This is a genomic window from Brevundimonas sp. Br13 (genome assembly GCF_055391505.1).
On sequence record NZ_AP044008.1, the window covers coordinates 2,949,973 to 3,062,657 of the forward strand.

The 112,685-nt window shown below is 68.1% G+C and carries 106 protein-coding genes, 1 tRNA gene and 2 other RNA genes (2 of these 109 only partly in view); 40 read left to right on the top strand and 69 right to left on the bottom strand.

Annotated features, from left to right (window positions below; all coding sequences use genetic code 11):
* From ACZ5M6_RS14725 to ACZ5M6_RS14740, 4 genes are all read right to left on the bottom strand, one after another.
* Window positions 1-488: the 5' portion of a 5-formyltetrahydrofolate cyclo-ligase gene (locus tag ACZ5M6_RS14725; RefSeq protein ID WP_464159008.1), read on the bottom strand. The gene continues 55 nt to the left of window position 1, outside the view; 488 of the gene's 543 nt are visible here — the first part of the coding sequence; it begins with the start codon at window positions 486-488; the stop codon falls past the left edge of the window.
* Window positions 489-543: 55 nt separating this feature from the next.
* Window positions 544-705, bottom strand: a non-coding RNA gene (gene ssrS, locus ACZ5M6_RS14730) — 6S RNA.
* A gap of 65 nt (window positions 706-770) precedes the next feature.
* Window positions 771-1,088: a cell division protein ZapA gene (locus ACZ5M6_RS14735; RefSeq protein ID WP_054766423.1), complete on the bottom strand. Its 318-nt coding sequence runs from the start codon at window positions 1,086-1,088 to the stop codon at window positions 771-773.
* Window positions 1,088-1,384, bottom strand: a complete 297-nt coding sequence (locus tag ACZ5M6_RS14740; RefSeq protein ID WP_054766424.1) for a hypothetical protein — start codon at window positions 1,382-1,384, stop codon at window positions 1,088-1,090. Before ACZ5M6_RS14740 ends, ACZ5M6_RS14735 begins: the two co-directional genes overlap by 1 nt.
* Before the next feature lie 95 nt (window positions 1,385-1,479).
* Between ACZ5M6_RS14740 and tkt the strand changes: the two genes are divergently transcribed.
* The 6 genes from tkt (at window position 1,480) to ACZ5M6_RS14770 (ending at window position 10,409) form a co-directional block, all read left to right on the top strand.
* Window positions 1,480-3,471, top strand: a complete 1,992-nt coding sequence (gene tkt, locus ACZ5M6_RS14745) for a transketolase (RefSeq protein WP_464159009.1) — start codon at window positions 1,480-1,482, stop codon at window positions 3,469-3,471.
* Between the two features lie 183 nt (window positions 3,472-3,654).
* Window positions 3,655-4,500 carry an alpha/beta hydrolase gene (locus ACZ5M6_RS14750; protein ID WP_348684385.1) on the top strand — a complete coding sequence of 282 codons (846 nt, stop codon included), beginning with the start codon at window positions 3,655-3,657 and terminating at the stop codon, window positions 4,498-4,500.
* A 20-nt stretch (window positions 4,501-4,520) separates the two neighbouring features.
* Window positions 4,521-5,717 carry a formate-dependent phosphoribosylglycinamide formyltransferase gene (gene purT / locus ACZ5M6_RS14755; RefSeq protein WP_464159010.1) on the top strand — a complete coding sequence of 399 codons (1,197 nt, stop codon included), beginning with the start codon at window positions 4,521-4,523 and terminating at the stop codon, window positions 5,715-5,717.
* 79 nt (window positions 5,718-5,796) lie between these two features.
* Window positions 5,797-6,876, top strand: a complete 1,080-nt coding sequence (locus ACZ5M6_RS14760; RefSeq protein ID WP_152950790.1) for a site-specific DNA-methyltransferase — start codon at window positions 5,797-5,799, stop codon at window positions 6,874-6,876.
* A gap of 129 nt (window positions 6,877-7,005) precedes the next feature.
* A complete protein-coding gene (locus ACZ5M6_RS14765) occupies window positions 7,006-8,118 on the top strand; it encodes a glycosyltransferase family 4 protein (protein WP_152950791.1) in 1,113 nt (370 codons plus the stop codon).
* A gap of 143 nt (window positions 8,119-8,261) precedes the next feature.
* Entirely contained in the window at window positions 8,262-10,409 is a 2,148-nt protein-coding gene (locus ACZ5M6_RS14770; RefSeq protein ID WP_182713320.1) for an amylo-alpha-1,6-glucosidase, read from the top strand.
* Here the strand turns inward: ACZ5M6_RS14770 and ACZ5M6_RS14775 are convergent, their stop codons facing one another.
* The 3 genes from ACZ5M6_RS14775 to mutY are packed head-to-tail and all read right to left on the bottom strand — an operon-like array spanning window position 10,410 to window position 11,979.
* Entirely contained in the window at window positions 10,410-10,679 is a 270-nt protein-coding gene (locus ACZ5M6_RS14775) for a BrnA antitoxin family protein (protein ID WP_182713319.1), read from the bottom strand. It lies immediately after the preceding gene.
* Window positions 10,633-10,911, bottom strand: coding sequence for a BrnT family toxin (locus tag ACZ5M6_RS14780; protein WP_152950794.1), 279 nt, complete (start codon window positions 10,909-10,911; stop codon window positions 10,633-10,635). Before ACZ5M6_RS14780 ends, ACZ5M6_RS14775 begins: the two co-directional genes overlap by 47 nt.
* Before the next feature lie 12 nt (window positions 10,912-10,923).
* Window positions 10,924-11,979 (bottom strand): A/G-specific adenine glycosylase, encoded by a 1,056-nt coding sequence (mutY, locus tag ACZ5M6_RS14785; RefSeq protein ID WP_152950795.1) that lies wholly within the window; start codon window positions 11,977-11,979, stop codon window positions 10,924-10,926.
* A 21-nt stretch (window positions 11,980-12,000) separates the two neighbouring features.
* Between mutY and ACZ5M6_RS14790 the strand changes: the two genes are divergently transcribed.
* The 5 genes from ACZ5M6_RS14790 to ACZ5M6_RS14810 all read left to right on the top strand — a co-directional run bounded on the left by ACZ5M6_RS14790 (window position 12,001) and on the right by ACZ5M6_RS14810 (window position 17,755).
* The gene (locus ACZ5M6_RS14790) at window positions 12,001-12,552 is read left to right on the top strand and encodes a DUF721 domain-containing protein (protein WP_054766431.1); all 552 of its coding nucleotides are present in this window, start codon (window positions 12,001-12,003) and stop codon (window positions 12,550-12,552) included.
* 95 nt (window positions 12,553-12,647) lie between these two features.
* Window positions 12,648-13,292, top strand: coding sequence for a DsbA family protein (locus tag ACZ5M6_RS14795; RefSeq protein ID WP_054766432.1), 645 nt, complete (start codon window positions 12,648-12,650; stop codon window positions 13,290-13,292).
* 3 nt (window positions 13,293-13,295) lie between these two features.
* Window positions 13,296-13,895, top strand: coding sequence for a thioredoxin domain-containing protein (locus ACZ5M6_RS14800; RefSeq protein WP_054766433.1), 600 nt, complete (start codon window positions 13,296-13,298; stop codon window positions 13,893-13,895).
* Between the two features lie 12 nt (window positions 13,896-13,907).
* Window positions 13,908-17,345, top strand: a complete 3,438-nt coding sequence (locus tag ACZ5M6_RS14805; protein ID WP_464159011.1) for an AAA family ATPase — start codon at window positions 13,908-13,910, stop codon at window positions 17,343-17,345.
* Entirely contained in the window at window positions 17,342-17,755 is a 414-nt protein-coding gene (locus ACZ5M6_RS14810) for a surface-adhesin E family protein (protein WP_464159012.1), read from the top strand. Before ACZ5M6_RS14805 ends, ACZ5M6_RS14810 begins: the two co-directional genes overlap by 4 nt.
* Here ACZ5M6_RS14810 and ACZ5M6_RS14815 read toward each other — a convergent pair.
* The 12 genes from ACZ5M6_RS14815 to rnpB form a co-directional block, all read right to left on the bottom strand.
* Window positions 17,706-18,914 carry a mechanosensitive ion channel family protein gene (locus tag ACZ5M6_RS14815; protein ID WP_197273322.1) on the bottom strand — a complete coding sequence of 403 codons (1,209 nt, stop codon included), beginning with the start codon at window positions 18,912-18,914 and terminating at the stop codon, window positions 17,706-17,708. The genes ACZ5M6_RS14810 and ACZ5M6_RS14815 overlap by 50 nt on opposite strands.
* Window positions 18,915-18,953: 39 nt before the next feature.
* On the bottom strand, window positions 18,954-20,045 hold the full coding sequence (gene murG, locus ACZ5M6_RS14820; protein ID WP_464159013.1) for an undecaprenyldiphospho-muramoylpentapeptide beta-N-acetylglucosaminyltransferase: 1,092 nt from the start codon (window positions 20,043-20,045) through the stop codon (window positions 18,954-18,956).
* A 244-nt stretch (window positions 20,046-20,289) separates the two neighbouring features.
* Window positions 20,290-21,468: a peptidoglycan glycosyltransferase FtsW gene (locus ACZ5M6_RS14825; protein ID WP_152950799.1), complete on the bottom strand. Its 1,179-nt coding sequence runs from the start codon at window positions 21,466-21,468 to the stop codon at window positions 20,290-20,292.
* Window positions 21,465-22,955 (bottom strand): UDP-N-acetylmuramoyl-L-alanine--D-glutamate ligase, encoded by a 1,491-nt coding sequence (murD, locus tag ACZ5M6_RS14830; RefSeq protein WP_464159014.1) that lies wholly within the window; start codon window positions 22,953-22,955, stop codon window positions 21,465-21,467. Before murD ends, ACZ5M6_RS14825 begins: the two co-directional genes overlap by 4 nt.
* Window positions 22,956-23,124: 169 nt before the next feature.
* Complete coding sequence (gene mraY / locus ACZ5M6_RS14835) at window positions 23,125-24,234, bottom strand: phospho-N-acetylmuramoyl-pentapeptide-transferase (RefSeq protein WP_152950801.1); 1,110 nt, start codon at window positions 24,232-24,234, stop codon at window positions 23,125-23,127.
* A gap of 9 nt (window positions 24,235-24,243) precedes the next feature.
* Window positions 24,244-25,674: a UDP-N-acetylmuramoyl-tripeptide--D-alanyl-D-alanine ligase gene (locus ACZ5M6_RS14840; RefSeq protein ID WP_464159015.1), complete on the bottom strand. Its 1,431-nt coding sequence runs from the start codon at window positions 25,672-25,674 to the stop codon at window positions 24,244-24,246.
* Window positions 25,667-27,124 carry a UDP-N-acetylmuramoyl-L-alanyl-D-glutamate--2,6-diaminopimelate ligase gene (locus ACZ5M6_RS14845; protein ID WP_464159016.1) on the bottom strand — a complete coding sequence of 486 codons (1,458 nt, stop codon included), beginning with the start codon at window positions 27,122-27,124 and terminating at the stop codon, window positions 25,667-25,669. The genes ACZ5M6_RS14840 and ACZ5M6_RS14845 overlap by 8 nt, the downstream gene beginning before the upstream one ends.
* Window positions 27,121-28,893: a peptidoglycan D,D-transpeptidase FtsI family protein gene (locus ACZ5M6_RS14850; protein ID WP_054766442.1), complete on the bottom strand. Its 1,773-nt coding sequence runs from the start codon at window positions 28,891-28,893 to the stop codon at window positions 27,121-27,123. Before ACZ5M6_RS14850 ends, ACZ5M6_RS14845 begins: the two co-directional genes overlap by 4 nt.
* Entirely contained in the window at window positions 28,890-29,339 is a 450-nt protein-coding gene (gene ftsL, locus ACZ5M6_RS14855) for a cell division protein FtsL (RefSeq protein ID WP_444571467.1), read from the bottom strand. The genes ACZ5M6_RS14850 and ftsL overlap by 4 nt, the downstream gene beginning before the upstream one ends.
* The gene (gene rsmH, locus ACZ5M6_RS14860; protein ID WP_464159017.1) at window positions 29,336-30,304 is read right to left on the bottom strand and encodes a 16S rRNA (cytosine(1402)-N(4))-methyltransferase RsmH; all 969 of its coding nucleotides are present in this window, start codon (window positions 30,302-30,304) and stop codon (window positions 29,336-29,338) included. Before rsmH ends, ftsL begins: the two co-directional genes overlap by 4 nt.
* Window positions 30,301-30,777, bottom strand: a complete 477-nt coding sequence (locus tag ACZ5M6_RS14865; protein ID WP_054766445.1) for a division/cell wall cluster transcriptional repressor MraZ — start codon at window positions 30,775-30,777, stop codon at window positions 30,301-30,303. Before ACZ5M6_RS14865 ends, rsmH begins: the two co-directional genes overlap by 4 nt.
* Window positions 30,778-31,187: 410 nt before the next feature.
* Window positions 31,188-31,567, bottom strand: an RNA gene (gene rnpB, locus ACZ5M6_RS14870) — RNase P RNA component class A.
* Between the two features lie 112 nt (window positions 31,568-31,679).
* On the opposite strand from rnpB, the gene ACZ5M6_RS14875 reads away from it, so the two are divergent.
* The gene (locus tag ACZ5M6_RS14875) at window positions 31,680-32,558 is read left to right on the top strand and encodes a hypothetical protein (protein ID WP_464159018.1); all 879 of its coding nucleotides are present in this window, start codon (window positions 31,680-31,682) and stop codon (window positions 32,556-32,558) included.
* Here ACZ5M6_RS14875 and ACZ5M6_RS14880 read toward each other — a convergent pair.
* From ACZ5M6_RS14880 to sppA, 3 genes are all read right to left on the bottom strand, one after another.
* Window positions 32,555-33,316: a peptidoglycan recognition protein family protein gene (locus ACZ5M6_RS14880; protein WP_464159019.1), complete on the bottom strand. Its 762-nt coding sequence runs from the start codon at window positions 33,314-33,316 to the stop codon at window positions 32,555-32,557. The two genes, ACZ5M6_RS14875 and ACZ5M6_RS14880, sit on opposite strands and share 4 nt — an antisense overlap.
* Before the next feature lie 13 nt (window positions 33,317-33,329).
* Window positions 33,330-33,653 (bottom strand): hypothetical protein, encoded by a 324-nt coding sequence (locus ACZ5M6_RS14885; RefSeq protein ID WP_191554389.1) that lies wholly within the window; start codon window positions 33,651-33,653, stop codon window positions 33,330-33,332.
* Window positions 33,654-33,768: 115 nt separating this feature from the next.
* Window positions 33,769-35,547 (bottom strand): signal peptide peptidase SppA, encoded by a 1,779-nt coding sequence (gene sppA, locus ACZ5M6_RS14890; RefSeq protein ID WP_348683535.1) that lies wholly within the window; start codon window positions 35,545-35,547, stop codon window positions 33,769-33,771.
* 225 nt (window positions 35,548-35,772) lie between these two features.
* On the opposite strand from sppA, the gene panD reads away from it, so the two are divergent.
* The gene (panD, locus tag ACZ5M6_RS14895; protein ID WP_464159020.1) at window positions 35,773-36,129 is read left to right on the top strand and encodes an aspartate 1-decarboxylase; all 357 of its coding nucleotides are present in this window, start codon (window positions 35,773-35,775) and stop codon (window positions 36,127-36,129) included.
* A gap of 69 nt (window positions 36,130-36,198) precedes the next feature.
* On the opposite strand, the gene ACZ5M6_RS14900 is transcribed toward panD, so the two are convergent.
* Window positions 36,199-36,951 (bottom strand): SIMPL domain-containing protein, encoded by a 753-nt coding sequence (locus ACZ5M6_RS14900; protein WP_464159021.1) that lies wholly within the window; start codon window positions 36,949-36,951, stop codon window positions 36,199-36,201.
* Between the two features lie 223 nt (window positions 36,952-37,174).
* Between ACZ5M6_RS14900 and ACZ5M6_RS14905 the strand changes: the two genes are divergently transcribed.
* Window positions 37,175-37,250, top strand: a tRNA-Ile gene (locus tag ACZ5M6_RS14905).
* 391 nt (window positions 37,251-37,641) lie between these two features.
* Window positions 37,642-38,730, top strand: coding sequence for a hypothetical protein (locus ACZ5M6_RS14910; RefSeq protein ID WP_054766452.1), 1,089 nt, complete (start codon window positions 37,642-37,644; stop codon window positions 38,728-38,730).
* A 137-nt stretch (window positions 38,731-38,867) separates the two neighbouring features.
* Here ACZ5M6_RS14910 and ACZ5M6_RS14915 read toward each other — a convergent pair whose 3' ends face one another.
* A complete protein-coding gene (locus ACZ5M6_RS14915) occupies window positions 38,868-40,361 on the bottom strand; it encodes a serine hydrolase (RefSeq protein WP_464159022.1) in 1,494 nt (497 codons plus the stop codon).
* Window positions 40,362-40,440: 79 nt separating this feature from the next.
* Between ACZ5M6_RS14915 and ACZ5M6_RS14920 the strand changes: the two genes are divergently transcribed.
* The gene (locus ACZ5M6_RS14920; RefSeq protein WP_228185441.1) at window positions 40,441-40,974 is read left to right on the top strand and encodes a MarR family winged helix-turn-helix transcriptional regulator; all 534 of its coding nucleotides are present in this window, start codon (window positions 40,441-40,443) and stop codon (window positions 40,972-40,974) included.
* A gap of 12 nt (window positions 40,975-40,986) precedes the next feature.
* On the opposite strand, the gene ACZ5M6_RS14925 is transcribed toward ACZ5M6_RS14920, so the two are convergent.
* The 4 genes from ACZ5M6_RS14925 to ACZ5M6_RS14940 form a co-directional block, all read right to left on the bottom strand.
* Entirely contained in the window at window positions 40,987-42,306 is a 1,320-nt protein-coding gene (locus tag ACZ5M6_RS14925) for an Hsp70 family protein (protein WP_464159023.1), read from the bottom strand.
* 68 nt (window positions 42,307-42,374) lie between these two features.
* Window positions 42,375-43,220 carry an HpcH/HpaI aldolase/citrate lyase family protein gene (locus ACZ5M6_RS14930; protein ID WP_395941968.1) on the bottom strand — a complete coding sequence of 282 codons (846 nt, stop codon included), beginning with the start codon at window positions 43,218-43,220 and terminating at the stop codon, window positions 42,375-42,377.
* A complete protein-coding gene (locus ACZ5M6_RS14935; protein ID WP_224764275.1) occupies window positions 43,220-43,894 on the bottom strand; it encodes an SDR family NAD(P)-dependent oxidoreductase in 675 nt (224 codons plus the stop codon). The genes ACZ5M6_RS14930 and ACZ5M6_RS14935 overlap by 1 nt, the downstream gene beginning before the upstream one ends.
* A 37-nt stretch (window positions 43,895-43,931) precedes the next feature.
* Complete coding sequence (locus tag ACZ5M6_RS14940) at window positions 43,932-44,441, bottom strand: GAF domain-containing protein (RefSeq protein ID WP_182713303.1); 510 nt, start codon at window positions 44,439-44,441, stop codon at window positions 43,932-43,934.
* A 249-nt stretch (window positions 44,442-44,690) separates the two neighbouring features.
* Here ACZ5M6_RS14940 and ACZ5M6_RS14945 point away from each other — a divergent pair, with 249 nt between their 5' ends.
* From ACZ5M6_RS14945 to ACZ5M6_RS14960, 4 genes are all read left to right on the top strand, one after another.
* Window positions 44,691-46,196 (top strand): tetratricopeptide repeat protein, encoded by a 1,506-nt coding sequence (locus ACZ5M6_RS14945; protein WP_464159024.1) that lies wholly within the window; start codon window positions 44,691-44,693, stop codon window positions 46,194-46,196.
* An 18-nt stretch (window positions 46,197-46,214) separates the two neighbouring features.
* Window positions 46,215-47,657, top strand: coding sequence for a hypothetical protein (locus ACZ5M6_RS14950; RefSeq protein WP_464159025.1), 1,443 nt, complete (start codon window positions 46,215-46,217; stop codon window positions 47,655-47,657).
* A 182-nt stretch (window positions 47,658-47,839) separates the two neighbouring features.
* On the top strand, window positions 47,840-50,518 hold the full coding sequence (gene ppdK, locus ACZ5M6_RS14955) for a pyruvate, phosphate dikinase (RefSeq protein ID WP_464159026.1): 2,679 nt from the start codon (window positions 47,840-47,842) through the stop codon (window positions 50,516-50,518).
* 266 nt (window positions 50,519-50,784) lie between these two features.
* Window positions 50,785-51,312, top strand: a complete 528-nt coding sequence (locus ACZ5M6_RS14960; protein ID WP_054766462.1) for a porin family protein — start codon at window positions 50,785-50,787, stop codon at window positions 51,310-51,312.
* Window positions 51,313-51,378: 66 nt separating this feature from the next.
* Here ACZ5M6_RS14960 and ACZ5M6_RS14965 read toward each other — a convergent pair whose 3' ends face one another.
* From ACZ5M6_RS14965 to ACZ5M6_RS15000, 8 genes are all read right to left on the bottom strand, one after another.
* Window positions 51,379-51,639: a hypothetical protein gene (locus tag ACZ5M6_RS14965; RefSeq protein ID WP_464159027.1), complete on the bottom strand. Its 261-nt coding sequence runs from the start codon at window positions 51,637-51,639 to the stop codon at window positions 51,379-51,381.
* Between the two features lie 136 nt (window positions 51,640-51,775).
* The gene (locus ACZ5M6_RS14970; protein ID WP_464159028.1) at window positions 51,776-52,927 is read right to left on the bottom strand and encodes a beta-ketoacyl-ACP synthase III; all 1,152 of its coding nucleotides are present in this window, start codon (window positions 52,925-52,927) and stop codon (window positions 51,776-51,778) included.
* A gap of 28 nt (window positions 52,928-52,955) precedes the next feature.
* Entirely contained in the window at window positions 52,956-55,010 is a 2,055-nt protein-coding gene (locus tag ACZ5M6_RS14975) for a capsular polysaccharide biosynthesis protein (protein ID WP_464159029.1), read from the bottom strand.
* A 227-nt stretch (window positions 55,011-55,237) separates the two neighbouring features.
* Window positions 55,238-57,562, bottom strand: coding sequence for a glycine--tRNA ligase subunit beta (glyS, locus tag ACZ5M6_RS14980; protein ID WP_464159030.1), 2,325 nt, complete (start codon window positions 57,560-57,562; stop codon window positions 55,238-55,240).
* A 156-nt stretch (window positions 57,563-57,718) separates the two neighbouring features.
* Complete coding sequence (locus tag ACZ5M6_RS14985) at window positions 57,719-58,612, bottom strand: glycine--tRNA ligase subunit alpha (RefSeq protein WP_409612353.1); 894 nt, start codon at window positions 58,610-58,612, stop codon at window positions 57,719-57,721.
* Between the two features lie 85 nt (window positions 58,613-58,697).
* Window positions 58,698-59,570: a 4-(cytidine 5'-diphospho)-2-C-methyl-D-erythritol kinase gene (locus ACZ5M6_RS14990; RefSeq protein WP_464159031.1), complete on the bottom strand. Its 873-nt coding sequence runs from the start codon at window positions 59,568-59,570 to the stop codon at window positions 58,698-58,700.
* A 223-nt stretch (window positions 59,571-59,793) separates the two neighbouring features.
* Window positions 59,794-61,698: a tetratricopeptide repeat protein gene (locus ACZ5M6_RS14995; protein ID WP_464159032.1), complete on the bottom strand. Its 1,905-nt coding sequence runs from the start codon at window positions 61,696-61,698 to the stop codon at window positions 59,794-59,796.
* Window positions 61,699-61,741: 43 nt separating this feature from the next.
* On the bottom strand, window positions 61,742-63,397 hold the full coding sequence (locus ACZ5M6_RS15000) for an electron transfer flavoprotein-ubiquinone oxidoreductase (RefSeq protein WP_395941973.1): 1,656 nt from the start codon (window positions 63,395-63,397) through the stop codon (window positions 61,742-61,744).
* Window positions 63,398-63,593: 196 nt separating this feature from the next.
* Between ACZ5M6_RS15000 and ACZ5M6_RS15005 the strand changes: the two genes are divergently transcribed.
* Complete coding sequence (locus ACZ5M6_RS15005) at window positions 63,594-64,391, top strand: uracil-DNA glycosylase (protein ID WP_464159033.1); 798 nt, start codon at window positions 63,594-63,596, stop codon at window positions 64,389-64,391.
* Between the two features lie 101 nt (window positions 64,392-64,492).
* The gene (locus ACZ5M6_RS15010) at window positions 64,493-66,166 is read left to right on the top strand and encodes a lytic transglycosylase domain-containing protein (protein ID WP_191554403.1); all 1,674 of its coding nucleotides are present in this window, start codon (window positions 64,493-64,495) and stop codon (window positions 66,164-66,166) included.
* A 4-nt stretch (window positions 66,167-66,170) separates the two neighbouring features.
* Here ACZ5M6_RS15010 and ACZ5M6_RS15015 read toward each other — a convergent pair whose 3' ends face one another.
* The 4 genes from ACZ5M6_RS15015 to cysD form a co-directional block, all read right to left on the bottom strand.
* A complete protein-coding gene (locus tag ACZ5M6_RS15015; protein ID WP_156314214.1) occupies window positions 66,171-66,314 on the bottom strand; it encodes a hypothetical protein in 144 nt (47 codons plus the stop codon).
* A 90-nt stretch (window positions 66,315-66,404) separates the two neighbouring features.
* Complete coding sequence (locus tag ACZ5M6_RS15020) at window positions 66,405-67,049, bottom strand: glutathione S-transferase family protein (RefSeq protein WP_054766470.1); 645 nt, start codon at window positions 67,047-67,049, stop codon at window positions 66,405-66,407.
* Between the two features lie 30 nt (window positions 67,050-67,079).
* Window positions 67,080-68,993 carry a sulfate adenylyltransferase subunit CysN gene (gene cysN / locus ACZ5M6_RS15025; protein WP_464159034.1) on the bottom strand — a complete coding sequence of 638 codons (1,914 nt, stop codon included), beginning with the start codon at window positions 68,991-68,993 and terminating at the stop codon, window positions 67,080-67,082.
* Window positions 68,993-69,952 (bottom strand): sulfate adenylyltransferase subunit CysD, encoded by a 960-nt coding sequence (cysD, locus tag ACZ5M6_RS15030; RefSeq protein ID WP_464159035.1) that lies wholly within the window; start codon window positions 69,950-69,952, stop codon window positions 68,993-68,995. The genes cysN and cysD overlap by 1 nt, the downstream gene beginning before the upstream one ends.
* Window positions 69,953-70,120: 168 nt before the next feature.
* On the opposite strand from cysD, the gene ACZ5M6_RS15035 reads away from it, so the two are divergent.
* From ACZ5M6_RS15035 to ACZ5M6_RS15075, 9 genes are all read left to right on the top strand, one after another.
* Window positions 70,121-70,672, top strand: coding sequence for a lipocalin family protein (locus ACZ5M6_RS15035; RefSeq protein WP_444571445.1), 552 nt, complete (start codon window positions 70,121-70,123; stop codon window positions 70,670-70,672).
* Window positions 70,673-70,872: 200 nt separating this feature from the next.
* Window positions 70,873-72,672: a long-chain-acyl-CoA synthetase gene (locus ACZ5M6_RS15040; protein WP_152950835.1), complete on the top strand. Its 1,800-nt coding sequence runs from the start codon at window positions 70,873-70,875 to the stop codon at window positions 72,670-72,672.
* 86 nt (window positions 72,673-72,758) lie between these two features.
* The gene (motA, locus tag ACZ5M6_RS15045) at window positions 72,759-73,625 is read left to right on the top strand and encodes a flagellar motor stator protein MotA (protein WP_054766474.1); all 867 of its coding nucleotides are present in this window, start codon (window positions 72,759-72,761) and stop codon (window positions 73,623-73,625) included.
* A gap of 137 nt (window positions 73,626-73,762) precedes the next feature.
* Window positions 73,763-74,077, top strand: a complete 315-nt coding sequence (locus tag ACZ5M6_RS15050) for a hypothetical protein (protein WP_152950836.1) — start codon at window positions 73,763-73,765, stop codon at window positions 74,075-74,077.
* Window positions 74,078-74,155: 78 nt separating this feature from the next.
* Window positions 74,156-75,931 carry a tRNA (5-methylaminomethyl-2-thiouridine)(34)-methyltransferase MnmC2 gene (gene mnmC2 / locus ACZ5M6_RS15055; protein ID WP_464159036.1) on the top strand — a complete coding sequence of 592 codons (1,776 nt, stop codon included), beginning with the start codon at window positions 74,156-74,158 and terminating at the stop codon, window positions 75,929-75,931.
* A gap of 67 nt (window positions 75,932-75,998) precedes the next feature.
* Window positions 75,999-76,418: a hypothetical protein gene (locus ACZ5M6_RS15060; RefSeq protein ID WP_464159037.1), complete on the top strand. Its 420-nt coding sequence runs from the start codon at window positions 75,999-76,001 to the stop codon at window positions 76,416-76,418.
* Window positions 76,419-76,484: 66 nt separating this feature from the next.
* On the top strand, window positions 76,485-76,928 hold the full coding sequence (locus tag ACZ5M6_RS15065; protein WP_227975982.1) for a hypothetical protein: 444 nt from the start codon (window positions 76,485-76,487) through the stop codon (window positions 76,926-76,928).
* Between the two features lie 162 nt (window positions 76,929-77,090).
* Window positions 77,091-79,577 carry a TonB-dependent receptor gene (locus ACZ5M6_RS15070; protein WP_464159038.1) on the top strand — a complete coding sequence of 829 codons (2,487 nt, stop codon included), beginning with the start codon at window positions 77,091-77,093 and terminating at the stop codon, window positions 79,575-79,577.
* Window positions 79,578-79,587: 10 nt separating this feature from the next.
* Window positions 79,588-81,282: an alkaline phosphatase D family protein gene (locus tag ACZ5M6_RS15075; protein WP_348683970.1), complete on the top strand. Its 1,695-nt coding sequence runs from the start codon at window positions 79,588-79,590 to the stop codon at window positions 81,280-81,282.
* Here the strand turns inward: ACZ5M6_RS15075 and ACZ5M6_RS15080 are convergent.
* The 7 genes from ACZ5M6_RS15080 to ACZ5M6_RS15110 form a co-directional block, all read right to left on the bottom strand.
* Window positions 81,266-82,510: an MFS transporter gene (locus tag ACZ5M6_RS15080; protein WP_464159039.1), complete on the bottom strand. Its 1,245-nt coding sequence runs from the start codon at window positions 82,508-82,510 to the stop codon at window positions 81,266-81,268. The two genes, ACZ5M6_RS15075 and ACZ5M6_RS15080, sit on opposite strands and share 17 nt — an antisense overlap.
* Window positions 82,511-82,521: 11 nt before the next feature.
* Window positions 82,522-84,432, bottom strand: a complete 1,911-nt coding sequence (gene dxs, locus ACZ5M6_RS15085) for a 1-deoxy-D-xylulose-5-phosphate synthase (protein ID WP_464159040.1) — start codon at window positions 84,430-84,432, stop codon at window positions 82,522-82,524.
* A 60-nt stretch (window positions 84,433-84,492) separates the two neighbouring features.
* Window positions 84,493-85,368, bottom strand: a complete 876-nt coding sequence (locus ACZ5M6_RS15090) for a polyprenyl synthetase family protein (RefSeq protein WP_152951165.1) — start codon at window positions 85,366-85,368, stop codon at window positions 84,493-84,495.
* 79 nt (window positions 85,369-85,447) lie between these two features.
* Window positions 85,448-85,699, bottom strand: a complete 252-nt coding sequence (locus ACZ5M6_RS15095) for an exodeoxyribonuclease VII small subunit (protein ID WP_464159041.1) — start codon at window positions 85,697-85,699, stop codon at window positions 85,448-85,450.
* A 48-nt stretch (window positions 85,700-85,747) separates the two neighbouring features.
* A complete protein-coding gene (locus ACZ5M6_RS15100; protein ID WP_054766483.1) occupies window positions 85,748-86,410 on the bottom strand; it encodes a histidine phosphatase family protein in 663 nt (220 codons plus the stop codon).
* Window positions 86,411-86,451: 41 nt separating this feature from the next.
* Window positions 86,452-86,712, bottom strand: coding sequence for a hypothetical protein (locus tag ACZ5M6_RS15105; protein WP_464160130.1), 261 nt, complete (start codon window positions 86,710-86,712; stop codon window positions 86,452-86,454).
* Window positions 86,687-87,052 carry a winged helix-turn-helix transcriptional regulator gene (locus tag ACZ5M6_RS15110; protein WP_191554408.1) on the bottom strand — a complete coding sequence of 122 codons (366 nt, stop codon included), beginning with the start codon at window positions 87,050-87,052 and terminating at the stop codon, window positions 86,687-86,689. The genes ACZ5M6_RS15105 and ACZ5M6_RS15110 overlap by 26 nt, the downstream gene beginning before the upstream one ends.
* 91 nt (window positions 87,053-87,143) lie before the next feature.
* On the opposite strand from ACZ5M6_RS15110, the gene ACZ5M6_RS15115 reads away from it, so the two are divergent.
* The 5 genes from ACZ5M6_RS15115 to ACZ5M6_RS15135 are packed head-to-tail and all read left to right on the top strand — an operon-like array spanning window position 87,144 to window position 91,148.
* Entirely contained in the window at window positions 87,144-88,142 is a 999-nt protein-coding gene (locus ACZ5M6_RS15115) for a zinc-binding alcohol dehydrogenase family protein (RefSeq protein ID WP_191554409.1), read from the top strand.
* Window positions 88,143-88,158: 16 nt separating this feature from the next.
* Window positions 88,159-88,686 carry an N-acetyltransferase family protein gene (locus ACZ5M6_RS15120; protein WP_464159042.1) on the top strand — a complete coding sequence of 176 codons (528 nt, stop codon included), beginning with the start codon at window positions 88,159-88,161 and terminating at the stop codon, window positions 88,684-88,686.
* A gap of 48 nt (window positions 88,687-88,734) precedes the next feature.
* Window positions 88,735-89,403 carry a hypothetical protein gene (locus tag ACZ5M6_RS15125; protein WP_152950845.1) on the top strand — a complete coding sequence of 223 codons (669 nt, stop codon included), beginning with the start codon at window positions 88,735-88,737 and terminating at the stop codon, window positions 89,401-89,403.
* Between the two features lie 28 nt (window positions 89,404-89,431).
* Window positions 89,432-90,610 carry a vWA domain-containing protein gene (locus ACZ5M6_RS15130; protein WP_191554412.1) on the top strand — a complete coding sequence of 393 codons (1,179 nt, stop codon included), beginning with the start codon at window positions 89,432-89,434 and terminating at the stop codon, window positions 90,608-90,610.
* Window positions 90,611-90,662: 52 nt separating this feature from the next.
* Window positions 90,663-91,148, top strand: a complete 486-nt coding sequence (locus ACZ5M6_RS15135; RefSeq protein ID WP_191554413.1) for a hypothetical protein — start codon at window positions 90,663-90,665, stop codon at window positions 91,146-91,148.
* A gap of 63 nt (window positions 91,149-91,211) precedes the next feature.
* Here ACZ5M6_RS15135 and ACZ5M6_RS15140 read toward each other — a convergent pair whose 3' ends face one another.
* The 5 genes from ACZ5M6_RS15140 to ACZ5M6_RS15160 all read right to left on the bottom strand — a co-directional run bounded on the left by ACZ5M6_RS15140 (window position 91,212) and on the right by ACZ5M6_RS15160 (window position 94,924).
* Entirely contained in the window at window positions 91,212-91,394 is a 183-nt protein-coding gene (locus ACZ5M6_RS15140) for a CsbD family protein (protein ID WP_183214992.1), read from the bottom strand.
* Window positions 91,395-91,479: 85 nt separating this feature from the next.
* Window positions 91,480-91,923: an NUDIX domain-containing protein gene (locus tag ACZ5M6_RS15145; protein ID WP_182713277.1), complete on the bottom strand. Its 444-nt coding sequence runs from the start codon at window positions 91,921-91,923 to the stop codon at window positions 91,480-91,482.
* Window positions 91,924-91,938: 15 nt separating this feature from the next.
* Window positions 91,939-92,976 (bottom strand): sensor histidine kinase, encoded by a 1,038-nt coding sequence (locus ACZ5M6_RS15150; protein ID WP_348684514.1) that lies wholly within the window; start codon window positions 92,974-92,976, stop codon window positions 91,939-91,941.
* A gap of 2 nt (window positions 92,977-92,978) precedes the next feature.
* A complete protein-coding gene (locus ACZ5M6_RS15155) occupies window positions 92,979-93,401 on the bottom strand; it encodes a response regulator (protein WP_224761032.1) in 423 nt (140 codons plus the stop codon).
* Entirely contained in the window at window positions 93,398-94,924 is a 1,527-nt protein-coding gene (locus tag ACZ5M6_RS15160) for a sensor histidine kinase (protein WP_464159043.1), read from the bottom strand. Before ACZ5M6_RS15160 ends, ACZ5M6_RS15155 begins: the two co-directional genes overlap by 4 nt.
* A 132-nt stretch (window positions 94,925-95,056) precedes the next feature.
* Here ACZ5M6_RS15160 and ACZ5M6_RS15165 point away from each other — a divergent pair, with 132 nt between their 5' ends.
* On the top strand, window positions 95,057-95,767 hold the full coding sequence (locus ACZ5M6_RS15165; RefSeq protein WP_464159044.1) for a hypothetical protein: 711 nt from the start codon (window positions 95,057-95,059) through the stop codon (window positions 95,765-95,767).
* Here ACZ5M6_RS15165 and flhA read toward each other — a convergent pair.
* The 10 genes from flhA to ACZ5M6_RS15215 form a co-directional block, all read right to left on the bottom strand.
* A complete protein-coding gene (gene flhA, locus ACZ5M6_RS15170; RefSeq protein ID WP_183215242.1) occupies window positions 95,764-97,854 on the bottom strand; it encodes a flagellar biosynthesis protein FlhA in 2,091 nt (696 codons plus the stop codon). The two genes, ACZ5M6_RS15165 and flhA, sit on opposite strands and share 4 nt — an antisense overlap.
* Window positions 97,855-97,864: 10 nt before the next feature.
* Window positions 97,865-98,731 (bottom strand): class A beta-lactamase, encoded by an 867-nt coding sequence (gene bla, locus ACZ5M6_RS15175; protein WP_464159045.1) that lies wholly within the window; start codon window positions 98,729-98,731, stop codon window positions 97,865-97,867.
* A gap of 32 nt (window positions 98,732-98,763) precedes the next feature.
* A complete protein-coding gene (gene flbD / locus ACZ5M6_RS15180; RefSeq protein ID WP_054766495.1) occupies window positions 98,764-100,179 on the bottom strand; it encodes a sigma-54-dependent transcriptional regulator FlbD in 1,416 nt (471 codons plus the stop codon).
* Between the two features lie 46 nt (window positions 100,180-100,225).
* Entirely contained in the window at window positions 100,226-100,558 is a 333-nt protein-coding gene (gene fliN, locus ACZ5M6_RS15185; RefSeq protein WP_054766496.1) for a flagellar motor switch protein FliN, read from the bottom strand.
* Window positions 100,558-101,205, bottom strand: a complete 648-nt coding sequence (locus ACZ5M6_RS15190; protein ID WP_054766497.1) for a FliH/SctL family protein — start codon at window positions 101,203-101,205, stop codon at window positions 100,558-100,560. Before ACZ5M6_RS15190 ends, fliN begins: the two co-directional genes overlap by 1 nt.
* Window position 101,206: 1 nt before the next feature.
* A complete protein-coding gene (fliG, locus tag ACZ5M6_RS15195) occupies window positions 101,207-102,241 on the bottom strand; it encodes a flagellar motor switch protein FliG (RefSeq protein ID WP_054766498.1) in 1,035 nt (344 codons plus the stop codon).
* Window positions 102,241-103,887: a flagellar basal-body MS-ring/collar protein FliF gene (fliF, locus tag ACZ5M6_RS15200; protein WP_348683567.1), complete on the bottom strand. Its 1,647-nt coding sequence runs from the start codon at window positions 103,885-103,887 to the stop codon at window positions 102,241-102,243. The genes fliG and fliF overlap by 1 nt, the downstream gene beginning before the upstream one ends.
* Before the next feature lie 88 nt (window positions 103,888-103,975).
* Window positions 103,976-104,995, bottom strand: a complete 1,020-nt coding sequence (locus ACZ5M6_RS15205; protein WP_183214995.1) for an alpha/beta fold hydrolase — start codon at window positions 104,993-104,995, stop codon at window positions 103,976-103,978.
* Window positions 104,992-105,594 carry a uracil-DNA glycosylase family protein gene (locus ACZ5M6_RS15210; RefSeq protein WP_191554417.1) on the bottom strand — a complete coding sequence of 201 codons (603 nt, stop codon included), beginning with the start codon at window positions 105,592-105,594 and terminating at the stop codon, window positions 104,992-104,994. Before ACZ5M6_RS15210 ends, ACZ5M6_RS15205 begins: the two co-directional genes overlap by 4 nt.
* A gap of 138 nt (window positions 105,595-105,732) precedes the next feature.
* Window positions 105,733-106,038, bottom strand: coding sequence for a DUF3253 domain-containing protein (locus tag ACZ5M6_RS15215; RefSeq protein WP_182713271.1), 306 nt, complete (start codon window positions 106,036-106,038; stop codon window positions 105,733-105,735).
* A 47-nt stretch (window positions 106,039-106,085) separates the two neighbouring features.
* On the opposite strand from ACZ5M6_RS15215, the gene ACZ5M6_RS15220 reads away from it, so the two are divergent.
* Window positions 106,086-106,520 carry a PaaI family thioesterase gene (locus ACZ5M6_RS15220; RefSeq protein ID WP_054766502.1) on the top strand — a complete coding sequence of 145 codons (435 nt, stop codon included), beginning with the start codon at window positions 106,086-106,088 and terminating at the stop codon, window positions 106,518-106,520.
* On the opposite strand, the gene ACZ5M6_RS15225 is transcribed toward ACZ5M6_RS15220, so the two are convergent.
* From ACZ5M6_RS15225 to ACZ5M6_RS15255, 7 genes are all read right to left on the bottom strand, one after another.
* Window positions 106,504-107,142, bottom strand: coding sequence for a YoaK family protein (locus tag ACZ5M6_RS15225; protein WP_152950854.1), 639 nt, complete (start codon window positions 107,140-107,142; stop codon window positions 106,504-106,506). The genes ACZ5M6_RS15220 and ACZ5M6_RS15225 overlap by 17 nt on opposite strands.
* Before the next feature lie 6 nt (window positions 107,143-107,148).
* Window positions 107,149-107,769 (bottom strand): glutathione S-transferase family protein, encoded by a 621-nt coding sequence (locus ACZ5M6_RS15230; protein WP_191554418.1) that lies wholly within the window; start codon window positions 107,767-107,769, stop codon window positions 107,149-107,151.
* A gap of 28 nt (window positions 107,770-107,797) precedes the next feature.
* Window positions 107,798-109,072, bottom strand: a complete 1,275-nt coding sequence (locus ACZ5M6_RS15235) for a NupC/NupG family nucleoside CNT transporter (RefSeq protein ID WP_183214999.1) — start codon at window positions 109,070-109,072, stop codon at window positions 107,798-107,800.
* An 83-nt stretch (window positions 109,073-109,155) separates the two neighbouring features.
* Window positions 109,156-109,584, bottom strand: a complete 429-nt coding sequence (locus tag ACZ5M6_RS15240; RefSeq protein ID WP_191554419.1) for a DoxX family protein — start codon at window positions 109,582-109,584, stop codon at window positions 109,156-109,158.
* A complete protein-coding gene (locus tag ACZ5M6_RS15245) occupies window positions 109,581-110,345 on the bottom strand; it encodes an HvfC/BufC N-terminal domain-containing protein (protein ID WP_191554420.1) in 765 nt (254 codons plus the stop codon). Before ACZ5M6_RS15245 ends, ACZ5M6_RS15240 begins: the two co-directional genes overlap by 4 nt.
* Entirely contained in the window at window positions 110,342-111,190 is an 849-nt protein-coding gene (gene bufB / locus ACZ5M6_RS15250) for an MNIO family bufferin maturase (RefSeq protein WP_228185479.1), read from the bottom strand. Before bufB ends, ACZ5M6_RS15245 begins: the two co-directional genes overlap by 4 nt.
* Entirely contained in the window at window positions 111,190-111,483 is a 294-nt protein-coding gene (locus tag ACZ5M6_RS15255) for a BufA1 family periplasmic bufferin-type metallophore (RefSeq protein ID WP_228185480.1), read from the bottom strand. The genes bufB and ACZ5M6_RS15255 overlap by 1 nt, the downstream gene beginning before the upstream one ends.
* A gap of 162 nt (window positions 111,484-111,645) precedes the next feature.
* On the opposite strand from ACZ5M6_RS15255, the gene ACZ5M6_RS15260 reads away from it, so the two are divergent.
* Complete coding sequence (locus ACZ5M6_RS15260) at window positions 111,646-112,188, top strand: sigma-70 family RNA polymerase sigma factor (RefSeq protein ID WP_152950857.1); 543 nt, start codon at window positions 111,646-111,648, stop codon at window positions 112,186-112,188.
* Window positions 112,178-112,685: the 5' portion of an NrsF family protein gene (locus ACZ5M6_RS15265; protein ID WP_054766510.1), read on the top strand. 128 nt of this gene lie beyond the right edge of the window; the window shows 508 of its 636 coding nt (coding positions 1-508); its start codon is at window positions 112,178-112,180; the stop codon falls past the right edge of the window. The genes ACZ5M6_RS15260 and ACZ5M6_RS15265 overlap by 11 nt, the downstream gene beginning before the upstream one ends.

The window sequence follows — 112,685 nt, forward strand, 5'->3', positions numbered from 1 at the left end:
GCCTCCAGGTTCAGCGCCTCCACCGCCTGCCCCGCATAGGCGAAGCCCACCCGGATCACATCGGGCCGGGCCGCAAAGGTGCGGTCGTAGAAGCCGCCGCCCTGCCCCAGCCGGCCGCCGGACGCATCGAAGGCCAGTAGCGGCGTAATGATCAGGTCCGGCTCCACCAACTCGGCCAGCGGCAGGGGCGCGGGACAGCCGGCGGCGTCCAGCTCCAAAGGCTCGCCCGGCGACCAGGCGCGAAAGACCATGGGCGCGTCCCGCTCCAGCACCACCGGAAGGCACAGCCGCCGCCCCGCCGCCTCCAGCGCTACAGCCAGGGCTCCGGTGTCCAGCTCGGACCCCATGGCGCGATAGAGGGCCACGACAGCCCCCTGCGGCAGGGCGTCGATGTGGTCGGCGGCGCGTTGGGCGGCGGTCGGATCGGTCCCGGCCAGGGCCTTGCGCCGCGCGCGGGCGGCGGACCGGAGTTCATGCTTGTCGAACATGGGTGCGCTCAGCTGGCGCGCGTCTCACGCGCAGGGCGAAGAAGGGGAAAGGGTTGGCGGCGCCGCGTGAACCGTGAAGAGCGGTTTAAATCCTCTCGACCTGGGTAGCCAGGTGGGCTCCATATGCCCAGGCCCTCGAGCCCGGACAGGGACAGATCCCTTCGAGTGAATTAAGGTCGCGAGGAAATGTTGCCTCCGACGTGAGCCGCAGCAGGACCCGCCGTCGCACAAGATAGGGCCTGCGCCCCGCCTTCTCAAGCGGCGTAATCCGATCAGCCGCCTTCAGATGGATTGGGCGATCTTCTCGATCCGGGCTGCAACCGCATTCAGCGCCTCAGCCACGCCGTCACGGGTGGGCGCCGGGTCGCCCGTCGGGGCCGGCGCTCCGCCGCCGTTCAGTCGGGCCTCATGCAGCTCATCCGCCAGGATCAGGGCCGACATCAGGAAAAGCCGCAGATCCCCCACATGGCCGACGTCCTGGGCCACCTGGCGCACCTGGTTGTCGAACTGTTTGGCCAGGATGCGGACCCGCTCCTCCTGTCCGTCGGCGCAGCCCACCGCATAGGGGCGACCGTTCACCTCCACCGTCACCGTCGCCATCAGTCGGCCTCGCCTTCGATTTCATCGCGAGCCTGACGTTCGCCCTGGACCAGCACCTCTCGCACGGCCTCGGCCGCCCGCCCCAAGGCTTCAGACGCCTCGCGCCCCGCAGCCTCCAGTTCGGCCAGGCGTGCGGCGTCCGCCGCCCCGTTCGCATCGCTGCGGGGCGCGAACAGATCGTCGTCGGCGATCGGCGGCGCCGAAGCCGGTCGGGCCTTCAGCGCCAGGATCTTGCGTTCCAGTTCGGCCAGGGCCCGGTCGATACGGGCCCGTGCGGCCGTGGTGGCGTCTGCCATCGGTCGCTCCTTCAAATTGCGTATAGAACCCGAGGACGCGCCGGGGTAAAGCGGCGCGCCTCTGAATTTCCGTTCCCGCCGAAAGGTCTCGCCTCGTGAACGACGTCAAATCCGCCCCCAAGGCCACGCCCCAGCAGATGGCCAACGCCATCCGCGTCCTCGCCATGGACGGAGTCGAAAAGGCCAAGTCGGGCCACCCCGGCATGCCGATGGGCATGGCCGATGTCGCCACGGTGCTGTTTTCGAAGTTTCTGAAGTTCGACGCGAGCCGCCCCGACTGGGCCGACCGCGACCGTTTCATCCTGTCGGCCGGCCACGGCTCGATGCTGATCTACGCGCTTCTGCACCTGACCGGCTACAAGGCCGCGACCAAGGAAGAGCTGTCGAACTTCCGTCAGTGGGGCTCCAAGACCGCCGGCCACCCCGAGTACGGCCATATGCCGGGCGTCGAGGTCACCACCGGCCCCCTCGGCCAGGGCCTGGCCACCTCGGTCGGTTTCGCCATGGCCGAGCGTCACCTCGCCGCCAAATACGGCGAGGACCTGGTCGATCACCGCACCTGGGTCATCGCCGGCGACGGCTGCCTGATGGAAGGCGTGTCCCAGGAGGCCATCGCCCTGGCCGGCCGCTACCGTCTGAACAAGCTCACCGTCCTGTGGGACGACAATGAGATCACCATCGACGGCAAGGTCTCCCTGTCGGACGCCACCGACCAGAAGGCCCGCTTCAAGGCCGCCGGCTGGGCGGTCAAGGCCATCGACGGCCATGACATGAACGCCATCAAGGCCGCCCTGAAGTGGGCGACGCGCCAGGACAAGCCCACCCTGATCGCCTGCAAGACCAAGATCGGCAAGGGCGCCGCCACCATGGAAGGCAGCCACAAGACCCACGGCGCCGCCCTGGGCGCCGCCGAGATCGCCGCCACCCGCCTGGGCCTGGCCTGGGATCACGAACCCTTCGAAATGCCTCAGACCATCGCCGACGCCTGGGCCAAGGTCGGCCGTCGCGGCGCCAAGGACCGCAAGAAGTGGGAGGCCCGCCTCGCCGCCTCGCCCCAGGCCGCCGATTTCACCCGCGCCATGAAGGGCGACCTGCCCGAGGGCGCCTTCGACGCCCTGAACGCCAAGATCGCCGAACTGATCGAAACCCAGCCCGCCCAGGCCACGCGCCAGTCCTCGGGCGCCGCCCTGGACCAGGTCTTCGCCGCCATCCCCGAACTGGTCGGCGGCTCGGCCGACCTGACCGGCTCGAACAACACCTTCGTCGCCGGCACCCCCATCTTCGACCAGCCCACCTATGAGGGCCGCTACGTCAACTGGGGCATCCGCGAGTTCGGCATGGCCGCCGCCATGAACGGCCTGGCCCTGCACGGCGGGATCATTCCTTACGGCGGCACCTTCATGGTCTTCTCGGACTACAGCCGCCCGGCCATCCGTCTGGGCGCCCTGATGGGGGTCCGCGCCATCCACGTCCTGACGCACGACTCGATCGGCCTGGGCGAGGACGGCCCGACCCACCAGCCGGTCGAACATCTGGCGGCGCTTCGCGCCATCCCGAACCTGAACGTCTTCCGCCCCGCCGACACGGTCGAGGCCATGGAGTGCTGGCAGATCGCCCTGCAGGCCAAGACCACCCCCTCGGCCATGGCCCTGTCGCGCCAGAAGACCCCGGCAGTGCGCACGGTCGCAGCGACGGAAAACCTGTCCGCCAAGGGCGCCTATGAGATCAAGGCGGCCTCGGGCGAGGCCAAGGCCACCCTGTTCGGCACGGGCACGGAACTGGCCCTGGCCCTGAAGGCGGCCGAAGCCCTGGAAGCCGAAGGCGTGCCGACCCGCGTCGTCTCCGTCCCCTGTTTCGAACTGTTCGAGCAGCAGGACGCCGCCTACCAGGCCTCGGTCATCGGCCGCGGCACGGTGCGTGTCGCCGTCGAGGCCGCGATCAAGCAAGGCTGGGAGCGGTTCATCGGCGAAGACGGCGCCTTCGTCGGCATGACCGGCTTCGGCGCCTCGGCCCCGGCGGAAGTGCTGTACGACAAGTTCGGCGTCACGGCGGATGCGGTGGTCGCAGCGGTGAAGGCGCGGCTGTAATCTCTCTTCATCTCCCTCTCCCCCTGCGGGAGAGGGAGACCGCGCACGGCGGCGTCAGCCGTCGTCCTGGCGCGGTCGGGCGAGGGGTCACGCCGGCCGAGCCGTTTCGCATCATCCAACCCCTCATCCGGCCCTTCGGGCCACCTTCTCCCGCAAGGGGAGAGGGATCAGGTGGAGCTGACGATGAAACCCGGCGTCCTTGGTCTTCTTCTCGCACTCGGCATGACCGCGACTGCGGCGCAAGCCCAGACCGCTCCACAGACGCCCGCCCCCGCCGAAACCCCCATCGTCATCGGCCGGTCCTACGCCCTCCCCTCCGCCGTCATGGGCGCGACGCGCGAGATCAATGTCTGGCTGCCGCCCGGCTATGCGGACAGCGGCAAGACCTATCCTGTCCTCTATGTCCTCGACGGCGGCCAGGATCAGGACTTCCACCACATCTCGGGCCTCGCCCAGCTCGGAACCGTCGTCGGCACGACCCGCGACGTGATCGTGGTCGGTATCGCCTCGATCGACCGCCGCAACGAACTGGCCCTGCCGACGCAAGACCCCGAACTGATCGCCCGCTATCCGACCCAGGGCCATTCTGACCGCTTCCGCCGCTTCCTGGCCGAAGAGGTCCAGCCTTTCGTCGAGACGCGCTTCCGCACCAGCGGCGAGACCGCCCTGATGGGCGAATCCCTGGCCGGCCTGTTCGTGGTCGAGACCTTCCTCAAGGAACCCCAGATGTTCGACGCCTATGTCGCCGTCAGCCCCAGCCTGTGGTGGGACGGGGGCGAACTGGCGCGTCAGTCCGGCGCCCGTCTGCGTGACCAGTCGAACGACCCGCGCACCCTGATCCTGACCCTGGGCGACGAGGGCCCCGAGATGCAGGCCCCGATGGACGTCCTGACCGCCAATCTGCGCGACCACGCCCTGCCCGGCCTGAGCTGGAGCTTCACCCCCCGCCCGACCGAGACCCACGCCACCATCTACCACGGCGCGGCCTTGGACGCCTTCCGCAAGCTCTACGCCGTCCCCACGCCCTGATCCAAACCCCGGAGCCCCCCATGAAACTCGGCACCCCGCTTTCCGACACCGCCGTCCGCGTCATGCTGCTGGGCTCCGGCGAACTGGGCAAGGAGGTCGCCATCGAGCTTCAGCGCCTGGGCGTCGAGGTGGTCGCCGTCGACCGTTATCCGAACGCCCCAGCCATGCAGGTCGCGCACCGCAGCCACGTCATCCCGATGACCGATCCCCAGGTGCTGAACGGCCTGATCATGGCCGAGGCCCCGCACATCATCGTGCCCGAGATCGAGGCCATCGCCACCGAGGTCCTGGCCGACATCGAGGCCGCCGGCATGGCTCGCGTCATTCCCACCGCCCGCGCCGTCCAACTGACCATGAACCGCGAGGGCATCCGCCGTCTCGCCGCCGAAGAGCTGGGCCTGCCCACCAGCCCCTACGCCTTCGCGGGCAGCGCCCAGGAACTGGCCGCCGGCGCCGAAACCGTCGGCTACCCTTGTTTCGTCAAGCCGGTCATGTCCTCGTCCGGCAAGGGCCAGTCCTTTGCCGAAAGCCCCGATGAAATCGCCGACGCCTGGACCTACGCCCAAGACAGCGGCCGCGTCGCCGGCGCCCGTGTGATCGTCGAGGGCCGGATCGACTTCGATTTCGAGATCACCCTGCTGACCGTCCGCTCGCGCGCCGCCGACGGCTCGACCCGCACGGATTTCTGCGCCCCCATCGGCCACCGTCAGGTCAAGGGCGACTATGTCGAGAGCTGGCAGCCCCAGGCCATGAGCCCCGCTGCCCTCGCCGCCTCGCAGGACATCGCCGGCAAGGTCACCGACGCCCTCGGCGGTTTCGGCGTGTTCGGGGTCGAACTGTTCGTCAAGGGCGACCAGGTCTGGTTCTCCGAGGTCTCGCCCCGCCCCCACGACACCGGCCTGGTCACCCTGGCTAGCCAGACCATGAGCGAGTTCGCCCTCCACGCCCGCGCCATCCTGGGCCTGCCCGTCGACGCGACCCAGCGCGAACCCGCCGCGAGCGCCGTCATCTACGGCGGCATGGATGCCCAAGGCGTCGCCTTCGAGGGCGTCGCCGAGGCCTTGTCCGTCCCCACTGCCGACCTGCGCCTGTTCGGCAAGCCCGAAGCCTATGAACGCCGCCGCATGGGCGTGGCGACCGCGCGCGGCGCCGATGTGGACGAAGCCCGCGAACGGGCGCGGGAGGCGGCGGGTCGGGTAAAGGTGGTCCCGGGCTGACGCCGAACAGGGCGGAATCAACACTGCCTTAACCGTAAGGATTCACCATGCCGGTCTCATCGTTCCGAGGCCGCGTTCCATGTCCCAATTCCAGACCGACGTCATTCACCGTGGCGACTGCATCGAGATTCTGAAAAGCCTGCCCGACGCCTCGGTCGATATGGTCTTCGCCGACCCGCCCTATAATCTTCAGCTGGGCGGCGACCTGCTGAGGCCCGACAATTCCAAGGTCGATGCGGTTGACGACGACTGGGACAAGTTCGGCAGCTTCGCCGAATACGACGCCTTCACCCGCGCCTGGCTGACCGAGTGCCGCCGGGTGCTGAAGCCCGAGGGCTCGATCTGGGTGATCGGCTCCTATCACAACGTCTTCCGCCTGGGCGCGGCGATCCAGGACCTGGGCTTCTGGGTGCTGAACGACATCATCTGGCGCAAGTCCAACCCAATGCCGAACTTCAAGGGCACCCGGTTCACCAACGCCCACGAGACCCTGATCTGGGCCGCCCGCTCGCGCGACCAGAAGCGCTACACCTTCAACTACGACGCCCTGAAGGCCTTCAACGAAGACACCCAGATGCGGTCCGACTGGACCTTCGCCCTGTGCACCGGCGAGGAGCGGATCAAGGACGCCGACGGCAAGAAGGCCCATCCGACCCAGAAGCCCGAGGCCCTGCTGCACCGCGTGCTGCTGTCGGCCACCCGCCCCGGCGACGTGGTCCTGGACCCCTTCTTCGGCACCGGCACCACCGGCGCCGCCGCCAAACGCCTCGGTCGCCACTACATCGGCATCGAGCGGGACGAGACCTATGCGGCCGTCGCCGAGACCCGCATCGCCTCGGTCATTCCCGCCAGTCCCGAAGACCTGGCCGTCATGGGCTCCAAGCGCGCCGAGCCCAAGGTGCCCTTCGGCGCCCTGGTCGAGGCCGGCCTGCTGAACCCCGGCGACCGTCTGTACTGCCCCAAGGGCGAGCGCGAGGCCCGCGTCCGCGCCGACGGCTCCCTGGTGTCGGGCTCCCTGACCGGCTCGATCCACAAGCTGGGCGCCCTGCTGGAGAACGCCCCCGCCTGCAACGGCTGGACCTACTGGCGCTTCAAGACCGACCAGGGGCTGAAGTCGATCGACGCCCTGCGTGCGGAAGTCCGGGCGGGGATGCAGTAGCCGCCCTACGGTAAAGCTCTGTAACTCGCCGGATTTGCGACGGAAATTTCGTCTCCGCGACGGAACCGCGCACCCGCGTGAACATTGATGTGAACAGGCCCGCAGCGCCGGGCTGGAGCAAGCACATCGATGAAGATCGCGCAGGTCACACCGCTTTATGAGGCTGTGCCTCCCAAATTGTATGGCGGCACCGAAAGGGTCGTCGCCCATCTCACAGACGCCCTGGTCGATCTGGGCCATGAGGTCACTCTGTTCGCCTCCGCAGACGCCCAGACGCGGGCGCGGCTGGTCCCCGTCCGCGACCAGGCCATCCGCCTGGACCCCGCCCCGCTGAAGTCCGATCTCGCCGCCCATATGACCATGCTGAGCGAGGTCCTGGATCGCGTCGATCAGTTCGACGTCATCCACTTCCACACCGACATGATCCACTTCCCCCTGTTCCGGCCCTATGCGGACCGGACCATCACCACATTGCATGGACGGCTCGATCTGAAGGATCTGCCCGGCGTTTACGATCGCTGGAGCGACTTCGGCCTGATTTCCATCTCGGACGACCAGCGCCGCCCCCTGCCCCATGCGAATTGGAAGGCGACCGTGCATCACGGCATGCCCGGCGACCAATATGTCTTCTCGCCGAAGTCAGAGGGCTATCTGGCCTTCCTGGGCCGCATCTCGCCCGAGAAACGACCCGACCGCGCGATTGAGATCGCCACCAAACTGGGCCGCCCGCTGAAGATGGCCGCCAAGGTGGACGCCGCAGACAAGATCTATTGGGAGGAGACCATCCGTCCCATGGTCGAGGCCAATCCCCTGATCGAGTTCATCGGCGAGATCGGCGACCATCAGAAATCAGCCTTCCTGGGCGGCGCCGAGGCCCTGTTGTTCCCGATCGACTGGCCCGAACCCTTCGGCCTGGTGATGATCGAGGCCATGGCCTGCGGCACGCCGGTGGTGGCCTTCCGCTGCGGATCGACGCCGGAAATCATCGAGGACGGCGCCACCGGCTTCCTGGTGGACACCATGGAACAGGCCGTCGCCGCCGCCGACCGTGCCCGCCTCCTGGACCGCGAGGCCATCCGCGCCCGGTTCGAACTGCGCTTCTCGGCCGCCGCCATGGCGCGCCGTTATCTGGACGTCTACGGCGACCTTCTGGCGCGCCGTCCGTTCGCCGAGGCCCCGCTGGCGGACGTGGTGACGCCCCTGCGCCCCTTGGAAGATCGCAGCTTCGCGGCCATAGCCTGATCCCCGTCTTATTGTCGAGGTTCAGCGGCGGAGGGTGAAACCCTCCGCCGCCGGCTTCATTTCATCATCGGAGCGGCCCTTGAGCGCCGCATTCCAATGAGACGTTTCGCGCAGGCTGCAACAGCGACGGGGACAGACACCGCATGGACGACGCCTATTCCACCCAGCTGACCGCCGGTGAGTCCGTCGAGGCTTCGGGCCTGGAACAGTTGATGGCGCTGAAGGCGGGGGACGCCTTCCTGGTCGCCGACGGCTGGGGCGACATGAAGGGCGGGGCCGACGGCCTGTTCGCCGGGGACACGCGGGTTCTATCGCGCTGGACGATGACCGTGGGCCTGTTGAAGCCGTCGCGGCTGTCGTCCGGCGTCAGCCAGGACAACGTCTTCTTTTCCTGCCACACGACCAATCGTCCCCTGCCGCCGATGGGCGGACGCTCGGCCCCGGCCGGGGTGATGCATATCGAACGGCGGCGCTTCCTGTGGGACCGGCGCATGTTCGAACGCATCCAGATGGTCAACCACGGGGTCGAGGACATACTTCTGCCCCTCGCCTTCGACTTCGGGGCCGACTTCGCCGACATCTTCCAGGTGCGGGGGACGCCGCGGCCCAAGCGCGGCACGATCCACGCCCCCACCACCGACGGGCGCCGCGTCACCTTCCGCTACACCGGCCTGGACGGGGTGGACCGCGGCAGCTGCCTCGCCTTTTCCGAACCGCCCGCCCGCCTGACCCCTAACCGCGCCGAGTTCATGTTCAGCCTGCCCAAGGGCCGGTCGATGGAGCTGTTCATCGAATGCGGTGTCGATTCCTGCGAAGCGCCGGACGCCCGTCGCTGGCGGCTGAACGCCATCCAGGCCCGTCTGGCGATGCGGGCCAAGCGGCGGCGCGGCGCCTCGGTGCGCGGCCCCCGCAGCCCGCGGTTCAACGACTGGCTGGACCAGTCGCGGGCGGACATGGCCCTGTTGACCACCGACCTGCCGACCGGCCCCTACCCCTATGCCGGCACGCCCTGGTTCTCGACCCCGTTCGGGCGGGACGGCATCATCGCCGCCTGGCAGATGCTGTGGCTGGACCCGTCCCTGGCCAAGGGCGTCCTGACCTATCTGGCCTCGCGCCAGGCGACTGAGACGTCGCTGTTCCAGGACAGCCAGCCGGGCAAGATCCTGCACGAGACGCGCGGCGGCGAAATGAGCGCCCTGGGCGAGGTGCCCTTCGGCCTCTATTACGGCGGGGTCGACACCACCTGTTTGTTCATCGCCCTGGCCGGCGCCTATGCCGGGCGCACCGGCGATCTGGAGCTGATCCGCAAACTGTGGCCCAATCTGATCGCCGCCGCCGACTGGATGCGCGACTATGGGGATTCCAACGGGGACGGCCTGATCGACTATCAGCGCGGCGCCGACACCGGCCTGTCCAACCAGGGCTGGAAGGATTCCGAGGATTCCATCTTCCACGCCGACGGCCGCTTTCCCAAGGGGCCGATCGCCCTCTTAGAAGTTCAAGGCTACGCCTTCGCCGCCTGGCGCGCCCTGGCGGATCTGGGCGAGCGGCTGCACGACGACCGAGCGGTGGAATGGCGCATCCGCGCCGAACAGGTCCGCGCCCTGGTCGAGGACAAGTACTGGATGGAGGACGAGGGCTTCTACGCCGTCGCCCTGGACGGAGACGGGGAGCCGTGCCGGGCCATCGCCTCCAACGCCGGCCATCTGCTCTTCACCGGCCTGCCGTCGCCAGAACGGGCGCGGCGCGTGACCCGACGCCTGTTGTCGTCACGGTTCCGCACCGGCTGGGGCGTGCGGACGCTGGAGCTGGGCCAGGCCCGGTTCAATCCGATGAGCTATCACAACGGCTCGGTCTGGCCGCACGACACCGCCATGGCCGCCGCCGGCATGGCCGCCTATGGCGAACGCCAGGCGGTGGCCGAGATCTTGGCCGAGATCTACGCCGCCGCCGCCCATTTCCATCTGCGTCTGCCCGAGCTGTTCTGCGGCTTCCCGCGCGCGCCGGGCGAACCGCCGATCGCCTATCCGGTCGCCTGTCTGCCCCAGGCCTGGGCGGCGGGGTCGGTCTTTCTGATGCTTCAGGCGTCGCTGGGCCTGTCGATCGACGCCTGGAGCGGAACGGTCGATCTGATCGACCCGGTTCTGCCCGCCGGGTTGCAGACGCTGAAGATTCAGGGTCTTCAAGTCGGAAACGCCTCGGTCGATCTGGACATCCAGCATGTGGACGGCCGCGCCGTGGTGGTGCCTCGTCGCAAACAGGGCGGGATCGCCATCCGCACCCTGCGGTGATCAGGCGGCGTCTGACTTCCGTTTCAGCCAGTCGCGCAGCGCCTGGTTCATGCGCGTCTGCCATCCCGGCCCGTCCTGTTTGAAGGCGGCCAGCACGTCGGCGTCGAACCTTATGGTGGTCGAGATCTTATCCGCGCCCTTGGGGCGTCCGCGTTGGACCAGCGTCTCTCCTCGATAGTGATCCGCCTTGTCGAACCAGACGTCGTCAAGTTCCGGCGCCTCGTCAGGATCGACCCAATCGGTCTTCGTAGCGTCGCTGTTCACGGTCATTCGCCTTCCTCATCGAAATGATGTGGCGCGCCTCGCCACGCGGCGTCCACACCAGAACCACCATACGGTCGGTCAAACGCCCAATGGTGATCAGACGTCTTTCTCCATAGTCCCGACGATCATCGTCAAACGTCAGATGATCACCGTCGAACACAGCCGACGCCTGGGCGAAATCCAGTCCACGCTCAATCCACGTGCGATCACGCTTGCTGGGATCGAAGGTGATGCGCACAGATTTTTGTTACTACAAAAATAGGTCAGATTCAACGGTCGCCCGATCCAGGGCCTTGGCGAATACGGTGGGCAGGGCCGCGCGCGCCGCTTCGAAAGGCATCCATCGCCAACCCGCCCTCGCCTCGCCTCGCGCCGTCATCACCGTCAAGGTCAGGCTGAAATGGGTGAAAACATGCTCGACCGATCCGACGTCTCGCCAGTCGGCGTCGATCGGCGGCGGCGTCAATGGTTCGCCCGTCGTCCAGTCACTGGTCGGCAGGCCCAGCATTCCGCCCAGCAGCCCTCTCTCCGGCCTTGTCTCCACCGCCACTCGACCTTGGTCGTCGAACAGAACCCAGGCGACGCCCTTCCGCTGCGGCCGGTCCGCCTTCTTGGTCTTGAACGGATAGCGTTCAGGCTCGCCTGTCATCAGACCCGAGCAGTGATCTGCGATCGGGCAGGTCCCACACAGCGGCGACTTGGGCCGGCACACGGTCGCGCCCAGGTCCATCAGGCCCTGGGCCCAGTCGCCGGGCCTTTGATCATTGACGAAGAGGCCCGCCAGCCGCCGGAGTTCGGGCCGCGCCTGGGGGACCGGCGTCTCGACGGCGAACAGCCGCGCCATGACCCGTTCGACATTGCCGTCGACCACATTAGCGGGGCGGCCAAAGGCGATGGCCGCCACCGCTGCGGCCGTATAGGCGCCCACGCCGGGCAAGGCTGAAAGCCCCGCCTCCGTATCGGGAAACACCCCGCCATGTTCGCCCGCCACCGCCCTGGCGCAGGCCAGCAGATTGCGAGCGCGGGCGTAATAGCCCAGTCCCGCCCAGGCGGCCATGACCTCGGCGTCCTGGGCCGCCGCCAGGTCCGACACCGTCGGCCAGCGGCTGGTGAAGGTCTGGAAATAGGGGGTGGCGTGCGGGGTGGTGGTCTGTTGCAGCATGACCTCCGACAACCAGACGCGATAGGGGTCGGGCCTCTGCCGCGTCCCCGGCGGAGCGCGCCAGGCCAGGCTGCGTGCATGGCGGTCGTACCAGTCCAGCAGACGGGCGCGGATCAGGGCGATGTCGGGAGAGACGTCAGTCATGGGATCGGTCTATATAGGCCCATGCGCCGCCCGCTGCCCACAGACGCCGAGGTCCGCGAGATCCTGTCGCGCCGCCGCACCCGCCCGGCGCCGCGCCCGGCGCCGCGCGCGGGCCAGGCCCTGACGCCCCTGATCAAGAAGCTGGACGAACAATTCGGCCGCGGCGCCGGCGCCCTTGAGCCGCGCTGGCGCGAGATCGTCGGAGACCGCCTGGCCCGCGTCACCCGGCCCCAGAAGCTGACCAAGGGCAAGGGCGGCCAGCCCGGCGTGCTGGAGCTGCGCGTCGCCGGCGCCGCCGCCCTGCTGGTCCAGCATCAGTCAGAGGACATCCTGGCGCGGGTGAACCTGTTTCTGGGCGCCGGTTCGGTCGATCGGCTTCGCATCGCCCAGGGACCGATCAAGCCCTTGACCGAGCCGGCCGCCCGCCCCAAACGCGCCGCTGTCCCACCGCCCCTGCCCGCCTCGGCCGAGGCGGAACTGGCGGCCTCCCTGGCCGCCGCACCCGAGGAACTGAAGGCGGCCCTGGCCAAACTGGGCCGAGCGGCGATATCGCGTTCGAACGACCGCGATTGACAAATCTTCGCCGCACCTGTTCTCGAATGATCAAGGTTGCGCGGTTCGCCCGGAATCACGCCGCCGATCGCCAACGATCCGACCAAGGAAGTCCCATGGCCCCGACCGAATCCCGCTTCGCCCGCATGAGCCGCCGTGCGGCCATCACCGGCGCCGCCATGGCGACCATGGCCCTGGCCGCCTGCGGCGGCGGCTCCAAGGGCGCCGTCGAGGGCGACATGGGCCTGGGCGCGCCGGAAGGCGCCAAGGTCACCGTGGTCGAATACGCCTCGGTCACCTGCCCCCACTGCGCCCTGTGGCAGAAGAACACCTGGCCGGCGTTCAAGGCCAAATACGTCGACACCAACAAGGTGCGCTACGTCTTCCGCGAACTGCCGACCCCGCCGGTCGACGCCGCCACCGCCGGCTTCCTGGTCGCGCGCTGCGCCGGGCCGGACAAGTATTTCGACGTCGTCCACCAGCTGATGGCGACCCAGCAGGAGATGCTGACCTCCTCGCCGCGCGACTGGCTGCTGCGCACGGCCCAGGCCGCCGGCCTGTCTGAGCAGCAGTTCAACGACTGCGTCACCGACAAGGCGGCCGTCGCCGCCATGGAGAAGCGCGTCCAGGCCGCCCAAGCCCAAGGCGTGACGGGCACTCCGGCCTTCTACGTGAACGACACCCAGGTCATCACCCCCGGCGGCGAAGGCGCCAGCCTGGCCGACCTGTCGGCCGCCATCGACGCCGAGCTGGCGAAGTAAGCCATGGTCCGGCGCGCCGTCCTCGCCTTTGCTCTGACCGCCGCCCTGGCGGGTCCGGCCTCGGCCGCCGAGCCCCCGCCGCCGGTCACGGCCCAGGACCATGTTCTGGGTCAGGCCGACGCGCCGGTCACGGTGATCGAATACGCCAGCTTCACCTGCGCGCACTGCGCCGTCTTCCACAACGACGTCCTGCCGGCCTTCAAGGCCCGCTACATCGACACGGGCAAGGTCCGGCTGGTGCATCGCAACCTGCCGACCCCGCCCGCCAATGTCGCCGCCGCCGCCGCCGCCGTGGCCATCTGCGCCGCGCCGGGCCGCTATTTCGACGTGGCCGAGGTCTTCATGCGTGACCAGGCCAATCTGCGCACCACCGGCGCCAAGCCCTGGTTCGACGCCGGCCTCGCCGCCACCGGCAAGACGCGCGAACAGGTCGAAACCTGCCTGAACGACCCCGCCACCCGCGCCGCGCTTCAGGCCCAGATCGCCGGCGCCGAGGCGGCCGGGGTCGAGGGCACACCGACCCTGTTCGTCAACGGCAAGCCTGTCGCCGGTTACTCGCTGGAAGCCCTGTCGGCCGCCGTCGATCCGCTGCTGCGCCGGTAAGCGCCAGGACCGATGCAGTTCCAGCGCCTCCGGCTCGTCGGCTTCAAGTCGTTCGTCGATCCGGCGGAGGTGCACATCGAATCCGGCCTGACCGGCATCGTCGGACCCAACGGCTGCGGCAAGTCCAACGTCCTTGAGAGCCTGCGCTGGGTCATGGGCGCCAACTCGGCCAAGGCCATGCGCGGTCAGGGGATGGACGACGTCATCTTCGCCGGCGCAGCGGGCCGCCCCCCGCGCAGCCACGCCGAAGTCCAGCTGACCATCGACAATGCGCAACGTCGCGCGCCCCAGCCCTTCACCGACAGCCCGGTGCTGGAGGTGTCGCGCCGGATCGACCGGGGCCAGGGTTCGACCTACCGGATCAACGGCAAGGAGGTGCGCGCCCGCGACGTTCAGCTGCTGTTCGCCGACGCCTCGACCGGCGCCAACTCCCCCGCCCTGGTCCGCCAGGGCCAGATCAGCGAGTTGATCGCCGCCAAGCCCCAGAACCGCCGCCGGATCCTTGAGGAAGCGGGCGGCGTCGCCGGCCTGCACACCCGCCGTCACGAGGCGGAGCTTCGCCTGAAGGCGGCCGAGGCCAATCTGGAGCGGCTGGACGACATCGGCCGCGAGCTGGAGACGGCGCTGAATCGGCTGAAGCGCGAAGCCCGTCAGGCCGAGAAATACAAGAAGATCTCCGCCGAGATCCGCGCCCTCCAGGCCGCCCTGCTCTACGCCCGCTGGAACGACGCCCAGATCGCCGCCGAGGCCGCAGCCCTGGAGCTGCGCGCCGCCGACCGCGCCGTGGCCGAGACGACGACCGCCGCCGCCGCCGCCCAGACCGCCGCCCTCGCCGCCCAAGAGGCCCTGAAGCCGGCGCGGGAGGAGGACGCCGTCGCCTCCGCCCTGCTGCACCGGGCCAGTCTGGAGCGCGACCGGCTCGACATGGCCGAACAGGCCGCCCGGGCCGAGGTGGATCGCCTGAAGGCCGAGGCCGCCCGCATCGCCGCCGATACGGAGCGCGAGACCAATATGGCCGCCGACGCCAAGCGCGAGCTGGACCGGCTGGATCACGAACTGGCCCGCCTCCAGGCCGAGATCGCCGCCGCCCCCGCTCGCGGCCCCGAACTGGACAAGGCCCTGGCCGCCGCCGAGGAGGCCCGCAAGACCGCCGACGCCGAGGTCGAACGCCTGGCCGCCGCCCTCGCGGCCGTCGAGGCCCGCGCCAACGCCGAGGCCGCCCGCCGCCGCGACGCCGAGACCCGCCTGTCCCGCGTCGCCGCACAGCTGGAACAGGCGAGGCGCGAACGCGAGGCCCTGGGTCCGCTGGAAACGCCGGAGCTGGAGGCCGCCCGTCAGGCGCTGGAGATCGCCCAGGCCGAACTGACCGCCGCCCGCGAGGCCGTCGAGGCGGCCGAAGTCAGACGCGGCGACCTGGCCCGCGCCGAGCAGGAGGCCCGCACCGCCGCCCGCGCCGCCGAAGACCGGCTGGGCCGGTTGCAGACCGAGGCGCGCGGCCTGGCCCAGTTGCTGGTCGGCGGCAAGCGCGACCATCCGCCCGCGCTCGACAAGGTCCGCGCAAACCGAGGCTATGAGGCCGCCCTAGCCGCCGCCTTGGGCGAAGACCTGGACGCGGCCCTGGACGCCCGCGCCGCCGCCTACTGGGGCGGGGCGGAACCTCGCCCGCCCGTCTGGCCCGCAGGCGTCGAACCGCTTTCGGATCATGTCCAGGCTCCCGACCAGTTGGCGGCGCGTCTGGCCCAGTGCGGCGTCGCGCCGCGCGCCCAGGCGGCCGAACTGGCCCGCACCCTGCCGGTCGGCGCCCGTCTGGCGACGCCCGAGGGCGACCTGTTCCGCTGGGACGGCTTCGTCAGCCGGGCCGAGGCGCCGCGTCCCGCCGCCGTGCGTCTGGCGCAACGGACCCGGCTGGCCGAGCTGGAAACCGAGATCGACAAGGGCAAGCCGGCCCTTGAGCAGGCTCAGGCCCAGCAGAAGGCGGCGGCCGAAGCCTTCCGTGCGGCCGAGGAGGCGGTGAAGACCGCCCGTCTCAAGCCCTTCGCCCTCGACAAGGCCGTGACCGCCGCCCGCGACCGCGTCGAAAGCCTGACGCGGGACCAGACCCGCCGCGAAGCCCGCGCCCAGGCGCTGGATGAGGCCCTGGCGCGGCTGGCGGCCGAAGTGGCCGAGGCTGAAGCCGCTTTGGCGGCCGCACAGACGGTCGAGGCCCCGTCGGAAACCCTGGCCGGCCTGCGCGACGATCTGACCGCCGCCCGCGCCGCCGCGGAAGCCGCCCGCGTCGCCGCCCAGACCGCCCGGTCGGACCGTGACGCCGAGGCCCGCGACCGCCAGGGACGCGAGCAACGTCTGGGCGGCCTGACCCGCGCGCGCGACGGCTGGATCGCCCGATCCAAGGACAGCGGCGGCCGGCTGGCCACGCTGGAGAAGGACGCTGAAAAGACGGCCGCCTTGCTGAAACAGGCCGAGGTCGCGCCCCAGGGGTTCGCCGAACAACGCGGCAAGCTGCTGGACACACTGACCGCCGCCGAACAGCGCAAACAGGCTTCCTCCGACGCCATGGCTGTAGCCGAGAGCGCTGCGGCCGAGGCCGACCGCGCCGCCCGCGCCGCCGACGCCGCCGCCTCCCAGGCGCGCGAAGCCCGCGCCGGTCTGGCCGCTCGGGCCGAGGCTGCGGCCGAGAAACTGACCGAAGCCGAGGCGACCTTGCGCGAGACCGCCCAGATGTCGCCCGAAGACCTGGCCCGCAAGCTGACCGATGAGGCCGTGGCCCGGCCGCCTGACGCCGCCGGCGCCGAGAGCCTGTTGTACGGGCTGGAGCGCGAGCGCGAGGCCCTGGGCGCCGTCAACCTGCGCGCCGAGGACGAGGCGACCGAATACGGCGAGCGGCTGAACAGCATGAAGTCAGAGCGGATCGACCTGACCCAGGCCATCGCCAAGCTGCGCGACGGGATCGACGAGTTGAACGCCGAGGGACGCGAACGGCTGATCGCCGCCTTCGACGTGATCAACGCCAACTTCAAGGCCCTGTTCGAGGCCCTGTTCGACGGCGGCCAGGCCGAGCTGAAACTGGTCGAGAGCGACGATCCGCTGGAGGCGGGGCTGGAGATCTACGCCTGCCCGCCCGGCAAGCGGCTGTCGGTCATGAGCCTGATGTCGGGGGGCGAACAGGCCCTGACGGCGGCGGCCCTGATCTTCGGCGTCTTCCTGGCCAACCCCGCCCCCGTCTGCGTGCTGGACGAGGTGGACGCCCCGCTGGACGATGCGAACGTGGACCGGTTCTGCAAGATGCTGCACGAGATGCGGTCGCGGACCGACACCCGCTTCATCGTCATCACCCACAACCCGGTGACCATGAGCCGGATGGATCGGCTGTACGGCGTCACCATGCCCGAGCGTGGCATGAGCCAGCTGGTCAGCGTGGATCTGAAACAGGCGGAGACGCTGGTCGCATGATCGCCCTGCTGCTCGCATTCGCCGATCCCCAACTGGTCGAGACCGGCGTCGGCCGGTTCGCCGTCTACGCCGATGTCGCCTCAATCGAGCGGCACGGAGACTTGGCCCGGATGCGCGAGCTTCAGGTCACCGAGGCGGGCTTCAAGGTGGGGGACGTGACCTATGTCGTCGGCTGGTCGCGCTGGGTTTTCGATTGCCGGGCCCGCACGGCGGACCGGCTGGATTTCGCCTCCCTGCGCGAAGACGGGACAGAGGGGCCGGCCACGCCCGACGCCGCGCCCGCCTATCAGGCCGCGCCCGGCGGGGATGCGGCGGAGTTGCTGGCCGTAGCGTGCGGGGAGGCTCCGGCGCGGGAGATCCTCACGCTGGATCAGGCGATCGCTCGGGGCCAGGCGGCGTTGAAGGACTGACGCCGCCCCACCCGGCCGCTGCGCGGCCACCCTCCCCGGAGCGGGGAGGGAGATTAGGGGGCCGCTCTTCCCCCTGCGGCCATTCCAGGCGGTCGCGCGGCAGGGCTTCGCGGCATTGGTCGCGCATGAAGGCCATCAGTTTCTCGCGAATCTCGCAGCGCAGGTCGAAGGCGACCGGGGCCGAGCGGGCGCTGGCCAGGCAGCGGACCTGAAGCACCCGTTCGGTGATGTCGGTCACCTGCATGACCTGGACGTCGCCGTCCCAGAGCTTAGAGTTCTTGACGATCCCCTCGAAAGCCTCGCGCAGCTTATCAATCGGGGCCTCGTAATCGACGTAGAAGAAGGCCGTGCCGATCAGGCGGGCGTTCTCGCGCGTCCAGTTCTGGAAGGGCTTGGTGATGAAATAGGACAGGGGCAGGACCATACGCCGCCAGTCCCACAGCTTGACCACCACATAGGTGGCGGTGATCTCCTCCACATTACCCCACTCGTTCTCGACGATGACGGCGTCGTCCAGGCGGATCGGCTGGGTCAAGGCGATCTGGATGCCGGCGACCATGTTCGTCAGGATCGGCTGAAGCGCCAGACCGGCGATGATGCCGACGACGCCGGCCGAGGCCAGCAGGCTGACGCCCCACTGGCGGAAGCCGGAGATGGTCATCAGGGCCAGACCCACGGTGACGATGAACAGGATCACCTTGGCGACCCGCTGCAGGATGCGAGTCTGGGTCAGGTGTTTGCGGGCGAGCAGATTGTCCTCGACTGAGATATTGTACCGCTTCAGATGCATGACCGACCACATGTCGAGCACCCCCGAGGCCATCCAGCCCAGCGTCAGGATGGAGAGGAACAGCAGCACCGCGCGGATGTCGGCCGAGGGTTCGGGATGCATCGGCGACACGGTCACGCCGATGCCGACGCCGATGATGATGATCAGCACCCGCAGCTTGACCCGCGCCCTCTCGACGATCCCGCGCCAGAAGACGTCCTTGTTCCTGACCATGCGGCGCAGGACCGCGAAGACGACCTTGTGCGTCAGCCAGCCGCCGCCGACGAAGACCAGTAGGACGAGGCCGATCACCGCCCATTCGGGCAGCCAGTCGAACTGACGCCACAGGGCGCGGACTTGACGGGTCAGGGCGATGATTTCGGGAGGCATGGGCTCCTAAACGCGCGACAAGCGGGACGGTTGTCGGTCTCAGGCGGCCCCCGCCGTCGCCTCGACCAAGTCCGCCAGGCGTTCGGCGGCGTCGGGGATGGCGACCGAGCGAGCGGCGGCGGACATGGCGGCCAGGCGGGCTGAATCGGACAGGACGCGATCCAGGGCTGCGGTCAAGCTCTCGACGGTCAGGGCGTCCTCCAGAATGACCTCCGCCGCCCCGGCTTCGGTCAGGGCCTTGGCGTTCAGGCGCTGGTGGTCGTCGGTGGCGATCTTGAGCGGGATCAGGACCGAAGGCAGGGCCGCGATCGCCAGTTCGGCGCAGGTCGAGGCGCCGGAGCGGCCGACCACCAGATGGGCCTTGGACAGCCGTTCAGCCATGTCGCGGAAGAAGGGGGCGACCTCGGCCTCGATCCCGGCTTCCAGATAGATCTGGCGAGCGGCCTCCAGGGTTTCGGGCCGGGACTGCTGCTGCACCTTCAGGCGACGACGCAGGGCCTCCGGCAGGGCCGCCAGGGCTCGGGGCGTGGTCTCCGACAGGATGCGGGCGCCCTGGCTGCCGCCCGTCACCAGCACCTGGATGGGGCCGCCTTCGGCGGGGGCGACATAGGGGCGATCGAACAGGGCGCGGATGTCGGCGCGCACGGGCGAGCCGACGACGTGGGACCGTCCCTGAACCTGGGCCGGCGCCCGCTCCAGCGTCGGGAAGGACGAGGCCACTTCGCCCACATAGGGGGCCAGTATGCGGTTGGTTCGGCCCAGAACCGCGTTCTGCTCATGGATGACGGTCGGCCGCTGCGACGTCACCGCCGCCACCAGGGCCGGGGCGGACGGATAGCCGCCGAAGCCCACCACGACATCGGCGCCCAGCCGGTCGAAGGCGGCCCGCGCCTGCATGACGCCCTTGAAGATCTGCACCCCTGCCGTGATCAGGCCCAAGGGGCCGGAGCCGGTCGCGGCGTCCAGGGCCAGCCGTTCCTCGGCCGGAAAGGCGTGGGCGTACTGCTCGCCTCGATGATCGGTCGCCAGGACCAGGCGCCAGCCGCGCCCGGCCAGCTCCCGCGCCAGGGCCTCGGCCGGGAACATGTGGCCGCCGGTGCCGCCGGCGGCGACGACGCAAAGTTTGGACATGGGGCCTCCGGGAGAAACAGTGTCTGAATAGTCCGATTTGTCCGGTCTGAGGACGGCGGGCGGAAAAAAGAGTGTCCGATGTGTCCGATGTGTCCGATGTGTCCGGTTGGGCCGTTTGAGCCCTTCGCCCCCTATAGAATGCCACGGTTTTTCGGCGCGATGGGGAGAAGGCGGTCGTTCGGGGTCAGCGCCTTGATAAGACGCAAGTTCACGACCCAGGTTAGGGCCTTCACGCGCCGCCGCCCTAAAGCAGCCGCCGCCCCGGCCGCGACAGGCTGGCGCCCGGCTCATAGGCGCCCGGCCGACGCCGGGTCAGGGCCAGGGCGAAGCCCATGGTCAGGCCCATGGCGATCATGGAGGAGCCGCCGTAGCTGACGAAGGGCAGGGTCATGCCCTTGGTCGGGATCAGGTTCAGGTTCACCGCCACATTGATGCAGGCCTGAAGCCCGATCAGCATGAAGAGGCCCGCCGACGCGGTCTGTTCGAACGGATCGGTCAGCTTCATGGCCCGGCGCATGCCCCGGACGACGATGAAGGCGTAAAGGCCGATGATGATCAGGCTGAGGATCAGGCCGAACTCTTCGGCGCCGACGGAATAGATGAAGTCGGTGTGCAGGTCCGGCACCCGGCGCTTCATCACCCCCTCGCCCACCCCGCGGCCCAGAAGGCCGCCCGCGCGGATGGCCTCGGCGGCGGCGTCGATCTGGTGGGTGTCGGTGGTCTCGGGCGAGAAGAAGCGGCTGAGGCGGTCGCGCATGTGGCCGAAGACGAAATAGAGCGACACCAACCCCGCCATGCCGGCGCTGGCCAGGACCGCCATCCATTTGAACGGCACCCCGGCCATGAAGAAGACGGCCATGAAGGTGGTGGTGATCAGCAGGGTCTGGCCGATGTCCGGCTGGATCAGCAGCAGGCAGACCGTCAGGGCGTAGAAGCCGAACGCAATGGTCACGCCCGGCACCCCCTGCCCCTTCTGCGCCTCGGCGAACATCCAGGCGGCGAAGACGATCAGGCCCGGCTTGGCGAACTCGCTGGGCTGCAGGCTGAAGGGGCCGAAATTCACCCAGCGCGCCGCCCCCTTCACCGTATCGCCGATGAAGGGCAGGGCCATCATGACGACGATGGCGCCCAGGAGAGCCAGGACGGCGATCCGCCGCACCCCGCGCGGCGACATCAGGGAGGTGGTCAGCATCAGGGTCAGGCTGACCCCTGAAAAGACGATCATCCGCCAGGAATAGTGGAAGGGATCGGTGATGGATTCATCGGCCAGGATGGCGGCCGGGCTGGAGGCGAAGCTGAGGGCCACGCCGAGCCCCATCAGGGCAAGCGCCGCGCCCAAGAGGCCGCGGTCCACGGTCCAGAACCACTGGGCGATCGGGCTCTGGTCGTTTCGGGAAAAGGCGGGGGTGTAGGAGGCGCTCATCGGGCCGTCTCCGGGATTGCGCCGAGGTTCAGGACGGCGGCGCGGAAGGCCTCGCCCCGCGCCTCGAAGTCGGGGAACTGGTCGAAACTGGCGCAGGCGGGCGACAATAACACGATCTGGTCGCCGCCCGCAGCCTGGGCGTCTGCGGCGGCGGCGGCGACGGCGGCGTCCATGGTTTTCGAGATGACGTGGGGCGTGTCGCCCAGGGTGTCGGCGAAGGCCTGGGCCGCGTCGCCGATCAGATAGGCCTTGGCCACGCGCGGGAAGAGGTCGGTCAGATCATCGATGCCGCCGTCCTTGGGCTTGCCGCCTGCGATCCAGAAGACCTTGGGATAGGCGGACAGGGCCTGACGCGCGGCGTCGGCGTTGGTGGCCTTGGAGTCGTTGATGAAGCGGACCGGGCCGATATGGCCGACGGCCTCCATCCGGTGGGCCAGGCCGGGGAAGGTGAGCAGGCCTTTGACGGCGGCCTCATGCGACACGCCCAGGGCGCGGGCGGCGGCATAGGCGAAGGCGGCGTTCTGGGCGTTGTGCCGGCCGGGGAGAGAGCGGGCGGCGGAGAGGTCGGCGAGGATCGCGCCGTCCGACTCTATCGAGGTTGATCGCACCTCTATTCCGCTCATCCCGGCGAAAGCCGGGACCCAGTCCTGTGGGCGCTCCGACGGGTGCGATGCGGCAGCACGCTGATCCCCGGCATCGTGTCCTGACGAAAGCACTGGGTCCCGGCTTTCGCCGGGATGAGCGGAAGAAATGGTTAGAACACGCGAGGCCAGGTCGCGGACGATCCCCTGCCCCCATTCCTCGTCGACCCCCACCAACGCCACAGCCTCCGGCCCCTGGGCCTGGAAGATCCGTCGCTTGGCCGCGACATAGCCCTCCATCCCGCCATGCCGGTCGAGATGATCGGGCGAGACATTGGTCAGGATCGCCACGTCCGGCGCGAAGCGCGTGGTCAGGTCCAACTGATAGCTGGAGACCTCGATCACATAGACGGCGCCCGGCGTCGGCTCCGGCAGGGCCAGGACGCCGATGCCGATATTGCCGCCGACATAGACGGTCAGGCCCGCCTGCTGCAGCACCCAGCCGATCAGGGCGGTCGTCGTGGACTTGCCGTTGGTGCCGGTGATGGCGACGACCTTCGGCCGCCGCCCCTGCGGCAGGGCGTCCAGGGCGCGGGCGAACAGTTCGATGTCGCCGACGACCGGAACGCCGGCCTCGCGCGCCTTGTCCACGGTCCAGTGCGGCTTGGGATGGGTCAAGGGCGCGCCGGGCGACAGGACCAGGGCGGCGAAGCCGGACCAGTCGGCGGTCGTCAGATCCTCGACCACGAAGCCCTCTGCCTGGGCCTGAAGCCGGCCCGAGACGCCGTCGTCCCACAGGACGGGGATCGCGCCCCCGGCCTTCAGGGCGCGCGCCGCCGTGATCCCCGACCGTCCCAGGCCGAAGACCGCGACCCGCCTGCCCTCATAGCCGGGAACCGGGATCATTCCACGCTCCCTTTTCCGTCATCCTCGGGCTTGACCCGAGGATCGGAGGGTCCGCCGCTGGTGCGAAGGGCCCGTCGCACAGTCAGGTCCACGCCCGATCCTCGGGTCAAGCCCGAGGATGACGAAACTGGGGTCAAGCCCGAGGATGACGGAGAATGGGGGAGCCCGCTCATCTCAGCTTCAGCGTGGACAGGCCGAGCAGGGCCAGGGCCCCGGCGATGATCCAGAAGCGGATGACGACGGTGGATTCCGGCCAGCCCATCTTTTCGAAATGGTGGTGGATCGGGGCCATCAGGAAGATGCGCTTCTTGGTCAGCTTGTAATAGCCGACCTGGATCATGACCGAGGCGGCCTCCATCACGAACAGGCCGCCGACGATGCCCAGCACCAGCTCGTGCTTGGTGGTGACGGCGATGGCGCCCAGCGCCCCGCCGAGAGCCAGGGATCCGGTGTCGCCCATGAAGATCTTGGCCGGGGGGGCGTTGTACCAGAGGAAGCCCGCGCCCCCGCCGATCATGGCGGCGCAGAAGATGGCCAATTCGCCGGCGCCCGGGACGTGGTGGATCTGCAGATACTGGGAGAAGACGAAGTTGCCGGCCAGATAGGAGATCAGGCCAAAGGCGCCGGCCGCCATCATCACCGGCACGGTCGCCAGCCCGTCCAGACCGTCGGTCAGGTTCACCGCATTGGAGAAGCCGACGATGGTGAAGGCGGCGAAGGCCACATAGAACCAGCCGATATTGAGCAGGACCGCCTTGAAGAAGGGGAAGGCGATCGAGGTCTCAAGTCCCGGCGAGGTCGGCGAGGCGGTCATCCAAAGCACGGTCAGGACGCCGGCGATCACGGCCACGGCGGTCTGGGCGACCAGCTTCTGTTTCGAGGTCAGGCCGGCCGAGGTCTGTTTCGTCACCTTGGCGTAGTCGTCGATGAAGCCCAGGACGCCGAAGGCCGCCGTCACGAAGCTGACGATCCAGATATAGGGATTGGTCAGGTCGCCCCACAGGAAGACCGCCACGCCTATGCCCGCCAGGATCATGAGACCGCCCATGGTGGGGGTGCCGACCTTGGACAGGTGGGAGACCGGACCGTCGTCGCGGATCGGCTGGCCCCGGCCCTGTTTGGCGCGGATCCAGTTGATGAAGCGGCTGCCCATGGCCACGGCGACGATGGCCGCCGTGGCCAGGGCCAGGGCCGTGCGGACGGTCTGATACTGGATCAGGTTCAGCAGCGGATACTGGTGCGCGACGTCGGCGTAATAGAGGTACAGAAGATAGAACATGCGGGGTCTCTATCGGGGCGCCGGGGGCGTGTCAGGGCTTGAAGGGGCGGTTTGAAGATCGGCCAGGGCCTTGGCGACCAGGGACGCCCTGGACCCGTTCGATCCCTTGACCATGACGATATCGCCGGGGCCCGCCAGCACGGACGCCTCGGCGGCGAGTTCGGCGGCGGTTTCGCGCCACAGGCCGCGACGCGAGGTCGGCAGGGCCTCGTAGAGCCAACGCATCTGCGGACCGGCGGCGTGGACCAGATCCAGACCCGCCGCCTCGATCGGCTGGGCCAGACCCTCGTGCAGGGCGCGGCTCTGGTCGCCCAGCTCCAGCATGTCGGTCAGAACCACGATCCGACGACCGGTCGTCGGGCGGGCGCCCAGGCTCTTGAACCCCGCCGTCATCGACAGGGGATTGGCGTTGTAGCTTTCGTCGATCAGGGTGAAGGCGCCGCCGGGGACGGCGACGGTGCGGGTCTGGCCGCGTCCCGCCAGAGGCTGGAAGCCGGCCAGGGCCTGAAGCCCCGTCTCCAGTTCGACGTCCAGGGCGTTCAGCATCAGAAGGACGCACAGGCTGTTCAGCCCCCAGTGGGCGCCCGACTGGGCCAGGCGGTACTCCAGCGGCTTGCCGAACAGTTCGGCGAAGACGGTGGCGCCTTCGGCGTCCGGGCGGAAGTCCTTGAGGCGGGCGTCATGGCCCGGATCGGTCCCGAAGGTCACGAGGCGCGCCCCGACCGCCCTGGCCGCGTCGCACAGCAGGCCCGAGAAGGCGACGTCGCCGTTGGCCACCGCCGTCCCGCCGGGGACCAGACCCTGGAAGATGGCGGCCTTCTCGCGCGCCACCCCCGCCTCGCCGTCGGTGAAGGCCTCGATATGGACCGGGCCGACCGTGGTGACGCAGGCGGCGTGGGGGGCGACGAAGCGCGACAGGGGCGCGATCTCGCCGGGGGCGTTCATGCCGATCTCGAACACGGCGCGCCGGGTCTCGACCGGCATCCGCGCCAGGGTCAGGGGCACGCCGATATGGTTGTTGTAGCTCTTGATCGAGGCGTGGGCCGGGCCGGCCAGATCAAGCCCCGCCTTGATCGCCTGGGTCACGCTGGTCTTGCCGACGCTGCCGGTGACGGCGCCGCGCTTGACCTGGGGGGCGCGCTCGCGGGCGGCGACGCCCAGGGCCTCCAGCCCGTCCAGGGTGTCGGGGACCACGACATAGGGTCCGCCCTCGACCGGTCGGTCGACCAGGGCGGCCGCCGCGCCGGCGGCGAAGGCGGAGGCTGCGAACTCATGCCCGTCGCGCGCGCCCTTCAGGGCCAGGAAAAGGTCGCCGGGGACGATCTCGCGGCTGTTGTAGGTCAGGCCCGTGACGGGGCGGTCGTCGCCGTGCAGCACGCCGCCCGTGGCGGCGGCGATCTCGGCGGCCGTCCAGAGCGGGCGGGCGGGTGTATCAGGCATACAAAGACAGGGCCTCGGACGCGACGGTGGCGTCGTCGAAGGGATGAGTCGTCCCGCCGACGATCTGGCCCTGTTCATGCCCTTTTCCGGCGATCACCACCACATCCCCGTCGCGCATCATTTCGATGGCGGCTTCAATGGCCGCGCGGCGGTCGCCGATCTCCAGCGCATCGGGGCAGCCGGTGCGGACCTGGGCGCGGATGGCGGCGGGGTCTTCCGAGCGGGGATTGTCGTCGGTGACGATGGCGACGTCGGCCAGACGCGCCGCGATCTCGCCCATCAGGGGCCGTTTGCCGCGATCCCGGTCGCCGCCGGCGCCGAAGACCACGATCAGACGGCCGGTCGCGTGGGGGCGCAGGGCGGTCAGCACCGTCTCCAGCCCGTCCGGCGTATGGGCGTAGTCGACATAGACCTCGCCGCGTCCCGTCTCGGCGCCGATCCGTTGCAGCCGGCCTTGCGCGCCGGTCAGGCCCTCCAGCGCGCCGATCACCGCGTCGGGCCGGTCGCCGGCGGCGATGCACAGGCCCGCCGCCACCAGGGCGTTCGAGGCCTGGAAGGCGCCGGCCAGGGGCAGCAGGATGTCACGCACCTCGCCCTGCACGTCCAGGGTCAGGCGCTGCCCCTCCGGCGTCGCCTGGCGGCCGATCAGGGTCAGGTCGCGCCCGCGTTCGCCCACGCCCATGACCCCCAGGCCCGCCATGATGGAGGCGGCGGCGAAGGCGGAATAGGCGTCGGAATCGGCGTTCAGCACCGCCGTGCGGCCGCGCGGCAGCAGGGCCTCGAACAGGCGCAGCTTTGCGGCGCGATAGGCGTCCATGGTGCCGTGATAGTCGAGATGGTCCTGGGTCAGGTTGGTGAAGGCCGCCGCCGTCAGGGCCACCCCGTCCAGACGGCGCTGGTCGATGCCGTGAGACGAGGCCTCGACCGCCACATGGGTCACGTCCTTGGCGGCAAGTTCGGCCATCAGGCGGGCGGCCTCGGCCGCGTCGGGGCTGGTCAGGCCGGGGCCGGTCAGGGCGTAGGTCTTGTCGCCCTTCTGACCGACGACGCCCAGGGTGCCCATGCTGGCCGACTTGTGGCCCAGGCCCGCCCAGATCTGGCGGCAGAAGGCGGCGACCGAGGTCTTGCCGTTGGTGCCCGTCACCGCCACGCAGGTCTTGGGCTGGGCGCCGTAGAAGCCGCGCGCGGCGATGGCGTAGGTCCGGCGCACGTCGCCCGAGGTGACCAGGACCGGCGCGACGCCGTCGGGCGTATCGGCCGGCGCCAGGACGGCGGCGGCGCCCTGGGCCAGGGCCTGGGGAATGAAGGCGCGGCCGTCGGCCGTCGTACCCGGCAGGGCGACGAACAGGGCGCCGGGCGCGACCTTGCGGCTGTCGGCGGTCACGCCGGTGATGATCGGATCGGACGCCAGGTCGCGGCGCAGCAGATCGGACAGGTGAAGCGCGCTCACAGCCCGTCCCCCTGCACGTCCTGATATTGCGGGATCTTCTCGCCCGAGGCCGTGCGCCAGCGGTCGGCGCGGCGCTCGACGCCCAGGAAGCCGGCGATCCGGTCGGCGATGTTGCGCACGGCGGGCGCGGCCACATAGGCGCCGGTCTTGGGATAGGTTCCCGGCTCGTCCATCAGGACGAAGACGGCGTAGCGTTTGGCGGTCAGAGGCCCGTCCACGGGGAAGACGGCGGCGAAGGAGCCCAGGGCGTGGCTGGGGTCATAGCGGCCGTTGACCAGCTTGTTGGCCGAGCCCGTCTTGCCCCCGACACGAAGCCCCGGCGCGTCGGCGAAACCGCCCGAGCCCTTGACCACATTGGCGCGCATCAGCTCCAGCACCGCCCGCGAGGTGTCCTCGGTGACGATCTGCTGCGGCTTGGCGCCGCGCGCGCCGCCGCGACGCAGGGACAGGGGCACCATCCGCCCGCCGTTGGTCAGGGCGCCCATGGCCTGAACCATCTGGGCCGGGGTGATCATGATGCCGTAGCCGAAGGAGAGCGAGGCCAGGGTCGAGTTGTCCCAGCGACGCGGCAGGACCGGTCGGGCCGATTCCTTCAGCTCGATGGTGGAGGCGTCCAGCAGCCCCAGGCGCCGGAAATAGTCGCGCATCGTGTCCGGCCCCATCTGCACCGCCAGCTGGGACGTGCCGATGTTGGACGAGTGCAGATAGACCTCTTCCAGGGTCATGACCCGGTTCTGGGCGTGGAAGTCCTTGATCTTGCGGTCGCCGATCTGGAACGCCTCGGAGGCGTCGAACAGGGTGCCCATGTCCGCCCGGCCGGTGTCGAGACCGGCCGCCACCGTAAAGGTCTTGAAGACCGAGCCCATTTCATAGTGGCCCGACACCGCCCGGTTCAGGGTCGCGCCGTCGGGCGCCGCGCCGCGGTTCGACTGGCTGAAGTTGGGCCAGCTGGCCATGGCCAGGACCTCGCCGGTCTGGACGTCGGTGACGATGGCGACCGCGCCCTTGGCCTGGTTCTTGATCGCCGCAGCGGCCAGTTCGTTCTCGACCACCCCCTGCACCCGCAGGTCGATCGACAGGGGGAAGCTTTCGCCGCGCTGGCCCGCCGCCCGGATCTCGTCGTTGAAGGCCAGTTCGGCGCCGGAGATCCCCTGCCCGCCCGTATCGGCGTCGCCGATCAGGTGAACGGCGGAGGTTCCCAGCGGATAGGCGCGGCGATCTTCGGGCTCGAAGGTGACGCCGCCCAGGGCCAGATCGTGGACGGCGGCCTTCTCCTGGGGCGTCAGACCGGTCAACACGATCAGGCGGCGGTCGCCGTCCAGCACCCGCCGAAGCCGCTCGGCCGGAATGCGCGGCAGGGCGCGGCGCAGCTGGCGATAGGCCAGGCCGCGGTCCCAGATCTCCGCCGGGTCGATATAGAGGCCGTAGTGGACGATGTTGATCGCCAGCAGCTCGCCGTTGCGGTCCGTCAGGTCGCCGCGCACCAGGGCGTCGGGGCTGGCGCCGGACCCGCGGGCGCCGGCCGGGGCCAACAGGGCCCGGTAGGAGGCCCCCAGCGCCAGACCGGCGAAGACGCAGGAGAAGACGATCAGGATCAGGAAGATGCGGACGCGGGTGTCCTCTTCCGGCCGGGCGTCGGCGCGGGCGCGTTCGAAGCCGTGCTCCAGCCGCCAGACCAGTTCCGACAGCCAGCGCCAGAAGGGCGACAGCCGGCCTTGCAGATCCACGCCCGGCGCCGGCCGGTGATAGCGATGATCCTGAACCGTCATTGCGCCGCCTCATCGGATGAGTCGTCGGCAAACAGGCCGGAGGACGGGGCGGCGGACGGGGTGGCGGCCTGAGGCTGAGCCGGGGACGCAGGCGCCGCGGCCGACTTCAGGTGCGGCAACTGGGCTTCATCGGCCTGGCGACGGACGTCGACCGGAGCCATGCCGATCTGGCGCGACAGATTTTCCAGCCGGGCGGGCTGTTCCAGACGGGCCACCTCGGCGCGCAGCAGGCGGACCCGCTGGCGGTTTTCGCGAATGTCGCGCTCAAGCTCGGCGATGCGGCTGCTTTCGCGCGCGGCGGCGGCCTTGGCCGCATAGACCGAGACGATCATCACCGCGACCAGGGCCACGCCGATGATCTCGATCCAGCGGACGCCGCGGATCTTCCAGTCGAACAGCCGCTGCAGGGCGTTGCGGGAATAGCCGAAGAAGGGCGCCGTGGTCATGCCGCCATCCTCTTCTTTTGGGGCGCCCAGGCCGGGGCCTCGGTGCGGATCGCCGCCCGCAGCTTGGCCGAGCGAGCGCGGGGATTGGCCGACCGCTCTTCGTCCCCGGCCTCGCGCGCGCCTTTGAACTGCAGGGTGAAGCTGGGCTTGCGCGGATCGACGGCGATCGGGGCGTGACGCGATCCGGCCGGCGTATTGCCGGTCCGCTCGGTCAGGAAGGCCTTCACGATCCGGTCCTCCAGCGAATGGAAGGTGACGACGGCCAGACGGCCGCCCGGCGCCAGGGTCGCCTCAGCCGCCTCCAGCCCGCGCTCCAGCTCGCCCAGTTCGTCGTTCACCGCGATGCGCAGAGCCTGAAACACCCGCGTGGCCGGATGGATCGGCGCGCCGCGACGGCCGCCCAATGCCTTTTCGACCACCTCGGCCAGGTCCAGGGTGCGGGTGAAGGGCTGTTCGACCCGGCGACGCAGGATGGCGGTGGCGACCCGGCCCGACTGACGCTCCTCGCCGTACAGTTTGAAGATATGGGCCAGGGGACCGTGGTCCCAGCCGTTGACGATGTCGGCGGCGGTCTCGCCCTCATCGGACATCCGCATGTCCAGCGGGCCGTCGCGCATGAAGGAGAAGCCGCGCTCGGCCTGATCCAGCTGCATCGACGAGACGCCGATGTCGAAGACGGCGCCGTCCAGCCGGGCCTTGCCGCTGTCGGCAAAAGCTTGGGCCAGGCCCGAGAAGGGAGTGCGGACCAGTTGGAACCGGTCGGGGAAGTCGGCCGCCACGGCGTCGGCGTGGGGCTGAACCGTCGGATCGCGGTCCAGGGCGATCACCTCGGCGCCGGTCGCCAGAATGGCGCGCGTATAGCCGCCGGCGCCGAAGGTGGCGTCGATCACGACGTCGCCCGGCGCGGGCTTGAGCGCCTCGATCACCTCGGCCAGCAGGACGGGGGCGTGGGGCGCGTCGCTCACGAACCGCCTCCCGCCAGCTTCATCTGGGCCGCCAGTTTCAGGGCGCCGATCTGGGCCATGCCGGCCTTGGCCAGGGCGCGCTGTTCGGCGCGACGGGCCGCCCACTTCTCGCGCGACCAGATCTGGAACCGGTCGTTCAAGCCGACGATGACGACCGTGTCCTCCAGACCCGCTTCGGCGCACAGGGATTCAGGCAGGGTGATGCGGCCGCCCGCGTCATAGGCCAGGCGGACCTGTTCGCCCATGACCTGCCATTCCAGGGCCGAACGCTCCTCGGAGCCGAACGGCAGGGATTCGATCATCTCGGCATAGACGGCGAACAGGCGATCCCCGCCCGCTTCCAGACAGTCGGCCTCGATGGAGGGAAAGATGAAGACGCCGCCGGCCGCGCCGTTTTCGGCCGTGCGGAAATCATTGGGGATCAGGAGACGGCGCTTGCCGTCCAGCTGCTTCTCGTAGGTCGAGAGAAACACGCCCTGCCCAATCGAACCCTTCGGCCCGTCCCTTAGATGCCTGACGAACGCCCGCCGCGCCCGCCTCTCAGCCCCATCTCATGGGAATGGGATAGCATGGGATTGAATGGGTCTCAATGGGATCAGCAGTGTTACTTAACCATGTTTTCACGCGATTGGACTTGAAGCGCCACGCACAAAGAGAACATAAATGGAACATGCGAAGTATTCACAGGCTGTGGATCAGTGTAGGCGGTCCAGCGCCCACAAGAGGTTAACGGGCCCCGCCCTGTGGACGGTCCGATCCGGCGGCGAAAGATGGGGATGGAAGCGCAAACCGGCGCCGAATGACCGGCCTCAATCAGGCCGAAGGCCGGTAGGCCAAAGAACCGCCTCAAGCAGGCCGAAGGCCGATAGGCCCTCAAAAAAGATATGCCAGACGGCCTGTAAGCCGGGTTTTGTTCCGCCCCGAAGGACGGCGACGATCATTCCTCTGGACCGTCCATTGCTGAACGGTTCTCGCGACCTACCCGGACATCCAGGGCGGTGAGCCCCGCGAGGCGAACCCCGCACGATGTCCCTATTTGGTCTTGCTCCAGGCGGGGCTTGCCATGCCGTCCCTGTCGCCAGGTCCGCGGTGGGCTCTTACCCCACCCTTTCACCCTTGCCGCCCGCGAACGGGAGGCGGTTTGCTTTCTGTGGCGCTATCCCTCGGGTCGCCCCGGGCGGAAGTTATCCGCCGCCTTTTCACCGTGGAGCCCGGACTTTCCTCGACGGACGCGAAGTCCGCCGCGACCGCCCGGCCGTCTGGCGGGGGGGTAGATGCGCCGCCTGGGCCCCCAGGTCAACAGCGGGCGGATCATTCGCGGCTTGACGAGACCGGGGGCGCCGTGACTGCTGGGCGTGGCTGGAGGGGCGAGACCATGACGAAGACGGCGACGAACAAGAGCGTGCGGCTGATGGCGGTATTCGGCCTGGCGTCCCTGGCCGCCGTGGGATTGGGCGCCGCCGTCTGCGCCCTCAGCGGCGTATCGGCGGCCTCCTGGGGACGGAACCTGGCGGCCTGGCTGGTCGGGGCGGTGATCGCCGCTGCCCTGGCGGCGGCGGGGCGGCGCGTCGTCTCGCCGGGGGCGGCGCTGGCGGTCGCCGGACTGGCCGTGACGGGGCTGGCCGCCGGCTTCTTCAATCCAGCCCAGGAGGGGGTGCATCGCTGGATCGAAGCCGGGCCTCTGCACGTCAATATCGCCATGGTCGTCCTGCCGTCCCTGTCGGTCGTGCTGGCGGCGGCCGAGGACCGTTGGGTGGTCTGGGCGACCCAGGCGGCCGCCGTTGTGGCCCTGATCCTGCTGGTCGCCCAGCCGGACGCTTCTCAGACCACGACCCTGGCGGCGGTCCTGATCCTGGTCGCCGCCTTTCGCGCGCCCAGCCGTGGAGCGAAGGCCGCCTTGATCCTGTTCGCCGGACTTGCGGCTGCGGCGGCCTGGATGCGGCCCGATCCGTTGCAGCCGGTGGCGGAGGTTGAGGAGATCGTCGGCCTGGCCTTCCAGATCTCGCCCCTGATCGGGGGGCTGGCCCTGATCGGTCTGGCCGCCTTCACGGCGGTTCCGGCCGCCCTGACACGATCCGAAGGCCGACTGAGACTGGCCGGGGCCGCACTGAGCCTGTGTCTGGCCGCCTGGGCGGTCACGCCCCTGTTCGGCGCCTTTCCGGTTCCCCTGGTCGGGGTGGGCATGAGCCCGATCCTGGGCGCCTGGCTGGGGGTCGGACTGCTGGCGGCGATGACGCGCGCGCGAACGGTCTAATTCAGCACGCCCGTGACGCTTTCGACGCTGGCCAGTTGCAACAGGCCGACCAGACGGGCGCGGGTCTCGCCGTCGGCGACGCCGTCGATGCGGCCGGGCCGCCAGTGGCGCTGGAAGGCGCGGATGGTGGTCTCGGTCTCGGCGTCATAGTCGCCGCCGGGCGCCAGCCCATAGCCCAGCCGGTGCAGGCCGGCGCGCAGGACCACGACCCCGATCCCCTGGTCGCCCTTCTGAAGCAGACCGCCCAGGGCCTTGATCCGCTCGGGCGCCGGCTCGAACCACAGGCCGTGTCCGGCCTCGGCCAGCCGCTTCCAGGGGAAGAGTTCGCCGGGATCGGTCTTGCGCTCGGGCGCCAGGTCGGAATGGCCGATGATGCGGTTGTCGGAAATGGTCCAGCGCCGGCGGATATCGCCGATCAGGGCGATCACTGCGGCGATCTGGGCCTCGGGAAAGGGGCGATAGCCGAACTCATGACCCGGATTGACGATCTCTATGCCGATCGAGGCGGCGTTGCAGTCGTCCTCGCCGCGCCACACGCCCCGGCCGGCGTGCCAGGCGCGCCGTTCCTCGGGCACAAGTTGGAAGATGCGACCGTCCTCCTCGACCAGATAATGGGCCGAGACCTTGGCCTCCGGGTCGCGCAGCCGCGCCAGGGCGGCCTCGCCGGTCTCCATCCCGGTATAGTGCAGCACCAGCATATCGGGCGGCGCGCGGCGCGCATCGAAGTTCGGCGAGGGCGCCGCGATCAGCTCAACCATGGTTCAGGGGGCCTCAGCGGCCGTGGCGGTCCCAGCCGTAGGCGACCCAGGTGCCGTTGACCTTGTGCGCCTCGATCAGCTCGGGGTCTCCAGCGCGGCGGCGCGGGGTCAGGTTGCGGCGCGCCCGCATGGCCAGACCCGCCAGAAAGACCAGCACGCCGGCGAACAGGGCGATCACGGCCACCGCGGCGGCGGTGAAGACGGCCAGAACCGCGCCCACCGCCATGGCGGCGACGGCGGCGATCAGGCTGGCGACCCACAGGATGGAGGACACCAGGCCGTTGGGCCGGCGACGGGCCGCGACGCCCAGAGAGGCGAGACGTTCAGACTGGAACATGGATCATCCTTTCAGACGTTCCGCAGAACGCCCAAGCCTCAATGTCGGTCCATTGAGCCGTGCGGTCAATGGAGCGCCCCCTCACGCCTGTGTGCGATGGATCGTCACGCCTCCTTCAGAAAAGCGGCTGATCGGCCAGGATGACCGCGCCCTCGCTGCGCATCCGCTCACCCTCGATGCGGCGCATGACGGCCTGGGCCTGAGGGTCGGCCATGACCCCGCCCAGCATGACCAGGGCCTGGGCCGCCTCGCTCTGGACCCCGAACATTTCCGACAGGGCCTCCCACGGCGACTTCTGCTTGGGGAAATGTTTGAAGCGGACCGACTCGCCGGCCGGAATCTTGGCCAGGGCCTTGGCCTTGGCCACCGCCTCGTTCAGCCCGCCCAGCTGATCGACCAGTCCCAGAGGCAGGGCCTGGGCGCCGGTCCAGACCCGGCCCCTGGCGATCTCGCGCACCCGCGCAGGCTCCAGCTTGCGGCCGGTGGCGACGCGCGTGATGAAGTCGTCGTAGATCCGGTCCATCGAGGCCGCAAAGGCCGCGCGCTGGCTGTTGGTGAAGGGCTGGGTCGGGGAGAAGGCGTCGGCGTAGGAACCACCCACGGTCAGCTCGCGCATGTCCACGCCGAACCGGCCCAGGGCGTCGGCGATCACGAACTTGCCGCCGAACACGCCGATGGAGCCGGTCAGGGTCGAGGGCTGGGCCACGATCCAGTCGGCTTCAGAGCTGATCCAATAGCCGCCCGAGGCGGCGTAGGCGCCCATGGAGACCACCACCGGCTTGCCGGCGGCCTTGGCCGCGCGCACGGCGGCCAGGATCTGTTCCGACGCCTCGGGCGAGCCGCCGGGCGAGGAGACGCGGAAGACGATGGCCTTCACGCTCTTGTCCTCGATGGCGTCATAGATGGCTTCGGCCGTATCGTCAGAATGGATGGAGGAGCCGCCGCCGAAGCCGCCGCCGTCGCTGCGGCCGGTCACGATCGCCCCTTCCCCGCCGACGATGGCTATGGCGTTGCGGCCTGATCCGGTCCGTTCGCCCTTTTCAGAGACGTATTTGCCGAATTTGACGATCTCGGCGCCCTTGCCGGCGCGGCGCTTGATCTCGGCCTCGGCCTCCTCGACCTGGCCGATCTTGTCGACCAGCTTGTTCGCCAGGGCCTGTTCCGCCGAATAGGGGCCGGCCTCGATCACCGTCTTCAGGGCGGCCGAGGTCGTCTTGCGGTCCTGGGCGGCGTTGGCCAGGGCGCTGTCATAGATGGAGGTCATCCAGGCCGTCATCGCCTCGCGGTGGGCGGGGGTGTAGTCGCTCTGGGTGTATTCGTTGACGGCGTTCTTGTATTCGTAGCGCTGCTCGAAATCGGCGCGGACGCCGTATTTGTCGAAGGCGCGCCCCAAGAACAGACTGTCGGCCGAGAAGCCGGTGGCCTGGAATCCGGCGGTGTTCTGCATCCACAGTTCCGACGCCGAGGCGCCGACCATATAGGTGGACATCACCGCGCCCGCAGGGGCGAAGCCCTGGCTGTGAGCGATGACCGGCTTGCCCGAGGCGCGGAAGCGGCGGATCGCCTGGCGCAGCTCATCCGCCGAGGCCGGGGTCATGCCGCTTTCCGGCAGGCGGACCAGCACGGCCTTGACGCCGGCGTCCTCCTGGGCCTGGGCCAGACCGTCCACCACCTGGGTCACCGACAGGCTCGATCCCCCGAAGGCCGCGAACGGATTGGTCGAGGGCTGGTCGCTGATCCCCTCGCGCAGGTCCAGTTCCAGCACCATGGTCGCGGGCGTCGTCGGCTTGGAGGCGCCGGCGATGGCGACCGTCAGCAGAACGACCGGGACCACGACGACGAACAGGATCAGTCCGGTGAAAACCCCCAGAACCGTCAGAAAGAATTGCTTCATGGGAAAAGGCGCGCTCGCAAGAGGCCGGAATGGCTCAGCCGCACCATAGAGCGGGAACAGTCACCGTCAAATGAACGTCGTGCAACGTGCGGGCGCAGTTCGGCGCCGCACACGGCCGCGGTTGCGATGCGGCGCCGCGATTGATGCGGAGGGCGGAAATCCCTATATGAGCCGCCTGCGAGCGGGGGCCTATCGCCCCGTGTCCTATTTCGGAGACCGCCGTCCATGCTGGTCACCCTGATGAAGTCCAAGCTGCACCGGGCCACGGTGACCCAGGCCGACCTCGATTACGAGGGGTCGATCGCCATCGACATGGACCTGCTGGACGCGGCCGGAATCTATCCGAACGAACAGGTCGATGTGCTGAACATCACCAACGGCGCCCGTTTCACCACCTACGCCATAGAGGCCCCGCGCGGCTCCAGGGTCATCGGCGTCAACGGCGCCGCCGCGCGCCTGGTCCAGAAGAACGACAAGGTGATCGTCGTCACCTACGGCCAGCTGCCCCAGGAAGAAGCCCGCCAGTGGACGCCCAATGTCGTGCTGCTGGACGACAACAACGAGATCAAGCGCGCGGCCTGAGCCGAGATCGTCGCCGATGCAAAAAAGGCCCGCCGGCGACGGCGGGCCTTTCTCATTCTGCGCCCAGGATCAGCGGGCGACGTCGTAGACGCCGGTGATGTCGATCCGCACCGTCAGTTCGCCGGCGGCCACCGGCGTGCTGTCACGGCTTTCCAGCGCCACGGCGCGGGCGGCGAACATCGGCTGCGGCGGCTGGGGCGCATAGCCGCCGCCTTCGCTCAGGTTGCGGATGCCCGCCAGCTGGACGTTCAGGGCCTGGGCGTACAGCTGGGCCTTGGCCTGAAGCGCCTGCACGGCCAGTCGGCGCGCCTGGTCCTCGGCCGCCGAGGGATCCTTCAGGCCGAAGCTGATGCCGTCGATCTGATTGACCCCGGCGGCCACCACGGCGTCGGCGGTGGTCCCGACCTTGGTCAGGTCGTTGATCGTCACCGTCACCCGGTTCACGGCCTGATAGCCGCGCAGCTTGGGCGGTTCGTTCTGCTGATAGTCATATTGCGCCGACAGGTTCAGGCCCGAGGTCTGGACATCGCGCTCGGCGACGCCGGCGCGGCGCAGGGCGGCCATGACCTGGGTCATGCGGGTCGCATTGTCGCGCATCGCCTCCTGGGCCGTCGCCGCCTCGGTCTGAACGCCGAAGCTGATGGTCGCCATGTCCGGCGCGGCCTTGACCTCGCCATAGGCCGACAGGTTCAGCGAGGGCGGAGGCTGCATCATTTGGACGCCCGGCTGGACCGTCTGGGCCGCAGCCGGCGCGACGGCGCCCATCACCGCAGCGGCCGTCAGGGCCCCGCCCAGCATCAGGGATTGGAAGGCGCGTTTCATGAAGATGTCTCCGTGGAAGATCCCGACCGACGGGGTCGTCGATCCATGGCCGTAACCTTGGCCTTTTACGCCTGAACGAACGTCCGGTCGTCGATGTCGGTTTCCGTTCATCTTGATGAATTCGCCGAAACGGACGCGGCGAAGATCAGGCCCTTGGCAAGCCGCGCCCTCCCCTGCTAGGCCGTTCCTCCCGCCGCGCCGCGCCTCTCGGCCGCGTCCCTGGGGGCCTGTAGCTCAATGGTTAGAGCCGACCGCTCATAACGGTCTGGTTGGGGGTTCGAGTCCCTCCGGGCCTACCACGGGACTTCTTTCTCTGAATTTCTCAGCCCTCAGGGGTCTAGCCGAAACGGCCGAACACAAGTAGTCAAACAGCAGATCGCTTGTGCGGTCGATGTCGAACACCCACTTCTCTCTCTTCCAACCGTCGGGAACACGGCGGCGGCGAAGGGATTTTCTTAATCATGGGCCGTTAGGCTCTGAACGTCGGTATTTTCCGACTCTGGAAGCGAGGCAATGAGTATGCGTGCGACCGAAACGATCTAAGCCCCGCCAGCGGGCTGCTGGTTTTTCGCCGAACGGCGAGTGAAAGGGACAGGGCCTCACCAGCCCTGTCCTTTTTGCTTTTTGGCCCTTCCTTTTTGGATTGCCGCGTTCGCTGAAAACGAGCTTTATGCCACCGGGAGGCGCGTGATGTTCAAAGGCAGGTGGTGGGACAGGCTGGGTTGGTTGGCGGGCGCCATAACCTGGATCGCGGGCTGGGCGGCGATCTTTTGGCCGCCGATCCGAGAGTATGGAAAATGCGTGGCGATCAGCGATCCTGCCTTGGCCCACCGGCTGAACGCTGTTGCGGCGGGCCAAGCAGGCGAACTGCCCAAGGTCTGCACCCACGACGCCGTCGACACCTTCATCGCCCTCCTGCAAATCCCGACGCCGATCTATCCAGACGTGCCGATCGGCGGCTATCTGTTCTTGGCGGCGAGCGTCATACCCTTGGTGGTGCTGGGCATCTGGGTTCGACAGGCGATCGAATACTGGGACAATGCGCGCGTCCCACTGTCGGTTTTGGAGACCGACGTCACCCTAAGCTTCGCCGAGCCCGACATGAAGCGGGCAATTTTGACGAGGAAGCAATTCTTCCACGCCAACCAACCCGACGTGGGCGCCTATCATTCGACCACCAAGGTGGATGGGGAAAAGGCGTCGATAGACCCCGACCACCAAGTCTTTGACGCCCAGGTCGGACATCGCTCGATCAAGGGGGAAATCATAAAGCAGGGCAACGAAAAATCGATCAATGTGATCGAGATCTACAACGAATCCCTGCCTCGAAATCCGCTCATAACCATACTGCCCAACCAGGTAGTACATTCGATTTACAAGAATTTCGGCGCATTCTTCAATGTGATCGTCAAGAGAACGACTGTCATTCATCTGGTCGATGAATACAACGCAAAAGAACCGTTCTACTCCATATCTTCGATGCGATATCCGGTGACGAACGTAAAACTGAGGTTCCTTTTCCATTCTGAAACCGCGCCGTCTCCAGAAGACATCTCCGCCTTCCTGATCAAGGACAATTTGGCGATGCGGCTGGCCTTGCCGCCTTGCCATGAGGGCGCCTTCACCACCTATGAGGTGGCGGTGCGAGAGTTCAAATCCGCGACGATCCGCGTCGCCTGGAACAATCGGAACCTGTTCGCTTGGAAGGAGCGGCAGCCGACGGCGGACAAGCCGTCTCAGCCGCAAGCCCCGACCGCGGAGAAGCCTGCGAAGAAATGAGACGTCGCGCCGAACGCGCAGCGCGAGCCTCAGCCGCCCTGGGTCCAGCGTTCGACGTCCGGCTCCAGTCCGATCAGGGCCAGGCCGGCGGGGATGGATTCGAACTCGCGGAAGACTCGGTCCGACAGCGCTCGCCGTCAGCTTTCAGGGAGGCCTTTTAGGCGCTTCAGCCCCTCGCGGGCGTACTCATTGTCTGGATCAAGCCGCAGCGATGTTTCGAAATGGGCGATCGCCGCCGCAAAGTCGCCCTCGGCCGCTGAAAGGTCGGCGAGGCCGTCATGGCTGAAGGCCGATTGCGGAAACTGTTCGAGGGTGAAGGCGAACAGGCGGCGCGCCTCCTCCATCGCGGGCAGGCCGGACAGTTCATAGCCGATCTCGACCAAAAGTTCATCGGTGGCGAAGGCTTCGGCCGAGGGCTGGGCCGCCTTCATGGCCTGATACTGGCGGATTCCAGCCTCGGCCCCGCCCGCCATCACCGCGTCCAGGATCACCGTCTTGGGCTGAACATCCGGCAAGGACGTCGCCTCGCCGAAGTAGAGGCCGGCGAGAGCCCGGGCCGTCCCGCCGCCGCTGGCCTCGTCGCTGTTGCTGAGGACCACGATGGTCAGGTCGTCGTCAGGAAAGCGGGCGACCATGTTCGAAAATCCCGGCCCGCTGCCCGCATGGCCGACCATACGACGACCATGCCAGGAGCGGATCTCCCAGCCGAAGCCGTAGTTGTTGCGCGCCCCGTCGGTCATCTGGGCCAGGGAGGCGGGCGAGACCAGCCGCCCGGCGCCGACCGCCTGGGCCCAGGTCGACAGATCGTCCACGGTGCTGCTGAGCCCCGCCTCGCCGTAGACGCCGGTCATCGACTGCGGCGTCGCCTCGATGAAGGTGGAGCCGATCGAATAGTAGCCGGTCGCCAGATGAGGGATGATCCGGCGAGAAGCGTTGAAGACCGTATGATCCATGTGGAGCGGCGCCAGAATCCGCTCACGAAGGACCTCCGGATAGGGTTTGCCGGCGACCCGTTCGATGATCGTACCCAACAGGTTGTAGCCGGTGTTGCTGTACCGATAGCCCTGGCCCGGCGCGAATTCGAGCGGCCGGTCCCGCACCAGGGCCACGACGCCGCCCGGGCCGTAGGTTCGGCTGTCCTGGGTTTCATCCCAGTCCGGCAGGCTGGTGTAGTTGGGGATTCCCGAGGTGTGGGTCAGCAGCTGCCGCACGGTGACGGCCCGCCAAGCCGGGGGACAGTCGGCGAGGTGGTCGCAGGCCAGGTCATCGACGCTGAGCCGCCCCTCCTCCTGCAGCATCATGATCAGAAGGGCGGTGAAGGGCTTGGTGACCGAGGCCAGTTGATAGACGGTGTCGGTGTCATTGGGGACGTCGAAGGCCCGGTTCGCCAGTCCATAGCTTCCCCGGAAGACAGGCCTCCCGTGCGCGGCGACCAGGACAGTCCCGCTGAAGGCCGCGTTCTGCACCGCCGCCTTCATATAGGCGTCGAAGGCCGCGCTCAGATCGGGTGCGACGGCGGACGGTGACGGGGCTGACTGGAGCTGGGCGGCCTGGATCGAGGTCGCGCACGCGCCGCTCAGCAGGGCGCAGGCAGCTGCGGCAGCCGCGCGCCAGGTCTTGTTCAAAGCCACGTCAAATCCTCCGTCACATCCAGATATCTTTGCATCAAATTATTTTACGTCAAGATATTTTACACAAAGGTTTGTGCGCGTGGTTTTCACCGCCTATCCTCCCCCCATGATCCAGACCCCCTCCTCGCCGGACGTGATCGACGCCGTCCTGGCTGACTGGCGAAACGCGCGGCCCCAAACCCAGGCCGACGCCCTGAACATCGTGGGACGCATCCTGTGGCTGGGGCGACGGTACGAAGAAGCCGTGGTGCAGATGCTGGCCGAACACGGCCTGTCCTATTCCGACTATGACGTGCTGGCGACCTTGCGCCGCGCCGGCGCGCCCTTCGAACTGTCGCCGACGGATCTGGCTAAGCGTGTCCTGCTGAGTTCGGGCGGCCTGACGGCCTGCCTGCGACGCCTGGAGACGCGGGGCTTGGTGTCGCGTCACAGCGTGCAGGAGGACCGTCGGCGTCTATTGGCCCAGCTGACGCCCGAGGGGCTGGATCTGGTCGAGGGCTTTATTGATCCGCGCTTCGCGATGGCCGAACGCGCGCTGGCCCCGCTGGACCCAACCCAGAGGCGGGAGGCGGAGACGGTGTTGCGTCGCCTGATGACGGCGGCGGAAGACTGAAGCTGCTGCGGATCAGCCGCCCTGGGTCCAGCGTTCGACGTCCGGCTCCAGTCCGATCAGGGCCAGGCCGGCGGCGATGGATTCGAACTCGCCGCCGGTCTCGATCCGGTCGGGGCCGAAGCGGCGGGTGAACAGGGCGCGGACGGCGGGGGTCAGGGAGGTGCCGCCGGTCAGGAAGACGCGGTCGATGGCGGAGGGGTCCAGGCCGGAGCGGTCGATGGCCTGGTCCAGCGCCGCCTCCATCTCGGCCAGTTCGGGGGCGATCCAGGCGTCGAACTGGGCCCGCGTCACCGTCGCCTCGATCCGCACCCCGCCCGCGACGAAGCGGAAATCGGCCGTCTCGTCCCGCGACAGATCCTGTTTCAGGCTGGATACGGCGCGGTACAGGGCGTGGCCGTGGTTGTCGTCCAGCACCTCGATCAGCCGCTCGATCTTCTCGGGCTCAAGCGAGGTGGTCGCCAGGGCGCGGATGTCGCGCATGTCGCGCGACGCCCGCAGCAGGGCCAGCTGGTCCCAGCGGGCGAAGGCGGAATAGTAGCGCTGGGGCGCCGGCAGGGTCTTGCCCAGGCTGGTGTAGAAACTGCCCTTGCCCAGTTCGGGCGAGACCAGATGGTCGATGATCCGATAGTCGAAGGCGTCGCCGGCCACCCCGACGCCGGACTGGGCCAGGGGCGTGGATTTCAGCCCCTCGGGCGTGCGTTCGAACCGGACGATGGAGAAGTCGCTGGTGCCGCCGCCGAAGTCGGCGACCAGGACGGTGGCGTCCCGTTCCAGGGTGCGGGCGAAATAGAAGGCGGCGCCGACGGGTTCATAGGCGTAGCGGACGTCCCGGAACCCCAGCCGCTTGAACGCCGTCTCGTAGCGCGACAGGGCCAGGGCCTCGTCGGGCCGATTGCCGGCGAAGGTCACGGGGCGGCCGACGATGACGCGGGGCGGCAGGGCGGCCATGGCGGCCCCCGCATGGTGGCGCAGCTTCAGCAGGAAGGCGGACAGCAGATCCTCGAACGTATAGCGCCGGTCGTGGATGCGGGTCTCGGTGAAGGCGGCGCTGGCGGCGAAGGTCTTGAACGACTGGATGAACCGAGTGTCCACCGGATCGTCCACATAGGCGTCTATGGCCCAGGGTCCGGCCTCGACCACCCGTTCGGGACGGCCGCCGTCCTCGGCCGGGTGGAACTGGAAGCTGAGGGCCGAGCGGAAGGTGGAGACGCCGCCCGCCCCGTCAACCGTGAAACGGACCAGCTCGGCGCCGGTCGCAGGATCGGCCAGGGCCACGACCGAATTGGTCGTGCCGAAGTCTATGCCGATCGTGATCGGTTGCGGCGTGGTCATGACCCGGCTCCTCGAAGGGCGGGCTTCCTACAGTGTCCCGGCGGATTAGGAAACGCCGGATCGGGGCTCTACCGGCGGTTCGTCGCCTCGGCGTGTCGCGCCAGCAAGGCCTCGGCCTGGCCCAGGTGCAGACGTTCGACCATGGCGCCCCCCACCCGGATCGCGCCTCGCCCCTCGGCTTCCGGCGCGGCGAAGGCCGCCACCACCGCCTGCGCCGCCTGGACCTCAGCCTCGGACGGGGCGAAGGCGGCGTTGGCGGCGGCGATCTGGGACGGGTGGATCAGGCTCTTGCCGTCAAAGCCGTACAGCCGGCCCTGCGCCGCCTCGGCCGCCAGGCCGTCGACGTCCTCGATCCGGTTGAACACCCCGTCGATGGCCAGCAGTCCGTGCGCCCGCGCCGCGACCACCAGGGCCGCCAGCCAGGGCTTGAACGGTTCGCGATCCGGCGACGCGCCCGTCCTCAGGGCCTTGGCCAGGTCGTTGACCCCCAGCATCAACCCCTGAAGCCCCCCGCCCGCCGCCGCAATCTCGCTCAGGGCGATCAGGCCGCGCGGCGTCTCGATCATGGCCCACAGGGCCGCATCCGGCGCGCGGGCCGACAGGGCGTAGACGGTCTCGACCGTCTCCACCTTGGGCGCGACGATCAGGCCGGCGCCCGCCTGAGCCAGAGCGTCCAAATCGTCCTCGCCCCAGTCGGTGTCCAGGGCGTTGATCCGCACGCCCAGACGGGGACGAAATCCGCCCGCCTTCACCGCCGCCACGGCGGCCACCCGCGCCTCGATCTTGGCCTCGGGCGCCACGGCGTCTTCCAGATCAAGGACGGCGACATCGCAGTCCAGGTTCCGGGCCTTTTCGATCGCCCGGGCGTTGGAGGCCGGCAGATAGAGGACGCTGCGAGCCAGTTCGCCCGACATCAGACCCGCCCGGTGACAGGAACCAGGGCGCCGGTCATGGCCCGGCTCTCGGGCGAGGCCAGGAACAGGATCACCGCCGCCAGATCGGCCGGGGCGACCCAGGCGGCCGGATCGGCGTCGGGCATGTCCTTGCGGTTGGCGGGCGTATCAATGATTGACGGCAACACCGCATTGACCGTTACGGACGTGGTTTTCAGCTCCTCCGCCAGGGCCTGGGTCAGGGCGTGGACGCCCAGCTTGGCGGCGCCGTAAGCCCCCATGCCCGCGCCCGGCTTCAGCGCCGCAGCCGAACCGACATTGACGATCCGCCCGTCCGACGCCGCCTTCAGATAGGGCAGAGCCGCGCGGCTGGCGTTCAGGGCGGTGGTCAGGTTCAGGGCCTGCATCCGGTCCCAGGCCGGCTGCGCCTCGTCCGTCGTCTGCCAGACGAAGCCGCCGGCGATATTGGCCAGGACGTCCAGCCGGCCGTAGCGGCTGATGACAGAGGCCACGGCTTCCTCGGCCTGGGCCGGGTCGGTCAGATCGACGCCGCCGACCTCCAGCACTCCGGCGGGAACCGGATGGCCTTCGGCGTGGTCGATGACGGCGACCGCCAGCCCCGCCGCCAGGGCGGCCTCCAGCACGGCCCGGCCCAGCACCCCGTGCCCGCCCGTGATCGCGATCACCCGTTTCATCTCGTCCTCCATCCCTTTGCCCCTCTCGTCTGTCGGCTCAGCCTGCGGCGAAGACCTTGGCCATCAGGCGTTCCAGCCCCGCCTGGTCCACGGCGTCGAAGGCCGCCGGGGTCGTCGCATCCACGTCAAAGACGGCGATCAGTTCGCCCGAGACGTCAAGCACCGGCACGACGATCTCGCTGGCCGAGCGGCTGTCGCAGGCGATGTGACCGGGAAAGGCGTGGACGTCTTCGACCAGCTGGGTCTGGCGCGTCGCCGCCGCCGTCCCGCACACCCCGCGCCCGAAGGCGATCCGCAGACAGCCCAGCGTCCCCTGATAGGGTCCGACCACCAGTTCGTCCGCCCCATCCGGCGTCTTGTCCGGCGCGACGACGTAGAAGCCGGTCCAGAAATAGTGGTCGAAGGCGTCGGCCAGCATCGAGGCCACGGTCGCCATCCGCGCGGTCAAATTCGGCTCTCCGTCCAGCACCGCCAGGATCTCGGCCTCGACCTCGGCATAGCGGTCCGCCTTGTCGGCGGGGCGGTCGTCGCGGGGGACATAGGACATGGGCGCTCCTTCGATTCGCAGCCGATATAGGCGCCCCCGCCACCGGAAGCGAGCCTTCGTCCACAGGGTTCAATTTGTTAAATACCGGAAATCGCACAACAAGGTTCGGCGTAGCCAAATTTGCCGCTTGCTGTGGCGCCGCTTTGTCGCAAAACATTGTTAACCATGTTTGGCGGTCTGACCCGTCGGCGTCGGCGCGCCGTCCTGCGTCGCGTCGGCCAGTTGGGATTGCGGGAGCGACAGGAAGGTATGGGCGAGTACGACAACGCCGGTCACGGTCCATCCCAGCTCCAGCGGCATCGCATGCCCCTGGCCGGCGGCGCCGTGGCGGTTCTGGTCCTGCTGATCGCCGTCCTGCTTCTGGCCAGCTGCGGCGACGGCGCCCCCGGCTTCTGGCGCCGAGGGGCCCAGAACGAGGCCGCCCTGTCCTGCCCCCGCCCAGCCTCGGTGACGGGATCCGAATTCAACGCCCAGGAGGCGAGCCTGCGCCACCTGCGCCGCGCCGCCTTCCGCGGCGACTTCTTCGCCCAGCTGGAGCTGGGCTCGCGCTACGCCGCCGTCCGCGCCACCGACAAGAATATCGAGGATCCGATCGAAAGCTCGGTCTGGTACGCCATGGCCCTGGCCAATGACGAGGGCTACGCCCCGATCAACGGGGTCGAACCCCAGGGCGGCGGCCTGTTCGGAGGGGGTCTGCGCCGCCTGTCGAAATACGACGACTGCCGCGCCTTCGAACGCCACCGCGCCTATCAGGTGCTGGACCGCCAGTTGTCGCGGATGAGCCGGCAGGAGCAGGAGGCGGTGCGCGACCGCGTCATCTACGTCCTCTCCACCCAGGACGCCGAGGGCTATCGCACCCTGGCCCGCCTCCACGACGGTCTCTACGGCCCCTTCGGCGAGCCTGCCGACAATCGCGAGGCCCGTGAGGCGCTCGGCCGCAAGCCCGAGGGCAAGAGCTTGGGCCAGCCGCGTTCGCGCGGCGGCTACTGGGCGGCGGTCAATCTGTTCCAGCGGAACGACGTCGACGCCTATCTCTACAACTATCTGGCGGTCCAGACCGGCGACGTCGGCGCCTATGTGCTGATGAAGGACTTCGAGCGCTCCTCGCCCGGCCGCGCCCAATATGCAGGCTTCGTCGAGGCCAAGGCGCGTCAGTGGACCCCGCCCTTCGAATTCTATCCGCTGGAGGCCCCGGCCTCCGGCGTCCCCTTCTCGGACGAGAGCCGCCCGCGCGGCGACGCCTATGAATACGCCCTGTCCCGGCTTCAGGGCGAACTGCCCTTCATCCATGTGGGCCGCGCCCTGCGCTATCTGGGCGTGACGCCCGAGGCCGTCACCGCCCCCGAACAGCTCTCCCGCCAGCAGATCGAGGCCTTCGAAGCCATGCTCGGCCATGCGACCGAGAGCCGGCTGTCGCCGCTGGAACGGGTCCGCGCCATCCAGCTGGCCGCCGTCAACGGCTCGTCGGAGGCCCAGCTGGTCCTGGCCGTCATGTACGCCGAAGGCATCGGCCTGCCCCCCGACTACGCCCGGTCGTTCAAATGGTTCGAGGAGGCGGCCCGCCAGGGCAGCCCCGAGGCCAAGTTCGCCATGTCCACCTATTTCGCCCTCGGCGTCGCCGGGGTGGCGGACCAGGACAAGGCCGAGGCCGTCGCCTTCCGCATCGAATCCGCGCTGTCGGGCTTCGGCCCCTCGGCTTCGCGCCTGCAGGCCTTGTTGTCGCAGGTGTCCCGCGCCCAACAACAGCGCCGCTGAAACGGAGGGTCTGGTCGCATGAACATCCGCTCGCTCGCGAAAGTCTCGCTCCTGGCGGCCTTCGCCCTGGCCGCCCTGACGACCCTGCCCGACCCGGTCCAGGCCCAGGTCGCCGCCAAGGTCGAGGCCCAGACCCGGCCGAACTTCGGCGTCCTGCTGGACCCGCCGACCCGCAGCCGGCCCCGCGCCCATCGCCGCTACGACTACGGCCGGTATCGCGGCCCCGACTGGCGTCCCCTGCCCCGTCCCCCGCACCAGGAAGAGGTCGTTCTGGTCGATTGCGGCGGCAATCCCGGCTCCGGCGCGATCGAGAGCGCGGTCCAGCGCGTGCGTCCCGGCGGGACCTTGATCATCCGGGCCAAGGGCGGCGCCTGCGTCGGCTGGCTGAACATCGACAAGCCCATGACCGTGATCGGCGACAGCGGCTTCGATCCGCGCCGCTGGGATGCGGCCACGCCCACCCTCCAGGCGCCCGACGGCCTGCCCTGCCTGACCGCCGCCCCCGGCGTCCGGGTAGAGGTCCGCGACCTGGTCTTCGCCTCGCCCCACGCCGGCGACGCCGCCTGCGTCATCGGCTATGGCGCTGAAATCGTCATGAGCCGCGTCGGCTTCCGCCACGCCGGGGACGAGGCGGCGATCTACGCCGACGGCGGCCTTCTGGACCTGCGCGACGTTCTGATCGACGCCCGCACCGTCTCGGCCGCCGTGGTCGCCGACGGCGCCGCCGTCACCCTGTACGAAACCGCCATAACCGGGGCCGTGTCGGGCGTGGATCTGACGCCGGGCTCCGCCGCCCCCTCCAGCCTGACCTCGGTCACCTTGATCGGCTCGGAACAGCCGAACAACTTCGGGCCCCGCGCCATCGGCCTGATCGTCCGCGCCTCACGCGACTACGGTCAGGTGGCCGTCAGCAACGCCAAGATCTGCGGCTATGTCGAAGGGGTGGCGGTGGAGGGCGCCTCGGTCTCGGTCTCCAACAGCCGGATCTGCAAGGGCGACAAGGGCGCGGTCCTCTATAACGGCGAACTGCTGTTCGATCAGAACCGCGTCCGGGTGGATCAGGTCGGGGTCGCCGCCGCCTCGGGCCGGGCCGTGATCACAAACAACAGTTTCGCCGCCGTCCGCGACGCCATCTATGGCGAGCCGCGCGCCAGCATCGAGGCCCGCGACAATCGGGTGTGGTCGCGCGACCTGTGCCGCCCCCGTTTCGAAAACCGCTACCGCGACCGCTACGTCCCCTCCTGGGGCGGCGGCGACCGCGGCTATGACTGCCAATACAGCCCCTATCCGCGCGACTGGTGGGAGGCGGAAGACGGTCAGTACTATGACTACGGCTATCCGCTGGACGGCTATGATCGGTACCAGCAGGGCTATGGCTGGTATGATCGGGACGGCCGCTATGTGCCGGACAACCGCTACTATGGCGATGATCGTTGGAGTCGCGGCGGGCGCGGCTGGTAATCGTCCCTGTACGGCGCAGTCCGACGGTTCGGCGTGATCGAAAAACCGAGGATCGGAAACCGGTTTCAGGCTCACGCTTTGTTACAAACGCCATGGTCAAGCCGGTTTCGCCGCGCTAGAGCAGGCCGCATGTGCGAGCGGGTCAACCCGCCGAACCTTAAGACAAAGCTCAGGGGCTTAAGATGACTCAGTGGGTGTACGGCTTCGGCGGAGGCTCCGCCGACGGCGACGCGTCGATGAAGAACCTTCTCGGCGGCAAGGGCGCGAACCTGGCGGAAATGTCCGCCCTGGGTCTGCCCGTCCCGCCCGGCTTCACCATCACCACCGAGGTCTGCACCTACTATTACGCCCACGGCGAGACCTATCCGGCCGATCTGGAAGACCAGGTGAAGACGGCCCTGGCCAAGGTCGAGGGCGTGGTCGGCAAGACCTTCGGCGACGTGGACAATCCCCTGCTGGTCTCGGTGCGTTCGGGCGCGCGGGCCTCGATGCCGGGCATGATGGACACGGTGCTGAACCTGGGCCTGAACGACCAGACGGTCGAGGGTCTGGCCAGGCTGTCAGGCGACCGGCGATTCGCCTTCGATTCCTATCGCCGCTTCATCACCATGTATTCCAACGTGGTTCTGGGCCTCAGCCACGACGATTTCGAAGAGGTGCTGGACGCCCACAAGGACCGGCTGGGCGTCAGCGTCGACACCGATCTGAAGGCCGAGGACTGGGAGCGGGTCGTCGAGGACTACAAGACCGTGGTCGAGCGCGAGCTGGGCCACCCCTTCCCCCAGGATCCCAAGGACCAGCTGTGGGGCGCCGTCGGCGCCGTGTTCGAAAGCTGGATGAACGACCGGGCCAAATTCTATCGCCGCATGCACGACATCCCCGAAAGCTGGGGCACGGCCGTCAATGTCCAGTCGATGGTGTTCGGCAATATGGGCGAGACCTCGGCGACCGGCGTGGCCTTCACCCGTAATCCCTCGACCGGCGAGGCGCGGCTGTACGGCGAGTTCCTGATCAACGCCCAGGGCGAAGACGTGGTGGCGGGCATCCGCACGCCGCAGTCCCTGACCAGGATCGGCCGCGAGGAGATGGGCGAAACCGCTCCCTCGATGGAAGAGGCCATGCCCGAGGTGTTCGGCCAGTTCGTCGAGGTGGTGAACAAGCTGGAGAGCCATTATCGCGACATGCAGGACATCGAGTTCACGGTCGAACAGGGCCGGCTCTGGATGCTGCAGACCCGCAACGGCAAGCGCACCGCCAAGTCGGCGCTGAAGGTGGCGGTCGATCTGGCGGCGGAAGGCGTAATCAGCCAGGAAGAGGCCGTGAGCCGGGTCGAGCCCTCGGCGCTGGATCAGCTGCTGCACCCGACCCTGGACCCGGAGGCGCCCCGCACCGTCATCGCCGCCGGCCTGCCCGCCTCGCCCGGCGCCGCGACCGGCAAGATCGTGTTCGACGCCGACGAGGCCGAGCGTCTGGCCGGCCTAGGCGAGGCCGTCATCCTGGTGCGCGAGGAGACCAGCCCGGAAGACATCCACGGCATGCATGCGGCGCGCGGCATCGTCACGGCGCGCGGCGGCATGACCAGCCACGCGGCCGTGGTGGCGCGCGGCATGGGCCGGGCCTGCGTCTCCGGCGCCGGCGAGATCCACATCGACGAGGCCAAGGGCGTCTTCACCGCGCGCGGCCGCACCTTCAAGACCGGCGACATCATCACCATCGACGGCTCCAAGGGCGAGGTGCTGGACGGCGCCGTGCCGATGATCGAGCCCGAGCTGACCGGCGACTTCCAGACCCTGATGGGATGGGCCGACAAGGTGCGCCGCCTGAAGGTGCGCGCCAACGCCGAGACCCCGCTGGACGCCAAGACGGCGCGCGGCTTCGGCGCCGAGGGCATCGGCCTGTGCCGGACCGAACACATGTTCTTCGACGACACCCGGATCGCCGCCGTGCGCGAAATGATCCTGGCCGACGACGAGGCCGGGCGCCGCACGGCCCTGGCCAAGATCGCGCCGTTCCAGAAGTCGGACTTCGTCGAACTGTTCGAGATCATGGCCGGGCTGCCCGTCACCGTTCGCCTGCTGGACCCGCCGCTGCACGAGTTCATCCCGCATACGGACGAGGACATCGACGCCCTGGCCGCCTCGTCGGGCATCGACGCCGAGAAGCTGAAGCGCCGGGCCAAGGAGCTGCACGAGACCAACCCCATGCTGGGCCACCGCGGCTGCCGGCTGGGCGTGGCCTATCCCGAGATCTACGAGATGCAGGTCCGGGCCGTGCTGGAGGCGGCGCTGGAGGTGAAGAAGAGCTCGGGCCAGGCGCCGATCCCGGAGATCATGCACCCGCTGGTCGCCCTGGGTCTGGAGATGAAATATCTGCGCGAACTGACCGACCGCACGGCCAAGGCGGTGTTCGCCGAGGCCGGCGACAGCGTCGACTATCTGGTCGGCACCATGATCGAACTGCCCCGCGCCGCCATCCGCGCGGGCGATCTGGCCGAGCACGCCCAGTTCTTCAGCTTCGGCACCAATGACCTGACCCAGACCACCTTCGGCATCAGCCGCGACGATTCAGGGCGGTTCCTGCAGGCCTATCTGGACAAGGGCATCTTCGAGACGGACCCCTTCGTGCGTCTGGACCAGGACGGCGTCGGCGGCCTGATCGAGATCGCCACCGAACGAGGCCGTGCGGTTCGCCCCGAGGTCAAGCTGGGCATCTGCGGCGAGCACGGCGGGGATCCGTCGTCGATCGCCTTCTGCGAAAAGGCCGGCCTGGACTATGTCTCCTGCTCGCCCTACCGCGTGCCGATCGCCCGCCTGGCGGCGGCCCAGGCGGCCCTGAGCGGTGAGCGTGAGAAGGACCGCTAGGGGCGCCCCATTCTTCGTCATCCTCGGGTCAAGTTGAGGAGGAGGGGTGAGAAATGTGAAAGGGCGGTCTCTGACGAGGCCGCCCTTTTTGTTGCATCGCCACAAAGTCGCCGACCTTGACAGAACACAGTGTGTGTCTCGCCGTCCACAGACGACGGACTGTTCTGGCGGCCTCTGGAACAGAGAACGCCCTCACCTATTTAAGCACTCGCTGGATGGGGCTGATGATCCAACCGGTCATCACATCTAGGAGTTAATAAGAAACAATGCGCAACATTCTTCTCGCTGCTGTCGCCGTTTCCGCAATCGCCGCTCCGGCTTTTGCTCAAACCAATCCTGAACCGCGTGGTTACGGATCACTGGGCTATACTCATCTTGAAGGCGACAACGCCACCACCGGCGCCGTGACCGGCCGCCTGGGCGTCAATCTGAACCGCTACCTGGCTCTGGAGACCGAGGCCTCGGTCGGCGTGAAGGACGACGACTTCACCGTCGCCGGCGTGGACGGCACGACCAAGCACGAGTGGGACGCCGCAGGCTATGTGGTCGGCAAGGTGCCGGTTTCCGACAAGCTGGAGCTGTTCGCGCGCGGTGGTTACGGCCATACCGAGCTGAAGCAGGAATTCCCCGGCGCCAACACCGACGTGGGCGGCGACAGCTGGAACTACGGCGCCGGCGCCAACTACTACCTCGACGGCGTGAACGGCCTGCGCGCCGACTGGACCCGCCGCGACTACCGCGATGATGCAGGCGAGGCTGACGCCTATTCGCTCAGCTACATCCGTCGCTTCTGATCCCGGCGATCAGGCGGATTGAAGAAGGCGCGCTCCGAAAGGGGCGCGCCTTTTGCTTTGAGGACTTCAGGCGAAATCGCGGGCCAGGGCCCAGCGCTGAGAGCCTTCGCCGAACGGACGCACGAACCAGTCGCGGTACTGTTCGAAGGCTTCGATGATCTTCTGGCGCAGGGCCTGGGCGTCCACCGCCTCGCCGCGCTGGCGCATGAGGGCCGCAACGCAGTCAACGACCAAATTCTGATGAGCCGAGCCGCCCATGCTCTTCAGCACGGCGGCGATATCCTGAGCCAGGCTTTCCAGCACTGTCTTCGGCGTCGTCTGAGCCATCTGGGAACTCCCCTGTTCTCGACAATCGAACGCCTCGCAAAATCCGGCGCCGGATTCAAGCGTGGCCTCAGAAATTATCGTCGCAGACCGGGATTAACCTGGCGTAACGCCGGTCGACACTTTTGGTTTCGTCACCCTAGCCACGCTTGCGCACGAATACCGTCCCGGCCGAGTAACCCGCGCCGAAGCTGCAGATCAGGCCGGTCTCGCCGGGGGCGAAGCCGTCGTTGTGCAGGTGGAAGGCGATGATCGAGCCGGCCGAGGAGGTGTTGGCGTAGTCGTCCAGGATGATAACGTTCTCTTCCGACGACGGTTCGCGACCCAGCACCTTCTTGCCGATCAGCTGGTTCATGTTGATGTTGGCCTGGTGCAGCCACAGCCGCTTCAGTTCGTGCGGATCCAGGCCCAGTTCGCCGGCATGATCGACGATCATGTCCGAGACCATCGGCACCACGTCCTTGAACACCTTGCGGCCCTGCTGGATGAACAGCTTGTCGTTCTGAACGCTGTCGTCGGCGACCGGCGAATCCAGATGGGCGGTGTCGCGCGCGTTGCGGTTCAGGAAGCCGAAATTGTTGCGGATATTGTTCGAGAAGACGGTCTTCAGCCGCGAGCCCAGCACGTCCCAGCCGCCGGGCCCGGCGGTGTCCGAGGATTCCACGATCACGGCGGTCGCCACGTCGCCGAAGATGAAATGGCTGTCGCGGTCGGTGAAGTTCAGGTGGGCCGAGCAGATCTCCGGATTGACCATCAGCACGGCCTTGACCGAGCCGCCGGCGATGAAGTCGGCCGCCGTCTTGATGCCGAAGGTGGCCGAAGAGCAGGCCACGTTCATGTCGAAGGCGAAGCCCTCGATCCCCAGTGCCTGCTGCACCTCAATGGCCATGGCCGGATAGGGGCGTTGCATGTTGGAGGCGGCGCAGAGCACCGCGCCGATCTCGCTGACCGGCTTGCCCCAGGCCTCGATGGCCTGGCGGGCGGCCTTGACCGCCATCTCGGCCAGGATCGACAGCTCTTCATTGCTGCGTTCGGGCAAGTTGGGTGCCATGCGGGCGGGGTCGATCACCCCGGCCTTGTCCATCACGAACCGCTGCTTGATGCCCGAGGCCTTTTCGATGAACTCGGGCGAGGAATGGGGCTTGGCCTCCAGTTCCCCCGCCTCGATCCGATCTGCGTGACGGGCGTTCCAGCCGTCGGCCCAGGCGTTGTAGCTGTCGACCAGTTCGGCGTTGGAGACCGATTGTTCGGGGGTGAAGAGGCCGGTTGCGGCGATGACGGCGTGTTGCACGGGTAGACAGTTTCCTTTGCGAACGCCTTCAATAGGACGGCGGCGGCCTGCGGTCGAGAGAGGCGATGATCCCGGCGGCCCAGCGCTGAATCTGGCCACGCGGCGCCGGAGGCGGCGGCTGGTCGCGGGCGGCGATCAGGGCCTGGACCAGATCCTCCGCCTCGCAGGGCCAGCCCTGAGGCGTCACATAGATCGGATAGTGGATCAGGGCGGCCAGGATCAGATGATCGACGGTGGCGCGCCGGGTGCGGCGGTCGAAGCCCAGCCGGTCGTCGGTCAGGCCCCAGCCGGCGTAGAAGGGGCGGCCATAGACCGACACCGCCCGGCCCCGCATCAGGGCCTCGAATCCGGTCAGGGAGGTCAGGGTCGCCACCCGGCGGCAGGCGTTCAGGCAGTCGATGATGTCCAGCCCGTCCGCCACCGCATCGACCGAGGCCAGGGCCGAGGCGTCCAGCCGTCCGGGCCGGTTGCCCGCCAGAACGTCGGGGTGGTTGCGATAGACCAGGAAGGCGTCCGGGTGATCGGCCCGCGCCGCCTCGACCAGGGCCGAGTTGGTCGACAGATCGGGCTCGCAGCCCAGCAGGATGGACTTGTCGTTCTCGACCTGGCCGACGACCAGCAGAATGTCGCGATCCGCGGGCCAGTCGGCGGGCGCCTGACCCTTCAGATTATATTTCGACAGGCCCGCCTCGACGATCCGGGTCCGAAGCGCAGCGGCGCGGGCCAGCTGCTCCGGCGTGGCGTCCGTCGTCTGGATCAGGGTCTCCAGCCGCGACGGGCGCGACGGGTCGTAATAGACCCCCTGGTCGTCCAGAGCGACCGACAGGGCGCCGACGAAATCGGACCCCAGGCCGCGCGAGCGGATGAAGCCGTCCTCCATGCGAACCGTCGGGCCGTTAAAGGTTGCGGCGGCGCGGCGCACGGCCTCGCTCTCCTTGCCCGCCCACCAGATCAGGCGGCCGTTGGTCGCGGCGGCGTGGGCGGCGGCGCGCGACGGCGACATGAAGTATCGCATCCGCGCCTTGGGCGAGTTCAGCAGGCGGCGCACCGGCGGGCGTTTGGCCGGGGCGAAGCCGACGGCGGACCAGGGCCCCGCCAGACGGTCGGCGCGGTCGCGCAGGGCGATCAATCGCTCCAGCGCCTGTTCGGCCTCACACCGCTCGCCGGTGACGGGATCGACATAGCGGCTATAGGCGATCAGGGCGGCGGCGGCGACCTGTTCCACCGAGCGCGCCGCGCCGCGTCGGCCCGTGTCCACGGCGTCGGTCGTCAGGCCCCAGCCGGAATAGAAGGGCGCCCCGAAACAGCGGACCGGCAGGCCCCGCAACAGGGCTTCGAACCCCAACCCAGACGTGACGCAATAGACGGCGTCCACCGCCGCCAGCAGGTCGGCCGGCCGGACGTCGGCGTCCACCAGGGTGACGCCGGACAGGTCGGTGATGCAGCCGCGCTTCCTGCCCGCCGCCACCGCCGGATGGCGTTTGACGATCAGCTGGGCCTCAGGCTCGTCGCGCCGGGCGGCGGCGACCATGGCGTCGAAGCTGGCTTGCGTCGCCAGGCCGTAGCCGATGGAGGCGTCGCCGAAGGTCTGGTCCACGATCAGGACGCGGCGGCCGGGCCGCAGCAGGCCGAGGTCCAGCGGCCTGCCCATATTGGTCTTGGAGACGCCCGAGGCGGCGATCCGGTCGATCAGGGCGCGGGCGCGGGCGGTCATGGCGGCGTCGCACCAGACGTCGGCGGTCTGGATCAGATGTTCGAGGCGGCTCGGCCGGGTGGCGTCATAATAGACGCCCAGATCATCGACGATCAGGCTGAGGCTGGCCGCCCCCGCCTCCCCCAGGCCGACCGAACGCAGGAAGCCGTCTTCCAGCGCGACATAGGGGCGGGCGTTGGCTTCCGCCCAGCGGCGACCGGCGGCGGCCGTCGGCTTCATGCCCCAGCCCAGCACGGCCTGAACCTCGGCGCCCGGCAGGCGACGCAGGTCGTAGTCGTTCAGGAAGACATCGAGAAAGGGGACCTTCAGCACGCCGGGCGCGCAGACCCAGGCGGGAGTTTTGGCGGCGATGTCCGAGGTTGGGGTCAAGGCGGGTCCGACGGATTGAGCGCGAGGTTTAGGGCGGTTGGGGGCGTCGGGCTAGAGTGTGCTGATCTTCCCCCGCTTGCGGGGGAAGTGTCAGGTCGTGGCGCGCAGCGACACGCCTGACGATGGGGGAAGTCTTCTTGTCGAAACAAGACTCCCCTCTCCGACCCTGGTCCGGCTACGCCGGACGCCGGGCCACCTCTCCCGCAAGCGGGAGAGGGTCTTGAAGACTACCCCGCGATCTGGCCGAAGTCCGCCACCTGGCCCATGACGTCGCGCACCTGGCCCAGCAGTTTCAGGCGGTTGTCGCGCTCTTCGGGAACCTCGGAGTTGACCATCACCGCCTCGAAGAAGGCGTCGACCGGCGCGCGCAGGGCCGCCAGGGCGGTCATGGCGGCGGCGAAATCCTCGGTCTCCAGCGCGGTCTCGACCGCGGTGCGGGCGGCGGCGACGGCGAAGGCCAGGGTGGTCTCGGCCTCGGGCTGGTTCGGCAGGCCGGTCTGGACCATGCCGGTCGGCAGCGGTCCCTTCTTCTCCTCGGCGCGCAGGATGTTGGAGGCGCGCTTGTAGCCGGCCAGCAGATTGGCCCCGTCGTCGGTGGCCAGGAAGGCGGCCAGGGCCTCGACCCGGCGCACGATGCGGACGAGGTCGTCGTCGCCCAGAGCAAAGACGGCGGCGACGAGGTCGTGGCGTTGGCCCTGATCGCGGAGGAGGACGGTCAGGCGGTCGGCGAAGAAGGCGAGCGTTTCATGGTCTTTTTCGTCAGGCGCATAGCCGCGCCCGAGTTCCCAAGTATCCCTCAAGAGACGGTTAATAGCCTCTACCGCTTCCAACATTAATGGGCCGGTCTCGACCGCATGCTCGACGCCTAGCCGCTTGATCTCCGCAAAAGTTCTGGCGTCAAGATCTTCGGTATTCAATGGAAGTTTGGACGCGATTACGCGCGCTCGCTGTCGTGAAATAGGCCTTAGTAAGTTTTCCCTAATTCCATTCTCCAGCACCAACCGGATCACGCCCAGCGCCGCTCTCCGCAGCGCGAACGGATCCTTCGACCCCGTGGGCTTCTCGTCGATGGCGAAGAAGCCGACCAAGGTGTCCAGCTTGTCGGCCAGGGCGACGGCGACCGTGACGGGTGCGGTCGGGACCGTGTCGGCGGGGCCTTGGGGCTTGTAGTGGTCGCGGATGGCGTCGGCGATGCGGTCGCGCACTTGAGGCGTCCAGCCCCCTCCACCGCTCCGCGGTCCCCCTCCCCCAAGGGGGGAGGATTGATCCGTGCGATCTCCCCCCTCAGGGGGGAGTGGCCGCGAAGCGGACGAGGGGGGCGCGCTCAGCAGACGCGCGTAATAGCCGCCCATGATCCCCTGCAGTTCCGGGAATTCGCCGACCATGCCGCTGGCCAGATCGGCCTTGCACAGGCGGGCGGCCATCTCGGCCTCGTCCGCGTCGGCGCCGACCAGGGGGGCGATCTCGCGGGCGAGCGCCGCGATGCGGTCGACCCGCTCGGCCAATGTGCCCAGTTTGGCGTGGAAGGTGACGCCCTTCAGCTTTTCGTTCCAGGCGTCGAAACCGACCTTCTGGTCCTCGTCCCAGAAGAAGCGGGCGTCGTTCAGGCGGGCGGACAGGACGCGGCTGTTGCCTGCGGCCAGGGCCTTGCCGCCGTCGGTCGCCTCGACATTGGCGACGACCAGGAAGTTGGGGGCCAGGCCATCCTTCGACGGGTCACGGACGGCGAAATACTTCTGGTGCACCTTCATCGACAGACGCACGACCTCGGGCGGCAGGGCCAGGAACTGCGGGTCCATGTCGCCCAGGATCGGGGTCGGCCATTCGGCGAGACCCGCCACCTCGTCCAGCAGGCCGTCGTCGTCGACCAGCACCAGACCGCGCGCGGCGCAGGCGGCCTTGGCCTGTTCCAGGATGCGCAGCTTGCGGTCGGCCACGTCGATCAGGACGAACTCCCGCTCCAGCTGGGTGCGGTAGTCGACGAAGTCGCTGACCTTCAGCAGCTGGCCAGAGCCGAGGAAACGGTGGCCCTCGGTGATCGCATCGGACGGGATGCCGTCGATCTCGAACGGGACCACCTTGCCGTCGAACAGGCACAGGATGCGTTTGATCGGCCGGACCCAGCGCAGGGTTCCCGAACCCCAACGCATCGACTTGGGCCAGGGGAAGGCGCGGATGACCTGGTCCACCGTCTCGGCGACCAGATCGGTGGTCGCGCGGCCCTTGGACGACAGAACGGCGTACAGGACGCCGTCGCGCTCGGTCAGTTGATCGCGGGTCAGGCCGGTCTTGCGCAGGAAGCCCTCCAGCGCCTGTTCCGGCGCCGAGGCCTTGGGCCCCTTCACCTCTTCCTCGCGGTCGGGCGTGGCGGCGGGCAGGCCGTCGATCACCAGGGTCAGACGGCGCGGGCCGGCGTAGGTCGTCAGGGCCTCCCAGGTCAGGCCGGCGGCCTTCAGCCGGTCGGAGACCATGCGGTCGAGGTCGCGCGCGGCGCCCTGCTGCATCCGGGCGGGGATTTCTTCAGAGAAGATTTCGAGGAGGAGTTGGGGCATTAGAGTCTCAAATCTGTCCGCTCATCCCCGCGAAAGCGGGGACCCAGCGCTGTGGGCGCACGACCGGCGCCGTAGGGGCTTCAACCGCCATCCCAGACACCGCGCCTCGCGACAGGACTGGGTCCCCGCTTTCGCGGGGATGAGCGGAAAGGGAAATCATGCCTCGGCCCGTTCCCGCTCTACATAGGCCGTCGCGCAGGCTTTGCAGAGTTCGCGGATGCGGCCGATGTAGCTCTGGCGTTCGGCGACGGCGATGGCGCCGCGGGCGTCCATCAGGTTGAACAGGTGGCTGGCCTTCAGCACCTGATCATAGGCCGGCAGGACCAGGGGCTGGCCCTGGGGTCCGGTCAGGGCCAGAAGGCGCGAGACCTCAGCCACCATATCCTCGAACCGGCGTTTCAGACCGTCGACGTCATAGCCGTGGAAGTTGGCCTCCGACTGCTGGCGCTCGTTCTCCAGGAAGACCTCGCCATAGGTCAGACCCTCCTTGGTGAACTTGAGGTCATAGACGTTGTCCACGCCCTGGACATACATGGCCAGACGCTCCAGCCCGTAGGTCAGTTCGCCCGAGACCACATCGACCTCGATGCCGCCGACGCCCTGGAAATAGGTGAACTGGGTCACCTCCATCCCGTCGCACCAGACCTCCCAGCCCAGGCCCCAGGCGCCGACCGTCGGGTTCTCCCAGTCGTCCTCGACGAAGCGGATGTCGTGCAGTTTCGGATCAATCCCGATCGCCGCCAGCGAGCCGAGATAGAGCTCCTGAAGATTGTCCGGGTTCGGCTTCAGAATGACCTGGTATTGATAATAGTGCTGGAGACGGTTCGGGTTTTCGCCGTAGCGGCCGTCGCCGGGGCGGCGGCTGGGCTGGACATAGGCGGCCTTCCACGGCTTTGAGCCGAGCGCGCGCAGGACGGTGGCGGGGTGGAGCGTGCCGGCCCCGACTTCGATGTCATAGGGCTGGAGAATGGCGCAGCCCTGCTCGCCCCAATAGCGATGCAGGGTCAGGATCAGGTCCTGGAAGGCGAGCGGCTCGGTCGAGGTGGTCAAATCGGGCTCGGGAGGGGCTGGAAAAAGGACGGCGGACCATAGGGCCCGGCGCCGCGCGCTTCAACACGCGCAGGGGATTTATGGCTCAGGCGGCGGCGAGGCGGGTCGGGGCGACCCAGGCGGCCGGATGGGCGGCCGACAGGGCGGCGGCGGCGGCGGCCGCGTCCTCGCCGGACCGGCACAGGCCGAAGACGGTGGCGCCCGAGCCGGACATCCGCGCCAGGGCCACGCCGGGGGCCGCCGCCACCGCTGAAACCGCATCGGCTATGGCGGGCGTCAGGGCCTCGGCGGGCGGCTGAAGATCGTTGCGGAGGCCGGCCAGCCAGTCGATGACGGCCGCCGGGCTCCAGTCGGCGGGCGGCGCGGGACGGTCAGCGGCGCGCGGCGGACCGGCGTCATAGGCCCGGTAGACGGCGCCGGTGGGCGAAGGGACGCCCGGATTGAACAGGACGGCGTGGAGCGGCGGCAGGTGCTGTTCGTCGGTCAGGACGTCGCCCCGGCCCTCGGCCCAGGCGGTGCGCATCCGCAGGCACATGGGGCCGTCGGCGCCTATGACCCCCGCCACGGCCTCCAGTTCCACATCGTCTATGTCCAGCGCCAGGGCCTGACGCGCCAGTTTCAGGGCGGCGCCGGCGTCGGAAGACCCCCCGCCCAGGCCGGCGGCGATGGGCAGGCGCTTGTCCAGCGTCACCCTCAGCGGCGGCTCGCCGGTTCCGGTCGCCTGGCCCAGGGCGCGAAGGGCGCGCAGGATCAGATTGTCGGGCTCGGCCGCCAGACCCGCGCCGAACGGGCCGGTCACGGTCAGGGACAGGCGATCCGCCGGCTCGACCGTCACCCGGTCGCCGACGTCGGCGAAGGCGATGAGGCTGGACAGGGGATGATAGCCGTCGGCGTCCACCGGGCCGACGTGCAGGAACAGATTGATCTTGGCCGGGGCCAGGGCCGTGAGTGGTGGCATGGAGTAGGTCTTAGCGACTTGGGGGCTGGGTCGGAACGGGGAATACGGCGCCCCTCTCCCTTCCCGGTCGTCATCCTAGGGCTTGTCCCTAGGATCCAGACTCCCGGTGTTCGAGCGGGCGCACGTCTGCGGACACACCGGGAGTCTGGATCCTCGCCACAAGGGCGAGGATGACGGGCATGGGTGTGTCTGCGCGGGGGCTGAGGGTGCGGTGGCGCGCCCCCTATTGCGACACGCCGGTCGCGGGGCCGGCGCCGTCCAGGCCGTTGGCGATCTTGCGTTCGACCTCGACCTTGCGTTCGGGCTCCGGGTCCAGGCTCAGGACGCGGTTCCACAGCCAGACCGCCTCGCGCCGACGCCCCACCTTCCAATAGGCGTCGCCCAGGTGGTCGTTGATTTCGGCGTTGGCCGGCTCCTTCTCGACCGCCTGCTCCAGGGTGACGACGGCGGTGTCGTAATAGCCTTGCTTGAACTGGGCCCAGCCCAGGGAGTCCTGAATATTGCCGTTGTCGGGCGCAGCGGCGTGGGCCTGGGCCAACAGGCCGGCGCCCTGATCGACACGCAGGCCCCGATCCACCCACAGATAGCCGAGATAGTTCAGCACGTCGGCGTTGTTCGGGTCCGCCTGATGCGCGGCCCACAGTTCGGCCTCAGCCTCGGGGATGCGGTCCAGCGATTCCAGCGCCACGCCGCGCAGGAAATGGATGTGGGCGCCCTGGTCCGCCGTGTTCAGCAAGGGACCGTTCAACAGGGTCAGGGCCGCCTCGAACTGTTGCGCCTGGATCAACTGGCCCGCCAGGACCAGGGCGATGCGCGGATCGTCCGGCTGGGCGGCGGCGGCGGCGCGCAGTTCGGTCAGGGCGGCCTCGGACTGGCCGTCCTCCTCCAGATTGATCGCCAGCTGGGCGCGGGCGCTGGCGTAGAGAACCGGATCCTCCGGCCCGACGCGCGACAGGGCGGTGCGGGCGGCGGCCTTCAGCCCCACCCGGTCCAGCACCTGGGCCAGCTGAATCTGGGTCGCCGCATCCTCGTGCAGGTTCAGGGCGAGGCGCAGATAGACCACCGCAAACTCATTGCCGCGTTCGGCCACGGCCTGGGCGGCGGCCGTGGCCAGGGCCTGGGCCGCGCCCTGGCGGAAGTTCGGAGCGGGCGGAGGCGGATCGCCGGCCTGGAGGCGCGCCAGGGCGCGGGCGGTCGCCAGATCGGTCTGTCCCTGCATCGCCGCCTGATAGACGGCCAGGGCCTGATCCCGCTTGCCGCGCCGCTCCAGAAACTCGCCATAGGGCCGGTGGAACAGGGCGCCCAGGGTCGGCAGATCGGACAGGGCCTTCAGCTCGGCCTCCGCCTCAGCGTATTTGCGACGCTTTTCCAAGAGAAGGGCGCGGTTCTGACGCGCAAAGGCCAGGGTGACGGGATCGCCCTGGGCCGGAGGCGCGGCCAGGGCGCGGGTCCAGTCGCCGGCCGCCCCCGCGATCCAGGGCGCGACCATCAGCCCGGCGCGGGCGTGCGGCGCGGCGATGGGTCGGGCGGCCAATGCGGCGTCAGCGGCGCGGGCGTCGCCGTGCACGAAGGTCTGGACCGCTGCGATCAGACGCCCGCCCTCGGTGAAGGCCGGCGAGGCGTCGGCGGTCGGCGCCAGCCGCGCCGCCACGTCCAGATCGCCGCTGAGCAGGGCCGAGGTGAAGGCCTGTTCGCGCAGGCGCGGCTGTTCCGGCGTCAGGGCCTGGGCCTGGGCCAGAAGATCGGCGCCCCGTTCGCCCTCCCCCGTCATCAGGGCCAGTTTGCCGGCGAGATAAAGCCCATAGGCGCTGCGGCCCTGGGCGTCGGTCGGGATCGGCGACCAGACCTCAGGGATGGGCGGTTCGGCCGGTTCGTCATCGCCCGCGACGTCGATCGCCGGATCGCCGCCGGGCGTCATTTCCTGGGGCGCGCCGTCCTCGGGTTCGTCTTCTGCGGGCGCGGCTTCAGGCGTCTGACCCGGCTCGAGGATTATGGCGGGCGGATGGTCCTGGGACGGATTGACGGACGGCGACGCCGGTCTTGTCTCCTGCGCGACGGCCCCCTGGGCCATGGCCAGGGCGAGGACGGTCAGGGAGGCGGCGAACAGGCGCGAACGGGAGGCGATCATGCGCCGACCCTTCACGCTTTCCACCGCCCCCGCAAGAGCCCCGTCACATGTTCGGATAGTTCGGCCCGCCGCCGCCCTCGGGCGTGGTCCAGACGATGTTCTGCGACGGATCCTTGATGTCGCAGGTTTTGCAGTGGACGCAGTTCTGGGCGTTGATGACGAAACGGGGGTCGGTCTTGGCGACCTCGTCCGCATAGACGACCTCATAGACCCCCGCCGGGCAGTAGAGCCGGGCCGGTTCGCCGTATTTGGGCAGGTTGACCTGGATCGGCTTGGACGGGTCCAGCAGCTTCAGGTGGGCCGGCTGCTCTTCCGCATGGTTGGTGTTGGAGATGAAGACCGACGACAGCTTGTCGAAGGACAGTTTGCCGTCCGGCTTGGGATAGGCGATCGGCTTGTGCTTGGCTGCGGGCTCGGTCGAGGCGGCGTCGGTCTTGCCGTGTTGCAGGGTCGGGATCGGCGACCAGCCGCCCAGCAGGGTGCGGCACCACATGTCGAACATGCCCAGAGCCCCGCCCAGGGTGGTGCCGAACTTGGACAGCAGGGGCTTGGCGTTCCGGACGACCGACAGCTCCTTATAGACCCAGCTCTTCTTGAAGGCGGCCTCATACTCGACCAGTTCGTCGCCGCCGCGTCCGGCCTGAACCGCGTCATAGGCGGCGTCGGCGGCCAGCATGCCGGTCTTCATGGCGTTATGGCTGCCCTTGATGCGGGGCACGTTCACAAAGCCGGCCGAGCAGCCGATCAGGACGCCGCCGGGGAAGCTGAGCTTCGGAATGGACTGAAGACCGCCCTCGGTGATGGCCCGTGCGCCGTAGGAGATGCGCGTGCCGCCTTCCAGGTGCGAGGCGATGGCCGGGTGGTGCTTGAAGCGCTGGAACTCGTCGAACGGCGACAGATGCGGGTTCTTGTAGTTCAGGTGAACGACATAGCCGATCGCCACATAGCGGTCGCCGAAATGATACAGGAAGCTGCCGCCGCCGGTGTGCTCGTCCAGCGGCCAGCCGGTGGTGTGCTGGGCCAGGCCGGGCTGGTGCTTATCCGCCGGCACCTGCCACAGCTCCTTCAGGCCGATGCCGTATTTCTGAGGCGACCTGCCGTCCTGGAGCTTGTGGCGGGCGATGATGGTCTTGGCCAGGGAGCCGCGCACGCCCTCGGCGATGAAGACATATTTGCCGTGCAGTTCGATGCCCGGCTGGAAGTCGCCGGTCGGCTTGCCCTCGCGGTCGATGCCGAAGACGCCGGCGACGACGCCCTTCACTCGACCCGTCTCTTCTTCCCAGACGACGTGGCTGGCGGCCATGCCGGGATAGACCTCGACGCCCAGGGCCTCGGCCTGTTCGCCCAGCCAGCGCGCCACATTGCCCAGGGAGGCGATGTAGCAGCCGTCATTGTGCATGAAGGGGGGCATCAGCCCCATCGGCAGGGCGGCCGACCCTTGCGGACCCAGCAGCAGGAAACGGTCCTGGGTGACCGGCGTCTCCAGCGGGGCGCCGCGCTCCTTCCAGTCGGGGAAGAGTTCGTTCAGCGCCTTGGGGTCGATGACCGCGCCCGACAGGATGTGGCCGCCGACCTCGGCGCCCTTTTCCAGCACGGCGACGCTGATGTCCTTGCCGTCCTTTTCCGCCCTCTGTTTCAGACGGATGGCCGCCGACAGGCCGGCGGGGCCGCCGCCGACGATGACGACGTCATACTCCATGACCTCCCGCTCGACGCCCTGAAGAGCCTCCAGCGGCGGCAGATTGTCGATGATGGCTTCCTGGCGGGCGTTTTCCGCGCCGCCCTCGATGGCTTCTTCGGCCATGTCTTCCCCTGAAATCCTGCTTGTTCGTGTGGTTATGCCGCTTATCGGAAGGTGACGCGAGGGCGGTCAAGGCTTATCGGTGTGTTGAGACATGAACGCGCAACCTCACGAGATCGCTGCAATCGAAAGCCTGCTCGCCTTTTGGCGGGATGCGGGGGTGGACGCCTGCTACGGCGAGGCGCCGGTCGATCACACCCATCTGGCCCCGCCCCCCGCCCTGAAGGCGGTGCAGAAGGCCACGGCCTCGGTGGCCGCGCCCCTTGCCGGACCCGGCGCAGCCGAGGCGATCGCCGAGGCGAGACATCTGGCGGCGGGGGCCGCCACGCTCCAGGATCTGGCGGCGGCGGTGGCGGCGTTTGAAGGCTGTCCGCTGCGCGCCATGGGGGCGACCCAGTCGGTCTTCGGGCGTGGCGACCCGAACGCGCCCGTCCTGATCATCGGCGAAGGTCCCGGCGCCGAAGAGGACCGGATGGGCCAGCCCTTCGTCGGCAAGGCCGGAAAGCTGCTGGACCGAATGCTGGTGGCGGCGGGTCTGACCGGCAAGGTCTTCATCACCAACACCGTCTTCTGGCGCCCGCCGGGCAACCGCACCCCGACCCCGCAGGAACAGGCGGTATGCGCCCCCTTCGTCGAACGCGCCTTTGCTCTGCTCCAGCCCAAGGCGGTGTTGCTGCTGGGGGCGGCCTCGGCCAAGTCGGTGCTTCAGACGGACGAGGGCATCATGAAAATCCGGGGCCAGTGGCGGGAATGGCGTCTGAACGAGGGCGCCGTGTCCGCGCCTGTCGTGCCGACCCTGCACCCCGCCTTCCTGCTGCGCCAACCCCAGGCCAAGCGGCTGGTCTGGGGCGATCTGTTGGCGCTTTCGGCTCGGCTGGACGGCGCAGGTTGAGGTTACCGCCGCTTTAAGGCATGCTGATCGTTTGACGACCAACGCCACACGATCCCCGCCTGACGAGAACGGGCAGGGCGACGCCAACGGGGCCGCCGCGTATGTTGATGTTCCGCCGGGCGCTGATCGCCCCGACTCTGGTGCTTTCGCTCGCCTTCGCCGGCGCGGTGCAGGCCGAGGCGCCTGCAGAGGGAATGGCTGACGTCAGTTCCGGTTCCGTCCGCCCCACGGCCCTGAGTTCATCTGATCGCCTGTCCTACACCACCGCCTTCGACGCCCTGCGGCGCGGCGACATCGAGGCGGCCCGCCTGTCGGCGCGTCAGGCTCAGGACCGCGTCCTGCTGGGTCAGGTCGAGTTCGAAAGCCTGTTCCACCCCGACCATGTCGCCACCTATGAAGAGCTGACGGCCTGGCTTGAATCCTATTCAGACCTGCCCTGTGCGGACCGGGTTTACGCCCTGGCGATGCGGCGTCGGCCCGACGGGGCGCCGGAACCGGTCAAGCCGGGCGGTCTTCTGGGACGGACCTGGAACAGCGTCGTCGCCGCCGTCTCGGGCGGACCGGCCGTCGATCCGATGAAGGCGGCGCGCGTCGCATACAACAACGACGACCTGACCGGCGCCTCGGCCGTCGGCCGCGAGATCGGCGACTGGTGGACGGTCGGCCTGGCCGAATGGCGGCTGGGTCAGTTCCATCAGGCCTTCGCCGCCTTCGAGCGCGTCGCCAACGATCCGACCGAAGACCCGTGGGTCCGCGCCGGCGCCGCCTATTGGACCGCCCGGGCCGCCTCCCAGTCCGGCCGCCAGGACCGGGTCAACGACTATCTGCGTCTGGCGGGTCAGTGGCCGGCGACCTTCTACGGCCAGATCGCCCTGCGTCAGCTGGGCGAAGAACCGGCGATCGAAAACCTGGGCCCCCGCCCCTATGAGGCCCAACCCCGGCTGCAGCGCGCCGTCTATGTGCCCCAGGACGGCCGCGTCGGGGCCGATGAGTTGAACGCCTTCGTGCAGAGCGACGCCCGCGCCCGGCGCACCGTCGCCTATTACGAGGTCGGCCGTCGCACCGAGGGCGAGAATGAGCTGCGCGCCGGGCTTCGCACGGCGGTGGGCGACGCCGCGCGGATGTGGATGGCCCTGGCGCGGGTGATGATGCCCAGCAGCGGCGCCGACGTCGCCCGGATCGACGCGACCCGCTTCCCCATGCCGGTGCTGGAGCCGGAGGGCGGCTTCGTCATTGAAAAGGCCCTGGTCTACGCCCTGGCGCGCAAGGAGACCGACTTCAATCCTGACGCCCGGTCCGGCGCCGGCGCCTATGGGCTGATGCAGGTCATGCCGACGACGGCGGCGGAGATGACGGGAGACCGCACCTTCGTAACCGACCCGACCAAGCTTCTGGTTCCGGCGACCAATATGCGGCTGGGTCAGGCCTATGTCAGCCGGATGCTGAACCTGCCGGCCTTCCAAGGCGATCTGTTGCGCGCGGTGGCGTCCTACAACGCCGGGCCTGGCCCCATGCTGGCGGCCCTGAGAAAGCTGGGGCCGGACGCCGATCCCCTGCTGCTGATCGAGACGATCGACGTGCCCCAGGCCCGCGAATATGTGGAAAAGGTCGTCGCCGCCTATTGGATCTATCAGCGTCTGTTCGGCGGCCCGCTGAAGACCCTGGATGCGGTCGCTTCGGGCGCCCGGCTCGTGCCCTTGGCCCTGGACTATACGCCGCCGACGGAACAGCCCCTGATGGTGGCCCAGGCCAGCCCGATCGCCGGCGCCCAATAGGTTTTCAGAACACCGCCGCCAGCAGAAGAGCCCAGAAGGCCGCTCCCACCAGGGCCGCCAGGCCGTAGCCGGCTAGCGGACTGAGGCCTTCGGACGAGGCCTTGACCTGAACGGCGGCCTTGGTCGGCGCAGGGGTGTGAAGCGGCATCTCGTCCTCCGGGTGGAACGGGCGGTCCCACGCCGGTCAAGATAACGACGTCATCTTAACGGCCCGTCTGCGGCCAAGGTTGCGAAACCCTTAAGCCAGGGCCTCAGCCTCCCACTGCCGGAAGTCGGGCTGGGCCAGCAAGGCGGCGACATAGGCGACGGCGACGCCGTCGTCGCCATAGGCGCTCAGGTCGATCTGGAAATGCCGAATGCGCGCAGCGACCGGGGTGAAGAAGGCGTCGGCGATCGACCAGTCCCCGAACAGCCAGGGCCCGGCCTGCCCGAACCGGCCGCGCATCTGGCGAAACAGATCGACCAGCCGGGCCAGATCGCGGTCCAGGGCCGGGTCCGACGGGGTCTCGGACCGGGCCTCGCCGACCATGGGCCGGTCCGGCCCCGTGCCGCAAAAGGTCCGCAGGGCCGAAAAACCGGAATGCATCTCCGCCGTCGCCGATCGGGCCAGGGCGCGGGCCATCGGGTCCGCAGGCCACAGCCGCGCCTCGGGATAGGTCTCGGCCGCCCATTCCGCGATCGCCAGCGTATCCCAGATCAGCGTATCGCCGTGCTTCAGCACCGGGACGAAGCCGGAGGGCGAGATCTGACGCAGGGCCGCCTTCTGGGCCTGGGTCTCATAGCGGACGTCCACGGTGGTGAAGTCAGCGCCCGTGCGCTTCATCACCAGCCACCCCCGCAGGGACCAGGTCGAATAGGTCCGGGGCCCGATGATCAGTTCCATATTGGCTCCTCCCGGCGATGCAGTCCCGCCTCAGATGCTGAAGTCCTCGGTCGAGAACCGGCCGTCCAGCCAGGCCACGATCCGTTCCGCCGCATCTTCGGCCGACATGGTCGTGGTGTCGACGACGATCTCGGGCGCCTCGGGCGCTTCATAGGGGCTGTCGATGCCGGTGAAATTCTTCAGTTCGCCGGCGCGGGCCTTCTTGTAGAGGCCCTTGACGTCGCGCTGCTCGGCGACGGCCAGGGGCGTGTCGACATGGACCTCGACGAACTCGCCCGGACCGAGCAACTCACGGGCCATGCGGCGTTCGGCGCGGAAGGGGGAGATGAAGCTGACCAGGACGATCAGGCCGGCGTCCACCATCAGTTTCGACACCTCGGCGACGCGGCGGATGTTTTCGACCCGGTCCTCCTCCGTGAAGCCCAGGTCGCGGTTCAGACCGTGGCGGACGTTGTCGCCGTCCAGCAGATAGGTGTGGCGGCCGTCGGCGTGCAGCCGCTTCTCGACCAGGTCGGCGATGGTCGACTTGCCGGCGCCGGACAGGCCGGTCAGCCAGATGACCCTGCCCTTCTGGTTCTTGATGGCCGCGCGCGAACTCTTGTCCACCGACAGGGCCTGCCAATGGATGTTGTGGGCGCGACGCAGGGCGAAGTGCAGCAGGCCCGCCCCGACCGTCCGGTTCGAAATCCGGTCGATCAGGATGAAGCCGCCCAGATCCTTGTTCTGAGCGTAGGGGGCGAAGGCGACGGGGGCGTCAAGCGACAGGTTGCAGACGCCGATCTCGTTCAGCTCAAGCCGTTTGGCCGGCTGCTGCTCCAGGGTGTTGACGTTCACCTTGTGCTTGGGCTCGGTGATGGTCGCCCCGACCAGCTTGGCGCCGATCTTCAGCAAGTAAGGCCGCCCCGGCAGCAAGGATTCGTCGTCCATCCAGACGACCGTGGCCTCGAACTGGTCGGCGGCCTCCGGCGGGGCGTCGGCGCCGGCCAGGACGTCGCCGCGCGAGACGTCGATCTCGTCGGCCAGGGTCAGGGTGATCGACTGGCCGGCGACCGCCTGGGCCAGGTCGCCGTCGGCGGTGACGATGCGGGCGACGCTCGAGGCCTTGCCCGACGGCAGGACGCGCACCGGATCGCCCGGACGCACGGTCCCGGCGGCGATCTGGCCGGAGAAGCCGCGGAAGTCGAGATTGGGCCGGTTGACCCATTGCACCGGCAGGCGGAAGGGGTCGGCCTGAAGATCGTCCCCGACCTCCAGCGTTTCCAAGAGGCTCATCAGCGGCGGGCCGGCGTACCAGGGCGAATGATTGCTGGCTTCGGTGATGTTGTCGCCGCGCAGGGCGGACATCGGGATGGCGTCGAAGCGCTTCAGCCCGATCTGGTCGGCGAAGGCGGAGAAGTCGGCGACGATGGCGTCGAACACGGACTGCGACCAGCCCATCAGGTCCATCTTGTTGACCGCCAGGATCACATGGCGAATGCCCAGCAGGCTGACCAGATAGGCGTGCCGCCGCGTCTGGGTCAGGACGCCGCGCCGGGCGTCGATCAGGATGACGGCCGCGTCGGCGGTCGAGGCGCCGGTGACCATGTTGCGGGTGTACTGCTCGTGGCCCGGCGTATCGGCGACGATGAATTTGCGCTTTTCGGTCGAGAAGAAGCGATAGGCGACGTCGATGGTGATGCCCTGCTCGCGCTCGGCGGCCAGGCCGTCGACCAGAAGGGCGAAGTCGATGTCGCCGCCCTGGGTGCCGACGCGGCGGCTGTCCGCCTCCAGCACCGCCATCTGATCCTCGAAGATCATCTTGGAATCATAGAGCAGCCGGCCGATCAGGGTGGACTTGCCGTCGTCCACGCTGCCGCAGGTGATGAAGCGCAGCAGGCTCTTGTGCTGGTGGGCGTCCAGATAGGCGTCGATGTCGCGGGCGATGAGGTCGGACTGGTGAGCCATCAGAAATAGCCCTCCTGCTTCTTCTTCTCCATCGAGGCGGACTGGTCGTGGTCGATCATCCGGCCCTGACGTTCAGAGGTGGTGGTCAGCAGCATTTCCTGAATGACCTCGGGCAGGGTCGCAGCGGTGCTCTCGACCGCCCCGGTCAGGGGGTAGCAGCCCAGGGTGCGGAAGCGGACGGACTTCATCTGGGGCGTCTCGCCGGGCCGCAGGCGGAAGCGGTCGTCATCGACCATGATCAGGGCGCCGTCGCGTTCCACCACCGGCCGTTCGGCGGCGAGGTAGAGGGGCACGATCGGAATCTGCTCCAGGTGGATGTATTGCCAGACGTCCAGCTCGGTCCAGTTGGAGATGGGGAAGACGCGGATGCTTTCGCCCGGCCGTTTGCGGGTGTTGTAGAGCCGCCAGAGTTCGGGCCGCTGGTTCTTGGGATCCCAGCGGTGTTCGGCCGTGCGGAAGGAGAAGATCCGCTCCTTGGCCCGCGACTTCTCCTCATCGCGTCGGGCGCCGCCGAAGGCCGCGTCGAAGCCGTACTGGGTCAGGGCCTGTTTCAGTCCCTCGGTCTTCCACAGGTCGGTGTGCAGGGCCGAGCCGTGATCGAACGGATTGATGCCGCGCGCCACAGCCTCTGGATTGTGGTGGACCAGCAGCTCGACGCCAAGGTCCGCCGCCGCCTGTTCGCGCATGGCGTACATGGCGCGGAACTTCCACGTCGTATCGACGTGCAGCAGGGGGAAGGGCGGCGTGGACGGATAGAAGGCCTTCTTGGCCAGGTGCAGCATCACCGCCGAATCCTTGCCGATCGAATACAGCATGACCGGGCGCTCGGCCTCGGCCGCCACCTCGCGCATGATGTGGATGCTCTCGGCCTCCAGGCGCTGGAGATGGGTCAGCCGCGAAGGGCTTATCGCCAAGGGTCGGATCGGGGTCGGCTGTTCAGTCAGAATGGCGGCGTCCACCAGGTCAGGTCTCCATCGAACCCTGACGTGAAAGCCCAGCATGCAATGGGTCGCAAGCGAATGATACTGTCGCCCGTCGAGAGATTTGCACCTGACGGACCAACGGCCAAGCCTGGGCGGAACCTGAGCCGCGTGTGGCGGCTTTATGACCGAAAGGGGATTTCCGTCATGAAAACGCTCGCCCGCCTCGTCCTGTCTCTGAGTCTTTGCAGCGCCTTGGGCGCCTGTGTCACCGCCCCCTCTCCGTCCGAATATCGGGCTCCGCAGCCGCTGAAGACGGTCGAAATCGATCGACTCTGGTCCGGGCGTTGGCATGAGGTCGCGCGCCTGCCCGACCGGCTGACCGACGGATGCGTCGCCGGCGCCTCGGTCTATCGCCCGCTGGGCGGAGACCGGATCGCGGTGCGCGACACCTGTCAGATCGGCACGCCGGAGGGCAGGGAGAAGGCGATCAGCGGCGACGGACGCATCCTGGACCCCGGAACGAACGCCAAGCTGCGCGTGCGTTATCTGCACGGCTTCGTCACCTGGGACTTTTGGGTGCTGGACCGCGCCGACGACTACAGCTGGTTCATCTCCACCGATCCCACCTTCCACCGCCTCTTCATCTACACGCGGGACGTGCCGAGCGCGGCCGAGATCAAGGCCCTGACGGATCGCGCGCGCGCCCTGGGCTATGACGTGAGCCGCCTGGAATACCCTGCCCTTCCGGCCCGCTGAGGATCAGGGTCGGCGACGCATAAGGTCGCTGTCGCGTTTTTAGGTCTAGATTTACGTCACGTCACGCGAACAATTGGGACACGCCCGTCGGCAATCGTGGCGCTTTCGCAGGTGATTGACCGCCACACGGTTGACCCGACGGACCGGCTTCGTTCATCACGAAGACGGGTGGAAACGCACAGACCGGAGAATCGGCGAGCATGGGTTTGGTAGCGAATATTCGCAGGGACGTGAGGTTCGCGCGGGGCCTGTTCCGTCTGCTCAAGCGCATCAAGCCGATCGAGCTGGATAGCGACGTCCTGCTGTGCGACGACTTCGAAGAGGCCGTCGACAAGTTCGCCGACAACATCGCCGTCGAGGACGAGCGCCGCAGCCTGACCTATCGCGACCTGGACGCCATGGCGAACCGCTTCGCCCACTGGGCCAAGAGCCGGGGCCTGCGCCGCAGCGACACCATCGCCCTGATGATGACCAACCGGGTCGAATATCTGGCGGCCTGGATCGGCTTTTCGAAGGTCGGGGTGGCCACCGCCCTGATCAACACCAATCTGACGGGCCAAGGCCTGGCCCACTGCCTGACCATTTCCAATGCCTTCCAGGTCGTCGCGGACGAGGACTGCTGGCGCCAGATCGAGGACGCCCGCCCCCTGGTCGGCCACAATCTGATGCTGTGGGTTCTGGGCCTGGACGACGAGGACGAGAACAGCGAACGCCGGGGCCTGGACAAGCCGGTGCGCGGCGGCTCTTCGGTGCGCCCCGCCCGCAGCGGACGCGAGGGTCTGACCAACCGCGACACGGCTCTGTACATCTACACCTCCGGCACCACCGGCCTGCCCAAGGCGGCCCGCATTCCGCATTCGCGCGCCCGCACCTATATGCGCGCCTTCGCCGGGGCGACCCGTTCGACCCCAAAGGACCGCATCTTCAACGTCCTGCCGCTTTACCATTCGACCGGCGGTCTGGTGGGCGTGGGCGCGGCCCTGCTGAACGGCGCGCGCCTGGTGATCCGCAAGAAGTTTTCAGCCAGCAGCTTCTGGCCGGACGTCGTGGCGTCGGGCGCCACCATGTTCGTCTATATCGGCGAACTGTGCCGCTATCTGGTGAACTGTCCGCCCCAGGCCTATGAGAAGAAGCACAAGCTGCGCTTCGCCTTCGGCAACGGCATGCGCGGCGACGTCTGGCCTGAGTTCCAGAGCCGGTTCAACATTCCCGAGGTGCTGGAGTTCTACGGCTCGACCGAGGGCAATGTCTCCCTGTTCAACTTCGACGGCAAACAGGGCGCCATCGGCCGCGTCCCCAGCTATCTGAAGAAGCAGATCAACATCCGTCTGGTTCAGTGCGACGTCGAGACTGAACAGCCGGTCCGGGGGCCCGACGGCCTGTGCCGCCTGGCCCGCGTGGGCGAGATCGGCGAAGCGATCGGCGAAATCGGCAACGACATCCGTCACGACTTCTCGGGCTATGCCGACAAGGCCGCCTCTCAGAAGAAGATCCTGACCGACGTGTTCAAGAAGGGCGATCGCTGGTTCCGCACCGGCGACCTGATGCGCCAGGACGCCGAGGGCTATTTCTATTTCGTCGATCGGATGGGCGACACCTTCCGCTGGAAGGGCGAGAATGTCTCGACCTCCGAGGTCGAACAGGTTCTGATGGATGCGCCGGGCGTGGCCGAAGCCATCGTTTACGGCATTCCCGTGCCCGGCCAGGAAGGCAAGGCGGGGATGGCCGCCCTGGTGATCGAAGGCAAGTTCGATCCCAAGACCTTCGCCGACCACATCAATGGCAAACTGCCAGCCTACGCCCAACCCGTCTTCCTGCGAATGATCGAGGCAGCCGAGACCACCGGCACCTTCAAATATCGCAAGTCCGACCTTGTGGCCGACGGTTTCGATCCCGAAAGGGTCGGGGCGTCCCTGTATGTGCGCGGCGGCAAGAGCGGCTATCAGAAGCTGACGGCGGCGGCGCGCACGGCCATTCTGAACGGTGAAGGCCGGCTTTGACTGCGGCTGGACGGCGTTTGGCGAAACGCCGTCTTAATCAATAACCGCCATGGTCGACGCCTCTCCGTCTAGGATGTCGCGTCCCCATGTTTCAGATCATCGGCATTGTGCTGCTGTTCGGCCTCGTCTTCGGCAGCTACGCCATCTCCGGCGGCAAGTTCGAAGTCATCATCCACGCCGCCCCGCACGAACTGATGGCCATCGGGGGGGCCGGCATCGCCGCCTTCCTGATCTCCAACTCCCTGCCCGTGATCAAGGGGTCGATGGGCGGCCTGGGCAAGACCTTCGCCGGACCGAAATGGAAGAAGCAGGACTATAAGGACCTCTTGTCCCTGCTGTTCCAGCTGACCAAGACGATGAAGTCCAAGGGCGTGGTGGCCCTGGAAAGCCACATCGAAAAGCCCAAGGAATCGACGATTTTCCAAAAGTACCCCAAGGTGCTGAAGGATCACTTCGCCGTCGACTTCATCTGCGACACCCTGCGGATGATGACGATGAACCTGGAAGATCCGCACCAGGTCGAAGACGCGATGGAAAAACAGCTCGAGAAGCACCACCACGAGCATCTGGAAAACGCCCACGCCCTGCAGAACCTAGCCGACGGCCTGCCCGCCCTCGGAATCGTGGCCGCCGTGCTGGGCGTCATCAAGACCATGGGTTCGATCACCGAACCGCCCGAGGTGCTGGGCACCATGATCGGCGGGGCCCTGGTCGGCACCTTCATGGGCGTGTTCCTGGCCTATGGTCTGGTCGGTCCGTTCGCCGCGCGCCTGACGGCCATCATCAACGAAGAAGCGGCCTATTATAAGATCATCCAGTCGGTCCTGGTGGCCCACCTGCACGGCAATGCGGCCCAGATCTCGGCCGAGATCGGCCGGGGCGACATCCCCTCCTCCCTCCAGCCGTCCTTCAGCGAGATGGAAGAAACGCTGAACAACGTGTCCAACGACTGAACCGGAACACGCCCCAGGCCGGGGTGTTTTCGTCCTGATCTGCGCCGTCGCGATCGCCGCTTGCCCCGGCCTTTGCGGCGGCGCTATCGTTTCGGGCAAGGCCTCAAACCTTGCGAACCGCCTTCTGGAGGATTGTCATGCGCATCACCGCCCTCATCGCCGCCTCGGCCGCCGCCCTCGCCATCGCCGCCTGTTCCAAGGCCCCCGAGGAAAAGGCCGACGAGGCCGCCAGCGACGCGGTCGAAGCCGCCGGGACCGCAGCCGACGCCGCCCTGACCGCGGACCAGGCCGCCGCCGCAGCCGCCGCAGCCGCCAATGAGGCGGCCCAAGACGCCGACGCCGCGAACGCGGCCACGACGCCGACCGAAACTCCGCCCGTCGACGCCGCCCATTCGGAAGCGGCCAAGCCGGCCGAGCCGGCGCACGACGCCGGTCATGACGCCGGCCACTAAGGTCCAGACCCCGTCTGAAAGGCCGCTCCGTTCGGGGCGGCCTTTTTCGTTGCGGCCGTCCGGGTGTACAGCCGCGCCATGAGTTCCCAAGACGCCTCCCCCCGACTGACCTGGACCGAAGAGGGCGAGCCGCGCTCGGGCCGGTTCGGCGACGTCTATTTCTCGCGCGACGACGGTCTGGCGGAAAGCCGCGCGGTCTTTCTCCAGGGATGCGATCTGCCGGGGGCCTGGGCGGGCCGTCAGGGCTTCACCGTGGCGGAACTGGGGTTCGGAACGGGGTTGAACATCGCCGCCGTGCTGGACCTGTGGCGACGGACGCGGCCTGAGGGCGCACGGCTGAACGTCTTTTCCGTCGAGGGTTTTCCCCTGACCGTCGAGGAAGCCCGTCGCGCCCTGAGCAACTGGCCGGAACTGGCCGAGCCGGCCGAGGCCCTGCTTGAGGCCTGGCCGGAGGCGACGCCCGGCTTCCACCGGGTCGATCTGCCGGGGTTTGACGCCGTGCTTGATCTCGCCGTCGGCGACGTAGGCTGGGCGCTGGATCAATGGAGCGGGACCGCCGACGCCTGGTTCCTGGACGGCTTCTCTCCCGCCCTGAACCCCGACATGTGGTCGCCGCAGGTCCTGGACCGGATCGCAGAACGATCCGCGCCCGACGCCCGTCTCGCCACCTTCACGGTCGCCGGCGCCGTGCGACGGGGATTGGGCGAGCGGGGCTTCGTCGTCGACAAGCGGCCGGGGCATGGGCGCAAGCGCGAACGGCTGGAGGCGCGACGGACGGGGCTGCCACAGGCCGAACACCGACCCCAGGTCGCGATCGTCGGGGCGGGCATAGCCGGCGCCTCGGTCGCGCGCGCCCTGGCGGCCGCGGGGCTGACGGCGGTGGTGATCGAGGCCGATCGGCCGGGCGCAGGCGGTTCGGGCTTCCCCGCCGGCCTGGCGACGCCGCGCCTGGATGCGGGAGACGCGGCCATCGCCGGCCTCTACGCCCAGGCGCTGGAACGGGCGCGACATCTGTACGACGCCACGCCGGGCGCCGTCCTGGGCCGAGGGGTGCTGCAACTGCCCCAGGCGGAGAGAGACCGGGCGGAGAGAGACCGGGCCCGCTTCGCCAAGATCGCCGACCAGCCCCTGTGGCGCGAGGGGGCCATGACGGTGATCGACGCCGCTGCGGCCGAACACCGTCTGGGCGAGGCCCAGGCCGACGGCGGTCTGATGATGGCCGACGCCCGCGTGGTTCGCCCCGCCGCCATTCTGGAGGCCTGGCTGGAAGGGACCCCCGTCCTGTCCGCCTCCGTGGCAAGCATCCGGCGCGCGGGCGACCGCTGGGACCTGCTGGACGCCCAGGGTCGGATCATCGTCACGGCCGACGCCGTCGTGGCGACGGCCGGCTGGGGGGTCGAGGCCCTGCTGGAGACCGGCGCCCTGTCGCCTGTCAGAGGTCAGGCGGACTGGCGCGACGGTCCATCGGTCGAGGGAACGGCCTGGGGCGGCTATGTCGCGCCCACTGTGGGCGGCCTGCTGTACGGCGCGACCCACACACGCGGAGACGTGGACCTGACCCCGCGCGACGCGGACAGCCGCCAAAATCTTGAGACACTGAAGGCCCGTCTGCCGCACTTGGCCGCGCGACTGTCGCAAGAGGGCGGGCGGCGCGTCGCCGTGCGCGCCACGACCCGCGACCGCCTGCCCGTCGCGGGTCTGAGGAGCGACGGCCTCCATATTCTGTCGGGTCTGGGATCGCGCGGCTTCTGCATCGCGCCCCTGCTGGGCGAACATGTCGCGGCCTTGATCGCCGGCCAGCCCTCGCCCCTCCCCGCAAGCCTGGCGGAACGGGTGTCGCCGGATCGCTTCTGAACCGCGCCTGCCGACGGACTTAACGAGACGGATCGTGTATCGTGGCGCCAAGCTGAAAGGATACGCCATGCGCTTTACGCTGATCGCCCCCGCCCTCGCCTGCCTGCTGACCGGCGCCGCCTTGACGTGTTGCGCCGCCCCTGCCCCGCAGAAGACCCTCGCCGAGACCGGCTCCGAGGCGGCGCGCTGCTTCCGCACCGATCAGGTCCGCAACTTCCGCGCCGAGCGGCCGGCGAACCTCTATGTGCGCTCGGTCCGCGGCGACGTGTTCGAGATCAACACCAGCGGCGGCTGCTGGGATCTGGATTCGGCGATCTCCATCGCCATCACGCCCACGGCGGACGTGTCCGAAAACGTCTGTGTCGGCGATCCGGTCAACATCCTGGTCCCCAGCGCCACGCCAGGCAACCGGACCTGCCGTGCCTTCATCACCCGTTCCCTGACCGAGGCGGAGGTCGAGGCCCTGCCTGAACGGGTCCGCCCCTGACGCGACGTCGCGGCCGCTTGAAATTGGACGATCACGGGTATCAAATCGCCTCTTCTTGGGGAGGATATGATGCGCGGAATCGCCACATTCGCACTGATCGCCGGCCTGACTCTGACGGCCCAATCCGCTGCGGCCGAAAGCTGGAGCCGTTTTTCGGCGACGGATCGGATCGCCTATCTGGTCGATCTGGACCAGTTGAACGCCGTGGACGGCGTGGTCGCCGCCCGCTTCGCCCGCGTGCCGTCTCAGGGCGATGCGGCGGATCAAAGCCATGAGATCGAAGAAGTTTCGATCCGCTGTTCGGACGGCCAGTCGCGCACGACGACGAACGTGACCATCGGGGCCGACGGGGCGGAGACCGACCGCTATTCCGAGGAGACGCCGTGGGAGCCGTCCCCGGCCGGCGGCATCTACGGCGCCCTGAAAAGCTTCGCCTGCGACAGCATGCGGCCCAGGGGCGACACCTGGCCGACAATCGCCGCCTTCATCGCCGCGGGCCGCGGCGGCTGATAGGCTGAAAGCCTCCGCACACGGTGGATTTGTCGCGGATTTTCAAGCTTAGCGTCACGCAGACGACGCCTATTCGTCGTCCATACGACATCGCCCCCCGCTACTGAGCGCCATTCAGCCAAGTTGGGGATGATGATGGCGAACGAACTGAAGACGCGGCTGATGGCCGCGGCCGCCCTGAGCGGCGTCCTGGCCATGGCCCAGGCCGCTCAGGCGCAAAGCCAAGACGCCGGACCGACGGATCTGGACGAGATCGTCGTCACGGCCCAGCTGCGCGAACAGAAGACCATCGAGGTTCCGTTCGCCCTGACCGCCTATTCCGGCCAGTTCCTGGAGGACCTGGGCATCCAGGAGTTCGAACAGCTGTCGGCCTTCGTGCCGGGCTTCCTGGTGCAGAACCAGTCGCCGAACAACCCCGGCTTCGTGATGCGCGGCATCACCTCCGATTCGGGCGCCGCCACGGCCGAGCCCCGCGTCTCGGTGTTCCAGGACGGCGTGTCGATCTCCAAGTCGCGCGGCTCCTATGTCGAGCTGTTCGACCTGGCGCGCGTCGAAGTGGCCAAGGGCCCGCAATCGACCCTGTACGGCCGCGGCGCCCTCATCGGGGCGGTGAACCTGGTCCAGAACCGCGCCGAGCCCGGCCAGACCGAAGCCTACGCCAATATCGAGGCGGGCAATGAAGACTATCGCATGGTCGAAGGCGCGCTGAACCTGCCGGTCGGCGAGACCGCCGGCCTGCGCCTGGCGACCCGGCTGAAGACCCGCGGCGGTTCGGTCGAGAACCTGCGGGGCGGCGACGACTTCAACGGCATCGAAACCAAGGCCGTTCGCCTATCCGGCGCCTGGGCCCCGTCGGACGCCCTGCGTTTCGACGTGATCGGCAACTATCAGAACGACCACGCCTCGGGCACCTCGTTCAAGTCGATCGCCTATGCGCCGGCCGACCCGGACACGGGCGCCGTCCTGGGCGGCAAGGAGCCCTGGGAAGGCGCGGCCCTGACGCGCGGCGGCGCCTTCGACGGCGGCAAGGACCTGGGACTGGATCGTGAAGTCTGGGGCCTGACCGGTCTGGCCCGGATCAATCTGAACGCCGCCTGGACCCTGAACTCGACCACCGCCTATCGCGAGTTCGACAACTACGAAACCTTCGACGCCGACGGCGTCTCCCTGCCCGTCCTGACGGCGGCGGAAGAGACCCATGGCGAACAATGGAGCCAGGATCTGCGCCTCGGCTTCGACAACGGCGGCCGCCTGACCGGCTTTGTCGGCGCCGGCTGGTTCCACGAAGAAGGCTATCAGCGCACCCCGGCCCAGTTCGACGAACGCCTGGCCCTGGCCCAGCTGGCCGGCCTGCTGGACGGTTCGCCGACGACGGTCGGCGACCGCACCCTGCCGCTCGCCGCCTATCCCACCGTGGCGCGCGGCGCCCTGGCCGCCCTGTTGACGCCCCTGGGCGCGGGCGCCCTGGCCACGCCGATCGCCGCCAATCTTGACCCGGCCCATATCGAGACCTCGACCAACCGGTCGGAGCTGACTTCCTATGACGTCTTCGGCGACGTCACCTACGCCTTCACCGACCGGTTCGAGATGTCGGCGGGCCTGCGTTACACCCGCGACGACAAGACCACCGGCTACGCCAGTTCGGTGGAGCGCCGTTCGGCCCTGGGCGCTCTTCTGGGTCTTCAGACCGGCGCCGTTCCCGCCACCCAGGTTCCCAGCTTCCTGGCGGCCCTGGCCAATCCGAGCTTCGCCGCCCTGCCCGCCGGCCTCTTCCCGCTGTTCGGTTTGACCGCCCAGCCGACGACCAACAACGGCGACTTCTCCTACTTCGACTCGGAAGACGACGGCCTGACCTGGCGCCTCACGGCCCGCTATGAACTGACCGACGAGACCAATCTGTACGCCAACTACGCCCGCGGTCGTCGCCCGGAAGTCATCAGCGCCTCGGGGCCGTCCGCGCCCAGCGGCGCGGCGCGCTTCACCCCGGTCGATGCGGAAACCGTGGACAGCTATGAGGTCGGCGCCAAGTCGGCCCTGCTGGACGGCCGCCTGCGCGTCGACGGCGCGGTCTTCCTGTACAACTACGAAAACTTCCAAACGACGATTCAGCAAGGCACGCAGTTCATCACGACGAACGCGGGCGAGGCCAAGTCTTACGGCTTCGAAGGTCAGGCGAACTTCGCCGTGGCCTCGACCTTGGACCTGTTCGCCACCTATGCCTACAACCACTCGCGCTTCGAGAACGGCATCTACGACGGAAATCAGTTCCGCCTGTCGCCTGACCACGCCGCCTCGATCGGCGCGACCTGGCGCCTGCCGACGACGGGCGGCGAGATCGAGGTCCAGCCGACCTACACCTGGCAGTCCAAGGTCTTCTTCAGCGACGACAACGACATCCCCGCCCTGCAAACGCAGAACTTCGTCGCGGACCTGATCCAGGACGAATATCAGGACGCCTATGGCCTGCTGAACATTCGGGTCCGCTATACGCCGGAAGGCGGAAACTGGGGCCTCGAAGCCTTCGGCGAAAACGTCCTGGACGAGAAGTACATCAAGGACGCCGGCAACACCGGCGACGCCCTGGGCATGCCGACCTTCATCGCCGGTCGTCCGGCGGCCTATGGTCTGGTGTTCAAGCTGAAGCTGTAAGGATCGAACGATGAAACTGGATCGCCGCAGCCTCCTAGGTCTGTTGGGCGCGGGGGCGGCGACGCCCGCCGTCGCCCAGGCCGCCCATGCCGGTCAGGTCGCCTTCCTGCACGGCGTGGCGAGCGGCGATCCCGATCATCATTCGGCCGTCTTCTGGACCCGCGTCACCCCGGCCGATCCGTCGGCCGGGGATATCCCGGTCGTTCTGGAAGTGGCCAAGGACGCCGAATTCACCGACATGGTGCGCCGCACCGCCGACCTGACCGCCCGGGCCGAGCGCGACTTCACCGTCAAACACGATCTGCATGGGCGCGGCCTGGAGCCCGGCCATGAGTATTTCTACCGGTTCATCGCCCGCGGCGTGACCTCGCCCGTCGGTCGGGTCCGCACCCTTCCTCTGGGCGCCACGCCCCAGGTGAACCTCGCCGTGGTGTCGTGCCAGCTGTATCCGGGCGGCCTGTTCAACGCCTATGAGGCCATCTCCCAGTTGGATCGACTGGACGCCGTCGTCCACCTCGGCGACTACATCTATGAATACGGCGCCGCTCCGAACGATTACGGCATGAATACCGGTGCGCCGCTGGGCCGGTCGCCCCTGCCGCCGCATGAGATCGTCAGCCTGGCCGACTATCGAACGCGCCACGCCCAGTACAAGACCGATCCCGACCTTCAGGCCGCCCACGCCCGCGCCGCCTTCATCTGCGTCTGGGACGACCACGAGGTCGCCAACGACACCTGGATGCGAGGCGCCGAGAACCATCAGCCCGCGACCGAAGGCGACTTCGCCGCGCGCAAGGCGGCGGCTCTACGGGCCTATTTCGAATGGATGCCGATCCGCGAAGCCCGCCCCGGGACCATGAAGGAGGCGATCAACCGCAGCTTCCACTTCGGCGACCTGGCCAGCCTGCATATGGTCGAGACCCGGCTGCTGGCCCGCGTCGAACAGATGGAGTTCGCCGACATTCCCAAGACCGCCGACGGGCGGCCGGACCTCGACGCCTTCGAGGCCCAGCGCCAGGACCCGTCGCGCGATCTGCTGGGCGAGCCCCAGCGCCGCTGGCTGGGCGAGGCCATGCGCCAGTCCAAGGCCGCCGGCCGGCCGTGGCAGATCCTGGGTAATCAGGTCATTATGGCCCGGGTCAAGGGGCCGAACATTGAACAGATGGTGCCCCCCGCCCAGCTGGCCCAGATGGTCTCCGGCCTGCCCGACGACGTCCGCCCCCAGGTCGAGACCGCCATCCAGCTGTTCAGACTGGGCCTGCCGTTCAACCTGGACAGCTGGGACGGCTATCCGGCCGGACGCGAGCGTCTGTACGAGACCATGAAACAGGCGGGGGTAGAGCCCATCGTCCTGGCCGGCGACAGCCACGCCTTCTGGGTCAATGAACTGTATGACAACGGAGGGGAGCGCCGGGCGGTCGAGTTCGGAACCTCGGCCATTTCCAGCCCCTCGCCCGGCGACCATGTCGGCGGCCTGCCCCTGGGTCTGGCGCTGCAAGCCGCCAATCCCGAGGTCAAGTTCTGCGACCAGTCGGCCAAGGGTTTCGTGCTGCTGACCCTGGAGCGGGATCAGGCCGTCGGCGAACTGCGCACCGTCTCCACCATCCTGGCCAAGCCGTATGAGAACCGTACGCTGAAACGCTATCGTCTGGCGCGGACTGAGACGGGCCTGGGGCCGTTGGAAGACGTCACCGCACCCGCCTGATCGCCGCCACCGCAAGGGCAGCTCCCAAGAAACACAGGGCGGCGGCCACGAACAGGCTGCGCAAGCCCAGATCCAGCCGCTCCAACAGGACCAGAGCGATCAAGGGGGCGATCGCCTGGGGCAGGGTCACGGCCAGGTTGATCAGGCCCAGATCCTTGCCCCGATCCTGAGCCGAGGGAAGGACGTCGGTCATCAAGGCGATATCGACGGCGCCGTAGCAGCCTTGGCCCAGGCCATAGAGGGCGAAGGCGATCAGGACCAGGGTCCAGTCCGGGGTCGCCGCCATGACGGCCGCTGCGATCGTCAGCAGGACCGCCCCCGTCACCCCCAGGGGCTTTCGCCGCGTCACACGCGACCCGTTGACGGCGACCACGGCGCTGACCGCGACCACCCCGACCACGGCGATGGCGGTGACAAGGGAATGACCCGCCTCAGCCGTCCGGCCGGGGAACAGCCGAGCAAAGCCGATGGCGTCGGCGATGTAGAAGAGCAGATAAAAGGCCACCAGCGAATAGCCGGTGACGACCAGGAAACGATAGGACCAGGCCAGGCTGAAGTCGCGGGTTGCAAAGGGCCTGAGCAGGCTCGCCAGGGAGAAGCCCGAAAACACCGGGCGGACCTGCGCCGACGGCGGCGGGTCTTCGCGCGACAGCAGGGCGAAGGGCACGGTGGCCGCCGCGACGACGGCGGCCAGGACCGCCAGCCGCGCCGCCTCGCCCTGCGGTCCCCAGGCCATGACCACCGACCCGATCATGGCGGCCAGAGGATAGCCCATGCCCATGACGGCCGACATGGCGCTGCGCCGGTTTTCCGGCACCCGATCAGCGAAGAGGGCCAGGAGCGGCGCCAGCAGGATGTTGAACGCCAGTTGAAACCCGACGAGCGCCAGAACGAAGCCGACGGGCGTCGATGCGCGATGAAGACCGGCGTAGCTGGCGATCGTCAGCACCGCGCCGACGATGATCCAGGGCCGTCTGCGCCCGTGTCTGGACCGGGTGCGGTCGCTGAGGGCGCCGCCGATGATGTTGCCGACCCCGGCCGCCATACAGCCCCAGAACAGGGCCTGGCTGAGCAGGGGGCCTTTGGCCTCGCCGCCGATAAGCTCGGCGTGGAGGGGCGCAAGCACCTGAAGCAGGGGCGCCACGCCGATGAAGCCGCCGATATAGGCGACGGCGTAGCCGACGAGGAAGGCCGGCCCGACCGGCCGGGCTGGAACGCCGGCGGCCACGGGCGCGGGCGTCAGGCGCGAACGGCGCGCGCCGCCGCGAGGCCCAGCGCCTGGACGGCGGCGGCGGCGATATGGTCGGCGTTCAGCCCGGCCTGGGCGTACATGGCCGTCGGCGTGTCCTGATCCTGGAAGACGTCGGGCAGGTTCAGGGTGCGGATCTTCAGCCCGCGATCCAGGGCGCCCTTTTCCGCCAGCAGTTGCAGGACGAAGGCGCCGAAGCCGCCCATGGCCCCCTCCTCCACCGTGATCAGGGCCTCGTGCTCGCGGGCCAGGCGCAGGATCAGATCGGCGTCCAGCGGCTTGGCGAAACGGGCGTCGGCGACGGTGGCGGACACGCCGCGCGCCGCCAGCAGGTCAGTGGCCTTCAGCGCTTCCTGAAGTCGGGTGCCCAGGGACAGGATGGCGACGGCGGTCCCCTCGCGCACGATCCGGCCGCGGCCGATCTCGAACGGAGCGGCCAGTTCCGGGATCTCGACCCCGACGCCGTCGCCGCGCGGATAGCGGAAGGCGCTGGGGCGGTCGTCGATGGCCAGGCTGGTCGAGATCATGCCCGCCAGTTCGGCCTCGTCGGCGGCGGCCATCAGCACCATGCCGGGCAAGGCGCCCATGAAGCCGATGTCGAACGATCCGGCGTGGGTCGCCCCGTCGGAGCCGACCAGACCGGCCCGGTCCATGGCGAACCGCACCGGCAGGGACTGGATCGCCACGTCGTGGACGACCTGGTCATAGCCGCGCTGGAGGAAGGTGGAATAGATGGCGCAGACCGGCTTCATCCCGTCGGCGGCCAGACCGGCCGCGAAGGTGACGGCGTGCTGTTCGGCGATGCCGACGTCATAGGTCCGCTCGGGGAAGGCTTGGCCGAACAGGTCCAGCCCGGTGCCCGAGGGCATGGCGGCGGTGATGGCGACGATCGACGGATCGGCCTTGGCGTGTTTGATCAGCTCGGTCCCGAACACCTTGGTGTAGCTGGGGGCGTTGGAGACGGCCTTGGTCTGTTTGCCGGAGACCACGTCGAACTTGACCACCGCGTGGAGTTTGTCGGCGCTGCTCTCGGCGGGGGCGTAGCCCTTGCCCTTCTGCGTCACGACATGAACCAGAACCGGCCGGTCCTCGATGGCCGCCGCCTTCTTCAGGATCGGCACCAAGTTCTCCATGTCGTGGCCGTCGATGGGGCCGACGTAGTAGAAGCCCAGCTCCTCGAAGAAGGTGCCGCCGGTGACCATGCCGCGGGCGTATTCCTCGGCCTTCTTGGCGGCGTTGCGGAACGGGCGCGGCAGGTGCTGGGCGAAGGAGCGGCCCAGGCGGCGAACGTTCTGATAGGCGCCGCCGGACACCAGACCGGCCAAATAGGCGCTCATCCCCCCGACCGGCGGGGCGATGGACATGTCGTTGTCGTTCAGTATGACCATCAGCTGGCCGCTGGTGGCCTCGGCCGCATTGTTCATCGCCTCATAGGCCATGCCGGCCGACATGGAGCCGTCGCCGATGACGGCGACCACCTTGTTTTGTTCGCCCTTCTGGTCGCGCGCGGCGGCGAAGCCCAGGGCGGCGCTGATCGAGGTCGAGGCGTGGGCGGCGCCGAAGGGATCGTATTCGCTCTCGCTGCGCTTGGTGAAGCCGGACAGGCCGCCGCCCTGGCGCAGGGTGCGGATCCGGTCGCGACGTCCGGTCAGGATCTTGTGCGGATAGCACTGATGGCCGACGTCCCAGATCAGAATGTCCTTTGGCGTCTCGAACACATGGTGAAGCGCCGTGGTCAGCTCGACCACCCCAAGGCCCGCGCCCAGGTGGCCGCCCGTGACCGAAACCGCGTCGATGGTTTCCGCCCGCACTTCTTCCGCCAGTTGCTTGAGCTGGGCGATGTCGAAGCCCCGCATGTCGGCGGGAAACTTGACGGTGTCGAGGAGCGGGGTGTCGGGCATCAGCCGGGAAAACCTTGGAAGTCTGATCAATCAACCCGCGAGGGCGGTCGACGTTTCGTATCAGGACCGGCGCCTTAGCACAAAGTCCACGCTCGCCTTGAGGATTTCCGCCTCATCGCCAAAGGACTCCAGATGGGCGCGGGCCTGATCGGACAACAGCGCGACCCTCTGTCGCGCCTCGTCCAGCCCCAGCAGGGTGACGAAATTGGTCTTGCCCAGGGCCGCGTCCTTGCCGCCGGCGGCCTTGCCCATTTCCTCGGCCGAACCCTCGGCGTCCAGAATGTCGTCGACGATCTGATAGGCCAGGCCGACGTCGTGGGCGAAGCTGATCAGGGCGTGCTGATGCTGGGCCGAGGCCTCGGCGATGATAAGCGGGATTTCGAAGGCGTAGGCGAACAGGGCGCCCGTCTTGAGCCGCTGCATTCGGGCGACCCCGCCCAGATCGTCGCGAACCCCCAGGAGGTCGATCATCTGACCGCCCGCCATGCCCCGCGCGCCCGAGGCCAGCGACAGCCGGGCCGCCAGTTCGCAGCGGACGGCGGGATCGTCGTGGGTGTCCTCGTGCAGAATGATGTCGAAGGCCGCCGTCTGAAGCGCGTCGCCGGCCAGGACCGCCGTGGCCTCGTCATAGGCGCGGTGGACGGTCGGGCGGCCGCGCCGCATGTCGTCGTCGTCCATACAGGGCAGGTCGTCGTGGACCAGGCTGTAGGCATGGACGCATTCCAGGGCGCAGGCGGCGCGCAGCACCGACCGCGCGTCGATGTCGAACAGCCGCGCCGCCTCAAGGGCGAAAAAGGGCCGCAGCCGTTTGCCCGGTCCCAGGGCCGCATAGCGCATGGCCTCGGTCAGGCGGGATTCCGGCCCTTCCGCGCGCGGCAACAGCTCATCCAGCGCCACCGTCACCAGATCGGCGACCTCAGCGACCCGGTCGATCACGGCCTGCTCGGGCGAATTGGCGGCGATGACCCGGTTCAAGACGATCGACCGCCCTTGGCCGCAAGAGGACGATGCGGCTTCATTCGAACGACGCCGCCTCAACGCCCTTGGCCTGGCCGGCCGGCCCGACCACGATCTTTTCGACCCGCAGCTGGGCCGCCTTCAGACGCGCCTCGCAATGGGCCTTCAGCCGGGCGCCCTCTTCGTACAGGGCGATGGATTCCTCCAGCGGGGCCTGGCCGGATTCCAGGCGCGAGACGATGGTCTCCAGACGCTGCAGCGCGTCTTCGAAGCTGAGGTCGGCGGGAATGGCGGGTGCGGCGTCGGTCATGGCGCGCGACCCTAAAGACCCGGTCGCCCCGCATCAACGGTTATGCGGCTAGCGCTTTTCGTAACGGCGCTGCGACCAGTATTTGAAGCCCTGGTTATGCACCAGTTTCCACCCGTCGGCCTTCAGACGCGCGCCGACCATATGGTTGAAATAGCCGTGGGCGAAGACCAGGACGTCCTGGCCGGTCTCGGCGCGGGCGATCAGCTTCTGGGCGGCCTGTTCGGCGCGGACCTCGGCCTGGGCGCGGGTCTCCTGGCCGCCGTGATGATCGAAGGCGTGCCACCAAAAGCGCGACACCACCCCCCACCATTTCGGCGACAGCTTGATCCAGTCGGGAATGGGCGGCGGCGGCAGGGGCGCCTCGATGAACATGACGTCCGACATCACTTCCCGCCCGGCGACGACCGCGGCGGCCGTCTCCTGGGCCCGCTGGCGGGTGGAGGCGTAGATGGCCCCGGCGCCCTGGGCGGCGGCGACCAGTTCGGGCGGCGGCGTCTGGCCCGCCAGCAGACCGCCGACCTCATACTTCGCCCACCAGTCACCGTACTCACGGGCAGTGATCAGGCACTTGCGCGACAGGGCGGGTTCGCCGTGGCGCGTCAGGATGATGGCGCCGGGCCGCACGCCGCTCGCAGCAGGCGCGCCAACAGAGCCGCCCACCTGAACGGCGGTCTCTTCAGTCGAATCGAGGGACAGGGCGGGGGCTGACATGGCGATGGGACGAAGCTTAAGGTTTCAAGGCCTTATACGTCCTAATCCTCCCCGAGCGCGGCGACGTGTGCGACCGCGGAGCGGCCTAGTCCTTCAAGGTCGTAACCGCCCTCGAGCGCAGACACAACCTTGCCCGAACAGGACCGGCGCGCGATTTCCAGAACCGCGCGGGTCGCCCAGGCGAAATCCTCGGCTTCCAGCGACTGATGCGCCAACGGATCGCGCGCCGCAGGGGGGCGACCGGCGCATGGGCCGGCGTCGAGGGCGGAAGGCCGCTCATGTCTCAGCCTCCATGCGCAGATGAGCCTCGCCCCAGGCGCGCAGGGCGAGGATGACCGGAGACAGCGTCCGACCCGCCTCGGTCAGGCGGTAATCGACGCGGGGCGGAACCTGAGCATAGACCGTCCGATGCACCAGTCCCGCCGCCTCCAGCTCGCGCAACTGCTTTGTCAGCATCCGCTGAGTGACGCCGGGAAGATGACGTTTCACCTGACTGAACCGCAAGGGGCCGTCGAGCAGATGATAGACGATCACCCCCTTCCACTTGCCGCCGATCAGATTGAGGGCGGCGTCGACGACGCATTCACCCGGCCGCACGTTTCGAGGCGGCGCGACGAAGGTCTCGGAAAAGACGGTATCCATTTGGGTACTACATATAGAAAAATGCCGTTCTTGCGCCGAATGTAGCTGAAGGCGATGTGGGACGCGACGACACAAGCCAAGGAGCATTGTCATGAAGGCCATCGGCACGACCGGCCCCCGCCCCGTTTCGGATCCCGCCGCCCTGATCGCGTTCGAGGCGGCCGAGCCTGAACTGCGCCCGCGGGATCTGCTTGTTGCGGTCAAGGCCGTCAGCCTGAACCCCGTGGATACAAAGGTGCGCAGCAGTCGGCAGCCGGACCAGCCCAGCATCCTGGGCTATGACGCCGCAGGCGTGGTGATCGGCGTCGGGGCGGAGGTCAGCCTGTTCAAGGTCGGAGACGAGGTCTTCTACGCTGGCCAGATCGACCGTCCGGGCTCGAACGCCGAACGTCAGGCGGTGGACGAACGGATCGTGGGTCGCAAGCCGCAGTCCCTGACCTATGCCGAGGCCGCCGCCCTGCCCCTGACCGCCATCACGGCCTGGGAACTGCTGTTCGACCGGATGAAAGCCGACCGGGACGAGGACGAGAGCCTGCTGATCGTCGGCGGCGCCGGCGGGGTCGGGTCCATCCTGATCCAGATCGCCAAGACCATGACGAAACTGCGTGTCGTCGCCACCGCGTCTCGCCCTGAGACCCGTCAATGGTGCCTGGACCAGGGGGCGGACGCCGTCATCGACCATTCCCGCCCCATCGACGAAGCCCTGACGGAAGCCGGCGAACGGGCGCCGAAATATATCGCATCCCTGACCCACACGGCCGGCCATTTCGAGGCCCTGGCCCGCGCCGTCGCGCCCCAGGGGGTCATCGGCGCCATTGACGACTTCAAGGGTCTGCCGGTCGAACTGCTGAAGCAGAAGGCGGCCGGTTTCGTGTGGGAGTTCATGTTCACCCGCCCGGTCCACCAGACCCCCGACATGATCCGGCAGCACGAAATCCTGAACGCCGTGTCGGAGGCGGTCGACGCCGGCGCCATCCGCACCACCCTGACCCGCAACCTGGGCCGGCTTTCGGTCGAGACCCTTCTAGACGGGCATCGCCAGTTGGAAAGCGGCTCGACGATCGGCAAGGTCGCGCTGGACGGCTTCTGAGGCTAAGGGGCGGGTCATGACCGAGATCCTGATCCGCACCCCCCGCCCCGGAGACGCCGAAGCCCTGGGCGTCCTGGGGCGTCGGACCTTCGTCGAAACCTTCGTGACCGGCTTCGGCATTCCCTATCCCGAGGCGGACCTGGCGGCCTTTCTGGACGCCAGTTTCGATCCCGAGCCGACGCGGAAAAAGCTCGCCGAACCCAACGCAGCCTGGTGGGTGGCCGAGCGGGACGGCGAACTGCTGGCCTTCGCCAACGCCGGCCCCAACGGCCTGCCCCATCCGGAGGCGCGGCCGGAGCATATGGAGCTGCGACGCCTGTATGTGTCCAAAGCCGCCCAGGGTCTGGGCCTGGGCACGAAGCTGCTGACCCTTTCGCTGGACTGGATGGAGGCCAACACGGGCGGCCCCCTCTGGATCGGCGTCTGGAGCGGCAACGAGAAGGCCCAGCGCCTGTACGCCGCCTATGGGTTCGAGAAGGCGGGCGAATATGAATACCCGGTCGGCGCCTGGCGCGACCACGAGTTCATCTTGCGGCGCGGATAGACGTTCGGCGAGCTGCGTGCTTTTCTTAAAAAAAGGGAGGAGTTCACGGTGTCAAACCGCGTCGCTGCAATTGCGCTATTGCTGGCTGCCTATTCTACAGCAGCCCATACTCAAGACACGGCGCCTGACAACAAACCGCCGAATGTTGAGGAGATCGCCACCGCCCGATCCTACGCCGACCAGTTGATCGCCTCGGCCAATGCGGCACGCTATTTCGAGAATATCACCACCGACGCTACCCCCACGGTCCGTCACAAAGCCAGCGGCATGGTGTGCGCCTTCTCAGACCCGGAATACGACAAGATCACCATCTACCCCGCTGCAGCCTCGATTGGGGAAGGTGAGGACGTGGGATGCAACACGCGCCTGCTGGAAGTTAACTTCACTAGCTACGCCACACGCTATGCGCGATACTTCAGCGAGGAAGCCATAATTCAAGACACAATGAACGCGATTGTGCAGCGATGGCCGGATGCAAAGCCCCACGCCGAGGGGCTGATTACAGCCACCATCAACGATGCCCCGGCCCAGCGCGTCGCCGGCTATGATATCAAGATCGACGGTCGTCCCATGCTCACACTCGTTCTGGTGACCCATCAAGGCGAATGGAGTTTCAAGGGGCGTGTGACGGGACCGTCAGAAGGCGATACGCCCACAAACCTCGTGGGCGCGATCATGTTCTCGCGCAGCCTCCCGACAGAGAAAGTCGCTCCCTAAAGCTTCGGCTTTGCGGCATTAAGAGCCCATGCTCCTGCCCTTCTTCACCGCCCTGCGCGACGCCAAGGTTCCGGTGTCGATGAAGGAATGGCTCCATCTGATGGAGGCCATGGATCACGATCTGGCGGGCCGCGAGGTCGAGACCTTCTATCACCTGTCGCGCGCGGTGCTGGTCAAGGACGAGAAACACTATGACCGGTTCGACCAGGTGTTCGGGACCGTATTCAAGGGCGTGGAATCTGTCGGGGCGGGCGAGGACCTGACCACCGACATCCCCGAGGAATGGCTGCGGCTGCTCAACGAGAAATATCTGACCGACGAGGAAAAGGCCCAGATCGAGGCGCTCGGTGGGTTCGACAGGCTGATGGAGACGCTGAAACAGCGGCTGGAGGAGCAGAAGGAACGCCATTCCGGCGGCTCAAAATGGATCGGCACGGGCGGGACCAGCCCCTTCGGTCACGGCGGCTATAATCCGGAAGGCGTGCGGATCGGCGGACCCGGACGACATGGCCGGGCGGTCAAGGTGTGGGAGAAGCGCGAGTTCAAGAACCTGGACGACACGGTCGAACTGGGCACGCGCAACATCAAGGTTGCCTTGCGTCGCCTGCGCCGGTTCGCGCGCGAAGGGGCGGCGGAAGAGCTGGACATCGACGGCACCATCGACGGCACGGCCCGCCAGGGCTGGCTGGACATCCAGATGCGGCCCGAGCGGCGCAACACGATCAAGGTGCTGCTGTTCCTGGACATCGGCGGATCGATGGACGGCCATATCAAGCTGGTGGAGGAGCTGTTCTCGGCCGCCCGGACCGAGTTCAAGAACCTGGAGTTCTTCTACTTCCACAACTGCCTGTACGAGGGTGTCTGGAAGGACAACCGGCGGCGTCACACCGAGCGGATCGCCACCTGGGACCTGCTGCACAAATATCCCGGCGACTGGCGCGCCATCTTCGTCGGCGACGCGACCATGTCGCCCTATGAGATCACCATGCCCGGCGGTTCGGTCGAACACTGGAACGAGGAGGCCGGGGCGGTGTGGATGAAGCGGGCCCGCCAGCAGTGGGAAAAGTCCGTGTGGCTGAACCCGGTGCAGGAACGGTATTGGAGCTACACCGCCTCGGTCGGCCTGTTGCGGGAGCTGATGGACGACCGAATGTTCCCCCTGACGCTGGAGGGGCTCGACAAGGCGATGCGGGCGCTGACAAGGTAGGTTTCGCGTCCGGGGCGAAACCGCCCTGGCGACAGTGCAAAGAGGCCTGAGAATGCTCGTCGCCTTCGCCCTGCTGCTTCTGGCCCAACAGGCCGCTCCGACCGTGGTGTGGGAGGCGCCGCCCGCCGCCGAAGCCCCGCCGCCGCGTCCCGCCCACAATGTTCCGGAATGGGGTCTCGCCGATCCGTTCGGCTATGAGCGGGCGCGGTGCAGCCCGCAGCTGCGCGGCGCGAGATCGCTGGAAGTCTGTCAGGCCGAGGTTCGCGCCCAGCTGGCCCTGGCTCTGGGGCCGGATCTGCCCGACGCCCTGCGCCCTGAGGGGATGGCGGGCGACTGCCAGATGGCCCAGGCGGCCCAGGGCGGCTCGTCCTACGGCCTGCAGTGCGGCCCTCAGTCGCGGGCGCCGACCGACTCTCCCCGGCCCAAGGAGGTGGATTGCCGCCCCCGTCCCGAACGGGGCGGCTTCAGTTCGGAATGCCGACCGGTGGGGACGACCGAGGACAAGGGGCTGACGCTGAAGCTATGGGGCAATGACTGACCCGAACGAAAACGCCGCCCGCGATCGCGGACGGCGTTGAACGTCTTTGAATAGTCGGTCGCGTCAGTTGCGATTGTCGCGCAGACTGTCCTTCACGCCGCCGACGGTGTTTTGGACCTTGCCTTCGACCTGGTCCGCCTTGCCCTCAGCCTGAAGCTTGGAATCGCCGGTCATCTTGCCGACGCCTTCCTTGATCTTGCCGCCGACATTCTTGGCGGAGCCTTCAATACGGTCTTGATCTGGCATGGGAATTCTCCTGTTTCGAGCGACGCCGCGATGGCGCTGCAAGGTGAAGGAGAAACGGGAGCGGGTCCGGGCCGTTCCGTAAGGCTCAGCTTGCCCGACGCAGCCACACCGCGACCGCCCAGGCGTGGGAGTCGTGGCGCAGACGCGACAAAGCCACGGTCGGGTCCAGCCAGACCAGGGTGTGATCGTCCTCGCACTTGGCCTGGGGGTTCTCGGCCGTGACCGTCGCGGTCCAGAAGCCGCCGACGTTGCAGAGGGGCTCGCCGGTGCTTTTCAGATGATACTGGCCCGCCTCGGCGATGCGGTTCAGAGGCGTCACAGACAGGCCGGTTTCCTCGACGAACTCGCGCACCAGGGCCTCGACCTCGGTCTCCTCGCCGTCCACCGCCCCGCCGGGAAGATCGAAATAGGCGCCGGCCGCTCGTTCGACCCGGACGCAGGCGATCAGGCCGTCGCGCTCCACCACGCCGAAGGCCGTGGCGCGGTGGCGATAGTCGAGCGCGGGATTACGAAGGCCGAACTGGAGCATGATGCAGATCCGACCTTAGAGGTCGAACGCCAATTTGGCGCGCACGCCCTTGTGCGCCGCGTCGAACTCGACGGCTGAGCGCAGGCCCGAGGCCATGGCCGAAATGATCTTGCCGCCCAGGCCGGTGCCCTTGGGTGTTCCGTCGCCCAGACCCGGCCCGTCGTCTTCGACCGTCAACAGGGCGCGATGCTCGCCGTCCGGCTTCAGACTGATGCGTATCTCCCCGCCCTGCCCAGGCTGATAGGCGTATTTCACCGCATTGGTGACCAGTTCGGCGACGACGACGCCCAGGGACACGGCCTGGTCCGTCGTGACCCAAAGAGGAGCGGCGTCGATGACCAGACGCGGCGAACCTTCACCGGGCCCGAGCGACTTGGACAGCTCGTCCATCAGGCCTTGCAGATATTCGTCCATGGCCACCCGGCTCATGTCGCCGGAGGTGTAGAGGCGGCGATGGACGTGGGCCACGGCCTCGATCCGGGCCTGGGATTCGCGCAGGGCCTCTCTGGCGCCTTCATCGCTGATGTGGCGCATCTGCAGGGACATGAAGCTGGACACCAGCTGCAGCGAATTGCCGACGCGGTGATTGACCTCGCGCAGCATGGCCTCGGCGCGGTCGCGGGCCAGACGAATCTCTTCCTGGGCGATCTCGTTCTCGCGCTGAAGCCGCCGGCGCAGCAGGGCGTCCTCCAGGGCCGACCGCAGCAGGGAGGTGAAGTCCTCGGACACGTCCTTGATGACATAGTCCGCCGCCCCGGCGCGCAGGGCGGCGACGGCGATCCGCCCGTCCTGGGCCCCCGTCACATAGACCACGGGCGGCGGCGCCGGCAGGGCCAGGATGTCCGGCAGGACGTCCAGACCGTCCCGGCTGGGCATATAGTGGTCCAGGGCGCAGATGTCGTATTCGTTGGCGGCGAGCAGCTCCAAACCCGCGTCGCCGTCCGGGGCGCAGGTGACGGCATAGCCGTGGCGGGTCAGTTCCTTCTCGACCAGCCGCGACAGGCCGCGGTCGTCGTCGATGTAGAGCAGACGGATGGGGCCGGACAGTCCGATCGTTAAATCTCCGGCGCCTGCATGACCGACAGGAAGAGACCCAGCTGACGGATCGCGCCGGCGAAGGACTCATAATCGACAGGCTTGGTGATGTAGACGTTGCAGCCCAGGTCGTAGCAGCGCTGGATTTCGACCTTGTCGTCGGTGGTGGTCAGAACCACGACGGGCGCCCGCTTCAAACGGTCGTCGGCCTTCACCTTTTCCAGAATGTCCGTGCCCGACATGTCGGGCAGGTTCAGGTCCAGCAGGATCAGCAGCGGGCCGTTGGCCAGGATTTCCGCGCTGAACAGATAGTCCAGAGCGGCCCCGCCCTCATCGAAATGCTTGATCTCGTTGCTGATGTTGGCGCGACGGATGTTCTTTTCGATCAGTTTGGCGTGACCGTGGTCATCCTCGACCATGATGATTTTGACGGCTTGCGTCACAGTACGCCTCCAGGTTCCGACAGGATCAGTCGTTTGGGGAATTTCAGGAGGAAAGTCGAGCCCTTGCCAAGCTCGGACTCGATATCGATCGTGCCGCCGATGCGCCGAACGCTGTTGCGGACGAAGGCCAGGCCCAGGCCCTCGCCTCTTCGGTCCTGTTTTCCGGAGCGCCGGAACAGTTCGAAGATGCGTTCGTGGTCCCGCGCGGCGATGCCGCGACCGTTGTCGGCGACCCGGTAGACGACCCAGCCGCCGGGCAGGTCTTCGCCGGATATGACAATTTCGCCAGGGCGGCCGGCGTCCAGATATTTGACCGCATTGTCGATCAGATTGCCCAGAATCTGTTCCATCGATAGGCGGTCGCTTTCGATCGACGGCAGGGCCTCCACCAGGATCTGGGCGCCGGCGGCCTCGGTCTGATGGTGAACGCTGTCGGCGATGTTGCGAGCCATGGCGGTCATGTCCAGGGTCTCCGGCAGGAGATTGCGACGCCCCTCGCGCGACAGGCGCAGGATGGCGTTGATGAGCCGGTCCATCTTTTCGGTCGAGGCGCGGATGAAGCCCAGGGCCTCGGGCATGTCTTCGCGCACGGCGGTGACGATGTCGGCCGACACCTCGCGTTCCGCCTCGGCCTCGGCCACCCCGCGCTCGATGATCTTTCCGGCCTGCTCCAGTTCGGAGGTGTAGCCCATCACATTGACCAGGGGCGCGCGCAGATCGTGGCTGACGATATAGGCGAAGCGCTGGATTTCCTCATTGGCGCGGGTCAGGGCGGCGGTGCGGTCGCGCACCATGTCCTCCAGGCCGGCGTTGATGGCGGCCACCTCCTCGCGCGCGTGCTGAATCTCGCCGACATAGCGCCGCACCATCCAGGCCGAGAGCAGCGCAAGGACCAGGACCAGCAGGCCGGTGATGGCGTTCATCACCACGGTCATCATGGCGGCGCGCTCGGACACGCGGGTCCGTTCGGCGATGCGCGCGGACTTGAAGGCGTCGAAATCGTCGATGGTCTGGCGCAGCTCGTCCATATAGCGTTTGCCTTCGCCGGACCGCACCGTCTGGATCGCTTGGCCTATGCGGCCCTCACGCGCCAAGGCCAGGGTCGCCTCCATCTCCCTCAGCTTGGCGTCGGAGAGCCTATGGATTTGGGCCACCGGCGCCCGGAGCGTCGGGTCGGCCGCCGCGCCTTCTTCGAGAAACGCCAGGGCAGGCTCGCGCTCCGCGCGCGCCTCCTCAAAGGGCGTCAGGAAATCGCTGCGGCCGGTCAGCAGAAAGCCGCGTTGCGCGGTCTCCGCATTCAGCATGGAGATCAGGACCGTGCGCGACTGGCGGCGCATCTGCTGGGCGTGTTCGATCGCATCGTTAACCGTGGCGGTGCGCTGTATCATGACGAAGGTCGAGATGTTGACCGTCAGCAGCAGGACGAAGGCCAGGACCAGCAGGCCGGTGACGGATCGCGCCAGGGAGGGCGTGCGCACAAAATCGCTGAACCGCGACCAGCTTTGGCTCGAGGGAAGTTTCATGCGGCGCAGCATTAGCGGCGACCGAGGCTGCGTCAAACGGCAGTCACACGAAACTCTTGGGCCTTTCGCGTCTTCTGATGAGTATGGTCTGGCTTGCCGGTCTGCGGCGGGCGGAAAACGGGGGGAAGAGCGATGATCTGGTGGTGGTGGATTTTACCGGCGGCGGCGGCCCTGATTGGCCTGGTTCTGCTGGTCCGCGGCTTGCGCGCCCTGTTCGGCGGCAGGGCGGTGCGGGGCGTGGCGGGCGCGGCGCTCGGCGGCGGCGTCCTCTGGCTGGCGTCCCTGGCGACCCTGTTCGGCCTGAACCTTCAGACCTACGACCGGCTGACCTATGAACGTCCGGTGGCGAGCCTGGAACTGAGGCGCCTCGGGCCGCAGTATTATGAGATCGAGCTGACGCCCCTGTCGCAGGACAGACCGGCCTCAGCGACCCTCTACCCTGTCCACGGCGACGACTGGCGGATCGACGCCCAGGTGCTGAAATGGAAGCCCTGGGCCAATGTGCTGGGTCTGGATTCCCAATATCGGCTGGAACGCCTGTCGGGTCGCTATCGCACGGTCGAACAGGAACTGACCGCCGAACGCAGCGCCTATGATCTGGCGGCCATCGAGGAAAACGCCCGCAACGGCGCCCTGCCCTACAAGGTCGAGGCCTGGGACGCGATCCGGCGTTACCGGCGCTACATCGACGCCGCCGATACCCTCTACGGCTCGGCCGCCTATATGCCGATGGCCGAGGGCGCGCGCTATGAGGTCTGGATCACCCAGTCCGGCCTGATCGCCCGCCCGGTCAATGAGGCCGCGCGCGCCGCCTCCGCCGGCGGCTGGACGGTCGCCGACTAGACCTGACCCAGGGTGCGCAGCTTGGCGCGGGGGTGGATTTCGTTCTGGCTCATGACCACCGTCTGGCCCCGGAACCGCTCGATGATCGAGCGGACATAGGGGCGAGTCTGGGGCCCGGTCAGCAGGACGGGATTCTCGCCGGACATGGCGATCCGTTCGAAGGTGTCGCGGACGGCGCGGATGAAGTCCTGCAGCCGCGACGGCGCCATGGCCAGCTGCTTGTCCTCGCCGCCGCCGATCAGGCTTTCGGCGAAGGCGTTCTCCCATTCGGGCGACAGGGTGACGATCGGCAGGGCGCCGTCGCCGCCCTGGTGCTGCCAGCACAGCTGACGGGCCAGGCGGGCGCGGACGTGTTCGACCAGGGTGGTGACGCTGGTGCTGTGGGGCGCGGCCTCGGCCAGCCCTTCCAGAATGGCGGGCAGATCGCGGATCGACACCTTCTCGCGCAGCAGGGCCTGAAGCACCCTTTGCAGGGTGGTGACGCTGACGACGCTGGGGATCAGCTCCTCGACCAGCTTCTTCTCTTCGGTTCCCAGCTCCTTCAGCAGCTTCTGCACCTCGCCGTAGGACAGCAGGTCCGCCATATTTTCCTTCAGGATTTCGGTCAGGTGCGTCGTCAGGACCGTGGAAGGATCGACCAGCGTATAGCCGTGGAAGGTCGCTTCTTCGCGCAGGGTTTCGCTGATCCAGGTGGCGGGCAGGCCGAAGGCGGGCTCGCGCATATGTTCGCCCGGCAGTTCCACCTGCCCCCCGGCGGGGTCCATCGCCATCAGATGCCCCAGACGCACCTCGCCCGCCCCAGCCTCCATCTCCTTGATGCGGATGGCGTAGCCCTGGGTCGGCAGGCGCATATTGTCCAGAATGCGGACCTGCGGCATGACGAAGCCGTATTCCTGGGCCAGCGATCGACGGAGCGCCTTGATCTGATCGGTCAGACGCCGCCCTTCCAGATCATTGATCAGGCTGAGCAGCGAATAGCCCAGCTCGATCTTGACTTCGTCGATCGTCAGCACGTTCGAGATCGGCTCTTCGACCTCCTCCTTGGGGGCGGCCGCAGCGGCGACCTCGGCCTCCGTGGGCTGGGGCTTGAGCCTTTGGCGGCCCAGGCGCCAGGCCATGAAGCCCGAACCGATGGCCAGGGCGGCAAAGGGGATCAGCGGCATGCCGGGGATCAGGCCGATCAGACCCGCCGCCCCCGACACCACGCCCAGCGACACGGGGTTGGTGGCCAGCTGGGTCACCAGGGCCTTGTCCGCCGTGCCCTCGACGCCGGCCTTGGACACCAGGAAGCCGGCGGCGATCGAGATGATGATGGCCGGCACCTGGGTGACCAGACCGTCGCCGATGGTCAGCTGCACATAGGTGTTGGCGGCGTCCATGGCCGGCATGCCGTGCTGCAGGGTGCCGATCAATATGCCGCCGATGGCGTTGATGAAGGTGATGATCAGGCCCGCGACGGCGTCGCCGCGCACGAACTTCGAGGCGCCGTCCATGGCCCCGAAGAAGGTCGATTCCTGCTCCAGCTCCTTGCGGCGCAGCTTGGCCTGGTCCTCGGTGATCAGGCCCGACGACAGGTCGGCGTCGATCGCCATCTGCTTGCCCGGCATGGAGTCCAGGGTGAAGCGGGCCGAGACTTCGGCGATCCGGGTCGAACCCTTGGTGATGACGACGAAGTTCACCACCAGGATGATGGCGAAGATGATCACACCGATGATGAAGTTGCCGCCCATCATCAGCTCGCCGAAGGCGTTGATCACCTGGCCGGCGCTGTCGTGCCCTTCCTGACCGTGGGTCAGGATCAGCCGCGTCGAGGCCAGGTTCAGGCCCAGGCGGAACAGGGTCGAGACCAGCAGAACCGTCGGGAAGATGGCGAAGTCCAGCGGCTTCTTCATCATCACGGCGGTCATCAGGATCAGCACGGACGAGACCAGCGAGATCGCCAGCAGCAGGTCCAGAAGCATCTTCGGAACCGGCAGGATCAGCAGCATGATCACCCCGATCACGCCGACCGCCATCAGCACTTCGCCGCGGTTGATCCAGCTCAGCACGTCGCGACCGGTGGGGCGCGCCATGCCGTCCTTCATCATGATCGGCGCATCAGTCACGGCCCAGGGCCTTCAAGGCGCGGCGGGTGGCCTCGGCGATCACGGCGTCGCGCTGATCCTCCGTCGCCGAAGCGGCGCCGGTGAAATAGGCGGCGATGATGACCGGCGAACCGCTGAGCGGGGTCAGCATGCCCACGTCGTTCGTCGTGCCGCGGGCGCCCGAACCGGTCTTGTGCGCGACGCTCCAACCCTCGGGCGCGCCCGCCTTGATCCGGTTGGGGCCGGTCGGGGAGGCGGTCAGCCAGCCGTGCAACAGGGCGTCGTGCGCCGGCGTCAGTCGATCGCTGAAGGCCATTTCGCGGATGTTGGCGACGGTCTGTTCCGGCAGACAGGTGTCGCGCGGATCGTCAGGCAGGGCGGTGTTCAAGTCCGGCTCCAGCCGAGAGATGACGGTCGTCGTGTCGCCGAAGGTCGGCCACCACGAACGCCATACGCCGATTCCGCCCATCTCGCGGATCAGGATATTGGCGGCCGGACTGTCGCTGACCTCCACCGCCGCCTGCATTAGTTCGCGGATGGTGAGCGTCCGCCCCACCGCCTTTTCGGTCACGGGCGCATGGGGAATGATGTCGGCCGAGGTGATGCGGACCGGCCGGTCCAGCCTTTCCTCGTCCCGCTGCACCCTTTGCAGGATGCCCGCCGCCAGAAAGGGTTTGAAGGTCGAGCAGAAGGGAAACCGCTCCTGGCTGCGCCACAGCGCCCGCACCCCGCTGCCGACGTCCAGGGCGGCGACGCCCAGCCGCCCGCCCCACCGCGTCTCCAGATCGTTCAGGAACAGGTCCGGGGCCGCCTCGGCCTTGACCTTGGTCTGGCTGCGCGGCGTGCAGGCGGCCAGGCCCAGCGCGCCTGCGCCGGCCATCAGCCTCCGCCTGTCCAGACCGCGCCCCATGCTCAGGCGGCGTAGCCCGAGGCCGAGACGCCGGACTGCGGGGCGGGAATGACCGTCCCCTCCTCGGCGTATTCGTTCAGCTTGTTGCGCAGGGTCCGGATGGAGATGCCCAGGATGTTGGCCGCATGGGTGCGATTGCCCAGACAGTGGGTCAGGGTATCCAGGATCAGGGTCTTCTCCATCGCCGCCACCGTCTGGCCGACGAAGCTGCGGGTCACGGCGTCGGCCGCCTGGGCCGCCCGGGCCGCAACGCCGCCGCCATAGGGGTTCCCCACGGCCGCCGTTCCCATCATGCCGCCGCCTTCCGCCGTCAGCGGCTGGCCGTCCGGCAGGCGGATGGCGTCCACATCGATCTCGGGTCCGGTCGCCAGCAGCACGGCCCGGTGCATGGCGTTTTCCAGCTCACGGACGTTGCCGGGCCAGCGGTGGGCGCTGATCGCCTGACGCGCCCGCGCCGACATCGGCCGCTCGGGCACGCCGTTGGCCGCCGCATATTTCTTGATGAAGTGATCGGCCAGCACCCCGATGTCGCCCGGCCGTTCGCGCAGGGCCGGCAGGCGCAGATTGACGACGTTCAGCCGGTACAGAAGGTCTTCGCGGAACGTGCCTTCCGCCACGGCCTTGGCCAGGTCGCGGTTGGAGGTGGCGATGATGCGGATATTCACCGGCACGGGCTTGGAGCCGCCCACCCGGTCGATCACCCGCTCCTGGATGGCGCGCAGCAGCTTGGCCTGGAGCCGGGCGTCCATCTCGGAGATTTCGTCCAGCAGTAGGGTGCCGCCGTCGGCCTCTTCGAACTTGCCGATCCGGCGGGCGACGGCGCCCGTGAAGGCGCCCTTCTCGTGACCGAACAGTTCCGATTCCAGCAGATTATCGGGAATGGCCGCGCAGTTGACGCTGATGAAGGGCTTTTCGGACCGGCGCGAATGGTCGTGCATGTAGCGCGCCATCACCTCCTTGCCGACGCCGCTTTCGCCGGTGATCAGGATGGAGGCTTCGGAGCGCGCCACCTGATCGGCCAGTTGCAGCACCGCCTTCATCGCCGGATCGGCCGAGATCATCGGCTTTTCGTCGTCGGCGACGGCGGCCAGGACCGCCGCTATCATCTCCGCATCGGGCGGCAGGGGGATGAACTCCTTGGCCCCGGCCTTGATGGCGGCGGCCGCCTCGCGGGCGTCGGCGTCGACCCCGAAGGCCACCACCGGCACAGTGATTCGCTCGGCCTCGTTCGCGGCGATCAAGGCGGCGATGTCGAGCTGATAATCGACCATCAGCAGGTCGGCGCCCTGCCCCCGTCGAAGCTGTTCTGTCGCCTGATCCGCGCGCTCGACGTGACTGACCTTGGCGCCGTGCGCCATGGCCATCTTCACCGCCGAAGCGAGCTGTCCGCTCAGTCTGCCTACCACCAGAAGACGCATCGTTCTTCTCCTCTAATCCTTCACCCGGTCCGACGCGCAGCGCGCGTCAGCCGCCCGAGTCCTCAGTCTTGATGATTTCCGTCATGGTCACGCCCAGCCGATCCTCGACCACGACGACCTCGCCGCGTGCGATCAGACGGTTGTTGACGAAAATGTCGATCGCCTCGCCGACCTTGCGGTCCAGCTCCAGCACCGAACCCTTGTTCAGCTTCAGCAACTGGGCGACCGACATGTGCGACTTACCCAGCACGGCCGAGATATTGACCGGAACCTCGAACACCGTCGCCAGATCGGCGGCGGTTTTTTCGCCCGCGTCGTCGGCGACGGCCAGGGCGGTGGAGTCGGGAAATTCCTCGAGCGATAGATCGTCGGAGGCCATCAGAACTCACTCCGGTCGGTGTGGATTGGGGGTTCGGCGTGTCCCGCCTCGGCCGCCAGGGCGGCGCTCAGGGCCTCCGCGACGCGGGCGGCGGAACCTTCGGGATCGTGATCGGCGCGACCGTCGGCCCACTCCAGCTGGAAGGCAGCGACCGCCATGCCGGGTTCGTCGCGGAAGGCGACGACGCCGGTGAAGCCGCTGTCGGCGCAGGCCTGTTCGATTTGGCCGCGCACCACCTCGTCTAGGCCCGAGGCCCGGATCACCAGGCGCGGCGAGGCGTCGATCTCTTGAGCCAGGGACTCCAGGGCGGCGCGCAACGGCGCCTGGGGGAAGCGGTGCAGGGCGGCGTCGGCGATGGCCCGCGCCGCCGCCAGGGCCAGGTCGGCGGACTGTTCGCGATGGGTCTGGGCGACGGTTCGCAGCGACGGCAGGGCGGCGGCGGCGGCCTGGGCGATGTTGGTCAGGGCCATGGCCCGGATGTTTTCGACCTCGGCGAGGGCCTCCTGGCGCGCCTCCAGCCGGGCGGTGGCGACCAGGGCCTCGACCTCTGCGGGCATGTAGCTGCGTTTGACCGGCTTCCAGGCGCTTGCGCGCACCACCGCGCCGTCGGCGTCGAACTCGGTGTCAAAGGCGAAGGGGGTGCTCATGTCAGTAGATCAACTCGTCGTCGGAGCCTTGGCCGGCCAGCATGATCTCGCCGCGCGCGGCCAGATCCTTGGCGACCTGGACCATGGCCATCTGGGCCCCATCCACGTCCTTCAGCCGCACCGGCCCCATGGACTCCATGTCTTCGCGCAGGATCTTGGCGGCGCGTTCGGACATGTTGGAGAAGAACATCTCCCGCAGCCCTTCGGAGGCCCCCTTCATCGCCAGGCCCAGCGAGTCCTTGTCCACGGCCCGCAGAAGGGTCTGAACCCCGCCCGGATCCAGCTTGGACAGGTCTTCGAAGACGAACATCAGGGCGCGGATGCGTTCGGCGGATTCGCGGTTGCGCTCTTCCAGGGCGCCGATGAAGCGCGCCTCGGTCTGTCGGTCGAAACTGTTGAAGATGTCGGCCATCATTTCGTGGCTGTCGCGCTTGGAGGTGCGCGCCAGGTTCGACATGAATTCGGTGCGAAGGGTCGCCTCGATCTTGTCCAGGATTTCGCGCTGGACAGGCTCCATCCGCAGCATCCGCTGGACGCATTCCAGGGCGAAATCCTCCGGCAGGGCCGTCAGCACCCGCGCGGCGTGGTCGGACTTCACCTTGGACAGGATGACGGCGACGGTCTGGGGATATTCGTTCTTCAGATAGTTGGCGAGAACCGCCTCGTTCACATTGCCCAGCTTGTCCCACATGGTCCGGCCGGCCGGACCGCGGATTTCCTCCATCAAGCCGTCGACGCGATCCTTGGGCAGGAAGGCGCTGAGCAGCTTCTGGGTCTGTTCGAAACTGCCCATGACGGCGCCCGTGCCCGACAGGCCGGACACGAACTCCAGCATCAGGGCCTCGACCGCCTCGGCCGTCACATTGCCCAGGGTCGCCATGGCCTGGGAGATCTCCTTGACCTCCTCGTCGTCCAGCCTCTCCCACAGGGCGGTGTGGTCTTCGCCCAGGGCCAGCAGGATGACGGCCGCCTTCTCGGGGCCGGTCAGCCGATTGGGGTCCTCGATGACCGGCTTTTTCGAAACCAGCTTGGCCATCAGCCTTCCGCCACCCAGTTGCGCAGGATGTTGGCGGCCTCGTCAGGATGGGCCTGGACGAAGTCGGCGACCTTCTTGACCGAAGACGCCTTCACCTGCCCTTCGATACGGGCGATGTCGATCTTCTGGTCCATTTCGTTCGGCGCAGGCAGTTGCACCAGCTGGGGCTGGCCGTCCGGGCCGATGACGGTCGTGGTCAAGGTGGCGACCGGCGTGCCGTCCGGGGCGGTCAGAGCCGGCGCTCCAGGACCGGCCGCCCCGCCCGAGCCGGCCGTCTTCAGCAGGGGCCGCAGGACGAAGAAGATCAGCAGCAGCGCCACCACCGCCAGAATGCCCAATTCAATCAGGCGCATGACGTCGGTCTTGGAGAAGTCCAGCAGCGAAGGCTTGTCGTCCAGCCCCCCGGGCAGGCCGGTGTCGCGGTTGAAGCGGACGTTGATGACCTCGATCTTGTCGCCGCGGGCCTCGTCTATGCCGGCCGCCGCCGCGACCAGGGACTTGATCTGAGCGATCTCCTCGGCCGAGCGCGGCGCATAGGTCGGCTCTCCCTTGCCGTCGGCGGCCGGGGTCCACTTGCCGTCCACGGCGACGGCGACGGCCAGCTTCTTGACCTCGCCCGGCTCCTTGGTGGTCGTGGTGGTGGTGTTGGAGATTTCGTAGTTTGTCGTCTCGGCGTTCTCGGCGGTGGTCGAGCCGGCCGGCGTGGTCGCGGGCGGGGCGCCGCCCGGGATGTTGTTCGCCGCCGTCACGCCGCCGTCGTTCTGGCCGGTCGTGTCCGAGGACTGCGAGCCGTTGGCCGTGGTCGAACGCACGACCTGGCCGTCGGGATCGAACTTCTGTTCCTGGGTGGTGGAGCGGCTTTGGTCGATGTCGGCCGTCACCTGGACCCGCGCCGAGCCGACGCCGACGACGCCCTCGACGATGTCCTTGATGCGCGCCTGAAGCTGGGCCTCGGTATTGCCCTTGGTTTCGGCCGCAGAGGCCGAGGTGAAGCCGCCGTCGTCGCCGGCCGCCAGGGTGCGGTTGTTCTGATCGGCCACCGTGACCCGGTCCGGCTTCAGATTGGGCACGGACGAGGCCACCAGATTGCGGATGGCCCGCACCTGATCCGCCGTCAGATCCCGCCCGCCCAGGCCGACCAGCACGGCGGCGGTGGGTTCGCCCGCAGCAGCGGTGAACATCTCGCGACGCGGCATGGTGATGTGGACGCGGGCGGCGGTGATGCCGCGCATCGACATGATGGTGCGGGCCAGTTCGCCTTGCAGGGCGCGCTGTTCGTTCAGCTGCTGCTGGAATTCGGTCTGGCCCAGGACCGACTGATTGTCGAAGATTTCGTAGCCGACCGAGCCGGAGGTCACGAGCCCCTTTTCGGCGATCAGCATCCGCGCCGTGCCCACGTCGTCGCGATTGACCATGACGGTCGAGCCGTCGCCCTTGGAGGCGTATTTGATGCCGGCCTGTTGCAGGGCGGCGGTGATTTCGCCGGCCTCGCGCAGATCGAGATTGGAATAGAGCAAGGCGTCCGGCGCCTGGCCCACGCGCAGCATGACGGCGACCAGGACGGCGGTCACGCCCGCGGCGACGCCGAGGACGGCGGCCAGACGACCGATCCCGAACTTCTGCAACGCCGCCGTAAAGCCGCCCACGCGCCCACGCCCCAAACTCACGGGAGACACCGACGCCCCGCTAGGCAGAAAATGCCGTGTCGATGGTAAATGGGCCGTTAAGAGACCTTTACGGGCGAACCGCCGCTTCCAGCTCAGTCAGGACCGGTGGCGCGCCGGACGGCAGGGCCGCCCTGGGATCCTTCAGCCAGGCGGCGATGTCGCGATAGACGATCTCGGCGTCCAGATCGCGGTCCAGCAGGTGCCAGCTGTCGGGATACCAGGCCGTCTTCAGGGCGCCGCCCTCGGCCACGGCCCTTTGCAGGGCCTTCTTCATCTGATCCCTTTTGACGATCTCATCGTGCGCGCCGTACATCAGAAGGGCGTCGCCGCGGATGCGGCCCAGGCTGCGCGACGCCGTCTCCATCAGATCGACCAGGCCGTAGATGGTGTCGAACCGGGTGGCCAGGATGCTTTGCGGGTCGCGGCCGTTGCGGACCAGCTCCAGCGTGTTGCTGGAGGCGTGGATGTCGCGCGTGATGAAGCTGGGCGGCTCCAGGGCCACGCCGCCCGCCAGACGCGCGGCGATGTTCAGGACGGCGCTGTTCAACGGCCCCTGGGTCGACCAGCCCCAGACGCCGGGCGCCAGCAGCACCACCCGGTCGGCGTCGGGCGGATCGTCCGATCCGAAGGCGGCGGCGGCCACCGATCCCCCCATGCTCTCGCCGACCACGGCGATGACGGCATGGGGATGGCGCGCGCGGGCCAGGGCCGTCGCCTCGCGCAGGTCCTGGGTCATCTTGGCGGTCCCCGCCCAGACGCCCCGCCCCGGCGCCGCGCCGAAGCCGCGCTGGTCATAGGCCCAGGTCTCGATTCCCTGTTCGGCCCACCAGGGTCCGGCCAGTCGGAAGCTGGCGGCGTGGTCGTTCATACCGTGCAGGGCGACGATGACCGCCCAGGGCTCGCGGTCGGTCGGGCCCCAGCGCATCAGAGGCAGACGCGCCCCGTCCGACATGACCAGGGCGTGATCCTCCACGTGCGGCCCGGCGAAGCCCGGCGGAGGCGTCATCGGCGGCTGGATATGGGGCGCGGCGCAACCGGTCAGGCCCAAGACCAATCCTGCGGCCGCGATCAGTCCTCTGGAGGTCATGCGCGCATCCTCATCGGCGTTAAGATCGAGGCGACGCGCATCCGCAGATAGGGGATCACCTCGTCCTCAAACCACGGGTTCCGTCTCAGCCAGGCCGTATTGCGCCAGGACGGGTGCGGAAGCACCAGATGGTCGGGGGCGTAGTCCCGCCAGGCCCGCACCGTTTCGGTCATATTACGTTGGGTTCGTGCGCCCAGGGCCCAGGCCTGGGCATAGCCGCCGACCAGCAGAGTCAATTCCATCTGCGGCAGGGCCTGCATCAGCGGCGGCCGCCACAGCTCGGCGCAGCGCGCGGGCGGCGGATAATCGCCCCCTTTCGGCGCCGTACCGGGATAGCAGAAGGCCTGGGCCGCCACCCCGATGCGACGGTCGGCGTAGAAGGTCTCATAGTCCACCCCCATCCAGTCGCGCAGCCGGTCGCCGGACGGATCGGTGAAGGGCAGGCCGCTTTCATGCACCCGCCGCCCCGGAGCCTGGCCGCAGATCAAGAGCCGCGTCTCGGCAAAGACCCGAACCACCGGCCGCGGCGTATGCGGCAGCACGCCCGCGCAGGCGCGGCAGGCGCGGATGTCGCTCAGAAGGGCGTCGAGACTTCCCACGCCCCGCTCATCCCCGCGAAGGCGGGGACCCAGATCATTGGGGGCTTCCGTCTCGCCGATTTTCAGCGATGCCGATCCCAAAAGCCTTGCCTCAAGAAAAGGACTGGGTCCCCGCCTTCGCGGGGATGAGCGGAGTGGTCAATCTTCGATGTCGTCCTCGGCGACCGGCGGACGGCGGCTCAGCGCCAGGGCCGCCTCCTCCTCGGTCGGCAGACGCAGGCGCGTCACGCCGCGGAAATTGTCCGGATCGACCGGCTTGCCCTTTTTGGTGATGGTCAGCCTGCCCTGGCGCATCAGGCCCAGGGCCGCAGCCCGCACCTTGGGCAGCATCCGCTGCCACTGTTCCGGCTGCAGCGCCTTGGCCACCTCGGCCGGCTCGATGCTCTTGCCCGGCTCAAGCCCGGCGAGTTTATTCAAGATTGCGGTTTCGATCGGATCGCTCATTGCGCCTATATGCTGCACCGCGAGACCAGAAGTAAGGCCGAGTCGTCATGCCGAAGAAAATCACCGTCACCGAGGGCGAGTTCGCCGGTTGGCAGACCTATGACCTGCACGACACCTTCGACGTCGTGGTCGGCCCCTTCTACGGCAAGCTCGATCCCAACGGCCACATGCGCTGCGCCTTCCGCGCCGAACAGAAACACATGAACGCCGGCGGGCGGATGCACGGCGGCTGTCTGATGACCTTCGCCGACATCGCCATGTTCCAGATCGCCTATCAGGAGATGGAGGGCGCCTCGGGCGTGACCGTCCAGCTGGACTCCACCTTCATCGACGGCGCCTATGTCGGCGAACTGATCGAGGCGACCGGACAGGTGACCAAGGCGGGCAAGAGCCTGATCTTCGTGCGGGGCCAGATCAACACCGGCGAACGGCTGCTGATGACCTTCTCGGGCGTGATCCGCAAGTTCACGCCGCGCGGCTGAACCGCACGATCAGAGCCATCAAGAGGGCGAAACCGGCGGCGGGCCAGAGGGCCGCCAGTCCCAGACGGCCGAAGGTCAGGGCGCCCAGCACCGCCCCGACGCTCAGCCCCGCCCACAGGGTCAGATAGGCCTTGTAGGCGTGCCGGTCTCCGCCCTTTACAGCGCCCGCCAGGGCCTGACCCAGCTTGACCAGGGTTCCGGTCATATAGGTCAGGCTGACCCCGACCTCTCCGTTCCTCAGGAAGACCGAGTTCTCGGCGCCCATGGCCATGACCATCAGGCCGACGGCCGCAGGCGTCAGCCCCGCGCCCGCAAGAGCAGCGGCCAAGGCCAGCAGCAGCCCCTCGAACATCAGGACCCGGCTGCGCGAAGGAGCGTCCTCGCCGCCGGCGACCAGGGCGCCGAGAAACGAGCCCAGGACGAACAAGGCCAATATGGCCGCCAGATGGGCGGCCGCCGGCCATTGCCCTTCGGCGAGGCTGGCGGCCAACCGGGTGGAATTGCCGCTCATGAAGGAGACGAACACGCCGCCCAGGTGCAGAAAGCCGAGGGCGTCGACATAGCCGGCCAGACCCGCCAGCAGCAGGGCCAGCCAGCGATCCGATCGCGTCAGCGACCGCAAGGCGGCTCAGACCCCCGCCTTGGCGGCGGGGCGCTCGCGGCAGGCGTCGAACCAGCGGTGCAGGTTCTCGAACTCGGCGGGCGGGCGGTAGCGGACCAGCCGGGCGAAGTCCAAACCGACCACGGCGACAATGTCGGCGATGGTGAACCGGTCCAGGGCGATGAACTCCCGCTCCGCCAGATGCCGGTCCAGGGTCTTCATGAACCGCTCGGCCGAAACCCGATTGTACTCAGCCACCTGTGGGATCTGCACCGCCTCCAGAGCCGCCAGGGCGGGATGGGAATGGCGCACGTTCAGCATGATCGGATTGGACAGATAGAATTCGCACCGGCGCGTCCACATCTCGACCACCGCCTGTTCGCGGGCGTCGCGGCCGAAAAGGTTCGGCTCTGGGTACAGGGCCTCCAGATAGCGGCCGATCGCTACGGATTCGGAAATGGTCTCGCCATCGTCCAACTCCAGCGCCGGAACGTGAGGCACGCCGACCTTGGCGCGATATTCGGCCTTCTTGTGCTCGCCCGTCAGTATATCGACGTCGATCAGTTCGACGTCTTCGATCCCCTTCTCCGCCATGACCCAGCGGACCCGCCGCGGATTGGGCGCGCGGTGCGAGGTGTAGAGCTTCATCGGGACGTCTCCGTTGTTTTGGGAAACGCTACTGCCCGAAGACCGTCGCTGGCAAGGCGCCGACGATGGCGGCGCTCATCAGCGTGGCCATGAAGCCGGCGAACAGGGCCTTCCAGATCAGCCCCAGAACCTCATGACGACGCTCGGGCATCAGGACCGACAGGCCCGTCACGGTAATGCCGACCGAACCGATGTTGGCGAAGCCGCACAGCGCATAGGTCATAAGCATCCGCGTCCGCTCGCTCATCGCCTCGGCCGGTATCTTGCCCAGGTCGATGAAGGCCACGAACTCGGTCAGGGCCAGTTTGACGCCCAGCAGCCAGCCGCCCTGCCCCGCCTCGCGCGCGTCCACCCCGATCAGCCAGGCCAGGGGGGTGAACAGGACGCCCAGAATCCGCTCGACCGTCAGCGGCTCGCCGAAGACGATCAAACCGCCCAGCATGATGTTGACCAGGGCGACCAGGGCGACGAACACAATCAGCACGGCCGAAATGTTCAGCACCACCATCAGCCCGTCCGAGGTGCCCTTGGAAATGGCGTCGATGGCGCTGTCGTACTTCAGGGCCGAGTCATAGCTGATGGCCTGGGCCGCCTGTTTGTCGGGCTCGGGCACGATGATCCGCGCCAGCAGCACCCCGGCCGGGGCCGAGACGATGGAGGCGACCAGGACGTGGCCGGCCGCGTTCGGCAGGGTCTGGGACAGGATGCTGGCGTAGGCCACCATGGTCGATCCCGCCACCGTCGCCAGACCGACCGTCATCATCAGGAAGATTTCGGACCGGCTCAGCTTGTCCAGATAGGCCTTGATGACGATCGGGCTTTCGATCGTGCCCAGGAAGATGTTGGCCGCCACCGCAAGGGCCGAGGCGCCGCCCAGCCCCATGGTGCGCTGAAACAGAAAGCCGAAGCCCCGGATCAGCCACTTCAGGATCTTCCAGTGCCACAACAGGGCCGACAGGGCGGAAATCACCATGATCAGCGGCAGGACGTTGAAGGCGAAGGTGAACAGGGCGCCTTCGTTCTGAACCGCATAGGGCTGATCGCCCCCGCCCAGATAGCCGAAGACGAACCGCGTGCCCTGCGCCGTCGCCACGGCCAGGCCGTCGATCGCCCCCGTGACGGCGGCCAGCACCGTTCGCGACCCCGGAATGGCGAACAGGGCCAGCACCAGCGCGGCCTGAACCGCCACGGCGCCGATCGCCAGCTTCCACGGGAAGACCCGCCGGTTCTCCGAGATCGCCCAGCAGACGGCGATGATGACGACCAGGCCGAACAGACTCTGGAGGTTCAGAAGGCTGAACATGAAACGGCGATCCCTGCCCGGCCCGCGCCGGCTTCATCCGCTTCAAGGACAAAGTGACGCGGCTGACAAGAGGCGTGCGCGTATCAGTCGATCTTCAGCACACGGTCCAGACTGACGGCGCCCGGTCCGCGCGCGATCAGATAGGCCAGCGGCCCGGCCCAAAGCAGATGGACGGGCCAACCGCCCGGCTCGACGAAGACCTGGATCACCAGGGTCATGAACAGCAGTCCCGCCGCCGCCGACCGCGTGGCCAGACCCAGCACCAGCAGGATCGGCAGCAGATGTTCCGAATAGGTCGCCAGATGCGCCGCCAGGTCAGCGGGCAGCAGGGGCACGCGGTATTCCTCGGCGAACAGATAGCGCGTCGAGGGGGTGATCGTCAGCAGCCCCTCGACCTTGGTCCGCCCCGACAGGAAGAAGGGCGTGGCTATGCCGACGCGCAGCAGCAGGGCCAGGGCGGCCTCGGGCGCGGCGGCGGTGATGCGTCGGTGAATGTCCGCGATACGGTTCATGGTTGGTCCTTCGGGATCGAGGGTGAGAGGAAGACGCCGAGCGAGATCAGGCCGGCGAACAGGGCGGACAGATCCAAGTGGGGCGCAGCGGCCTGGGCCGCCGCCGCAGCGACGCCGAACGGTCGATGAAGGCGACAGGCGTCCAGGAAGACCCATTCCGCGCGGCTCAACCGCCGCGCCTGCACCTCGGCGCCCGGCCGGTGCACCAGCAAGCCTTCCGCCTCGGCCCGCCACTCGAGAGACGCGTCCGGGGACGGATAACGATGCGCCAGCCAGAGCGAGGGCGCCGTCCACTCGAACCAGAACAACTGAACCGACGGGTGCAGATTGGCCGTTACGCCCGCCAAGGCGGGGCCGAGCGCGGCGGCCTCGCGCGGCTCGAACGGCGCTGCGTCCTTGGCCAGATGAGCTTGGGTCCAGGCCCGATCCAGCCGGGCGCAGGGCGCCAGATAGGCCATGTCCGTCGCCGGCTGGAAACGCGCCAGCCAATCGGGGAAGCCTGCGCCGTAATCGACCAGCACCGGGGTGTCGCCCGGCTGGTCGGCGACAAAGGCGGCGGCGGCCGCGCGAAACCAATCTTCGCCAACCATCTGCAACACGGTGGGATAGTTGGCTTCCAGGGCGTCGATACGGCCCTTGATCGTCGTGTTGCGATAGACGGCCAGCGCACCCAGCGTCCGGTCGCCCGCCTCCAGGTGAGGCCGCAGAGACTCCAGATCGCCGGTCAGCGCCCTGTCGAAAGCCGCGTGAAACCCGGTCACGCCACCGCCTCCGCAGCGGTCAGCGCCGCAGCGGCGCGCGCCTGCTCATCCAGCAGGACCGAAAATTCCGGAACATCGCCGTCGCGTTCGACCAGGGTCGGCCGGGAACCGATGCGCGCGATCAGACGGTCGTAGAGCGCCCAGACGGTCTCGGAAACCGGCGTGTCGTGGCTGTCGATCAGCAGGGCCTCGCCCCAGACGGGATCGGGGCTATGGCCCGCCAGATGCACCTCGCCCACCAGCCCGCCGGGCACGGCGTCCAGCCAGGCCTGGGCCGAAAACCCCATGTTGGAGGCGCTGACATGGACGTTGTTGACGTCGATCAGCAGGCCGCAGCCGGTCCGCCGGGCCATCTCGACCAGGAAATCCACCTCGTCCCAGTCATGTCCGGCCAGGGCCAGATAGGCGGACGGATTTTCGATTAGCAGCCGCCGCCCCAGGGCCTGCTGCGCCTCGTCGACATGGTCGCACACCAGGTTCAGGATCTCGCGGCTGCGCGGGACAGGCAACAGATCGGGGTGATAGAACCCGCCGCGTCGCGACCAGGCCAGATGTTCGGACACCAAAAAGGGTTCGAACCGATCGATCAGGGCGCGAAAACGGGCCAGATGTTCGCGATCCGGCCGCTCGTCACCGGCCAGGGACAGGCCGACCCCGTGCAGCGACAACGGTCGGGCGGCGCGGATCGTCTCCAGCCAGGACAGGCGCGGCCCGCCCGCAACCATATAGTTCTCGGGATGAACCTCGAACCACAGGCCGCGCTGGGCTCCGGCCGCCGGACAGGCCGCAGCCTCCGGGTAGTGCTGGGGCTTCAGGCCCAGTCCAGCGGTCGGAACGGGGGACATCAGCGGTTCGGGATCGGGCTCAGCGAACCCTTGCCCTTGGGCGTCTCGATAGAGGTGCAGGTGCCCTTGGCGACCAGTTTCCAGGCATTGCCCTGATAGTCGCGCACCGAGGTGCCGGCGCAGGTGGTGCCGGGGCCGGCGGCGCAGTCGTTCTTGCCCGCCTTGGCCACGCCGTAGCACTTCTCCATGGCGGCTTCCTGCTGGGCGGTCGGGTGGTTCTGTGCAGCGGCGGCGTTGGCGCCCAGGGCCAGCAGGGCGCCGGCGCCGACCAGGATCTTGGCGGAGATAGTCATGGGATCATTTCCTGTGTGACAGCGGCCCGGAGCGGACCCGCTTGACAGGAAGGGTTTCGACGCCCGCACGGCGAAGGTTACCGGCGCCATCAGAAAAAGAATTCTCGCCGATTGTCGTCCGCCGTGTAACCTCCGCCCTGTCCGACGCGAATGGGTTGGGGCGTGGTCGACAAGGAAGCCGAGCTCAAACGTCTGATGTTGCGGGGTCTCGACGGCGACCCCGTGGCCTGGCGCGCCCTGCTGTCCGAAATGCGCGGCGCCCTGACCCCCTTTTTCAAACGTCGCCTGACCGGCTGCGAGGCCGACGCGGAGGATCTCGTGCAGGACTGTCTGATCGCCATCCACGCCAAGCGGGCGACCTACGACCGGTCGCTGCCCTTCACGGCCTGGGCCTATGCGATCGCGCGCTACAAGCTGATCGACCATTTCCGCCGCCTGGGACGACGCGCCGACGTGCCGCTGGAGGAGGCGTCGGTCCTTTTGGCCGAACACACGGTCGAGGACGGCGTCGTGCGCCGCGATCTGAAGAAGGTCCTGTCCATTCTGCCGCCGCGTCAGCGCCGCCTCATCGAGGACGTTCGGATCGGCGGCTTCTCCTTGGCCGAAGCGGCCAAGCGCAACGGCTTTACCGAGGGCGCGGCCAAGGTCAGCGTCCACCGCAGCATGAAGACGCTGGTCGCCAGCGTATCGCCCGATGAAGACTGACGACCTGATCGACGCCCTCGCCGCCGGGCTGGAGCCGGCCAAGCCCGCCATGCCCAGCCCTGTCCTGCTGGCCGCCGCCGCCGTGGCGGCCGTGGCGGCGGTCGGCCTGTTCTTGGGCTTCCGGCCTGATCTGGGCCAGGCGCTTCAGGGGCCGATCCCCTGGCTGAAAGGGATTTACACCGCCGCCCTTGCGGGGACCGGGATCTGGCTGGCGATACGGCTGGGGCGCCCCGGCGTCGATCCGCGCCCGGCGGTCTTCGCCCTGCTCGCCGTTGTGGCGGCGGCGGGACTGTGGGGCCTGATTGAGATGAGCCTGACTTCGCCTGAGCAGCGCATGGACGACTGGCTGGGCGGAACCTGGACCATCTGCGGCCGTAACATCGTGCTGGTCTCGGCCTTCGCCGCGCCGTTTGTCTTTCTCTCGGCGCGGAAACTGGCCCCGACGCGGCCGGCGACGGCGGGTCTGGCGCTGGGCCTGGCGACCGGCGGCCTCGCCG

Coding starts and splice junctions, on each gene's coding strand:
- ACZ5M6_RS14735 (WP_054766423.1), bottom strand. CDS start 1,088: ATGGCGACGGTGACGGTGGAGGTGAACGGTCGCCCCTATGCGGTGGGC.
- ACZ5M6_RS14740 (WP_054766424.1), bottom strand. CDS start 1,384: ATGGCAGACGCCACCACGGCCGCACGGGCCCGTATCGACCGGGCCCTG.
- ACZ5M6_RS14750 (WP_348684385.1), top strand. CDS start 3,655: ATGAAACCCGGCGTCCTTGGTCTTCTTCTCGCACTCGGCATGACCGCG.
- purT (WP_464159010.1), top strand. CDS start 4,521: ATGAAACTCGGCACCCCGCTTTCCGACACCGCCGTCCGCGTCATGCTG.
- ACZ5M6_RS14760 (WP_152950790.1), top strand. CDS start 5,797: ATGTCCCAATTCCAGACCGACGTCATTCACCGTGGCGACTGCATCGAG.
- ACZ5M6_RS14765 (WP_152950791.1), top strand. CDS start 7,006: ATGAAGATCGCGCAGGTCACACCGCTTTATGAGGCTGTGCCTCCCAAA.
- ACZ5M6_RS14770 (WP_182713320.1), top strand. CDS start 8,262: ATGGACGACGCCTATTCCACCCAGCTGACCGCCGGTGAGTCCGTCGAG.
- ACZ5M6_RS14775 (WP_182713319.1), bottom strand. CDS start 10,679: ATGACCGTGAACAGCGACGCTACGAAGACCGATTGGGTCGATCCTGAC.
- mutY (WP_152950795.1), bottom strand. CDS start 11,979: ATGACTGACGTCTCTCCCGACATCGCCCTGATCCGCGCCCGTCTGCTG.
- ACZ5M6_RS14790 (WP_054766431.1), top strand. CDS start 12,001: ATGCGCCGCCCGCTGCCCACAGACGCCGAGGTCCGCGAGATCCTGTCG.
- ACZ5M6_RS14795 (WP_054766432.1), top strand. CDS start 12,648: ATGGCCCCGACCGAATCCCGCTTCGCCCGCATGAGCCGCCGTGCGGCC.
- ACZ5M6_RS14800 (WP_054766433.1), top strand. CDS start 13,296: ATGGTCCGGCGCGCCGTCCTCGCCTTTGCTCTGACCGCCGCCCTGGCG.
- ACZ5M6_RS14805 (WP_464159011.1), top strand. CDS start 13,908: ATGCAGTTCCAGCGCCTCCGGCTCGTCGGCTTCAAGTCGTTCGTCGAT.
- ACZ5M6_RS14810 (WP_464159012.1), top strand. CDS start 17,342: ATGATCGCCCTGCTGCTCGCATTCGCCGATCCCCAACTGGTCGAGACC.
- ACZ5M6_RS14815 (WP_197273322.1), bottom strand. CDS start 18,914: ATGCCTCCCGAAATCATCGCCCTGACCCGTCAAGTCCGCGCCCTGTGG.
- murG (WP_464159013.1), bottom strand. CDS start 20,045: ATGTCCAAACTTTGCGTCGTCGCCGCCGGCGGCACCGGCGGCCACATG.
- ACZ5M6_RS14825 (WP_152950799.1), bottom strand. CDS start 21,468: ATGAGCGCCTCCTACACCCCCGCCTTTTCCCGAAACGACCAGAGCCCG.
- murD (WP_464159014.1), bottom strand. CDS start 22,955: ATGATCCCGGTTCCCGGCTATGAGGGCAGGCGGGTCGCGGTCTTCGGC.
- mraY (WP_152950801.1), bottom strand. CDS start 24,234: ATGTTCTATCTTCTGTACCTCTATTACGCCGACGTCGCGCACCAGTAT.
- ACZ5M6_RS14840 (WP_464159015.1), bottom strand. CDS start 25,674: ATGCCTGATACACCCGCCCGCCCGCTCTGGACGGCCGCCGAGATCGCC.
- ACZ5M6_RS14850 (WP_054766442.1), bottom strand. CDS start 28,893: ATGACGGTTCAGGATCATCGCTATCACCGGCCGGCGCCGGGCGTGGAT.
- ftsL (WP_444571467.1), bottom strand. CDS start 29,339: ATGACCACGGCGCCCTTCTTCGGCTATTCCCGCAACGCCCTGCAGCGG.
- ACZ5M6_RS14875 (WP_464159018.1), top strand. CDS start 31,680: ATGACGAAGACGGCGACGAACAAGAGCGTGCGGCTGATGGCGGTATTC.
- ACZ5M6_RS14880 (WP_464159019.1), bottom strand. CDS start 33,316: ATGGTTGAGCTGATCGCGGCGCCCTCGCCGAACTTCGATGCGCGCCGC.
- ACZ5M6_RS14885 (WP_191554389.1), bottom strand. CDS start 33,653: ATGTTCCAGTCTGAACGTCTCGCCTCTCTGGGCGTCGCGGCCCGTCGC.
- sppA (WP_348683535.1), bottom strand. CDS start 35,547: ATGAAGCAATTCTTTCTGACGGTTCTGGGGGTTTTCACCGGACTGATC.
- panD (WP_464159020.1), top strand. CDS start 35,773: ATGCTGGTCACCCTGATGAAGTCCAAGCTGCACCGGGCCACGGTGACC.
- ACZ5M6_RS14900 (WP_464159021.1), bottom strand. CDS start 36,951: ATGAAACGCGCCTTCCAATCCCTGATGCTGGGCGGGGCCCTGACGGCC.
- ACZ5M6_RS14910 (WP_054766452.1), top strand. CDS start 37,642: ATGTTCAAAGGCAGGTGGTGGGACAGGCTGGGTTGGTTGGCGGGCGCC.
- ACZ5M6_RS14925 (WP_464159023.1), bottom strand. CDS start 42,306: ATGACCACGCCGCAACCGATCACGATCGGCATAGACTTCGGCACGACC.
- ACZ5M6_RS14930 (WP_395941968.1), bottom strand. CDS start 43,220: ATGTCGGGCGAACTGGCTCGCAGCGTCCTCTATCTGCCGGCCTCCAAC.
- ACZ5M6_RS14935 (WP_224764275.1), bottom strand. CDS start 43,894: ATGAAACGGGTGATCGCGATCACGGGCGGGCACGGGGTGCTGGGCCGG.
- ACZ5M6_RS14940 (WP_182713303.1), bottom strand. CDS start 44,441: ATGTCCTATGTCCCCCGCGACGACCGCCCCGCCGACAAGGCGGACCGC.
- ACZ5M6_RS14945 (WP_464159024.1), top strand. CDS start 44,691: ATGGGCGAGTACGACAACGCCGGTCACGGTCCATCCCAGCTCCAGCGG.
- ACZ5M6_RS14950 (WP_464159025.1), top strand. CDS start 46,215: ATGAACATCCGCTCGCTCGCGAAAGTCTCGCTCCTGGCGGCCTTCGCC.
- ppdK (WP_464159026.1), top strand. CDS start 47,840: ATGACTCAGTGGGTGTACGGCTTCGGCGGAGGCTCCGCCGACGGCGAC.
- ACZ5M6_RS14960 (WP_054766462.1), top strand. CDS start 50,785: ATGCGCAACATTCTTCTCGCTGCTGTCGCCGTTTCCGCAATCGCCGCT.
- ACZ5M6_RS14965 (WP_464159027.1), bottom strand. CDS start 51,639: ATGGCTCAGACGACGCCGAAGACAGTGCTGGAAAGCCTGGCTCAGGAT.
- glyS (WP_464159030.1), bottom strand. CDS start 57,562: ATGCCCCAACTCCTCCTCGAAATCTTCTCTGAAGAAATCCCCGCCCGG.
- ACZ5M6_RS14990 (WP_464159031.1), bottom strand. CDS start 59,570: ATGCCACCACTCACGGCCCTGGCCCCGGCCAAGATCAATCTGTTCCTG.
- ACZ5M6_RS14995 (WP_464159032.1), bottom strand. CDS start 61,698: ATGATCGCCTCCCGTTCGCGCCTGTTCGCCGCCTCCCTGACCGTCCTC.
- ACZ5M6_RS15000 (WP_395941973.1), bottom strand. CDS start 63,397: ATGGAGTATGACGTCGTCATCGTCGGCGGCGGCCCCGCCGGCCTGTCG.
- ACZ5M6_RS15005 (WP_464159033.1), top strand. CDS start 63,594: ATGAACGCGCAACCTCACGAGATCGCTGCAATCGAAAGCCTGCTCGCC.
- ACZ5M6_RS15010 (WP_191554403.1), top strand. CDS start 64,493: ATGTTGATGTTCCGCCGGGCGCTGATCGCCCCGACTCTGGTGCTTTCG.
- ACZ5M6_RS15015 (WP_156314214.1), bottom strand. CDS start 66,314: ATGCCGCTTCACACCCCTGCGCCGACCAAGGCCGCCGTTCAGGTCAAG.
- ACZ5M6_RS15020 (WP_054766470.1), bottom strand. CDS start 67,049: ATGGAACTGATCATCGGGCCCCGGACCTATTCGACCTGGTCCCTGCGG.
- cysN (WP_464159034.1), bottom strand. CDS start 68,993: ATGGCTCACCAGTCCGACCTCATCGCCCGCGACATCGACGCCTATCTG.
- ACZ5M6_RS15035 (WP_444571445.1), top strand. CDS start 70,121: ATGAAAACGCTCGCCCGCCTCGTCCTGTCTCTGAGTCTTTGCAGCGCC.
- ACZ5M6_RS15040 (WP_152950835.1), top strand. CDS start 70,873: ATGGGTTTGGTAGCGAATATTCGCAGGGACGTGAGGTTCGCGCGGGGC.
- motA (WP_054766474.1), top strand. CDS start 72,759: ATGTTTCAGATCATCGGCATTGTGCTGCTGTTCGGCCTCGTCTTCGGC.
- ACZ5M6_RS15050 (WP_152950836.1), top strand. CDS start 73,763: ATGCGCATCACCGCCCTCATCGCCGCCTCGGCCGCCGCCCTCGCCATC.
- mnmC2 (WP_464159036.1), top strand. CDS start 74,156: ATGAGTTCCCAAGACGCCTCCCCCCGACTGACCTGGACCGAAGAGGGC.
- ACZ5M6_RS15060 (WP_464159037.1), top strand. CDS start 75,999: ATGCGCTTTACGCTGATCGCCCCCGCCCTCGCCTGCCTGCTGACCGGC.
- ACZ5M6_RS15065 (WP_227975982.1), top strand. CDS start 76,485: ATGATGCGCGGAATCGCCACATTCGCACTGATCGCCGGCCTGACTCTG.
- ACZ5M6_RS15070 (WP_464159038.1), top strand. CDS start 77,091: ATGGCCGCGGCCGCCCTGAGCGGCGTCCTGGCCATGGCCCAGGCCGCT.
- ACZ5M6_RS15075 (WP_348683970.1), top strand. CDS start 79,588: ATGAAACTGGATCGCCGCAGCCTCCTAGGTCTGTTGGGCGCGGGGGCG.
- dxs (WP_464159040.1), bottom strand. CDS start 84,432: ATGCCCGACACCCCGCTCCTCGACACCGTCAAGTTTCCCGCCGACATG.
- ACZ5M6_RS15095 (WP_464159041.1), bottom strand. CDS start 85,699: ATGACCGACGCCGCACCCGCCATTCCCGCCGACCTCAGCTTCGAAGAC.
- ACZ5M6_RS15100 (WP_054766483.1), bottom strand. CDS start 86,410: ATGTCAGCCCCCGCCCTGTCCCTCGATTCGACTGAAGAGACCGCCGTT.
- ACZ5M6_RS15110 (WP_191554408.1), bottom strand. CDS start 87,052: ATGGATACCGTCTTTTCCGAGACCTTCGTCGCGCCGCCTCGAAACGTG.
- ACZ5M6_RS15115 (WP_191554409.1), top strand. CDS start 87,144: ATGAAGGCCATCGGCACGACCGGCCCCCGCCCCGTTTCGGATCCCGCC.
- ACZ5M6_RS15120 (WP_464159042.1), top strand. CDS start 88,159: ATGACCGAGATCCTGATCCGCACCCCCCGCCCCGGAGACGCCGAAGCC.
- ACZ5M6_RS15130 (WP_191554412.1), top strand. CDS start 89,432: ATGCTCCTGCCCTTCTTCACCGCCCTGCGCGACGCCAAGGTTCCGGTG.
- ACZ5M6_RS15135 (WP_191554413.1), top strand. CDS start 90,663: ATGCTCGTCGCCTTCGCCCTGCTGCTTCTGGCCCAACAGGCCGCTCCG.
- ACZ5M6_RS15140 (WP_183214992.1), bottom strand. CDS start 91,394: ATGCCAGATCAAGACCGTATTGAAGGCTCCGCCAAGAATGTCGGCGGC.
- ACZ5M6_RS15145 (WP_182713277.1), bottom strand. CDS start 91,923: ATGCTCCAGTTCGGCCTTCGTAATCCCGCGCTCGACTATCGCCACCGC.
- ACZ5M6_RS15160 (WP_464159043.1), bottom strand. CDS start 94,924: ATGAAACTTCCCTCGAGCCAAAGCTGGTCGCGGTTCAGCGATTTTGTG.
- ACZ5M6_RS15165 (WP_464159044.1), top strand. CDS start 95,057: ATGATCTGGTGGTGGTGGATTTTACCGGCGGCGGCGGCCCTGATTGGC.
- flhA (WP_183215242.1), bottom strand. CDS start 97,854: ATGATGAAGGACGGCATGGCGCGCCCCACCGGTCGCGACGTGCTGAGC.
- bla (WP_464159045.1), bottom strand. CDS start 98,731: ATGGCCGGCGCAGGCGCGCTGGGCCTGGCCGCCTGCACGCCGCGCAGC.
- flbD (WP_054766495.1), bottom strand. CDS start 100,179: ATGCGTCTTCTGGTGGTAGGCAGACTGAGCGGACAGCTCGCTTCGGCG.
- fliN (WP_054766496.1), bottom strand. CDS start 100,558: ATGGCCTCCGACGATCTATCGCTCGAGGAATTTCCCGACTCCACCGCC.
- ACZ5M6_RS15190 (WP_054766497.1), bottom strand. CDS start 101,205: ATGAGCACCCCCTTCGCCTTTGACACCGAGTTCGACGCCGACGGCGCG.
- fliG (WP_054766498.1), bottom strand. CDS start 102,241: ATGGCCAAGCTGGTTTCGAAAAAGCCGGTCATCGAGGACCCCAATCGG.
- ACZ5M6_RS15205 (WP_183214995.1), bottom strand. CDS start 104,995: ATGACCTCCAGAGGACTGATCGCGGCCGCAGGATTGGTCTTGGGCCTG.
- ACZ5M6_RS15215 (WP_182713271.1), bottom strand. CDS start 106,038: ATGAGCGATCCGATCGAAACCGCAATCTTGAATAAACTCGCCGGGCTT.
- ACZ5M6_RS15220 (WP_054766502.1), top strand. CDS start 106,086: ATGCCGAAGAAAATCACCGTCACCGAGGGCGAGTTCGCCGGTTGGCAG.
- ACZ5M6_RS15230 (WP_191554418.1), bottom strand. CDS start 107,769: ATGAAGCTCTACACCTCGCACCGCGCGCCCAATCCGCGGCGGGTCCGC.
- ACZ5M6_RS15235 (WP_183214999.1), bottom strand. CDS start 109,072: ATGTTCAGCCTTCTGAACCTCCAGAGTCTGTTCGGCCTGGTCGTCATC.
- ACZ5M6_RS15240 (WP_191554419.1), bottom strand. CDS start 109,584: ATGAACCGTATCGCGGACATTCACCGACGCATCACCGCCGCCGCGCCC.
- bufB (WP_228185479.1), bottom strand. CDS start 111,190: ATGTCCCCCGTTCCGACCGCTGGACTGGGCCTGAAGCCCCAGCACTAC.
- ACZ5M6_RS15255 (WP_228185480.1), bottom strand. CDS start 111,483: ATGACTATCTCCGCCAAGATCCTGGTCGGCGCCGGCGCCCTGCTGGCC.